Source organism: Nonomuraea endophytica, from assembly GCF_014203235.1.
In the GTDB taxonomy this organism is placed as follows: Bacteria; Actinomycetota; Actinomycetes; order Streptosporangiales; family Streptosporangiaceae; genus Nonomuraea; species Nonomuraea endophytica.
In genome coordinates this window covers 545,509-634,915 of record NZ_JACHIN010000006.1, presented here as the reverse complement: position 1 = coordinate 634,915, position 89,407 = coordinate 545,509, and the positions used below count along the sequence as shown (strand labels likewise).

88 protein-coding genes (1 of these 88 cut by a window edge) are annotated in these 89,407 nt (G+C 70.8%); 42 read left to right on the top strand and 46 right to left on the bottom strand.

All coding sequences use genetic code 11. From position 1 onward, the window contains the following. A partial coding sequence (locus HNR40_RS25100) for an SLC13 family permease (RefSeq protein ID WP_281395467.1) occupies window positions 1-695 on the bottom strand: 695 nt, incomplete at its 3' end. A gap of 165 nt (window positions 696-860) precedes the next feature. Here HNR40_RS25100 and HNR40_RS25095 point away from each other — a divergent pair. The 13 genes from HNR40_RS25095 to HNR40_RS25035 all read left to right on the top strand — a co-directional run bounded on the left by HNR40_RS25095 (window position 861) and on the right by HNR40_RS25035 (window position 17,148). Next, window positions 861-2,015, top strand: coding sequence for a pyridoxal-phosphate-dependent aminotransferase family protein (locus tag HNR40_RS25095; RefSeq protein WP_184965307.1), 1,155 nt, complete (start codon window positions 861-863; stop codon window positions 2,013-2,015). Beyond that, window positions 2,012-4,900, top strand: coding sequence for an FAD-binding and (Fe-S)-binding domain-containing protein (locus HNR40_RS25090; RefSeq protein WP_184965305.1), 2,889 nt, complete (start codon window positions 2,012-2,014; stop codon window positions 4,898-4,900). The genes HNR40_RS25095 and HNR40_RS25090 overlap by 4 nt, the downstream gene beginning before the upstream one ends. Then, the gene (locus HNR40_RS25085) at window positions 4,897-5,607 is read left to right on the top strand and encodes a fumarylacetoacetate hydrolase family protein (RefSeq protein ID WP_184965303.1); all 711 of its coding nucleotides are present in this window, start codon (window positions 4,897-4,899) and stop codon (window positions 5,605-5,607) included. Before HNR40_RS25090 ends, HNR40_RS25085 begins: the two co-directional genes overlap by 4 nt. Window positions 5,608-5,619: 12 nt before the next feature. Continuing rightward, window positions 5,620-6,408 carry a hydroxypyruvate isomerase family protein gene (locus tag HNR40_RS25080; RefSeq protein ID WP_184965301.1) on the top strand — a complete coding sequence of 263 codons (789 nt, stop codon included), beginning with the start codon at window positions 5,620-5,622 and terminating at the stop codon, window positions 6,406-6,408. Further along, on the top strand, window positions 6,405-7,271 hold the full coding sequence (locus tag HNR40_RS25075; RefSeq protein ID WP_184965299.1) for a 2-hydroxy-3-oxopropionate reductase: 867 nt from the start codon (window positions 6,405-6,407) through the stop codon (window positions 7,269-7,271). Before HNR40_RS25080 ends, HNR40_RS25075 begins: the two co-directional genes overlap by 4 nt. Window positions 7,272-7,294: 23 nt before the next feature. Then, entirely contained in the window at window positions 7,295-9,040 is a 1,746-nt protein-coding gene (gene gcl / locus HNR40_RS25070; protein WP_184965297.1) for a glyoxylate carboligase, read from the top strand. Window positions 9,041-9,046: 6 nt separating this feature from the next. Continuing rightward, window positions 9,047-10,150, top strand: a complete 1,104-nt coding sequence (locus HNR40_RS25065) for a glycerate kinase (RefSeq protein WP_184965295.1) — start codon at window positions 9,047-9,049, stop codon at window positions 10,148-10,150. A 215-nt stretch (window positions 10,151-10,365) separates the two neighbouring features. After that, complete coding sequence (locus HNR40_RS25060; protein WP_184965293.1) at window positions 10,366-10,716, top strand: hypothetical protein; 351 nt, start codon at window positions 10,366-10,368, stop codon at window positions 10,714-10,716. Beyond that, window positions 10,713-12,182: a multicopper oxidase family protein gene (locus tag HNR40_RS25055; RefSeq protein WP_184965291.1), complete on the top strand. Its 1,470-nt coding sequence runs from the start codon at window positions 10,713-10,715 to the stop codon at window positions 12,180-12,182. The genes HNR40_RS25060 and HNR40_RS25055 overlap by 4 nt, the downstream gene beginning before the upstream one ends. 79 nt (window positions 12,183-12,261) lie before the next feature. Continuing rightward, window positions 12,262-12,882: a TetR/AcrR family transcriptional regulator gene (locus HNR40_RS25050; RefSeq protein ID WP_184965289.1), complete on the top strand. Its 621-nt coding sequence runs from the start codon at window positions 12,262-12,264 to the stop codon at window positions 12,880-12,882. A 33-nt stretch (window positions 12,883-12,915) separates the two neighbouring features. Then, on the top strand, window positions 12,916-13,662 hold the full coding sequence (locus tag HNR40_RS25045; protein WP_184965286.1) for a VOC family protein: 747 nt from the start codon (window positions 12,916-12,918) through the stop codon (window positions 13,660-13,662). A 400-nt stretch (window positions 13,663-14,062) separates the two neighbouring features. Then, window positions 14,063-16,588, top strand: coding sequence for a chitinase C-terminal domain-containing protein (locus HNR40_RS25040; protein WP_184965284.1), 2,526 nt, complete (start codon window positions 14,063-14,065; stop codon window positions 16,586-16,588). After that, window positions 16,546-17,148, top strand: coding sequence for an MFS transporter (locus HNR40_RS25035; RefSeq protein WP_376773502.1), 603 nt, complete (start codon window positions 16,546-16,548; stop codon window positions 17,146-17,148). Before HNR40_RS25040 ends, HNR40_RS25035 begins: the two co-directional genes overlap by 43 nt. Before the next feature lie 142 nt (window positions 17,149-17,290). Here HNR40_RS25035 and HNR40_RS25030 read toward each other — a convergent pair whose 3' ends face one another. After that, window positions 17,291-17,503 carry a hypothetical protein gene (locus HNR40_RS25030; RefSeq protein WP_184965280.1) on the bottom strand — a complete coding sequence of 71 codons (213 nt, stop codon included), beginning with the start codon at window positions 17,501-17,503 and terminating at the stop codon, window positions 17,291-17,293. 958 nt (window positions 17,504-18,461) lie between these two features. Here HNR40_RS25030 and HNR40_RS25025 point away from each other — a divergent pair. Further along, complete coding sequence (locus tag HNR40_RS25025; protein ID WP_184965278.1) at window positions 18,462-19,493, top strand: medium chain dehydrogenase/reductase family protein; 1,032 nt, start codon at window positions 18,462-18,464, stop codon at window positions 19,491-19,493. 7 nt (window positions 19,494-19,500) lie between these two features. Here HNR40_RS25025 and HNR40_RS25020 read toward each other — a convergent pair whose 3' ends face one another. After that, the gene (locus HNR40_RS25020; RefSeq protein WP_184965276.1) at window positions 19,501-20,523 is read right to left on the bottom strand and encodes a 2-oxoglutarate and iron-dependent oxygenase domain-containing protein; all 1,023 of its coding nucleotides are present in this window, start codon (window positions 20,521-20,523) and stop codon (window positions 19,501-19,503) included. A 226-nt stretch (window positions 20,524-20,749) separates the two neighbouring features. Continuing rightward, window positions 20,750-22,117, bottom strand: coding sequence for an MFS transporter (locus HNR40_RS25015; RefSeq protein ID WP_312896499.1), 1,368 nt, complete (start codon window positions 22,115-22,117; stop codon window positions 20,750-20,752). 84 nt (window positions 22,118-22,201) lie between these two features. Between HNR40_RS25015 and HNR40_RS25010 the strand changes: the two genes are divergently transcribed. Further along, window positions 22,202-22,954, top strand: a complete 753-nt coding sequence (locus HNR40_RS25010) for an AraC family transcriptional regulator (protein WP_184965274.1) — start codon at window positions 22,202-22,204, stop codon at window positions 22,952-22,954. Between the two features lie 4 nt (window positions 22,955-22,958). Here the strand turns inward: HNR40_RS25010 and HNR40_RS25005 are convergent, their stop codons facing one another. Then, window positions 22,959-23,291 carry a hypothetical protein gene (locus HNR40_RS25005; protein ID WP_184965271.1) on the bottom strand — a complete coding sequence of 111 codons (333 nt, stop codon included), beginning with the start codon at window positions 23,289-23,291 and terminating at the stop codon, window positions 22,959-22,961. A gap of 148 nt (window positions 23,292-23,439) precedes the next feature. Between HNR40_RS25005 and HNR40_RS25000 the strand changes: the two genes are divergently transcribed. Both HNR40_RS25000 and HNR40_RS24995 read left to right on the top strand, forming a co-directional pair. Beyond that, on the top strand, window positions 23,440-24,405 hold the full coding sequence (locus HNR40_RS25000) for a GNAT family N-acetyltransferase (RefSeq protein ID WP_184965269.1): 966 nt from the start codon (window positions 23,440-23,442) through the stop codon (window positions 24,403-24,405). Between the two features lie 27 nt (window positions 24,406-24,432). Beyond that, window positions 24,433-25,680, top strand: a complete 1,248-nt coding sequence (locus tag HNR40_RS24995) for an MFS transporter (RefSeq protein ID WP_184965267.1) — start codon at window positions 24,433-24,435, stop codon at window positions 25,678-25,680. Here HNR40_RS24995 and uvrA read toward each other — a convergent pair. The 3 genes from uvrA to HNR40_RS24980 are packed head-to-tail and all read right to left on the bottom strand — an operon-like array spanning window position 25,616 to window position 32,380. After that, window positions 25,616-28,033 (bottom strand): excinuclease ABC subunit UvrA, encoded by a 2,418-nt coding sequence (gene uvrA, locus HNR40_RS24990; protein ID WP_184965265.1) that lies wholly within the window; start codon window positions 28,031-28,033, stop codon window positions 25,616-25,618. The genes HNR40_RS24995 and uvrA overlap by 65 nt on opposite strands. A gap of 9 nt (window positions 28,034-28,042) precedes the next feature. Next, window positions 28,043-29,167, bottom strand: coding sequence for a winged helix DNA-binding domain-containing protein (locus tag HNR40_RS24985; RefSeq protein ID WP_184965263.1), 1,125 nt, complete (start codon window positions 29,165-29,167; stop codon window positions 28,043-28,045). A gap of 18 nt (window positions 29,168-29,185) precedes the next feature. Continuing rightward, a complete protein-coding gene (locus tag HNR40_RS24980; RefSeq protein WP_184965261.1) occupies window positions 29,186-32,380 on the bottom strand; it encodes an AfsR/SARP family transcriptional regulator in 3,195 nt (1,064 codons plus the stop codon). 59 nt (window positions 32,381-32,439) lie between these two features. On the opposite strand from HNR40_RS24980, the gene HNR40_RS24975 reads away from it, so the two are divergent. From HNR40_RS24975 to HNR40_RS24960, 4 genes are all read left to right on the top strand, one after another. After that, entirely contained in the window at window positions 32,440-33,645 is a 1,206-nt protein-coding gene (locus HNR40_RS24975) for an FAD-binding oxidoreductase (protein ID WP_184965259.1), read from the top strand. Then, a complete protein-coding gene (locus tag HNR40_RS24970) occupies window positions 33,642-34,211 on the top strand; it encodes an NADPH-dependent FMN reductase (RefSeq protein ID WP_312896498.1) in 570 nt (189 codons plus the stop codon). Before HNR40_RS24975 ends, HNR40_RS24970 begins: the two co-directional genes overlap by 4 nt. 79 nt (window positions 34,212-34,290) lie before the next feature. Further along, window positions 34,291-34,635, top strand: coding sequence for a YciI family protein (locus HNR40_RS24965; RefSeq protein ID WP_184965257.1), 345 nt, complete (start codon window positions 34,291-34,293; stop codon window positions 34,633-34,635). Further along, window positions 34,636-35,850, top strand: coding sequence for an RNA polymerase sigma factor (locus HNR40_RS24960; RefSeq protein ID WP_184965254.1), 1,215 nt, complete (start codon window positions 34,636-34,638; stop codon window positions 35,848-35,850). On the opposite strand, the gene HNR40_RS24955 is transcribed toward HNR40_RS24960, so the two are convergent. Beyond that, complete coding sequence (locus tag HNR40_RS24955) at window positions 35,813-36,097, bottom strand: hypothetical protein (protein WP_184965252.1); 285 nt, start codon at window positions 36,095-36,097, stop codon at window positions 35,813-35,815. The two genes, HNR40_RS24960 and HNR40_RS24955, sit on opposite strands and share 38 nt — an antisense overlap. 217 nt (window positions 36,098-36,314) lie before the next feature. Between HNR40_RS24955 and HNR40_RS24950 the strand changes: the two genes are divergently transcribed. Both HNR40_RS24950 and HNR40_RS24945 read left to right on the top strand, forming a co-directional pair. Continuing rightward, complete coding sequence (locus HNR40_RS24950; protein WP_184965250.1) at window positions 36,315-37,016, top strand: FadR/GntR family transcriptional regulator; 702 nt, start codon at window positions 36,315-36,317, stop codon at window positions 37,014-37,016. Next, entirely contained in the window at window positions 37,013-37,651 is a 639-nt protein-coding gene (locus HNR40_RS24945) for an alpha-ketoglutarate-dependent dioxygenase AlkB family protein (RefSeq protein ID WP_184965248.1), read from the top strand. Before HNR40_RS24950 ends, HNR40_RS24945 begins: the two co-directional genes overlap by 4 nt. On the opposite strand, the gene HNR40_RS24940 is transcribed toward HNR40_RS24945, so the two are convergent. Next, entirely contained in the window at window positions 37,638-38,411 is a 774-nt protein-coding gene (locus tag HNR40_RS24940) for a TetR/AcrR family transcriptional regulator (RefSeq protein ID WP_184965246.1), read from the bottom strand. The genes HNR40_RS24945 and HNR40_RS24940 overlap by 14 nt on opposite strands. Window positions 38,412-38,594: 183 nt before the next feature. Here HNR40_RS24940 and HNR40_RS24935 point away from each other — a divergent pair, with 183 nt between their 5' ends. Beyond that, window positions 38,595-39,164 carry a hypothetical protein gene (locus tag HNR40_RS24935; protein ID WP_184965244.1) on the top strand — a complete coding sequence of 190 codons (570 nt, stop codon included), beginning with the start codon at window positions 38,595-38,597 and terminating at the stop codon, window positions 39,162-39,164. Between the two features lies 1 nt (window position 39,165). Here the strand turns inward: HNR40_RS24935 and HNR40_RS24930 are convergent, their stop codons facing one another. Genes HNR40_RS24930 through HNR40_RS24920 form a run of 3 tightly spaced genes read right to left on the bottom strand, consistent with a single transcriptional unit; the run spans window position 39,166 to window position 40,655 of the window. Beyond that, window positions 39,166-39,597, bottom strand: a complete 432-nt coding sequence (locus tag HNR40_RS24930) for a hypothetical protein (protein ID WP_184965241.1) — start codon at window positions 39,595-39,597, stop codon at window positions 39,166-39,168. A 60-nt stretch (window positions 39,598-39,657) separates the two neighbouring features. Then, window positions 39,658-40,134 (bottom strand): hypothetical protein, encoded by a 477-nt coding sequence (locus HNR40_RS24925; RefSeq protein WP_184965239.1) that lies wholly within the window; start codon window positions 40,132-40,134, stop codon window positions 39,658-39,660. A gap of 53 nt (window positions 40,135-40,187) precedes the next feature. Continuing rightward, entirely contained in the window at window positions 40,188-40,655 is a 468-nt protein-coding gene (locus HNR40_RS24920; RefSeq protein ID WP_184965237.1) for a hypothetical protein, read from the bottom strand. Window positions 40,656-40,893: 238 nt separating this feature from the next. Here HNR40_RS24920 and HNR40_RS24915 point away from each other — a divergent pair, with 238 nt between their 5' ends. Beyond that, window positions 40,894-42,186 (top strand): MFS transporter, encoded by a 1,293-nt coding sequence (locus HNR40_RS24915; protein ID WP_184965235.1) that lies wholly within the window; start codon window positions 40,894-40,896, stop codon window positions 42,184-42,186. Between the two features lie 30 nt (window positions 42,187-42,216). Here HNR40_RS24915 and HNR40_RS24910 read toward each other — a convergent pair whose 3' ends face one another. The 4 genes from HNR40_RS24910 to HNR40_RS24895 all read right to left on the bottom strand — a co-directional run bounded on the left by HNR40_RS24910 (window position 42,217) and on the right by HNR40_RS24895 (window position 45,227). Continuing rightward, a complete protein-coding gene (locus HNR40_RS24910) occupies window positions 42,217-43,575 on the bottom strand; it encodes an FAD-binding oxidoreductase (protein WP_184965233.1) in 1,359 nt (452 codons plus the stop codon). A gap of 103 nt (window positions 43,576-43,678) precedes the next feature. Beyond that, window positions 43,679-44,458, bottom strand: a complete 780-nt coding sequence (locus tag HNR40_RS24905) for an IclR family transcriptional regulator (RefSeq protein ID WP_184965398.1) — start codon at window positions 44,456-44,458, stop codon at window positions 43,679-43,681. A 35-nt stretch (window positions 44,459-44,493) separates the two neighbouring features. Then, window positions 44,494-44,913, bottom strand: a complete 420-nt coding sequence (locus HNR40_RS24900) for an SRPBCC family protein (RefSeq protein WP_184965232.1) — start codon at window positions 44,911-44,913, stop codon at window positions 44,494-44,496. Beyond that, entirely contained in the window at window positions 44,910-45,227 is a 318-nt protein-coding gene (locus HNR40_RS24895; protein ID WP_184965231.1) for an ArsR/SmtB family transcription factor, read from the bottom strand. The genes HNR40_RS24900 and HNR40_RS24895 overlap by 4 nt, the downstream gene beginning before the upstream one ends. 67 nt (window positions 45,228-45,294) lie before the next feature. Here HNR40_RS24895 and HNR40_RS24890 point away from each other — a divergent pair, with 67 nt between their 5' ends. Beyond that, window positions 45,295-45,714, top strand: coding sequence for a DUF1579 family protein (locus tag HNR40_RS24890; RefSeq protein WP_184965230.1), 420 nt, complete (start codon window positions 45,295-45,297; stop codon window positions 45,712-45,714). A 13-nt stretch (window positions 45,715-45,727) separates the two neighbouring features. Here the strand turns inward: HNR40_RS24890 and HNR40_RS24885 are convergent, their stop codons facing one another. Next, the gene (locus HNR40_RS24885) at window positions 45,728-46,546 is read right to left on the bottom strand and encodes a poly(ethylene terephthalate) hydrolase family protein (protein WP_184965229.1); all 819 of its coding nucleotides are present in this window, start codon (window positions 46,544-46,546) and stop codon (window positions 45,728-45,730) included. Between the two features lie 113 nt (window positions 46,547-46,659). Between HNR40_RS24885 and HNR40_RS24880 the strand changes: the two genes are divergently transcribed. Further along, window positions 46,660-47,769: a PucR family transcriptional regulator gene (locus tag HNR40_RS24880; protein WP_184965228.1), complete on the top strand. Its 1,110-nt coding sequence runs from the start codon at window positions 46,660-46,662 to the stop codon at window positions 47,767-47,769. 4 nt (window positions 47,770-47,773) lie between these two features. Here the strand turns inward: HNR40_RS24880 and HNR40_RS24875 are convergent, their stop codons facing one another. After that, window positions 47,774-48,010: a hypothetical protein gene (locus tag HNR40_RS24875; protein WP_184965227.1), complete on the bottom strand. Its 237-nt coding sequence runs from the start codon at window positions 48,008-48,010 to the stop codon at window positions 47,774-47,776. Window positions 48,011-48,215: 205 nt separating this feature from the next. Here HNR40_RS24875 and HNR40_RS24870 point away from each other — a divergent pair, with 205 nt between their 5' ends. Then, entirely contained in the window at window positions 48,216-48,566 is a 351-nt protein-coding gene (locus tag HNR40_RS24870) for a histone-like nucleoid-structuring protein Lsr2 (protein WP_184965226.1), read from the top strand. Between the two features lie 7 nt (window positions 48,567-48,573). On the opposite strand, the gene HNR40_RS24865 is transcribed toward HNR40_RS24870, so the two are convergent. Then, window positions 48,574-49,425 carry an alpha/beta fold hydrolase gene (locus tag HNR40_RS24865; RefSeq protein WP_184965224.1) on the bottom strand — a complete coding sequence of 284 codons (852 nt, stop codon included), beginning with the start codon at window positions 49,423-49,425 and terminating at the stop codon, window positions 48,574-48,576. A 98-nt stretch (window positions 49,426-49,523) separates the two neighbouring features. On the opposite strand from HNR40_RS24865, the gene HNR40_RS24860 reads away from it, so the two are divergent. The 3 genes from HNR40_RS24860 to HNR40_RS24850 are packed head-to-tail and all read left to right on the top strand — an operon-like array spanning window position 49,524 to window position 52,418. After that, window positions 49,524-50,039, top strand: coding sequence for an ArsR/SmtB family transcription factor (locus HNR40_RS24860; RefSeq protein ID WP_221340763.1), 516 nt, complete (start codon window positions 49,524-49,526; stop codon window positions 50,037-50,039). Further along, on the top strand, window positions 50,036-51,223 hold the full coding sequence (locus HNR40_RS24855; protein WP_184965222.1) for an MFS transporter: 1,188 nt from the start codon (window positions 50,036-50,038) through the stop codon (window positions 51,221-51,223). The genes HNR40_RS24860 and HNR40_RS24855 overlap by 4 nt, the downstream gene beginning before the upstream one ends. Further along, window positions 51,204-52,418, top strand: a complete 1,215-nt coding sequence (locus tag HNR40_RS24850; protein WP_184965220.1) for an aminopeptidase — start codon at window positions 51,204-51,206, stop codon at window positions 52,416-52,418. The genes HNR40_RS24855 and HNR40_RS24850 overlap by 20 nt, the downstream gene beginning before the upstream one ends. A 45-nt stretch (window positions 52,419-52,463) precedes the next feature. Here the strand turns inward: HNR40_RS24850 and HNR40_RS24845 are convergent, their stop codons facing one another. From HNR40_RS24845 to HNR40_RS24835, 3 genes are all read right to left on the bottom strand, one after another. Beyond that, entirely contained in the window at window positions 52,464-57,566 is a 5,103-nt protein-coding gene (locus HNR40_RS24845; protein WP_184965218.1) for a DNRLRE domain-containing protein, read from the bottom strand. A gap of 74 nt (window positions 57,567-57,640) precedes the next feature. After that, window positions 57,641-58,594, bottom strand: a complete 954-nt coding sequence (locus HNR40_RS24840; RefSeq protein WP_184965216.1) for a hypothetical protein — start codon at window positions 58,592-58,594, stop codon at window positions 57,641-57,643. 139 nt (window positions 58,595-58,733) lie between these two features. Further along, window positions 58,734-59,141 carry a DUF1761 domain-containing protein gene (locus tag HNR40_RS24835; RefSeq protein WP_184965214.1) on the bottom strand — a complete coding sequence of 136 codons (408 nt, stop codon included), beginning with the start codon at window positions 59,139-59,141 and terminating at the stop codon, window positions 58,734-58,736. A 60-nt stretch (window positions 59,142-59,201) separates the two neighbouring features. Between HNR40_RS24835 and HNR40_RS24830 the strand changes: the two genes are divergently transcribed. Continuing rightward, window positions 59,202-59,852, top strand: a complete 651-nt coding sequence (locus HNR40_RS24830) for a winged helix-turn-helix transcriptional regulator (RefSeq protein WP_221340762.1) — start codon at window positions 59,202-59,204, stop codon at window positions 59,850-59,852. Between the two features lie 8 nt (window positions 59,853-59,860). Here the strand turns inward: HNR40_RS24830 and HNR40_RS24825 are convergent, their stop codons facing one another. Then, on the bottom strand, window positions 59,861-60,232 hold the full coding sequence (locus HNR40_RS24825) for an FtsX-like permease family protein (protein WP_184965210.1): 372 nt from the start codon (window positions 60,230-60,232) through the stop codon (window positions 59,861-59,863). 251 nt (window positions 60,233-60,483) lie between these two features. After that, window positions 60,484-61,731 (bottom strand): FAD-dependent monooxygenase, encoded by a 1,248-nt coding sequence (locus HNR40_RS24820; protein WP_184965208.1) that lies wholly within the window; start codon window positions 61,729-61,731, stop codon window positions 60,484-60,486. A 72-nt stretch (window positions 61,732-61,803) separates the two neighbouring features. Here HNR40_RS24820 and HNR40_RS24815 point away from each other — a divergent pair, with 72 nt between their 5' ends. Then, entirely contained in the window at window positions 61,804-62,388 is a 585-nt protein-coding gene (locus HNR40_RS24815; protein WP_184965206.1) for a TetR/AcrR family transcriptional regulator C-terminal domain-containing protein, read from the top strand. Window positions 62,389-62,432: 44 nt separating this feature from the next. Here HNR40_RS24815 and HNR40_RS24810 read toward each other — a convergent pair whose 3' ends face one another. The 5 genes from HNR40_RS24810 to HNR40_RS24790 all read right to left on the bottom strand — a co-directional run bounded on the left by HNR40_RS24810 (window position 62,433) and on the right by HNR40_RS24790 (window position 65,521). Then, window positions 62,433-63,173 (bottom strand): hypothetical protein, encoded by a 741-nt coding sequence (locus tag HNR40_RS24810; protein WP_184965204.1) that lies wholly within the window; start codon window positions 63,171-63,173, stop codon window positions 62,433-62,435. Beyond that, complete coding sequence (locus HNR40_RS24805; protein ID WP_184965202.1) at window positions 63,170-64,027, bottom strand: ATP-binding cassette domain-containing protein; 858 nt, start codon at window positions 64,025-64,027, stop codon at window positions 63,170-63,172. The genes HNR40_RS24810 and HNR40_RS24805 overlap by 4 nt, the downstream gene beginning before the upstream one ends. Then, window positions 64,020-64,724 carry a hypothetical protein gene (locus HNR40_RS24800; RefSeq protein WP_184965200.1) on the bottom strand — a complete coding sequence of 235 codons (705 nt, stop codon included), beginning with the start codon at window positions 64,722-64,724 and terminating at the stop codon, window positions 64,020-64,022. Before HNR40_RS24800 ends, HNR40_RS24805 begins: the two co-directional genes overlap by 8 nt. Next, window positions 64,724-65,095, bottom strand: a complete 372-nt coding sequence (locus HNR40_RS24795) for a hypothetical protein (protein WP_184965198.1) — start codon at window positions 65,093-65,095, stop codon at window positions 64,724-64,726. The genes HNR40_RS24800 and HNR40_RS24795 overlap by 1 nt, the downstream gene beginning before the upstream one ends. Before the next feature lie 282 nt (window positions 65,096-65,377). Beyond that, window positions 65,378-65,521, bottom strand: a complete 144-nt coding sequence (locus tag HNR40_RS24790) for a hypothetical protein (protein WP_184965196.1) — start codon at window positions 65,519-65,521, stop codon at window positions 65,378-65,380. A gap of 290 nt (window positions 65,522-65,811) precedes the next feature. Here HNR40_RS24790 and HNR40_RS24785 point away from each other — a divergent pair, with 290 nt between their 5' ends. Then, window positions 65,812-66,177 (top strand): hypothetical protein, encoded by a 366-nt coding sequence (locus HNR40_RS24785; RefSeq protein WP_184965194.1) that lies wholly within the window; start codon window positions 65,812-65,814, stop codon window positions 66,175-66,177. Window positions 66,178-66,316: 139 nt separating this feature from the next. Here the strand turns inward: HNR40_RS24785 and HNR40_RS24780 are convergent, their stop codons facing one another. The 4 genes from HNR40_RS24780 to HNR40_RS24765 form a co-directional block, all read right to left on the bottom strand. Beyond that, window positions 66,317-67,681: a WD40 repeat domain-containing protein gene (locus HNR40_RS24780; RefSeq protein WP_184965193.1), complete on the bottom strand. Its 1,365-nt coding sequence runs from the start codon at window positions 67,679-67,681 to the stop codon at window positions 66,317-66,319. Then, window positions 67,678-69,075, bottom strand: coding sequence for an RNA polymerase sigma factor (locus HNR40_RS24775; RefSeq protein ID WP_184965192.1), 1,398 nt, complete (start codon window positions 69,073-69,075; stop codon window positions 67,678-67,680). Before HNR40_RS24775 ends, HNR40_RS24780 begins: the two co-directional genes overlap by 4 nt. Window positions 69,076-69,848: 773 nt before the next feature. After that, a complete protein-coding gene (locus HNR40_RS24770) occupies window positions 69,849-70,259 on the bottom strand; it encodes a VOC family protein (protein ID WP_184965191.1) in 411 nt (136 codons plus the stop codon). Window positions 70,260-70,430: 171 nt separating this feature from the next. Then, complete coding sequence (locus tag HNR40_RS24765; protein WP_184965190.1) at window positions 70,431-70,892, bottom strand: MerR family transcriptional regulator; 462 nt, start codon at window positions 70,890-70,892, stop codon at window positions 70,431-70,433. A 59-nt stretch (window positions 70,893-70,951) separates the two neighbouring features. Here HNR40_RS24765 and HNR40_RS24760 point away from each other — a divergent pair, with 59 nt between their 5' ends. Together HNR40_RS24760 and HNR40_RS24755 are read left to right on the top strand one after the other, a co-directional pair. After that, a complete protein-coding gene (locus HNR40_RS24760; protein WP_184965189.1) occupies window positions 70,952-71,659 on the top strand; it encodes an SDR family oxidoreductase in 708 nt (235 codons plus the stop codon). A gap of 602 nt (window positions 71,660-72,261) precedes the next feature. Beyond that, window positions 72,262-73,272 (top strand): RNA polymerase subunit sigma-70, encoded by a 1,011-nt coding sequence (locus HNR40_RS24755; protein ID WP_184965188.1) that lies wholly within the window; start codon window positions 72,262-72,264, stop codon window positions 73,270-73,272. Window positions 73,273-73,402: 130 nt separating this feature from the next. On the opposite strand, the gene HNR40_RS24750 is transcribed toward HNR40_RS24755, so the two are convergent. The 4 genes from HNR40_RS24750 to HNR40_RS24735 all read right to left on the bottom strand — a co-directional run bounded on the left by HNR40_RS24750 (window position 73,403) and on the right by HNR40_RS24735 (window position 75,497). After that, the gene (locus HNR40_RS24750) at window positions 73,403-73,969 is read right to left on the bottom strand and encodes a dihydrofolate reductase family protein (RefSeq protein ID WP_184965186.1); all 567 of its coding nucleotides are present in this window, start codon (window positions 73,967-73,969) and stop codon (window positions 73,403-73,405) included. Between the two features lie 160 nt (window positions 73,970-74,129). After that, entirely contained in the window at window positions 74,130-74,831 is a 702-nt protein-coding gene (locus HNR40_RS24745; protein WP_184965184.1) for an alpha/beta hydrolase, read from the bottom strand. Window positions 74,832-74,967: 136 nt separating this feature from the next. After that, on the bottom strand, window positions 74,968-75,162 hold the full coding sequence (locus HNR40_RS24740) for a helix-turn-helix transcriptional regulator (RefSeq protein WP_184965182.1): 195 nt from the start codon (window positions 75,160-75,162) through the stop codon (window positions 74,968-74,970). Continuing rightward, window positions 75,159-75,497 (bottom strand): hypothetical protein, encoded by a 339-nt coding sequence (locus tag HNR40_RS24735; protein ID WP_184965180.1) that lies wholly within the window; start codon window positions 75,495-75,497, stop codon window positions 75,159-75,161. Before HNR40_RS24735 ends, HNR40_RS24740 begins: the two co-directional genes overlap by 4 nt. 663 nt (window positions 75,498-76,160) lie before the next feature. Here HNR40_RS24735 and HNR40_RS24730 point away from each other — a divergent pair. Next, window positions 76,161-76,598 carry a hypothetical protein gene (locus HNR40_RS24730; protein ID WP_184965178.1) on the top strand — a complete coding sequence of 146 codons (438 nt, stop codon included), beginning with the start codon at window positions 76,161-76,163 and terminating at the stop codon, window positions 76,596-76,598. A gap of 162 nt (window positions 76,599-76,760) precedes the next feature. Here HNR40_RS24730 and HNR40_RS24725 read toward each other — a convergent pair whose 3' ends face one another. Then, window positions 76,761-77,114, bottom strand: a complete 354-nt coding sequence (locus HNR40_RS24725; RefSeq protein ID WP_184965176.1) for a DoxX family protein — start codon at window positions 77,112-77,114, stop codon at window positions 76,761-76,763. Window positions 77,115-77,145: 31 nt separating this feature from the next. After that, entirely contained in the window at window positions 77,146-78,342 is a 1,197-nt protein-coding gene (locus HNR40_RS24720) for an oxygenase MpaB family protein (RefSeq protein ID WP_246509391.1), read from the bottom strand. 132 nt (window positions 78,343-78,474) lie between these two features. Between HNR40_RS24720 and HNR40_RS24715 the strand changes: the two genes are divergently transcribed. Continuing rightward, window positions 78,475-79,146 (top strand): TetR/AcrR family transcriptional regulator, encoded by a 672-nt coding sequence (locus HNR40_RS24715; RefSeq protein ID WP_184965174.1) that lies wholly within the window; start codon window positions 78,475-78,477, stop codon window positions 79,144-79,146. Between the two features lie 552 nt (window positions 79,147-79,698). Further along, on the top strand, window positions 79,699-80,001 hold the full coding sequence (locus HNR40_RS24710) for a hypothetical protein (protein WP_184965172.1): 303 nt from the start codon (window positions 79,699-79,701) through the stop codon (window positions 79,999-80,001). Between the two features lie 481 nt (window positions 80,002-80,482). On the opposite strand, the gene aztD is transcribed toward HNR40_RS24710, so the two are convergent. Genes aztD through aztB form a run of 4 tightly spaced genes read right to left on the bottom strand, consistent with a single transcriptional unit; the run spans window position 80,483 to window position 84,430 of the window. Beyond that, on the bottom strand, window positions 80,483-81,610 hold the full coding sequence (gene aztD, locus HNR40_RS24705) for a zinc metallochaperone AztD (RefSeq protein ID WP_184965170.1): 1,128 nt from the start codon (window positions 81,608-81,610) through the stop codon (window positions 80,483-80,485). A 14-nt stretch (window positions 81,611-81,624) separates the two neighbouring features. Beyond that, a complete protein-coding gene (gene aztC / locus HNR40_RS24700; protein ID WP_184965168.1) occupies window positions 81,625-82,500 on the bottom strand; it encodes a zinc ABC transporter substrate-binding protein AztC in 876 nt (291 codons plus the stop codon). Continuing rightward, complete coding sequence (locus HNR40_RS24695; RefSeq protein WP_184965166.1) at window positions 82,497-83,603, bottom strand: hypothetical protein; 1,107 nt, start codon at window positions 83,601-83,603, stop codon at window positions 82,497-82,499. The genes aztC and HNR40_RS24695 overlap by 4 nt, the downstream gene beginning before the upstream one ends. Next, a complete protein-coding gene (gene aztB, locus HNR40_RS24690; RefSeq protein WP_184965164.1) occupies window positions 83,603-84,430 on the bottom strand; it encodes a zinc ABC transporter permease AztB in 828 nt (275 codons plus the stop codon). Before aztB ends, HNR40_RS24695 begins: the two co-directional genes overlap by 1 nt. 16 nt (window positions 84,431-84,446) lie before the next feature. Here aztB and aztA point away from each other — a divergent pair, with 16 nt between their 5' ends. Continuing rightward, window positions 84,447-85,172, top strand: a complete 726-nt coding sequence (gene aztA / locus HNR40_RS24685; protein ID WP_184965162.1) for a zinc ABC transporter ATP-binding protein AztA — start codon at window positions 84,447-84,449, stop codon at window positions 85,170-85,172. A 236-nt stretch (window positions 85,173-85,408) separates the two neighbouring features. Beyond that, the gene (locus HNR40_RS24680) at window positions 85,409-85,750 is read left to right on the top strand and encodes a hypothetical protein (protein ID WP_184965160.1); all 342 of its coding nucleotides are present in this window, start codon (window positions 85,409-85,411) and stop codon (window positions 85,748-85,750) included. 117 nt (window positions 85,751-85,867) lie between these two features. Here the strand turns inward: HNR40_RS24680 and HNR40_RS24675 are convergent, their stop codons facing one another. Both HNR40_RS24675 and HNR40_RS24670 read right to left on the bottom strand, forming a co-directional pair. After that, window positions 85,868-86,683, bottom strand: coding sequence for a helix-turn-helix domain-containing protein (locus HNR40_RS24675; protein WP_184965158.1), 816 nt, complete (start codon window positions 86,681-86,683; stop codon window positions 85,868-85,870). Window positions 86,684-88,041: 1,358 nt separating this feature from the next. Continuing rightward, window positions 88,042-89,232, bottom strand: a complete 1,191-nt coding sequence (locus tag HNR40_RS24670; RefSeq protein WP_184965155.1) for a DUF3500 domain-containing protein — start codon at window positions 89,230-89,232, stop codon at window positions 88,042-88,044. Between the two features lie 141 nt (window positions 89,233-89,373). Between HNR40_RS24670 and HNR40_RS24665 the strand changes: the two genes are divergently transcribed. Further along, on the top strand, window positions 89,374-89,407 hold the 5' portion of the coding sequence (locus HNR40_RS24665; protein WP_184965153.1) for a hypothetical protein. The gene runs 461 nt beyond the window's last position; the window shows 34 of its 495 coding nt (coding positions 1-34); the start codon lies at window positions 89,374-89,376; its stop codon lies off the right edge, out of view.

Sequence of the window (89,407 nt, the reverse complement as noted above, 5' to 3'; positions counted from 1 at the left end):
CCCAAGCTGCCCGTGCTGCCCGTGCTGCCCGTGCTGCCCGTGCTGCCCGTGCCGCCCGTGACGCCGTCATCGGAGTCCTCCCGGCCACGGCGTAGCAGGTCGCGTCCGCCGAACAGGAGGAAGACGACGGCGGACAGGGCGAGGTTGAAGGCGAAGGAGCTGAGGAACAGCATGCCGGGATCGCCCGGCAGGTTGTTGCGGGTGACGACGCCGTTGACGATGCTGCCGAAGATGCTGATGGGTGAGAAGCCGCCGGCGCTGGCGCCGTTGATGACCAGCAGGCCCATGAGCATGGGGTTGATGCGGTAGCGCAGGGCGAAGCCCATGGCGACCGGGGCGATGATGGCGACGGCGGCGGGCACGACCGCCCCCACGGCCGTCAGCAGCGCGGTGACCAGGAACATCATCCAGGGGATGAGCGCGATCTTCCCGCGTACCAGGCGGACGGCGGCCTGCACCAGCCAGTCGACGGTCCCGTTGGCCTTGGCCATCGCGAACAGGTAGGTGACCCCGACCAGGATGACGAACAGGTCGCCGGGGAAGCCCGCGACGATGTCGTCCTTGCCCTCGCCCAGCACGAAGGCCCCGACCATGAACGCGGCGACGAACGCCAGGGCCCCCATGTGAACGGGCAACACGGTGGCGACCAGGAAGACGACGGCCAGGACGATGATCGTGATGATCTGCACCGACATATGGCCTCCAACGGATCTTCCATAATGCGGAAAAGTGTTTCCGCTTAGCGAGAGTATGACCTGGCTCACATTGGGCGTCAAGACTTTTCATCTCCCCCGCGAAGGCATATCTTCCGTATAGCGAGATAACTTTTCCGCATCGTGGATATTTCGAGCGAGGTCCTCATGAGCAGGCACTTCCTGCAGATCCCCGGCCCCACGAACGTGCCCGACAGCGTGCTGCGGGCCATGTCGGCGCCGACCATCGACCACCGGGGTCCCGAGTTCGCCGCACTCGGCCTGGAGGTGCTGCGCGACATCAGGCCGGTCTTCGGCACCGAAGGACCGGTCGTGATCTACCCCGCCTCGGGCACCGGCGCGTGGGAGGCCGCCCTGGTCAACACCTTGAGCCCGGGCGACAAGGTCCTGTGCTTCGAGACCGGCCACTTCGCCACCCTCTGGCAGGAGATGGCCGGCAAGCTCGGGCTGGACGTCGAGTTCGTGCCCGGCGACTGGCGCAGGGGCGCCGACCCCGAGGCGGTCCTACGGCACCTGAGCGCCGACACCGGCCACACCATCAAGGCCGTCTGCGTGGTCCACAACGAGACCTCCACCGGCGTCACCAGCCGCGTGCCCGCCGTGCGCGCCGCCATCGACGCCGCCGGCCACCCCGCGCTGCTGCTGGTCGACACCATCTCCTCGCTCGGCTCGATCGACTACCGCCACGACGAGTGGGGCGTCGACGTCACCGTCGCGGGCTCGCAGAAGGGGCTCATGCTCCCGCCCGGGCTCAGCTTCAACGCCGTCAGCGACAAGGCCCTGCACGCCTCCCGCACGGCCGGGCTGGCCAAGTCGTTCTGGGACTGGGCGCCGATCCTGGCCGCCAACGAGCGCGGCTTCTTCCCCTACACCCCCGCCACCAATCTCCTGTACGGCCTGCGCGAAGCACTCCGCCTGCTCTACGACGAAGGATTGGACGCCGTCTTCGAACGTCACATCCGGCACGCCGAGGCGACTCGCGCCGCCGTACGCGGATGGGGGCTCGAAGTGCTCTGCGCCGACGAACGCGAGCACTCAGCCGCGCTGACCGCGGTGATCGTGCCGGATGGTTACGACGCCGACAAGATCAGAGCGATCATCCTCGACCGCTTCGACATGTCGCTCGGCTCGGGGCTCGGCAGGCTCGCCGGACGCGTGTTCCGCATCGGCCACCTGGGCGACTTCAACGACCTCACCCTCGCCGGCACGCTGGCCGGCGTGCAGATGGGGCTCACCCTCGCGGGCGTGCCCATCGACCCGCGCGGGCTCAACGACGCGCTCGAGCGCCTGCAGACGCCATGACGGCCACCCTTCCGGAGACGAGCGACCTGCGGCGCGCGCTCGGCGCGGCGGTCGAGGGCGAGGTGGCCTTCGACGACTACACGCGCCACCTGTTCTCCCGCGACGCGAGCATGTACTCGATCATGCCGGTCGGCGTGGTCTTCCCCCGGCACGCCGGGGACGTCGCCGAGGCGGTCAGGGCGGCGGGGCTGGCGGGGGTGCCGGTGGTGCCGCGCGGCGCGGGCACCAGCCTGGCCGGGCAGACGGTCGGGCCCGGCCTGGTCCTCGACTTCTCCCGGCACATGAACAAGATCGTCGACCTGGACCCGAAGGCGCGGACCGCGCTGGTCGAGGTGGGTGTGGTGCAGGACCAGCTCAACCAGGCGGCGGCGCCGTACGGGCTGATGTTCGGGCCCGACACCTCCACCAGCAACCGCGCCACCATCGGCGGGATGATCGGCAACAACTCCGCCGGCAGCGGCTCGCTCACGTTCGGGATGACCATCGACCACGTCAGAGCCCTGGACGTGGTGCTGGCCGACGGCTCGACCGCGCGGCTGGAGCCGGTGAGCGAGGAGGAGCGGGCCCGCCGCGCCGCCGAGCCGACCCTGGAGGGCGCGCTCTACCGTGAGCTGCCCGGACTCGTCCGCGACAACGCCGAGGCGATCGCCACCGGCTTCCCGCCGTTCTGGCGGCGGGCCTGCGGGTACCGGCTGGACCGGCTGGCCGGGCCGGGGGAGTTCGACCTGGCGAAGTTCGTGGTCGGGGCCGAGGGCACGCTGGTCGTGGCGACGCACGCGCTGGTCGACCTGGTGCCCAAACCCCGCCACACCGTCTACGCCGTGGGCCACTTCGACAGCACCGCCGCCGCCATCGCCGCCACCGAGGACGCCCTGGCCTGCGAGCCCGCCCAGGTCGAGCTCATGGACAAGACGATCCTGGACCTGTCCCGGCAGAAGATCGAGTACGCCGGCCTCGGCGACATCCTCAAGGGCGACCCGGCGGCGCTGCTGTTCGTCTCCTTCAGCGGCGACGACCGCGATCACCTGACCGGCAAGCTCGACGAGGTCAGCCGGTTGTGGAAGCGCAACGGCCACGGCTACCACACCCTGCTCGCCGTCACCCCCGCCGAGCAGACGGCGCTGCTCAAGGTGCGCAAGTCGAGTCTCGGCCTGCTCATGGCGGCAGGCGAGGGCACCCGCAGGCCGCTGGCCTTCGTCGAGGACACCGCCGTCGACCCCAAGCACCTGGCCGAGTACACCGACCGGTTCCGCGGCGTGCTCGACAGGCACGGCCTGACGGCCGGCTTCTACGGCCACTGCTCGGTCGGCTGCCTGCACATCCGCCCGTTCGTCGACCTGGCCGACCCCGAGCAGGTGACGACCATGCGCGCCGTGGCCGTCGAGATCAAGGACCTGGTCGCCGAGTACGGCGGCGTCAACTCCAGCGAGCACGGCGACGGCCTGGCCCGCAGCGAGTTCAACCGGGAGATCTTCGGCCCCGACCTGTACGAGGCGATGCGCTCGGTCAAGCACCTGTTCGACCCCGAGGGCGTCCTGAACCCCGGCAAGATCGTCGACGCGCCGCCCATGACGGACAACCTGCGCGACGCCGCGCTGCCGCCGGCCGGGCCGATCCGTACCAGGCTGGAGTTCGAGGTGGTTGGTGGCATGCGGGGTGCGGCCGACCGGTGTATGAACATCGGGTTGTGCCGCAAGAGCGGCCCCGGGGTCATGTGCCCGTCCTACGTCGCCACCCGGCAGGAGGAGCACTCCACCCGGGGGCGGGCCAACGCCCTGGTCAAGGCGCTGTCGGAGGCCGATCCCAAGACGGCGCTCGGTGATGAGCGGCTGCACGAGATCCTCGACCTGTGCCTGATGTGCAAGGCCTGCAAGAGCGAGTGCCCGATGAGCGTGGACATGGCCACCCTCAAGGCGGAAACTCTCTCGCACCACCACGATCTGCACGGCGTGCCCCTGCGCTCACGGATCTTCGGCGCCATCCGCTCGCTCAACCGGCTCGGCTCGGCCACCGCGCCGCTGTCGAACCTGCCCACCCGCATCACTCCGGTGCGCAAGGCGCTCGAACGCGTCGTCGGCATCACCGCCAAACGCCCGTTGCCCCGCTTCGAGCGCGGCAACCTCATCAGATGGCACAAAAGGCACAAAAGGCGCAAAGGCCGCGAGACGCTGACGTTCCTGGCCGACTCGTTCACCACCTACACCGAGCCGCACATCGGCAAGGCCGCGATCGAGCTGCTGGAGCGCGCGGGCTGGACGGTCGAGCTGGCCGCCACCGGCTGCTGCGGCCGCTCCAGCCTGTCCAAGGGCCTGCTCGACCAGGCCAAGGCACAGGCCGGCGCGCTGGTCGCCCACCTATCAGACACCGAAGGGCCGATCGTCGGCTGCGAGCCGTCCTGCCTGTTCACCCTGCGCGACGAGCACCGGGCGATGCTGGCCGGCGACGAACGCGTGGACGCGGTCGCCGCCCGGGTCAAGCAGGTGGAGGAGCTGCTCACCGAGGCCGTCAACGCGGGCAAGCTGAAGCTGCGCACCGACTCGTGGCTCGCCGGCAAAAGGGTCGTCTTCCACGGCCACTGCCACCAGAAGGCCGAGGTCGGCACCGCCGCCACCATGGCCATGCTCCGGCTCATCCCCGGCGTGGAGGTCGTGGAGCTCGACACCGGATGCTGCGGCATGGCCGGCTCCTTCGGCTTCGAGGCCGAGCACTACGAGCTGTCCATGACCGTCGGCTCCGACCGGCTCTTCCCCGCGCTGGCCGCGGAACCGGCCGAGACCGTGGTCGCCGCCACCGGCGTCTCCTGCCGCCAGCAGATCTTCCACGGCGCGGCCCGCCAGGCCTGGCACCCGATCGAACTCCTGCGTGAGGCGGTGGTTCCGTCATGAGACTCGTCCGCTACAACCACAAGGACGAGGTACGCACCGGCGTGCTCGTCGGCCACGACATCCACGCCACCCCCGGGCAGGGGCCGGTGGCGGCGCTGGAGGAGGTGACGCTGCTGGCGCCCTGCGATCCACGGGTGATCGTCTGCGCCGGCCGCAACTACGGCGTACCGGGAAAACTCCGCAAACCCCGGCTGTTCCTCAAGGCCGCCAACGCCGTCACCGGCCCCGGCGCCGAGGTACGCCGCCCGCACGGGCTGCGCAGGCTGGAGTACGAGGGCGAGCTGGCCGTGGTCATCGGCCGCACCGCCCGCCAGGTGCCCAAACGCCACTTCCGGGACTACATCCTCGGCTACACCTGCGCCAACGACATCACCGCCGACGACTGGCGCAACGACGGGCAGTGGGTCAGGGCCAAGAGCGCCGACACCTTCTGCCCGCTCGGTCCCTGGATCGAGACCGACATCGACGACCCGGCCAAGCTGCACATCCGCACCCGCGTCAACGGGCTCGTCGTCCAGGACAGCCCGACCGCCGCGATGCTCTTCGGCGTCGACGAACTCCTCGCCTACGTCACCCGCTGGATCACCCTCAACCCCGGAGACGTCCTGCTGACCGGCAGCCCCGACGGCGTCGGCCCGCTGGCCGTCGGCGACGAGGTCGCGGTGGACATCGCCGGCGTCGGCGTCCTCAGCAACACCGTCCGATAGGAGGCAGGCCAGATGCGCTACACCGTCAACTGCTCCATCCTCTTCACCGACCTGCCCGTGCTGGAACGCCCGGAGGCCGCCCGCAAGGCCGGCTTCGAGGCCGTGGAGTTCTGGTGGCCGTTCGAGACCGCCGTGCCCGCCGACGCGGAGGTCGACTCCTTCGTACGCGCCGTCCGCGACGCCGGAGTCGAGCTGACCGGGATCAACTTCGCCGCCGGCGACATGCCCGGAGGCGAACGCGGCCTGCTGTCCCACCCGGACCGCGCCGCCGAGTTCCGCGACAACGTGCCGATCGTGGCCGCGATCGGCCGCACGCTCGGCTGCCGCGCCTTCAACGCCCTGTACGGCAACCGCCTCGACGACGTCCGGGAAGAACTCCAGGACGAAACGGCCCTGGCCAACCTGGCGCTGGCCAATGAGGTCGTGGACGGCGTCGTCCTGATCGAGGCGCTCAGCGGCGCCCCCGCGTACCCGCTCAAGACCGCCGCCGAAGCACTGGCCGTCGTGGCCGCGGTGCCGGGCCTGAAGCTGCTAGCCGACCTCTACCACCTGGCCGTCAACGGCGACGACGTGGACGCCCTGCTGAGGGGCGACAGCGGCGACCCGGGCAGCATCGGCCACGTCCAGATCGCCGACGCGCCGGGCAGAGGCGCGCCCGGCACCGGCGACCTGCCGCTGGCCACCTGGCTGACCGAGCTCGGCCGGACCGGCTACGACGGCTGGATCGGCCTGGAATACAAAGCCACCCCGGGTGAGGACCCCTTCGCCTGGCTCACCTCCGACCCCAAGGAACTGCCGTGAGCAACGTGACTGTCATCGGCCTGGGCATCATGGGCGCCCCGATGGCCGCCAACCTCGTCAAGGCCGGATACACCGTCACCGGCGTGAACAAGGAGCCGGAGAAGGTCGAGCAGCTGATCGAGCTGGGCGGCCACGGCGCGGCCAGTATCGCGGAAGGCGTGCGCGACGCCGACGTCATCGTGACCATGCTGCCCGACACCCCCGACGTCGAACTCGTCGCCGCCGACATCGTGGACCACGCCCGCGAGGGCACGCTGTGGATCGACGCCAGCAGCATCAGGCCGGACGCCGCCGCCCGCATGGCCGCCCAGGCGGCCGAGGCCGGGCTGCGCGCGGTGGACGCGCCCGTCTCCGGCGGCGAGCAGGGCGCGATCGACGCCAGCCTTTCCATCATGGTCGGCGGCGCCCCCGCCGACGTCGAGGCGGCCCGGCCCGTCCTGGAAGCGGTGGGCTCCACCGTCGTGCACGTCGGCCCGGCCGGGTCCGGGCAGACGGTCAAGGCCGCCAACCAGCTCATCGTCGCCGGCACCATCGAACTGGTCGCCGAGGCGATCGTGTTCCTGGAGGCCTACGGCGTCGAGATGGAGGCCGCGATCAAGGTCCTGTCGGCGGGCCTGGCGGGCAACCGCATCCTGGAGCGCAAGGCCGAGGGCATGCTGGGCCGTAGCTTCCAGCCGGGCTTCCGCATCGACCTGCACCACAAGGACCTCGGCATCGTCACCGCGGCCGCCCGGCAGGCGGGCGTGGCCATCCCGGTCGGGGCGGTGCTGGCCCAGCTGATGGGCGCCGCGCGGGCGCAGGGCCACGGGCAGCTCGACCACACCGCCCTGCTGCTGCTCGTCGAGCAGCTCTCGGGCCGCTGACAGAGCGCGAGGAGCGAACCCACATGGCACGCATGCGAGCCGTCGACGCCGCGGTCCTGATCCTGGAGCGTGAGAACGCCACCCAGACCTTCGGGGTGCCCGGCGCGGCCATCAACCCGTTCTACTCCGCGATGCGCGCACACGGCGGCATCAAACACGTCCTGGCCAGGCACGTCGAAGGCGCCGCGCACATGGCCGAGGGCTACACCCGCGCCCGCGCCGGCAACATCGGCGTGTGCGTCGGCACCTCGGGCCCCGCGGGCACCGACATGATCACCGGGCTCTACTCAGCCGCGGCCGACTCCATCCCCATCCTCTGCGTCACCGGCCAGGCGCCGGTCGCCCGCCTGCACAAGGAGGACTTCCAGGCCGTCGACATCGCCGCCATCGCCGCGCCCCTCACCAAGATGGCCTACACCGTCATGGAGGGCGCCCAGGTGCCGGGCGCCTTCCAGCAGGCCTTCCACCTCATGCGTTCGGGACGGCCCGGCCCCGTCCTCATCGACCTGCCGCTCGACGTGCAGCTCACCGAGATCGACTTCGACATCGACACCTACGAGCCGCTGCCCGTCCACCGGCCGGCGGCCACCCGGGCGCAGGCGGAGAAGGTGCTGGCCATGATGGCGGGGGCCGAGCGCCCGGTCATCGTCGCCGGCGGCGGCGTCATCAACGCCGACGCCGGCGACCTGCTGGTCGAGCTGGCGGAACTGCTCGGCGTGCCGGTCATCCCCACGCTCATGGGCTGGGGCGCCATCCCCGACGACCACCCGCTGATGGCCGGCATGGTCGGCCTGCAGACCGCCCACCGCTACGGCAACGCCACCCTGCTGGCCGCCGACTTCGTGCTCGGCATCGGCAACCGGTGGGCCAACCGCCACACCGGCGGGCTGGAGGTCTACCGGCGTGGCCGTACCTTCGTGCACATCGACATCGAGCCGACGCAGATCGGCAGGGTCTTCGCGCCCGACTACGGCGTCGTCTCCGACGCCGGAGCGGCGCTGATCCAGCTCGTCGAGGCGGCCCGCGCCACGCTGCCGCCGGACCGGGGCGTGTGGGCGAAGGAGTGCCAGGAGCGCAAGCGCACCCTGCACCGGCGCACCGACTTCGACAACGTCCCGATCAAGCCGCAGCGCGTCTACCAGGAGATGAACCTCACCTTCGGCAAGGACGTGCGCTACGTCTCCACGATCGGCCTGTCGCAGATCGCCGGCGGGCAGTTCCTGCACGTCTACAAGCCGAGGCACTGGATCAACTGCGGCCAGGCCGGGCCGCTCGGCTGGACGGTGCCCGCCGCGCTGGGCGTGGCCGTGGCCGATCCGGAGGCCACCGTGGTGGCCCTGTCGGGCGACTACGACTTCCAGTTCATGATCGAGGAGCTGGCGGTCGGGGCGCAGTTCAACATCCCCTTCCTCCAGGTGCTGGTCAACAACTCCTACCTGGGGCTGATCCGGCAGGCGCAGCGGGCGTTCGACATGGACTTCCAGGTCAGCCTGGCCTTCGACAACGTCAACGCGCCCGAGCTGGGCGGCTACGGCGTCGACCACGTCAAGGTGGTCGAGGGGCTGGGCTGCAAGGCCATCCGCGTGCACGAGCCAGGCGAACTGGCCGGGGCCTTCGAGGAGGCGCGGAAGATCATGGAGGACCTGCGGGTGCCGGTCGTGGTGGAGGTGATCCTCGAACGCGTCACCAACATCGCGATGGGCGCCGACCTCGACGCCATCACGGAGTTCGAGGAGGTCGCCGACGCCGAGATCCTGTCGCGGGGGTGAGCGGCGATGTCCGTGCTGATCGCGCCCGACAAGTTCAAGGGCTCGCTGACGGCCCGCCAGGTGTGCGAGCACCTGGCGGCCGGCATCATCGGGCGCGCTCCCGGCACGCAGGTCGCCGTGCTGCCGGTGGCCGACGGCGGCGAGGGCACGCTGGATGCCGCGCTGGCCGCCGGGTTCCGCCGGGTCGCCGTCCAGGCCGAGGGGCCTGACGCGCGGCCGGTCGCGACCTCCTACGCCGAGCGCGACGGCGTCGCGGTGATCGAGCTGGCCGACGTGTCCGGGCTGGGCCGGCTGGCCGGCCCGCCCGCTCCCCGGACCGCCACCAGCTACGGCACCGGCCAGGTCATCCGGGCCGCGCTGGACGGCGGCTGCCGCCGGATCGTGCTCGGCCTGGGCGGCAGCGCCTGCACCGACGGCGGCGCCGGCCTGGCCGAAGCACTGGGCGCCAGGCTGGAGGGCGTCACTGGGCGCGGCGGCGCGGCCCTGTCCACCATCGACCGGCTCGACCTGTCGCGGCTGCATCCACGCCTGACCGAGGTGGAGATCGACATCGCCATCGACGTGGACAACCCCCTGCTCGGCCCGTACGGCGCCGCCGCCGTCTACGGTCCGCAGAAGGGCGCCACCCCACGCGACGTGGCCGACCTGGAGGCCGCGCTGGCCCGCTGGTCCCAGGCGGTCGCCGCGGCCACCGGCGTCGAGGCCGCCTGCGTCCCCGGCGCGGGGGCCGCGGGCGGCGTCGGCTACGCGGGCCTGACCATCCTGCGCGGCACGCTCCGCTCCGGCATCGAGCTGGTCCTCGACCTCGTCGGCTTCCCCGCGCACCTGGCGGCGGCCAAGCTCGTCGTCACCGGGGAGGGCTCGCTCGACCACCAGACCGCCCGCGGCAAGGCGCCGGCCGGGGTCGCCGCGATGGCGGTCGCCGCGGGCACGCCGGTCGTCGCCGTGGCCGGGCGCTCGCTGCTGCCGCCCGCGGCGATCGAGCGGCTCGGCCTCGACCGCGTTTACCCCCTCAGTGCCCTCGAACCGGACGGCCGGCGCTCGATGCGGCGCGCCGGCGCGCTCCTGGAGCTGGTCGGCGGCCAGATCGCCGACGACTGGCTCGCCTGAACGCCCGGCCGGGCGAGCTCAGCGCCCGGCTGGGCTCTCGAACGCCCAGCCGGGTCACCCCCACCCGCCCGGCCGGGCCACCCAAGCCCGGCCGGAGGTTCCGGGCGTACCGCTCCGGCTGTAGCGGGCGGGCCGGGAGTCGTACCGGGGGAGTAGGCAGGCCATCACCGCTGGTGGGACGTCCGCGCACCACCGGCTGGACGAAGATTTCCGGCATGAGGTTCCTGCGCATCACACTCACCCTGCAGACCCTGGTCCTGCTGCTCCAGGCGGTCACCGCCGGCATGCTGCTGTCCTCTCCCGGCGGGCGGGCCGCGCACAGCGTCACGGCCATCGCGGTGGCGGTCGTCGTGCTGGTCAACCTGGTCGCCGCCATCGTCGCGCGCCGCCGCGCCGCCATCGGGCCCGCCGTCGGCATGCTGGTGCTGACCCTGGCCCAGATGGCGCTCGGCATGGCCCACATGAAGACGCTGCACGTGCCGATCGGCGTGCTGATGTTCGGCGGCAGCCTGGTGCAGACCGCACAGATCTGGGCCGAGCGCCGCCCCGCCGCGGCGACGGCGTGAACGTCTCGCGCCGGCGGGCGCTGGGTCTGCTCGGTCTGGGAGCGGTCGCGGCGCTGGGCGTCCCGGGCTGCTCGCTGACCGGGCGCACCCCGCTGCCCAAGCTCCTCGCCAGTACGGCGCCGCTGCCCCGGCCGTTCGCCGTGCCGCTGCCGCTGCCACCGGTGGCGAAGCCGTACCGCAGCGACGGCACCACCGACTACTACGAGCTCGTCCAGCGCGCGGCCGAGGCGGACATCCTGCCCGGCCTGCGCACCCCGATCTGGGGCTACGACGGGAAGTTCCCCGGCCCCACCGTCCGGGCGCGCAGCGGCCGGCGGACCGTCGTGCGCGTGCGCAACACGCTGGGCGCGCCGACTGTCACCCACCTGCACGGCGGCCACACCCCGCCGGAGTCCGACGGCTTCCCGACCGACCTGGTGGCGCCGGGCGCCCAGCGCGACTACGTCTTCCCGCTGGAGCAGCGGGCGGCCACGCTCTGGTACCACGACCACCGCATGGACTACACCGGCCCGCAGGTCTGGCGCGGGCTGGCCGGGTTCTTCCTGGTCGGCGACGAGGAGGAAGCGGCGCTGCCGCTGCCCTCCGGCGAGCGGGACGTGCCGCTGATGATCTGCGACCGCGCCTTCCACACCGACGGCACCATGCCCTACCCGGTGCGCGACGACGGGCCCGGCGCCCGCGAGGCGTTCATGGGTGGCCTGCTCGGCGACGTCATCCTGGTCAACGGCGCCCCGTGGCCGGATCTCGCGGTCGACCGGGCCCGCTACCGGCTGCGGCTGCTCAACGGCTCCAACGCCCGCACCTACGAGCTCGCCCTGCCGCCCGGGGGCAAGATGGTGGTGATCGCGAGCGACGGCGGCCTGCTGACCGCCCCCCACCCCGTCGAGCTGGTACGGCTGGCGCCGGGCGAGCGGGCCGACGTGGTGGTGGACTTCGCCGCCTACCGCGTCGGCGAACACGTCGAGCTGCGCAACCTCCTCGGCGAGGAGGGCCCGCAGTCGCGGGTGATGCGGTTCACCGTCGCCCGCGAGGCCCGCGACGACTCCGCGATCCCCCAGACGCTCTCCCGGATCGAGCGCCTCGACCCGGCCACGGCCTCGGTGACCCGCGACTTCTCCTTCACCAGCGGCAGCCTGCACGGCCACACCGGCTGGATGATCAACGACAAGCCCTTCGACGTACGCCGCGTCGATGCCAGGCCCAAGCTCGGCCAGGTCGAGATCTGGCGGCTGACCAGCGACGTCTCCCACCCGGTGCACCTGCACCTGGCGCCCTTCCAGGTGCTGTCGGCCGGCGGCGAGCCGCCCGAGGGCCCGCTCGGCTGGAAGGACACGGTGGAGCTGCGCGAGACGCAGACCGTGGAGATCATCACCCGCTTCACCGGCTACCGGGGCCGGTACGTCATGCACTGCCACAATCTGGAACACGAGGACATGGCGATGATGAGCACCTTCGAGGTGGTCTGAGCGGCCGACTCCGGCAAACCGTACTTCCCTATGATTTCTCGTACTGGAGAGTCGTACCGTACGGAGATACGATTACGGGGTGAGTTCCACATCCGTGCCCTCGCGCCGTCGCCGAGTCGGCGGCGCCCGCAGGGCGGAGGTGCTCGACGTGGTGGTCGACGTCCTGTCCGAGCGCGGCTACGAGCACACGCGGTTCACCGACGTCGCCAAGGTGGCGGGGGTGGCGGTGAGCACGCTGCAGTTCTACTTCGGCTCCCGTGACGACATGCTCGTCGAGGCGCTGCACCACTCCACCGAACGGGAGGTCGCCCGGCTGGAGCAGGCGGGCAACCAGGAGCCCACGCCGTGGCCGCGCCTGGTCGCGCTCGTGGACGGAGGGCTGGCGCCGCTGCCGATCGGCACCTGGCGCATGCTGATGGAGTTCTGGCACGCGGCGGTGCACGATCCCGAGCTGCGCGCGCACAGCGTGAGCCTGCAGGAGCGCTACCGGCGGCCGTTCGCCGAGGCCATCCGCGACGGCGTCGAACAGGGCGAGTTCCACGTGGCCGACGACGTCGAGGACGTGGTGACGGCGCTCGTCGCGCTCCTCGACGGCCTGGTCATCCCGCGGGTGCTCGACCACGAGTACTTCGACGCCGACCGGTTGCGCGTCGTTGTTCTGCGGCAACTCCGCGCGCTTCTCGGAGTCGCCGATCCATGAGTCAGCACGGACAGGAATGAGGAGGGGTTACGCGTGCTTAGTCCGGCTATTTCCGGCGCACCCGCATTGGTGGACATCGCCACCGCGAATCGCGCGGCGACATGCGACTTCTATTCCGGTCTTTTCGGCTGGACCTATTCGTCGGCCGGCGATTACGTCTATGCCGAACTCGACGGCGACGTCGTGGCCGGCGTCCGCAGCGGCGAGCAGGCCGCGTGGACGCTCTACGTGCACGCCGACGCCGTGGAGACGGCGGCCAAGGACATCGAGGAGGCCGGCGGGCAGGTCGTCTTCGGCCCGCATCAGGCCCCCGGGCACGGCGAGGCGCTCGTCGCCGCCGACCCCGCGGGCGCGGTCTTCGGCCTGTGGCGCACCGACGGGCCCGGCGGCTTCGGCGTGGGCAGGCCGGGCACGCTGACCTGGGCGGAGCTGCGCACCATCGACGGCGGGCTCATCGACTCGTTCTACGGCCGGTTGTTCGGCTACGAGCAGCGGCAGATCGGCGACGGGCGGCAGTTCGACTACACGGTCTGGTCGGCGGGCGGGCAGACCCGGCTGGGCCGCCACGCGGACAAGTCCTACGTCCTGCCGTACTGGCTCATGCAGTTCGCGGTCGATCCGGACGTGGGCACGGACGCGACCGTGGTCCGGGTGACCGACCTCGGCGGATCGGTGATCGGCGATCCCGTCAACATTCCCGCGGGGCGCATAGCGCTGGTGGCCGACGTCTCCGGGGCCATCTTCGCGCTGATCGACGACGCGCGCCCACAGGCCTCGTAACCGGCGCCATCGCGTCCGGGCGGGGCGGGCCGGGTGGCTTGTCCGGTGAGACGTCCCCGGGTGGCGACCGCAGCCGCCGCCCGGGGATTCGCGAACTCCCTGCTCAGTCCTGCATGCGCCGGCCGGGCTGGGCAGCGCGCTCTTCCCGCATCTTGATCCGCAGGTGCGGGCGCGGCTGTGGTTCTGGGTGGAACGGCGGGCGGCCGGAGCCGGGTCCCTAGGACGGGTTCGGCACGGGACTGTGCCCGTCCATCGGCCGGCCGACGGGTGGTGGTGGCCCGGGTGCCGCCGACGGCTTAATTATTTGGAAACTTTCCTAAAAGAAAGCGTTGACGCACCTGGTGAGAGCGCCTACCTTCGCGCACAAGAGCGCATTATCACCCCCCTTGGATGGCGAACCATGCGTAAGCGAGCGCGTCTGTCCTTAGCCGCCGTGGCGGCCTCGACGGCCTTGGTCGCGGCGACCTTGGCCGGGTCCGCGGCGGCGGCCGTCGACCACGAGACCTGCCGCCCCGATGGGCTCCACCGAACGTCCGGCGTCAGCGTCCCCTACTGCTCCGCCTACGACGAACAGGGCCGCGAGAACATGGGCGCGGACCACCCGCGCCGCGTCATCGGCTACTTCACCGGCTGGCGGCACGGCGGCAACGGCCAGCCCGCCTACCTGGCCCAGAACATCCCCTGGTCGAAGATCACGCACATCAACTACGCCTTCGCCCACGTGGGCGCGGACAACAAGATCTCGGTGGGCGCCGACTCGGCGACCAACCCGGCCACCGGGCTGGACCTGGCGGGCAACGACCCGGCCCTGCCGTACAAGGGGCACTTCAACGCGCTCACCACGCTCAAGAGGGCCAACCCGCACGTCAAGACGCTGATCAGCGTCGGCGGGTGGGCCGAGACCGGCGGGTACCTCGACGCGAACGGCAACCGGGTGGCCTCCGGCGGCTTCTACACGATGACCGACAGCCAGGCCGCGATCGACACCTTCGCCGACTCCGCCGTCGCCTTCATCAGGAAGTACGGCTTCAACGGCGTCGACATCGACTACGAGTACCCCACCTCGATGAAGGACGCCGGCAACCCGGCCGACTGGCAGATCGCCAACGCCCGGCGCGGCCGGCTCATGCAGGGCTACGCGGCGCTGATGAAGACGCTGCGCGACCGGCTGGACAGGGCCGCCGCGGCCGACGGGAAGTACTACCAGCTCACCGCGGCCGTGCCCGCCTCCGGATACCTGCTGCGCGGCATGGAGACCTTCCAGGTCGCCCAGTACCTGGACTTCCTCAACATCATGTCCTACGACCTGCACGGCGCCTGGAACGAGTTCGTCGGCCCGAACGCCGCCCTCTACGACGACGGCAAGGACGCCGAACTGGCCAAGTGGGGCGTCTACACCACCTCCCAGTACGGCGGCATCGGCTACCTCAACACCGACTGGTCCTACCACTACTACCGAGGCGCCCTGCCGCCCGGCCGGATCAACATCGGTGTGCCGTACTACACCCGCGGCTGGAAGAACGTCACCGGCGGCACCGGCGGCCTGTGGGGCAAGTCGGTCGGCACCACCTGCCCGACCGGGCTGACTACCTGCGGCGACGGCGCCACCGGCATCGACAACCTGTGGCACGACAAGGAGAACGGCCGCGAGGTCGGCGCCGGGTCCAACCCGATGTGGCACGCCAAGAACCTCGAGCGCGGCATCGCCGGCTCCTACCTGGGCGCGTACGGCGTCACCGAGGGCATCACCGGCACCTACACCCGCAACTACGACAGCACGCTCGTCGCCCCGTGGCTCTGGAACAGCGGCAAGAAGGTGTTCCTGTCCACCGAGGACGAGCAGTCGCTCAAGGCCAAGGCCGAGTACGTCAGGGACAAGGGCCTCGGCGGCATCATGATCTGGGAGCTGGCCGGCGACTACAAGTGGACCGGCAGCGAGTATTTCATGGGCGACACGCTGACCACGCTGGTGCACGACACGCTCAAGACGGCGGCGCCGTACACCGCGACCAGGGCGAAGACCGCGCTGCCCGCCGAGAAGATCGACGTGGGCTTCGCCGCCGAGCAGTTCCCCGTCGGTGACAGCAACTACCCGATCAGCCCCAAGCTCAAGATCACCAACCGGTCGGCGTTCACGCTGCCCGGCGGCACCGAGTTCCAGTGGGACTACGCGACCTCCTCGCCGCCGAACGCCAAGGACCAGTCCGGGTTCGGGCTGCGGGTGATCAGCAGCGAGCACACCGGGGCCAACAACATCGGCGGGCTCAAGGGCGACTACCACCGCGTCTCGGTGAAGCTGCCCACCTGGCAGACGCTCGCCCCGGGCGCCTCGGTGACCATGGACTACGTCTACTACCTGCCCGCGCCCGGCCCGAACAACTTCACCGTCACCTTCGGCGGCAAGAGCTACGGCGTGGTCCAGGATTTGGCCCGCGGCGGGGATGTGGTGACCCCGTCGCCGACCCCCACGGTCACGCCGACCGGCGGCACCTGCACCGATCCGGCGTGGGAGGCCGGGAAGGTGTACAACGGCGGCCAGCGTGTGTCCTTCAACGGCCGCACCTATGAGGCCCGCTGGTGGACGCAGGGCAACCAGCCCGGCACCAACGACGTGTGGCGCGACCTCGGCGCCTGCGCCGGCGGCCCCTCCCCGACGGCGACGGCGACCCCGACCCCGACGGCGACCCCGACCCCGACGGTGAACCCGACGCCCACCCCCACGCCGACGCCCACCGTCACCCCGACGGCGACGCCCACGCCGACCGTGACCTACACGGCCGGCCCACGGGAGTGGGCGCCCGGCGTCACCTACCAGACCGGTGCCATGGTGACCTACCAGGGCGGCACCTACCGGTGTAGGCAGGGACACACCTCCCAGGTCGGCTGGGAGCCCACCAACCTCTTCGCCCTCTGGCAGCGCATCTAGTCCCGCGAGGGCCCGGCCCCGGCCGGGCCCTTCCGCACGCCCGGCCCCGGCTGCCGTTCGGCGTCGGCTACTTCCTGGGCAACGTGGCAGGCGGCTTCCTGGGCGACTGGGCCGCCCGCCGCAGCCCCCGCTTCGGCCTGGTCGCGGTGCTGCAAGCCGCCCAGTTCGCCTTCGCCGTCGCGGCCTTCCTCGGCACCCAGATCGCGTTCGCGTCCATCGTGCCGTTCGCGCTGTTCTTCGGCCTGATGGGCGCCGCGCAGGGCGTCAACCCCGGCATCAACCGGCCGATGGTCATGGCGATCACGCCTCCCGAGCTGCGGGGCGCGGCCTTCGCCATCTACATCTCGATCTTCGAGGCGATCGGCTGGGCCGCCTTCAGCCTCGGGGCAGGCTTCCTCGGCGACGTCTTCGGGCTCAAGCAGGTCTTCCTGTGGATCCTGGTCCTGCTGATGCTGGCCAACGGGGCGTACCTCACCCTCCTCTACCGCCCGTACGCCCGCGACGTGGACCGCCTCCAGCACGAACTCGACACCCGCCGCGCCACGGCCCTGAACGACTGACAGGGCTACCCGGCGCCCCGGACGAAGATCAGCAACAGGGCGATCATCCCCAGGCCCCCTCCCAGGATGAACAGCCACTTGGCGAGCTTGTGGATGACCTTCTCTGTCATCCACGTGCGGGACGAGGAGGTTACCGGCCCGCTCAGGGAGCTTCGGGGGGCGTCCCGTCCGGTTCCCGGGCAGGGGCGGTGTCCAGCATCGCGCGGCTCCACCAGACGTCCAGCACGCTGGACAGTTCCGACCCCATCTCGGCGCTGACCAACTCGGCGAAGAACTGGACCCGGCAGGCGCCATGCAGCGCTTCGGCGATGCCACTGATCGTTCGCTTGACTCGCGCCTGTTCCGCGACTGGCACAGCCTTCCTCCCGCCTCGTTGTCCTCGGAAGAGTACGGCCCGCGACGCCACGGCGTCGTGCGCCGGCCACCACCTGGCGTGCCGGGAGCGCGCTGTCCTGCCTCGACGGAGCGTCGCGGCCGCCAGTCCCGGAGGTGGCCCCGGCGCCCGAGGGCGCCGGGGCTCTGTCGCTACTGCCTGCCGCGCCTTCGTCGATGGCGTGGGCGAGTCGGGGGAGGCGTCACCTCCCCCGCGGAATTATCAGTCGCTGCCCGCTTCTGGGGCGGGTCAGCGCCTGGTCCCACGGCCGGCCGTTCAGTGGCACCTGAAGCTTGCCCGGCCGGATCCGTATTTTCCTGAGTGGTGGATTCTCTCCAGCGGATAGACACGATCCCCGCGCGAATCTGCCCGTTACCCACGCCGTGGCGGCAGGCCATCCAGAAAAGGATGATCACTCCCAGGACAACGACCACCGCGGTGAGGAACAACCAGACTCCGCCTGGGCCGACCGCCGAGAGGAGTTTCCCGGCGTCGGCCCACATGGATTACCTAGTCCGCCAACCCACTCGTGAAGTGGAGAACCGCCATGGGTTCCCTCCTTCCTCATAGTCATCAACGTGTAATCCTGTTGATCCGTCCTCGGCAGAGCGCCTGATGGATCGCGCGACGGCCAACCATTACCACCGCACGTTCATTTGTGGCGGCCCCGTCCGCGTCCTGGGGAACGACGACGCCGCCAGCCATCGGACACAGGCTCTCCCGCGTGGTCGTGCGACGAGGTCATCGCCTGTGGCCGACAGAGGGTTGAGTGCGTGGGATGCACCGCCACCTCATGAACCACGATCGGCGAACGTCCTGTTGATCGCAAGCTGTTCATTACGCCGCCCTGCTCAGGGCATGGCCTCCCTTGGTTGACAGGCGCCCTTCCGCGTGTTGTTATAGGCTCTAACAAACAAAAGAGATAGTAACGGAGGTTGCGATGAATACCGGGGAACTCGTCGAGGTGGTCCTGCCGGGCAAGGTCGAGCCGGAGGGGCTGCAGATCCGGCATGGAGAGGTGCCCGTCGCCGGACCTGGTCAGGTTCTGATCCGGATGGAGGCGACCGGCGTCTCCTTCGCCGAGCAGCAGATGCGCCGCGGGCGCTACTACGACCAGCCGGCGTTCCCGTTCGTGCCCGGCTACGACCTGGTCGGCACCGTGGTGGACACCGGTGAGGGCGTGGCGCCCGGTCTGGCCGGCGTCCGGGTCGCCGCGCTGGTCAAGGTCGGCGGCTGGGCCAGTCACGTGCTCGTGGACGCCGCGGACGTGGTTCCGGTGCCCGACGGGATCGGCGCGGCGCAGGCGGAGACCCTCGTCGTCAACGGCATCACCGCCTGGCAGATGCTGCACCGCAAGGCCCGCGTCCGCGCCGGGCAGACCATCCTGGTGCACGGCGCCAACGGCGGCGTCGGCTCGGTGCTCGTCCAGCTCGCCCGCGCCGCCGGCGTCAAGGTCATCGGCACGGCATCCGCCCGCCACCACGACGACCTGCGGGCCCAGGGCGTCGTCCCCGTCGACTACCGCGCCGGTGACGTCGCCGCGCGGGTGCGCGAGCTCGCCCCCGGTGGGGTGGACGCCGTCTTCGACCATGTCGGCGGGCGCGGCATCGTCGACTCCTGGCGGCTGCTCGCCCCCGGCGGCACCCTCGTCTCCTACGGCAGCGCCTCCACCCGCGACGACGAGGGGTCCAAGCAGTGGCCCGTTCTCAAGCTGCTCGGCCGGGTCTGGCTGTGGAACGCCCTGCCCAACGGGCGCCGCGCGTACTTCTACAACGCCTGGGCGGGGCACGCCCTGGCCAAGGACCGGTTCCGGGCGCGGCTGCGCGCCGACCTCACCCAGGTCTTCGCGGCGTTCCAGCGTGGCGACATCACCGCCAGGATCGCCGCCCAGCTGCCCCTCGCCCGCGTCGCCGACGCCCTGCGGCTGGCCGAGTCCGGCACCGTCGCGGGAAAGATCGTGCTGACGCCGTAGCGGGCCTTCATCGGGGGTACGGCTCGCGCAGCGTCGCCAGCCTGCCCTCGTCGTGGATGCGCCGGGTGGCGGCGCGGCCGGGGTAGCAGCGCATGAACATGTTCGTGAAGTGCGTCCCGTAGTGCAGCGGTGGGCCGCCGCACGGGTCCTCAAGGGAGCGGCCGAAGCTCGGCTCGTGGAAGTACGCCATCGCGAACCGCTCACGGTCGGCCAGCGCCACCTTGTGCGGCGTGGACAGCAGATAGCCGCCGGTCAGGAACTGCAGGATGTCGCCAGGAAACACGGTGAACACCCTCGGCACCGGCCGGACGAAGATCCACGGCGGCTCGTTCTCGTACATGCCCGCGGTGCTCTCCGCCTCCAGCCAGTTGCGCGAGCGCTTCTCGCCCTCGACCGGCGGCCGCACGTACAGGCCGCCGACCTCGTCCTGCGCGGCGATCACCAGCAGCCCGTAGTCGGTGTGGGCGCCGATGCCGCGCGCGGTCCGCGCCGAGCTCGGCGGGAACCGCAGCACGCGCATGTGGTGCCAGCCGCCCGCGGTGTGCCCGGTCAGCGTGTCCGGACCGCCCAGCCCCAGACCCAGAGCCGCCAGCCGCAGCAGCCGCTCGCCGATCGAGCCGAGCGCGGCGGTGAACGCCTCCATCCGCCGCTGGTAGTGCGGGCCTGGCCAGGGCACCGGGCCGTGGCAGGGCCAGCGCTCGCGCACCCGCGCGTCGTGCACGGGCACGTCCGGGCAGACGGTGAAGATCTCGGAGTAGTCGGTCTCGCCCGCGGTGACCTCCTCGCCGGAGGCGACGTAGCCGCTGTAGCTCAGGTCGCTGACATAGCTGGATTTTTCCGTTAGCGGCAGCGCGAAGAACTCCCTGCTCGCCTCGAACGCAGCGAGCGCCGTTTCGTGCTGGGCCGTGGTGGCGGCGACCTGGAAGATGCCGTCCCTGCGCCACGCCGCGACCATGGTACGGCCGAGCTCCAGGTCCGCCCGCGTCCCGGTGACGGCCTCCGGCAGGCTGAACGTGGTCAATTCCATCATCTCGTCCCCCTCGCTGGGAGCGGTGTGCGATTCGGCAACCTGTACGCGGACCGGCCCCCGCCCGGCCGTCCCGATCCGGCCGGACGCGCCCAGCGGTCGAACTCACGCGCCCGGTGGCCACCGTGCCACGCCGAACGGCCCCGCACCTGCTCCGGACGGCACCACACCGGCTCCGGACGGCACACACCTGCTCCCAAAGGCACCACACCGCTCCGGCCAAAGTCCGTCAGCGGAGGCCGGGCGTCCCAGAAGTGCGCCCGCCGTACCGGCTGGGGCGCAGGGCGGTGGCGACGAGGACGGCGGCGAGCGCGACCAGGGCGGCACAGATGACCAGCGCGAACGCGTAGCCGCGCTGGGCGGCCAGGGTGACCAGCAGCGCCACGCCCACCGCCCCGCCGACCTGCTGCACCGAGGTGAGGACGGCCGAGCCGACCCCGGCGTCCTCCGACGTGGTGCCGGAGACGGCGGCGGTGGTCAGCGCGGGCAGGCTCAGCCCGCAGCCGAGGCTGGTGACCAGCATCCCCGGCAGGACGCCGCTCACATAGCCGTCGCCGGGCGCCACCCCGGACAGCAACAGCAGCCCTGCGGCGCTGACCGTCAACGCGACCAGCAGCGCGGGCCGCGTCCCGAACCGGGTCACCGCGCGGGACGACAGCCACATCCCGGCCAGGACCCCACCCCCATAGGGCAGGTACGCCACCCCGGCCACCAGCGCGCCGTACCCGAGCCGTGTCTGCAGGTGGATCATCAGCAGGAACGCCATCGCGTAGAAGGCGGCGGAGAACAGCAGGATCGAGAGGTTGGCCACGGCCCGGACACGGACCGCGAGGAACGCGAGGGGCACGAGCGGCTGCGCCGTACGGGACTCGACCACCAGGAACGCCGCCGCCAGCACGGCGGCGAGCAGCAGCGGGAGCAGGACCGCCGCCGAGACCCAGCCCGCGTGCTCGGCCTGGAGCAGCCCGTAGACCAGCGCGAGCACCGCCGCGGTGCCCAGCAGGGCGCCCGGGACGTCCAGGCGGGCTCCGCGCGCGGCCCGGCTCTCGCCGACCAGGCGGGGGACGAGCAGCAGGGCCAGCGCCGCTACGGGCAGGTTGATCAGGAAGATCCAGCGCCACGACGTCAGATCGGTCAGCACCCCCGAGATCACCAGCCCCATCGTGCCGCCCAGGGCCGCGATGGCGCCCCAGACGCCGACCGCCCTGGCGCGTTCGCCCTCGCCGGGGAACATCAGCGTGATCAGCGACAGCGCGGCCGGGCTGGCCAGCGCGGAGCCCATGCCCTGCGCGAACCTGGCCGCCACCAGTTGCCACGGCTCCTGGGCGAGGCCGCAGGCCAGGCTGGCCACGCCGAACGCGGTCACCCCGATGAGGAACGCCCGCCGCCTGCCCAGCAGGTCGGCGGCCCGCCCCGACAGCAGCAGGAAGCCGCCGAAGGCGAGGAAGTAGGCGTTGACCACCCAGGCCAGCCCGGCGGCGGAGAAGCCGAGTTCGCCGCGGATGGCGGGCAGGGCGACGTTCACCACGGTGTCGTCGAGGACAAGCATGAACTGCACGGCGCACAGGACCGCCAGCGCAGGGGTTTTCTTCGTCACCCGACGACGCTAGGCGCGGGCCGCCGATGGCCGCAATCCGCGATGAGGCCAGGTGATATCGCGCTGAGGACATAGGCTGGCCGCATGAAGACCGAGGTGCCGCCCGGCGTCGGCGCGATCGTGGTCGGGCACTTCCCGCTGTCGTCGGGGGAGTGGATCCCGCCGCACACCCACACCCACCACCAGATCGCCTGGACGCGGCGCGGGGTGGTCGGGGTGGCCGTGGGCGACTCCTACTGGGTGCTGCCGCCGACCGTCGCGCTGTGGATACCGGCCGGGGTGGAGCACCGCACCGGGGCGACCCGTGACGCGGTGCTGTGCGGCCTCTACCTGGCGCCGGAGCGCTGCGCGCTGGACTGGCCCGAGCCCACGCCGGTGGGGGTGGACGGGCTGCTGGCCCAGCTGTTCACCTACCTGGGGCGCGACGACCTGGCCGACGGTCCCCGGCTGCGGGCCGAGGCGGTCGTGCTCGACCTGCTGCGCCCGCTGCCCGCCCTGCCCATCGACGTGCCGCGCCCGCGTGAGGAGCGGGTGCGCGCCGTGGCCGACGCGCTGATCGCCGATCCGGCCGACGCGCGCGGGCTGGAGGCCCACGCGCGGGCGGCGGGGGTGAGCCGGCGCACGCTCACGCGGCTGTTCGTCCAGGACACCGGGATGAGCTTCGAGCGCTGGCGGACTCATCTGCGGTTGCGGGCCGCCCTCCCGCTGCTCGCGGAAGGACGGCCCGTCTCCGCGGTGGCGCGGGCGGTGGGGTATGCGACGGCAAGCGCGTTCCTCGCCGCCTTCCGCCGCACCGTGGGGACCTCGCCGGGCCGCTACCTGAACGCGGAGTCGTGAGGCCCTAGACCGAGTACTTGCAGACCAGGGACTGGGCGCCGCCCTGGGCGTAGCCGAGGTAGGTGTAGGTGGGGTTGTAGTACTGGCAGGCGGCCGAGGGGCTGCCGCTGCCGAGGTAGATCAGGTTGGGGGAGGCGTACCGGTAGCAGCCGAGGCTGCCGTTGTAGAAGCCGACGATGGAGCTGGAGTGGACCTTGGCGGCGCAGTATTCGCCGATGGAGAGCGGGCTCATGACGATGTCGATCGGGCCCGCGGCCTGGGCGGGGGCGGTGCTCACGGCGAGGGCGCCGAGACAGGCCAGCGCGGCCGTGGTGAGGGCGAGCGCGCGACGGGGCATACAAACCTCCAGGGGGCTCTGAGCTGCGTTGATCGCAGTATTAATTAGGAAACCTTCCTATGCAATGGGCTCACAGCAGAGCCTTCACGCTGTGTTGGAGGCGGTCAGACATGCACCACCCGGCGGAGGGCCGCCTAGGGTGGTCGCCATGCAGTACAAGATCCAGGGAACACCGTCGGCGGAGGTGTCGGCGGAGCAGGCCGAGACGTGGCACGGGGTGATCGCCGCGTCGCTGGGGCACGATCTTCCAGGTCAGCCGGTGCCCACCCGCGCCCAGTTGACCGTGCCGCCGTTACACAGCCGCCGGTTGGTCTGGATGGCGGCCGAGCCCGGCGGGCCGGTGGCCGGGGTGGCGTCCTTGCGGTTGTTCGACGCGCCGGGCATGGACCATCTGAGCGAGCTCGACCTGCACGTGCGCCCTGAGCTGCGGCGCGGCGGCGCAGGCTCGCTGCTGCTGGCGGCGGCGGTGGCGGCCGCGCGGGCCGAGGGGCGGCGGGCGATGATCACGGCGGTGGCCGCCGGCGGTCCGGGCGACGCCTTCTGCGCGGCCCGCGGCCTGCGGCGCGTGCTGACGCTCCGCCACCTGCTGCTCGACCTGGCCCAGGCCGACTGCCGGGAGGCCGACACCGCACGGCCCGGCTACGACCTGGCGTTCTGGACCGGGACCGTCCCCGACGGACTGGCCGACGCCTTCGCCGAGGCCAAGAACGCCATGAACGACATGCCCACCGGCGAGATGGACTACGGCGCCCGCCGCTGGGACGCCGCCGCCGTCAGGGAGATGGCCAAGGTGCTCGCCGATCGCCGCGACACCCTGCTGACCCTCGCCGCGCTGCACGGCGAGACGATGGCCGGATACACCGAGATCGTGATCAGGTCGGGGGAGCGCCGCCGGGCCGCGCAGTACGACACCGCGGTGGTGCCCGCGCATCGCGGCCACGGCCTGGGGCTCTGGCTCAAGGCCACGATGGTGCGCAGGTTACGCGTCGAGCATCCCGATCTGGCCGAGGTCGAGACCGACACCGCCGAGGACAACGTCCACATGCTGGCGGTCAACGAACGCCTGGGCTACCGGGCCCACCGCAGCACGCACGAGTACCAGTTCGACCTGTAGGAGCTCCATGCACGAGGACACCGGCCGATGACCGCCCAGGCGGACCTGCGGCCCTTATGGCGGCGGCGCGACTTCACGGTCTTCTGGGGCGCCCAGACGCTGTCGGTCGCGGGGGACTCCTTCGCGATCATCGCCGTCCCGCTGCTCATTCTCAACGTCACCGGCTCCGTCGCCCAGATGGGCCTGCTGACCGGCGTCTCCGGCGCCGCCGGCGTCATCGCCGGGATCTTCGCCGGCGTGGCCGTCGACCGCTTCGACCGCCGCAAACTGCTCATCGGCTGCGACGTCGTGCGGTGCGTCCTGTATGCCGCCATCCCGCTGGCCTGGCTGAGCGGCCCCAAGGTCTGGCTCCTGTACGCCGTCCTGCCGCTGGCCGCGGCCGTGGGCATGGTCTTCCAGGTGGCGTACGTCTCCTCCGTGCCCACCCTGGTGGGGGAGGACCGGGTCACCGAGGCCAACGGCAAGCTCTACGCCACGGCCGCCGCCGCCAGCGTGCTCGGCCCGATGCTGGCCGGCGTCGTGGCCGGCTGGCTCGGGCCCACGGCGGCGATCGGCATCAACGCCGTCGGCTTCGCCCTGTCCGCGGTCGGCGTCTACATGGTCAGGCTCGCCCGGCACGAAAGGCCCGCCGTACACGGGGCGCCCTGGCGGGAACTGGTGGCCGGGGCGGTGTTCCTGTGGCGGCAGCCGGTGCTGCGGGCGCTGACCGTGCTGCTGTCGTTCTTCATCTTCCTGACGCTCGGGCTCACCGACATCGTGATCTTCCGGTTGAAGCACGACCTGGGCCAGCCGGACGCCGTCATCGGCGTCGTCCTCGGCATCGGGGCGGTCGGCACGATGATCGGGGCGACGCTGGTGACCCGGCTGCGCGGGCGGCTCGGGTTCGGGCCGACGTGGGTCAGCGCGCTGGCCGCCGCCGGGCTGGCGATCGCCGCCATCGGGTTCATCGGCACCGTGTGGGGCATCGGCGCCGCCATGGGGCTCTACCTGGCCTGCGTGAGCGTGGCCGGGATCTGCAGCCTGTCGCTGCGCCAGCAGGTCACGCCCAGTCACCTGCTCGGCCGGGTCACCTCGGCGTTCTGGACCATCCACTACTCGCTGGGGCCGCTCGGCGCGGCGGCGCTGACCTGGGGCGCGGGCCGGTTCGGCTCGACGCCGGTGTTCGTCTTCGCCGGGATCAGCTGCCTGGCGATCGCCGCCGCGGCGCTGCTCACCCCTGCCCGGCAGCGGCATCCGGAGCGGACCGCAGCCGCGCCGCCAGGAACGGAGCCGTGACACTGGCCTCGGCGCCGGCGACCGAGCGCGGCGGGCCCGCGGCCACCACCCGGCCGCCCGCCGCGCCGCCGCCGGGGCCGAGGTCGACGACCCAGTCGGCGCGGGCTACCACGTCCATGTCGTGCTCCACCAGCACCACCGTGTTGCCCGCCGACACCAGCCCGTCGAGCTGGGCCATCAGCCGGTCCACGTCGGCCGGATGCAGGCCGGAGGTCGGCTCGTCCAGCACGTACAAGGTGTGGTCGCGGCGTACGCGCTGCAACTCGCCCGCCAGCTTCACCCGCTGTGCCTCGCCGCCCGACAGCGTGGTGGCGGGCTGCCCGAGCCGCAGGTAGCCGAGGCCCACCTCGGCCAGCGTGTCCAGGCTGCGGGCGGCGGCGGGCAGACCGGACAGCGCCTCACGGGCCGCGTCCACGGTGAGGTCCAGCACGTCGGCGATGGAGCGGCCGGCGACGCGCACCTCCAGCGTCTCGGCGTTGTAGCGGCGGCCGTGGCAGACCGGGCACGGCGCGCTGGCCCCCGGCAGGAACAGCATCTCGATGGAGATCTCGCCCTCGCCCTGGCAGTTCTCGCAGCGCCCGCCCTGCACGTTGAAGGAGAAGCGCCCGGCGTCGTAGCCGCGCTCGCGCGCCGCCGGGGCCGCGGCGAACATCTTGCGCACCGCGTCGAACAGGCCCGTGTACGTCGCCAGGTTCGAACGCGGCGTGCGGCCGATCGGCTTCTGGTCCACGCGTACCAGGCGGGCCACCTGATCCAGGCCGCTCGCCTTCACCACGGGCTCCTCACCGGCCAGGTACGCCTCCACCGCGGCGGTCAGCACGTGCGTCACCAGGGTCGTCTTGCCCGAGCCCGACACGCCGGTCACCGCGGTGAACGTGCCGAGCGGGAAGCTCGCGTCCACCTCGCGCAGGTTGTGCAGGGTGACGCCGCGCAGCTCCAGCCAGCCCGACGGCACCCGCGGCGTCCTGGAGGCCGGGGGACGGCCGAACAGGTAGCGGCGGGTGACCGACTCCTCCACGCCGGCCAGGCCGGGCACCTCGCCCGAATACAACACCCGGCCGCCGTGCTCGCCTGGGCCCGGGCCGACGTCGACGATCCAGTCGGCCTGCCGTACCACCTCGAGGTCGTGCTCCACCACGAACAGCGAGTTGCCCGCGGCGCGCAGCCGGTGCAGGGCCGCGACCAGCGCGCGGGTGTCGGCCGGGTGCAGGCCGGCGGAGGGCTCGTCGAGCACGTACAGCACACCGAACAGGCCCGAGCGCAGCTGCGTCGCCAGCCGCAGCCGCTGCAGCTCGCCCGCCGACAGCGTGGCGGTCGTGCGGTCGGCGCTGAGGTAGCCGAGGCCCAGCTCGGCCATGGTCTCGATGCGGCCGCGCAGGTTCTCGGCCAGGGCGTGCGCGGCCTCCGCCCGCGCGCCGTCCAGGCCGGGATCGGCGGCGAGTGCCTCGGCGAGGTCGGTGAGCGGCAGCGCGGCCAGCTGCGTGATGTCCCTTCCGCCGAACAGTACGGCCAGCGCCTCCGGCCGCAGGCGCCGCCCCGCGCAGACCGGGCACGGCGAGGAGACCAGGTGCCGCTCCGCCTTGGCGCGCAGCGAGGCGCTCTTGGTCGTGGCGTAGGTGTGCAGCACGTAGCGCTTGGCGCTGGCGAAGGTGCCCTGGTACGGCCGGGTGATGCGGGAGGCCTCGCGGACCGGGTGGATGGTGACGACGGGCTGCTCGTCGGTCATGAGGATCCACTCGCGCTGCTCGGCCGGCAGCTCCCGCCACGGGCGGTCCACGTCGAAGCCCAGCTCGGCGAGGATGTCGCGGTAGTTCTTGCCCTGCCAGGCGCCGGGCCAGGCGGCGATCGCGCCCTCGCGCACGCTCAGCGACGGGTCGGGGACCAGGCTCTCCTCCGTGACCTCCTGCACGGTGCCGAGCCCGTGGCAGTGCGGGCAGGCGCCGGCCGGCGTGTTGGGGGAGAAGAAGTCGGAGTCGAGCGGCGCGGCGCCCGGCGGGTAGTCGCCCGCGCGGGAGAAGAGCATGCGCAGCACGTTCGACAGATGGGTGACGGTGCCGACCGAGGAACGGGTGCTGCCGCCGCCGCGCGCCTGCTGGAGCGCGACCGCGGGCGGCAGGCCGGTGATGTCGCCCACCTTGGGCGCGCCGGCCTGCTCGATGAGGCGGCGCGCGTAGGGGGCGACGGACTCCAGGTAACGGCGCTGGGCCTCGGCGTAGACGGTGCCGAAGGCCAGCGACGACTTGCCCGAGCCGGACACGCCGGTGAACACCACGATCTCGTCGCGGGGGGCGTCGAGGTCGACGTGGCGCAGGTTGTGCTCGCGGGCGTCCCTGACCCGGATCATGGAGTCCATGCGTCCAGGTTATGCTTGCGGACCCACGGTGACCTGGCCGACTGTCAGCGCGGGCGTGCCCTCCATGATCTCGCCGAGGCGGGTGACCTGCTCGTCGAGCTCGTCGCGGTGGGCGGGGGAGAGGGGTTGGAGCGTCTCCACGGTGACCGCGATCTTCTTGCCCGAGCGCTTCTGGTGCCACACCCCGCCGACGACCCCGTCGAGCAGGACCAGCGGGTAGTTGCCCGCCTGCCCCCTGTTCAGCGCCCGCTCGAACGCCCGGCCGGGGAAGAGCAGCTCGCGGGGCTGCCCGGCGATCGTGTACGCGTCGAAGTACGGCAGCAGCCGCACCCCCTGCGCCGGGGCGGCCGGGGCCGAGGTGTCACCGGCCAGCACCCACGCCCGGCCACCCTCGTAGGCCACCTCCTCCAGCTCCAGCTCGCCGAACGCCTGGCTCGCCCAGCCGACCGGCGTGCCCAGCCAGCGGGCGAACTGCTGCGGCGTGGCCGGGCCGTACGCGTGCAGGTACGCCGCCGCCAGCGCTCCGCGACCGGGGGCGGGCTCGAAGGCGGGCGGCGCGGTGAAGGTGACCTTCCTGCCCCGGTTCGGGCCGAAACACAACGCGCCCCGGTGGGCCGCGTGGGCCACCGCCTGCCGCCAGCGCGGCCACATGTCCTGGAAGGCGGGCATGACCTTGTCACCGGCCCACGGGCCGGTCTCCGCCACGACCGCCTCGCTGAGCTCGTCCATCGTCAGCACGGCGCCGGTCAGCACCCGGCGCAGCGCCTCGACGACCTCCTCGGTCTGGCCGGGCGTCAGCCGTACCCCGTCGGGCATGACGTTGTGCGCGGCCGGGATCGTGGACAGCGCGCCCACCCACATGGGCAGGTCGCGGGTGGCCAGCAGGTGCACGGTGCCGCGCGGCCCGTAGGTCTTGACCAGGCCGCCGTCCTGCCACAGGGCCTGCTGCACGTCGGTCCTGGTCGCCCCGTCCAGGCGCAGGGCCAGCGAGTGCTCGCCCGCCGACAGCACCTGGGCGTGGACGCCGGCCATCGCCGAGGCGAGGTCGGCAGGCGATGCGTCCTTGACCGGGTCGGCCAGTCCCTGACGCAACAGCCGCCGCGCACTGACCTCAGGCCACGAAAGTTCCCTCATGAAACCCCACGTTAGAGCTTATTGCGGCATGGTTCGTGCCGCATTGATCAGGTCTTGTCTCGTCTGGCCGGTGGCCTGCGCCGCCTTGTAGCGCTCCTCGCCCAGCTCGGCCAGCAGGCGTTCGGAGAGGCGGTCGTAGTCCCGCTGCTCGGCCGTGCTCACCGGGGTGCCCTCGCGCAGCTCGTCGTGGATCGCCACCAGGCCCGCCGCCTGCTCGGGGCGTCCGTTGGCGGTCAGCGCGGTGGCCAGGGCCAGCTGCCCGAGCGGGAAGCCGAGCTCGTCGCGCAGCGCCTCGGAGGCGTCGAGCGCGGCCAGGCTCAGCCGCAGCGCCCGCCGCGCGTCGCCGCGCCCCTCGGCCACGAACGCCTGCTCCGCCAGCACGAGCGGCAGGTACGGCGGCGGCTCGGCGACCTCGTCGGCGGGAGAGGCCAGCGCCCGGATCTCCCGCAGCAGCGCGTCGGCCCGCTCCAGCTCGCCGCGCTGGCGGGCGGCGAAGGCCAGCGACATGGCGGTCAGCACCTGCGAGGGGTGGTGGCCCTGCAGCTTCGCCAGCTCCAGGCCCCGCTCGCACAGCGTCGCGGCCTCGTCGTGGTCGCCGCGCTGGTAGGCCAGCCAGCCGAGCCAGCCCATCCGCCCGGCGACCTCGACCCACAGCTCCAGCTCCTCGGCCATGCGCAGGGCCTCGCGCTGCAGCCGTTCCGCCTCCCGGGCCTCGCCGCGCAGCTCGACCGCGCCGCCGAGCCAGCCGTTCGCCTCCATCAGCCCCCAGCGGTCACCCAGCCGGGCGAAGGCCGCCCGGCTGGGCTCGGCGTCGCGCTCGATCCCGGCGACGTCGCCGCGCACGTGCGCGAGCTTGGCCCGCAGGGCGCGCACGGCCGCCGCGCCCCACTCGTCGCCGTGGGACTCGAAGACCGGCAGCGCCGCGGCGACCAGCTCTTCGGCCGCGGCCATGTCGCCCAGGTCGACCGAGGTGTAGGCCAGGAACCACTGAGCCCGCGCCTTCTCAGGCCCGTCCGCGTCGAAGGCGTCCAGCGCCGCGGCCCGCAGCGCCGCGCGCCCGGCCGCCTCGCCCGTGGCCTCCGGGTGGCGCAGAAACTCCAGGCCCGTCTTCCAGGCCAGCGCGACGGCTCGCTCCTGAGGCGCGCCGCCGGGCAGGGCCAGCGCCGCCGTCAGCGAGCGCACGCCCTCCGACAGCCGGCCCCGCAGGAACCAGTACCAGCCGAGCGCCCCGGCCAGCGCGAGCGCCTCGCCCGCCGCCCCGTTCCTGACCGCGTGGCCGAGCGCCGCGCGCAGGTTGGCGGCGTCGGCGTCCAGCCGCCGCAGCCACTGCCGCTGCTCGCTCCCACGCAGGTACGGCTCCGCCCGCACCGCCAGCCCGGCGTAGTAGCGGTGATGCCGGGCCTGCAGATCCTCCAGCTCGCCCGCCTCCCGCAGCCGCCCCACGCAGTAGGCGGCCACCGACTCCAGCAGCCGGTAGCGCCCCTCGTTGACGCTCACCAGCGACCGGTCGATGAGCCGGGCCAGCAGGTCGAGCACGTCGAGCCCGCCGTCGCCGCCCACCTCCTCGGCCGCCTCCATCGAACACCCGTCGGCGTGCACGGCCAGCCGCCGCAGCACCGCCCGCTCCTCCTCGCCGAGCAGCTCCCAGCTCCAGTCGATCATCGCCGTGAGCGTCTGCTGGCGCGGCGGCGCGCCCCGGTGCCCGGTGGCCAGCAGCCGGAACCGGTCGTCCAGCCGCTCCACGACCCCGCCCACCCCGAGGGCCCGCACCCGGGTAGCGGCCAGCTCCAGGGCCAGCGGGATCCCGTCGAGCCGCCGGCACAGCACGGCGACCGCCGCGGCGTCCTCGTCGGTGAGGGAGAAGCGCCGGTCGGCGGCGGCGGCCCGCTCCACGAACAACCGGACCGCTGCGGCCTGCCGTACACGCTCGGCCGCCTCGCCGGGGCCCGGCACGCGCAGCGGCGGCACGCTCCACACCAGCTCACCGGCCAGGCCGAGCGGCTCCTGGCTGGTGGCCAGGAGCCGCAGGCCGGGCGCGCCGGACAGCAGCCGCCCGGCCAGCTCGGCGACCGGGTCGATCACGTGCTCGCAGTTGTCCAGCACCAGCACGGCCTGGCGGGAGCGGAGCGTCTCGGCCAGGCGTTCCACCGGGTCGCCCGCTCCCTGCAGGCTCAGCACGACGCCGATCGCCTCGGCCAGCCTGGCGACCGCGTCGGCGTCGCCGGGCCGGTCCACGGCGGCCAGCTCCACCAGCCACACCCCGTCGGGCGCCGACATCCGGCCGGCCACCTCGACGGCCAGCCGCGTCTTGCCGACGCCGCCGGGGCCGGTGAGCGTGACGAGCCGCTCCTCCCCGGCCCTGGCCAGGATCTCTTCGACGGCCTCCTCGCGGCCGATGAGCGCGCCCAGCGGGGCCGGGACGTTGCCCTTCAGCCGGGCGGGGTCCGCCGTCGCGCTCGCCGCCGGGGCGGCCAGCGCGGGATCCTGCACCAGTACGGCCCGCTGGAGCGCGGCCAGGTCCGGGCCGGGGTCCAGGCCCAGTTCCTCGGCCAGCACCTCGCGATGCGTCTCGTAGCTGGCCAGCGCCTCGCTCTGGCGGCCGGAGCGGTAGAGGGCGCGCATGTGGGCCGCGCGCAGCCGTTCGCGCAGCGGGTGCTCGGTCAGCAGGTCGCCCAGTTCGGCGGCGAGCGCCGCGTGCTCACCGAGCGCGAGCCGTACCTCCGCCTGGTCCTCGCGGGCGGTCAGCCGCAGTTCGTGCAGGCGCGCGGCGGCGGCGCGGGTGAAGTCGTGGTCGGCGAAGTCGGCGAAGGCGGGCCCCCGCCACAACGCCAGCGCCTCGGCCAGGTGCTTGGCGCGCGCCTTCGGCTCCTCGGCGGCCGCCGCCTCGGCCAGCAGCGACTCGAAGGCCGCCGCGTCGCTCTCGCCCCTGAGCACGTAGCCGGCGGGGGTGTTGGCGACGAGGTCGCGCCCGCCGGGCTCGGCGTCCTCCAGGATCCTCCGCAACTGGGACACCTTCACCGAGAGCGCGGCCGCCGGGTTGCCGGGCAGTTCGTCGTCGCTCCACAGGTCGTCCACGAGCCGGTCGGCCGGGACCGGCCGACCGGCGTGCACGAGAAGGTCGCTGAGCAGGCCTCTCACCTTGAGCCCCGGCACGCTGACAGGCTCGTCGCCGGAAGTCCATACGGTCAGGGGTCCCAAAATGCCGAAACGCATAAGGGCCACCGTAAGTGGATGAGAAAGATTCCGTAAACGCCGGAGCGCACAGTAAGGCCATGACGCAGCAGACGCTCACCAATGACCTCGGTTTCACCGCCTACCTGCCCGGCCGGAGCGGCTACGACGAGCAGCGCGGCCAGCCGTTCCGGCCGGACATGGACGCCCGCCCCGCCCTCGTGGCCCGCGCCTTCACCGCGCACGACGTCCGCATGGCGGTGCTGGCGGCCGGCGAGCGCGGGCTCCCGCTGGCGGTCCAGGCGACCGGCCACGGCACCCACGTCGCCTCCGACGGCGGACTGCTGCTGAAGACCACCGACATGAACACCGTCACGGTCGACCCGCACCGCCGCACCGCCACGGTCGGCCCCGGCGCCGTCTGGGGCGACGTGCTGGCCGCCGCCGCGCCGTACGGGCTCGCGCCGCTGTCCGGCTCCTCCCCGACGGTCGGCGTCACCGGCTACACGCTGGGCGGCGGCCTCGGCTGGCTGGCCCGCAGGTACGGCTTCGCCGCCGACAGCGTGCTGAGCGCCCAGGTCGTCACCGCCGACGGCCGGATCGTCACCGCCGACGCCGAGCACAACCCCGAGCTGTTCTGGGCCCTGCGCGGCGGCGGCGGCAACTTCGGCGTGGTGACCTCGCTGGAGTTCCGGCTCTACCCGGTCGCCGAGGTCTGGGCCGGCGCGGTCACCTTCGCCGTCACCGACGCCGCCGCCCAGCTGGCCGCCTACCGCGACTGGGCCGCCACCGCGCCGCCTGAGCTGAGCACCGCGGCCGTGCTGACCAGGGAGCGCACCCTCGTGATCAAGGCCGTGGGCCCGGACCGGGCGGCGGTCGAGCCGCTGCTGCGCCGCATGGGCACGGTCATCCAGGACGACCTGCGGCTCATCCCCTTCGCCTCGGCGGCCATGGGCGGCAACCCGGCGGTCACGCTGGAGCTGTACAAGAGCCTGCCGGACGAGGTCCTGGAGTCCGCCGTGGACGTGGACGGCGCCGCCGTGGAGGTGCGCCACTGGGGCGGGGCGATCGCCACCCCGGGTCCCGACGCCGGGCCGGTCAGCCACCGCGACACCGAATTCTCCGTGATCGTCACCAAGCGCGTGGCGCTGCCGTACGTCACCGGAAGGTCCTTCCTCAACTTCTCGAACGACCCGGCGCGCGTCGCGAACGCCTACACCGCGGCGAACCTGGAGCGGCTGCGCGAGGTCAAGCGCGCCTGGGACCCGGGCAACATGTTCCGCCTCAACCTCAACATCCAGCCGTGATCCGGCTCGCCGTCATCGTCGCCAGCACCCGGCACGGCCGCTTCGGCCCGACCGTCGCCGCCTGGCTGACCGCGAAGGCCAGGCGCCGCGCCGACCTGGAGATCGATCTCGTCGACCTGGCCGAGACCCGCCTGCCGCAGGACCTCACCGACCCGGACCAGCCACTGCCACCGCGGGTCGCCGCCCTGGCCCCGCGCCTGGCCGCCGCCGACGCCTTCGCGGTCGTCACCCCCGAGTACAACCGGAGCTTCCCCGCGCCGCTCAAGACCGCCATCGACTGGTACTACGAGGAGTGGCGCGCCAAGCCCGTCGCCTTCGTCGGCTACGGCCGCGAGTCCGGCGGCCACCACGCGATCAGCCAGCTCCGCCAGGTCTTCACCGAACTCGACGCGGTGGGCATCCGCGAGGCGGTCACCCTGCCCTGCTACTGGGAGCTCTTCGCCGCCGACGGCACCTGGCCCAAGGCCACCGCGACCTGCAACGCCGAGCTGAACCACATGCTGGATCGGCTCAGCTGGTGGGCGCACACGCTGCGCGAGGCGCGTCTCGTCACGGCCCACCCATGATCTTTGAGTATTCTCCCAGGTGGATGTAGAGACCTGCGGCTTCGCTCCGACTCAGGGGTGACACGAGAGGAGCACGTGCATGAAATACATGCTGCTGATCTACAACAACGCCGAGTCGCGCAAGGCCATCGAGGCGGACATGGACACCGTCATGGCCAAGGTCGACGAGATCATGAGCGAGCTGCAGGCCTCCGGCGAGTTCGTCGGCGGCATGGCGCTGGCCGAGACCTCACGCACGGTCCAGGTCAGGGACGGGGTGCCCGTCGTCACCGACGGCCCGTTCGTGGAGGCCAAGGAGCTCATGGCCGGCTACATCACCGTCGACGTCGAGAGCTTGGAGCGCGCGACCGAGATCGCCGCTCGCTGGCCGGACGCCGCGCTGTGCGCGATGGAGATCCGCCCGGTCATCGGCGAGGTCGAGTAGGTGAAGGCCGTCGAGGACCTGCTGCGCGAGCTCGCGCCTCAGGTCCTCGGCGTGCTCGTGCGCCGCTACGAGCAGTTCGACGCGTGCGAGGACGCCGTCCAGGAGGCGATGCTGGAGGCCTCGGTCCAGTGGCCCGAGCGCGGCCTGCCCGACAACCCGCGCGCCTGGCTCGTCACCGTCGCCTCGCGCCGCCTCATCGACCAGGTACGCAGCGACGCGTCCCGGCGGCGCAGGGAGGAGACGGTCTCCGCCTGGGCCGACCCCGAGCCGGAGGAACCGGTCCCCGGCCAGGACGACACGCTCACGCTGCTGTTCCTGTGCTGCCATCCGGCGCTGTCGGCTCCCTCGCAGCTCGCGCTCACGCTGCGCGCCGTCGGCGGCCTCACCACCGCCGAGATCGCCCGCGCCTTCCTGGTGCCCGAGGCCACGATGGCCCAGCGCATCAGCCGCGCCAAGCAGAGCATCAAGACGGCCGGCGCGCAGTTCACGCTGCCGCCAGAGGGCGAGCGGGCCGAACGTCTCCGTGTCGTCCTGCACGTCCTCTACCTGATCTTCAACGAGGGCTACACCGCCAGCTCGGGCCCCGACCTGCACCGCACCGACCTGACCGCCGAGGCGATCCGGCTGACCCGCGCGGTGCGCCGGCTGCTGCCCGCCGACGGGGAGGTCGCCGGGCTGCTGGCCCTCATGCTGCTCACCGACGCCAGGCGGCCCGCCCGAGCCGACGCCGACGGCCGCCTGATCCCGCTGGCCGAGCAGGACCGCTCGCTGTGGGACCAGGCGATGATCGCCGAAGGCGTCGAGCTGGTCAGCACCGCGCTGGCCGGGACCGCACTCGGCCCCTATCAGCTGCAGGCCGCGATCGCCGCCGTGCACGACGAGGCGGCCAAGGCCGAGGACACCGACTGGCCGCAGATCCTCGCCCTGTACGAGCTGCTCGCCGGGGTGTCGGACAACCCCGTCGTGCGGCTCAACCACGCGATCGCCGTCGCCATGGTCCACGGGCCGCTGGCCGGCCTGGAGCTCGTGGACGCGCTGGCCAAGCCGCTGGCCGCCAACCACCGGCTGTACGCGGTGCGGGCGCACCTGCTGGAGCTGGCGGGGGAGGTGGCGGCGGCCCACGACGCCTATCGCGAGGCGGCCCGCCGTACCACCAGCCTGCCCGAGCAGCGCTATCTCACGGAGAGAGCGGAACGGACGCGAGGGCCCGGTTGACCGCGGACAGCACGGCCCGCACGGGGGTGTCCCGGCTCGCGCCCCACCAGGTGGCGCCGTTCACCCGGCACTCGGCGTAGGCGGCGTCGTCCTGGGTGGTGAGTTCCAGGATCTCGGCCTTGATCCCGGCCGCCGCCAGCTCGCGGACCAGGGCGTCCACGCTGTCGCCGGGCGAGCCGGTGCGGCCCGGCGTGAGGTAGGTGGCCGTGAACAGCTCCCACAGGTCCTCCGGCGTGGCCTCGCGCACGCTATTTCCGGTACGGCATGCCGCTCGGGCGTTGCGGATTCACAGGGTTTCTTCCTCTGTCGCCGTCCTGCCAGGGAGAGACCGGCAGCACGGCACCCCGCGGCGGGGTGCCGGTCTGGATCAAGCCCCGCCGCGGCAGCCGAGAAGAAGCCCGGTGTACGACATGCCGGATACAGTTACACACAACCAACTCCTCAGACAACCTGAGAGGTGAACGATGCCGCTCGGCGCCCTCCGCCCGAGCCCCCTCGTGGAGCAGGCCGCCCAGGCGCTGCGCGAGGAGATCGCCGCGGGCCGCTGGCCCGTGGGCACCAAGCTCCCGGGCGAGACCACGCTCGCCGCCCAGCTCGGCGTGGGCCGCTCGACCGTGCGCGAAGCCCTCCGCGCCCTGGCCGGAGCCGGGCTGGTGCAACCCCGGCAGGGGTCGGGGGTGTTCGTCATGGCGACGGAAGCACAGGAGGACTGGCCGGCCCGGCTGCGACGGGCGGCCATCGGAGACGTGTACGAGGTGCGCATGCTCGTCGAAGTACAGGCGGCCCGGCTCGCGGCCACCCGCCGCACCGAAGCCGACATCACCGCGCTGAGGGTGGCGCTGGCCACCCGCCGGGAGATCGCCGCCGGGGTTTCGAAGGGGGCGGAGCTCGACGCCCGGTTCGTCGACGCCGACATCGCGCTGCACGCGGCCGTGGTCGCCGCCGCGCACAACCCGGTGCTGACCGACCTGTTCGCCGAGTTCGTCCCCGCGCTGCGCAAGGGCCTCATCGACCTGCTCGGCCTGCTGGACGTGCGCTCCCACGAGCGCGGCCACGGCGACGCGGCCCACGCCGCCCTGGTCGAGGCGGTCGCCGGCGGGGACGCCGGCGCCGCGGGCGACATCCTGGAGCAGGAGCTCCGCGAGACCCTGGCGCACCTGCGATGATGCCGCTCCCGCCGCGCGAGGTGGCCCCCGGCGCCGTGCACGTGCCCGGCTGGCTCGGGCTGGACGAGCAGCGCACGCTGGTGAGCGCCTGCCGCGAGTGGGCGAAGGGCCCGGTCCCGATCCGGCACACGGTGCTGCCCAGGGGCGGCGTCATGTCGGTGCGGACGGTGTGCGTGGGATGGCACTGGCAGCCGTACCGGTACACGCGCACCGCCGACGACGTGAACGGCCTGCGCGTGGCCGAGTTCCCCGGATGGATGGTCGAACTGGGCCGCCGCGCCCTCACCGGCGCCGGCCTGCCGGAGCTCGCCGCCGGCTACACACCCGACACCGCGCTGATCAACTTCTATGACGATCAGGCCCGGATGGGCATGCACCAGGACAAGGACGAACGCTCCGACGCCCCGGTGGTCTCGCTGAGCATCGGCGACGCGTGCCTGTTCCGGTTCGGGAACACCGAGACGCGCGGCCGGCCGTACACGGACGTCAGGCTGGAGTCCGGCGACCTGTTCGTCTTCGGCGGGCCCTCGCGTTTTGCCTACCACGGCGTGCCCAAGGTCTACCCGGGCACCGCCGACCCCGTCGTCGGCCTGCGCGGACGCCTCAACATCACCATGCGCGTCACCGGGCTGTGACGCCGTCCAGCAGCGTGCCCAGGCTGGTGGCGAACGTGCGCCGCGCCACCTGCTCCAGATAGGGCACGTCCGGTTCGAGGGCGGGCCCGGCGTCGCCCCGCTCCAGCCACGACACCGACGGGAACCGTTCGGCGAAGTCCGGCGCGACCTCCAGCAGCAACGCGGAGCGCGCCCGCCACCACTCCTCGTCGGACACCCCCGTGGCCGAAGGCGCCTGCCGGGTCTCGGCGACGGTCCTGGCCGCCCCCCGCACCACGTCCACGAGCGCCGCCACCACCCCCCGCAACCTCTCGGGCTCCAACCCCGTCCCGCGCAGAATCCCGGTCACCGTGTCGATCATCGCGAACTCGTTCGGCCCCAGCACCGGCCGCGCCTGCGACACCTGCAGCACCCAGGGATGCCGGACGAAGAACTCCCGCAGATCATGCGCCCAGGCGACGGCTGCACTCCGCCACCCCTCGTCCAGCGGATACGAGGTGGGCAACTCGCCCATCGCCCGGTCGTACATGAGGTCGACCAGCTCGGTCTTGCTCGGCACATAGGTGTAAAGCGCCATCGCGGTCCGCCCCAGCCGCTCGCCGACCGCCCGCATGGACAGCGCCGCCATGCCCTCGGCGTCCGCGACCTCGATCCCGGCCGCGACGATCACCTCGACGCTCAGCCCCGGCTTGGGCCCCGGCCGCGCCTCCTTGCGCTCCTCAGCCCCCCACAACAACGCCATGGTACGGCGGGCATCGCCCTGACCCGCGTAGACGACCACCCGGACCCCTTACGCCAAGATCTCTTTACACCCTAAGGATAACCACCCTCTGGTCTGGGCGAGCGCGCCCTCCCGGATCCTGATTTGTCGGCTGATGAGAGGTCTCTCATGGGCGTGTCAGCACGGTCTCATCGCTCGCCGGAAAGCTGCTTGACAGCAGACGGAGAGACGAGGAGACCGGACATGGGCAAGATCAAGCTGGTGCTGGCGGGTTCGGCGCTCGGGCTGGGGCTGGGGGCCGGGGCGCTGGCCGTACCCGCGCTGGCGGAGGAGCGGACGTGCCGCGGTTCGATCGGCGCGAGCACGCTCGACAACGTCCGCGTCCCGCAGGGCGCGACGTGCGCGCTCACCGGCACGCGGGTGAAGGGCACCGTCAAGGTGGAGCGGAACGCGGTGCTCGTGGCGCGCGGGGTGCGCGTGATCGGCAACGTCCAGGCGGAGGGCGCGCGGGCGGTCACGATCACGAAGAAGTCCACGGTGGGCGGGAGCGTGCAGGTCAAGCAGGGCGGCGCGGCGAAGGTCAGCTCGTCCCGGGTCACCGGTGACATCCAGTACGACGCCAACCGGGGCGCGCTTCAGGCGGTCGGCAACCGGGTCGGCGGCAGCATCCAGATCGTCGGCAACCGCGGCCGGGCGCTGGTGGAGCGCAACACCGTCAAGGGCAACCTGCAGTGCAAGGAGAACAGCCCGGCCCCGACCGGCGGCGGCAACGTGGTGGGCGGCAACAAGGAGGACCAGTGCGGCCGCCTCTGACCTAGGAGTGCGTCGCGCGGATCTCGGTCACGTGGAAGGCCTCGACGACGTGCCGGTTCTGCAGCAGGAACCCGATCACGGCCGCCACCGCCTGCGCGGCCAGGGCCGCCCTGACCTGCCCGCTCAGGAGGTAGACGAGCGGCGTGGACGGCTGGGTGAGCCCGAAGCCGCGGCCGTGGCGGTGGATGTCCTGCAGGGTCTTGATGGGAATCGGGCGCGCGGTGGTGAACCACGCCGCGACCTCCCACAGGTGCAGGGCCGGATCGTCCTCGGCCGAGTCCTCGTAGCAGGTGACGCAGCCGCGCCCGGCGTGGCGGCCGTGCGGGCAGGTCCACCGGGCGGCCTCGGCCCGGCTCTGCTCGCGCTCGCCCAGAGCCGCCGACTCGACGACGCGCCGGCGCTGCGGGCGCGGGGGCCGGTCCGGCAGGGGCAAGGAGTCGCTGATGGTGATCGAATCCTTCCCGCCTACGTTCCTACAGCCTAACCCGCACGGTCACGGCTGTTCTCCCGCGCAGACGGCGAAGCCGTAGGAGAGGGCGAAAAAGCGCATGGCGGCCTCCTGCGGATCGGGCCGCAACGACGCCTCGACCAGGAGCTGGACCGTTCCCGTGTCCCCGGCGGCCAGCGCCGCGCGCGCCCGCTCGGCGTAGCCGCCGAGCCGCCCGGCCAGCCGCCTGCCCGGCTCGACGAACCGGGCACGCAGCAGCGCGGCGTCCGCCTCCGGCGGCCTGATCGCCGCGATGCGCTCCACCGTGGCCCGCATGACCCGCGCCGCGCGTTCGAGTTCCTCGACGTCCTGTTGCTCGGTGCTCACCGGATACCGCTCCGGGTCGGTCTGCTGCCCGGCCGCCAGGCAGGCGGCCTCGGCCGCGGCGACGTAGCGCCGCTTGGCGGCCAGCGTGTCCTGCGAGGACGGCAGCAGCGCCGCGGCCACGAGGATGACGGTGCCTAGGGCGACACGCGCGTCCATGCGCTCCTCCGAGAGAGTGGTGCCGGGGTGCGGTGCCGCACCCCGGCGGGGGTTCAGCAGGAGATCCGGCGCTGCTCGGTGTAGCCGAACGACCGGGCGCCGCTGCCGCCCTGGGCGATCCAGCCCTTGGTGTGGTTGCGGTAGAGCTGGTTGCCGCCCGAGCATCTCCAGGCCGGCTGCATGGTGAAGGTGACGGCCGCGCGGGTGAAGTGCCGGCGCGTGTACGCCTTGTTCCGCCAGACCCCCAGGCCCCGGTACTGGTCGAGCCGCGCGTCGACGTACCCGCTGCGCCCGATGGGCCCGGTGAAGCGGTCGCAGTGCGCGATCGTGGAGATCTTGATGTACGCCCCGCTCCGCCATGGCGCGGCCATCCGCACGTAACCGCCCCCGCAAGGCAACGGACGGGCGGCCGACTCCACGGCACCCACAGAGGCGGCCGCGCTCGCCTGCCCGGCGGGCAGCGTCACGGCCGCGAGCCCAGCCGTGACGGCCAGTGCTCCGATCACCCTGGTAAGGCTCACCAGTGACTCCTTTCCGAGAGGAACCGGCGCGGCGGGTGGGCCGCGCCCGACATCACGGAAGGCTAGGTTCGTGGCCTTGTCGCGCACATCTACCAGGGGGTTGACCGTGCCCGAAGCTTTCGCGGTACACGCCTGAAACTCTCGCGGTAGCCCTTGACGGTTCACCTGCTGTTCTACGAGCATACCTCTAACACAGAACAGCGTTCGGTAATACCGAACAATTGAGGAAGTGCATCACATGACGACCACCACAGACGTCGCCGCGAGCGCCATGCGCAAAGCGATGTGGCGCCTCGGGCCCTTCCTCGGCCTGCTCTACCTCATCGCCTACATCGACCGGAACAACGCCGGCTTCGCCAAGCTGGAGATGACCACGGCGCTCGGCATCACCGAGTCGGCCTTCGGGCTGGCGGCGGGCATCTTCTTCATCGGCTACCTGCTGTTCGAGGTGCCGAGCAACCTGATGCTGCAGCGCTTCGGCGCCCGCCGGTGGATCGCCCGCATCATGGTGAGCTGGGGGATCGTCGCGGTGGCGACCGCGTTCGTGACCGACGCCACCCAGTTCACCATCGCCCGCTTCGTCCTCGGCGTGGCCGAGGCGGGATTCTTCCCCGGCGTGCTGCTCTACATCACGTTCTGGTTCCCGCAGCACTACCGCACCACGATCCTGGCGATCTTCGCGGTCTCCAACCCGCTGGCCAACGCGATCAGCGCGCCCATCTCCGGCTGGATCATGGACCTGCACGGCCTGTGGGGGCTCGAAGGCTGGCAGCTCGTCTTCGTCCTGGAGGGCATCCCCGCCGTCCTGCTGGCCTTCGTCACCTACAGATGGCTGCCCGACCGGCCGCAGGACGCGCGCTGGCTCGACGACGCCGAGCGCACCTGGATCACCACCACCCTGGCGGAAGAGCGGGCGGCCACCGAGAAACGCCACGGCCGCCTCGGCCTGGGCGCGGTCTTCAGGAACGGCCGGCTGTGGAGCCTGATCTTCCTGTTCTTCGGCGTCGTCTTCGGCGCCTACGGCCTGGGCCTGTGGCTGCCCACGATCGTCAAGGGCATGGGCGGCTACTCCTCGACCGTCACCGGCTGGCTCGTCATGATCCCGAACCTGTTCGCCGCGCTGGTCATGCTGCCCTGGGAACGGTTCGCCAGACGCCGGGGCAACATCCCGCGCCAGGCCGGCATCACGCTGACCGTCACCGCGCTCGCGCTGCTGGCCGCCGTCGCCGCCCGGGACGTGCCCTGGCTGGCGCTGGCCGCGATCAGTGTGGGGCTGGCGGCGCTGTTCTCCACGACGCCGCTGTTCTGGAGCCTGCCGCCCAAGTTCCTCACCGGCACGGCGGCCGCCGCTGGGCTGGCGTTCATCAACTCGGTGGGCAACCTGGCCGGGTTCGCCGGGCCGTACGCCATCGGGTGGATCAGCGAGACCACGGGCACGGCCGTGTGGGGGCTGCTGGTCGTCAGCGCGCTGACGCTGGGCGGCGCGGCGGTGGCGTTCACGCTCTCACGCAAGAAGGAGTGGGCGGACTGACCATGGGGCCGGCGCGCGCCGGCCCCATGGCTACGCGATGGCCTTGCCGGGGTTGAGCAGGTCGTGCGGGTCCAGCGCCGCCTTGATCGCCCGCTGGGTACGGCGGGCCGGCTCACCCAGCTCCCGCTCCAGCCAGGACCGCTTGAGCAGGCCGACCCCGTGCTCACCGGTGACCGTGCCGCCGAGCCGCAGCGCCAGGGCGACGATCTCGTCGAAGACCTGGAAGGCCCGCCGCTCGGCGTCGGCGTCGCCGTGCGGGTAGACGACCGTCGGGTGCATGTTGCCGTCGCCGGCGTGGCCGAACAGGCCCACGGTCATGTCCCGGTCCTTCGCGATGGCCTCGACGCCCTCGATCAGCTCCACCAGCTTCGGCAGCGGCACCGCCACGTCGTCCAGCAGCGTCGCGCCCAGCCGCTCCAGCGCCGGGTAGGCGAGCCTGCGGGCCTGCATGAGCATCTCCGACTCCGCGGCGTCGTCGGCCACGATGACCTCGCTCGCCCCCGCGCACGCGGCCTCGATGAGCCGCAGGTCCTCCTCGTGCGACGAGTCGGACTGGGCGATGACCATCGCCGCGGTGCCGGCCTCGACGCCGAGCGGCTGCCACTCCTCGATGGCGCGCAGCGTCGTGGCGTCGATGATCTCCAGGATCGACGGCTCGGCGCCGGAGGCCAGCACGGCCGTCACCGCCGCCCCGGCCGCCGCGGCCGAACCGAACTGGGCCACGATCGTGCGCGGCGGCGCCGGAGCCGGGCGCAGCGCGAGCGAGAGTTCGGTGATGACGGCCAGCGTGCCCTCGGAGCCCACCAGCAGGCTGGTCAGGTCGTAGCCGGCCACGCCCTTGACCGTGCGCCCGCCGGTGCGCAGCACCGAGCCGTCGGCCAGCACCGCTTCGAGGCCGCGCACGTAGTCGCCGGTCACGCCGTACTTCACGCAGCACATGCCGCCCGCGTTGGTGGCGGCGTTGCCGCCCACGGTGCACATCTCGTAGCTGCCCGGGTCGGGCGGGTAGAAAAGGCCCTTTTCGGCCACGGCCCTGCGCAAATCGGCGTTGATCACGCCGGGCTGCACGGTGGCCAGGCGCTCGGCCGGGTCGACGCTCAGGATGCGGTTCATCCGCTGGGTGGACAGCACCAGGCAGCCGTCGACGGCGTTGGCCGCCCCGGCCAGGCCGCTGCCCGCGCCGCGGACCACGATCGGCGCGCCGTACTCGGCGGCGGTGGCGACGGCGGCGGCCACCTGGGCGGTGTCCTCGGGCATGGCGACGGCGGCCGGCAGCCCGGCGGGCAGGCCGGGCGCCTGGTCACGGCGGTAGGAGTCCATGACGTCGGCGTCGTCCAGCACGGTCAGACCGGGGACGGCCGCACGCAGCGCGGCGGCGAGGTCAGCCATCGCGGCGGCCCGGGAACACGAGCGACGCACGGCGGGCGGGGGCAGGGCGGCGGGTCACAGGCGACTCCGTTCGGTAGCGCAAAACGTAGTTCGCCGGGTAAGCCTAGCGTCCGCTGTAGAGCGCGGTGAGGCGGGCCGCGTGCGCGCGCACGGTGTCACCGATCTGGTGGATGCGCCACACGGGAAGGTCGAGCTTGAGGCCGGTCACGCTGATCGCGCCGGCCACCTCCCCCCGGTGGTCGCGGACGGCCGAGCCGACGCAGAAGACGCCCTCCGCGTCCTCCTCGTCGTCGACGGAGTAGCCGCGCCGGCGGATCTCGGTCAGGTCGGCGACGAGCGCCGCCGGGTCGGTGATGGTGTGGGTGGTGCGGGCGGGCAGGCCGTACTGCTCGATGATGCGCGCGGACTCGGCCTCGGGCAGCTCGGCCAGCAGGGCCTTGCCGAGGCCGGTGCAGTGGGGCGCCTCGCGGTGGCCCATGTGCAGGTCGAAGCGGACCGCGGACGGGGCGTCGACCCGGCCGACGATGACGGCGAAGCCGTTCTCAGGGACCGCGACGCGCGAGGACATCCCGGTCTCGGCGGTCAGGTCGTCCAGGACCGGGCGGGCCAGGTTGCGCAGCGACACCTGGGCCATCGCATTCTCGCCGAGGCGGGCGAGCGCGAGCCCGAGGCGGTAGCGGCGCGAGGCGCCCTCGCCCTGGGAGGCCACGAAGCCGTGCATCTCCAGGGTCTGCAGGGTGGAGAACGTCGCGCTCTTGGAGCCGCCGACCTCGCGGGAGATCTCGGTCACGGTCCGGCCGTCGCGCTGGGCCAGGCACTCCAGGATCTCGACCGCGCGCGAGACGCTGCGGACCTCGTAGCGCTTGTCCAGTTCGTTCGTCATCACCGAACAAGCGTGTCCGAAGCCGGAAAGCATTGTCAACCGAGCTGTTCGGCGCTGCCGAACGCCGTGCTGAGGCGGCGGAGCATGTGATCCCAGCCCGCGCCGGTCTCCTCGCCCAGTACGGCGGGCAGCCCGCTGTGCCGGAGCCTCAGCACGGTGCCGTCACCGTCCTCCTCCAGCGTCACCTCGACCCGCGACGATCCGGGCGGCACGTCGGGCACGCCGGGCGCGGGCTCCCACCCGAAGGTGAAGACGATCCGCTCGCCGGGCACCAGCTCGACGAACTCGCCCACCATCACCGGGCGCGGCCCGCCGTCCATCGCCACCCGGAGCACGCCGCCGGGACGGGCGTCGGCCTCGGCCCGGCCCCACCACCGCGCCAGCCGTTCCGGATCGGTGAAATAGCGGAAGACGGTCTCCCGGCGCGCGGCGATGCGCACGGTCCGCTCGATCATCGTGCCCCCTGTTCGTTTTCCTCCTGCTCGGCGGCCCGCTTGAGCAGGTCGAGCCGGTCGGACCACATGTCCTGGATGAACCCCGCCGCCTCGGCGAGGCCCTCGCGCCGCAGCCGGTACAGGCGGCGGTTGCCGTCGCGGCGCACGCCGAGCAGGCCCGCCGAGGTCAGGACCCGCAGGTGCTGGGAGACCGCCGGGCGGCTGATGCCCGGAAAGTGGCGGGCGAGGTCGCCGGCCGCCACCTCGCCGTCGCGGACCAGCAGGAGGATCGCCCGCCGGGTGGGGTCGGCGACGGCGCGCAACGCCTCGTCCACACCTGCCCCTTTCCCGGCCAGCGTCAGGTATGTAAGTATTTAAGCACTATCTTACATAGGGGAAGCGATGACGAACAAGCAACTGGACGCCCTGGCCGGCCACTGGAACTCGCGCGGCACGACGGTCGGCGACGCCGTGGAGATCAGCGGAACCGACGCCTACGAGTGGCTGGCGGGCGGGCACTTCCTCGTGCACCGGGTGGACGTGCGGATGGGGGAGGAGAAGGTCGAGGCGATCGAGATGATCGGCCCCTACGACCCGGACAGCGACAGCTGGCCGATGCGCGCCTTCGACAGCTCGGGCAACTACGGCACGATGCGCGCCACGGTCGACGACGACGGCGTGTGGACCTTCGCGGGCGAGACGGAACGGGCCACGCTCCGCATCGCCCGCGACGGCGGCGCCATGTCGGCCGTCTGGGAACGCACAGAAGACGGCACGACCTGGTCGCACTGGATGGACATGGCGTTCACGAAGAGCGCGTGACGCCGGGCTCAGCTCACGGGACCCTCGTGTTACGCCGCACGTCCGACCAGGTGCGGCGGTCGGTGCAGATGCCGCAGTCCGGGCCGTAGAAGACCGGACGCGCCTCGGGGTCGTCCATGAGCTGCAGGCGGAACCAGGCCGTGGTCGGCGCGGCGAACGGGCCGGGGTCGCCGGCGACCGTGATGTGGTCGGCGCCGCGCACCTCGCCGTATAGGGCCGGGATGTGGTCGGCGTCGTTGTAGAAGGCCTTGACGAGCGCGGGCCAGACGATGCTGTCGTACTGCCCGGCCATCAGGAAGGCGGGGCCGCGCACGGCGTCGATGTCGGCCAGCGGCCCCGGCTGGATCGGCAGAATCGTGTCCACCCTCGGATCCGCGCCGACCACGATCGCGGCGGCCCCGCCCTGCGAATGGCCGGAGGCGCCGATGCGGTCCAGGGCCACGCGGCCGTGGAAGACGCTGGACGGGTCGGCGTCGCGGGCCGTCAGGCTGTCGATCCCCGCGCGCATCGAGATGCCGAGGTTCGACATCGGCGTGTTGGCGGCCGAGACGATGAAGCCGTGCGAAGCCCAGTGCAGCAGCAGCTCACGGTAGACGAGCGGCACGGCCCCGGTGCCGTTGCCCCAGACGATCACCGGGTGGCGCAGCGGGCTGCGGGCGATGTCGCGCGGGTAGTAGAGCGTGTTGACCGCGCCGATCTCGACGGCGGTCGCGTACGGCCCCGGCGCGCCCCAGTTCCCGCCCACGGAAGGGAAGGCGGCGTCGGCATGGGCGGGGGCGGTGGTGATGGCTGCTGTTAACGCCAGCAAGGCGACGAACAGGCGGCGGAACACGGCGTCCTCCAGGCTGGGGGGTTTGCTCGATCGTGGCCGCGACGGCGCCCGCCGTCAGTCCGCACATGCGGCAATCATTGACGGTGCGGTTTGTGCAATGTGACGATCCGCTGGTGGCAGATCTGCATACCCGCATGGCCCCGCGCGTCCGCGAGCTCACCGGTGAGGTGGTCGCCCGCTGCGCCGCCGAACTCCCCTTCTACCGGGACCTGCCACGCGAGGTGCTGGAAGGCGAGGTCACCCGATCGGTCACGGCGGTGTTCGGCCTGCTCCTGCGCGCGTTACGGCGCCAGGACGCGGTCGGGCCCGGTGACCTGGCCAGGCTCATCGAGTGGTCGGCCCGGCGGGCGGAGCAGAGGGTCCCGCTGGAGGCGGCGCTGGCCGCGTACCTGATCGGCGCCGAGACGTGGTGGCGCGCGATCGGCGCTGCGGCCGAGCCGCACGAACTGGAGGAGGCGGGCGCGGGCCTGCTGGGCTGCCTGCGCACGGCCATGCCCGCCGTCGCCCTGGCCCACCAGCAGGCGCTGGAGGACCTCAGCGGAGAGGACAAAAGGGTACGCCGCGCGCTGCTGGCCGCCCTCCTCGGCGGTCGCCCGCACGAGGCGCTGGCCGACGCGGCGGGCGTCGAGCTTGGGCAGGCGCACGAGGTCGTCAGCTTCGCCTTCGACCAGACGCCGCCCCCGAGACTGGTCCAGTCGGCCCTGGACGCCCACGCCGGCACGCTCGTCCTGGCCGACCACGCCGAAGGCATCGCCCTGCTCCCCTCGGCAGGAGAGGCGCTGTGGCAGACGCTGGCCGCGACCGTGGGCGGCAACCCGCTGCTCAGCGCCGCCCCGGCCACCGACCTGAGCGGTGTTCCCGAGGCGGCCGAGGAGGCCCGCAGGGTCCTGGAACTGGTCCAGCGCCTCGGCCGCCCGCCCGGCCTTTACCGGTTCGACGACGTCCTGGTGGAGTACCAGCTCGCCCGCCCCGGCACTGGCCTGACCCGCCTGGCGGCCAAACTGGACCCGCTGGACGAGCACCCCTACCTGCTGGAGACGTTGCGCGCGTACGTCCGACGAGGCCACAACCGCCGCCAGACCTCCCTGGACCTGCACATCCACCGCAACACCCTCGACTACCGGCTGCACCGGGTGGCCGCGCTGACCGGCCTGGACCTGACCATCCCCGCCGAGGCCCGCCTCCTGGAAGCCGCCCTGACCGCCCGCACCCTCAAACCCTGACCGATCACTCGGAGAAGTGCGGGATCAGCACACCCAGCCGCCAGCCGTACAGGATCAGCAACACCACGAAGAAGACCCTCGCGACCTTCCCGAGCGCGAAGCCGACGGCCGCCCCCAGACCGGCGAGCGCGACCGCGCACGCGGTGGCCATCGTCACGAGCCAGACGAAGTCGGGATCGCTGTATTCCGGCATGTCGGGATCCCACGAGTGCTCTGTCGGCAGCACCAGGCCGAACACCATCGGGGGCATGCTCAGAGCGACCAGAATGGCGCACGCCAGGAGGCGGGTACCGCGATCAGTCCGGTCAGTGGAGCGCACGGGAGGATCGTAATGGGAATGGCGTGGTTTCGCGGCGCGCATGCTTGACCAGCGGTTGGACGGGTCTGCGTCACGGTGAACCGCTAGGGTGGTCCTCGCCGCCGCACGAAAGATACGGAGTTCCCATATGGCCAAGCACATTGTTGAGACGATTACTGACGACATCAATGGTGTCGCTGGCGCGCGGACCTACCGGTTCGGATGGGGAAACGACACGTTTGAGATCGACCTCGCGGATGCGAATTACGCCAAGCTGGAAAAGGCCCTGGCCCCGTTCATCAACGCGGCCCGGCTGGTCAAGGAGCCCGCGGCGGGGCGTGGCCGAGGGGGCCGGCGCGTGGTGCTCGGCGACAGCCGCAAGATGACCCGCGAGCAGTCAGCGGAGATCCGCCAGTGGGCGAAGGAGCAGGGTCTTCCGGTCAGCGAGCGCGGCCGGATCGCTTCCACGGTCATCGAGAGGTACGAGGCCGCGCGGTAACGGGGCATCATCGGTTCTGCCGGGTTCGGAGAAACTCGGCGATGGGCTCGCTCTGACCGAAAATGGCGTGACCGACTCCGGGGAGCAGGGTCACGGTCGCGTGCGGGACGCATTCACGGATGCGCCGTGCGCTCTGGCGGGAGTCGAACATGGCGTCCTGGTCGCCGACGATGACCAGGACGGGCATGGTGAGGCCGCGCAACGCGTCGTCGGGGAAGACCGGGAGTTTCTCCCTGCGGGGATTGAAGTGCGTGAACGTCAGGACGACGGCGTCGAGCGCCTGCCGGTCCTTCACCCCGTCCAGTCCGGCGACGGCCATCGCCGACTCGCGTAGCCCGTCACGTCGGAAGGGGCGGGTCAGCAGGGCCTTGAAGATCCAGCCGACCTTCTGCCGTCCCACCCCGCCGGGGCACATCAGGGCCAGGCGGGTCACCCGTTCCGGACGGCGGATGGCGTAGTCCAGGGCCGTCCAGCCGCCGAGTGACGTGCCGGCGAACGCGGCCTTGGTGACCCGGAGCCCCTCCAGCACGTCGTCCAGCCAGAGGGCCACGGCGTCGGAGCCCAGGGCGGGACGCGAGGGCGCGCTCAGGCCCGGCTCGCCGACGAGGTCGACCGCGTACGTGCGGAAGTGCCGGGACCAGGTGGCGACGTCTCCTCGCCACATCGACGTGTTCGCGCCCGAGCCGTGCAGCAGCACCAGGGGCGGCGCGTCCTGCGGGCCGGAGGCCAGGACGAAGGTCTCGCCCTCGCGGTTCGGCACCCGGATGTGCTCGGCGGGAACCGGCCAGGCGTTCAGTACCTGCCGGTAGTGGTCGAGAAGCTCGAGTCCACCCTCTTGGGACTTGTAGATCATGGTCATCGGAACCACCTCCTTGGCAGCAGTGAAGGGCTTGTCACGGTGTCAAGGTCAAGGCGGCCTGTTTTCCAAAGAGTCGTTGGGTAAGTTACTATCCCAACATGCCTTTGGAAAAGCGGGACGACCTGGTGCCGCTGCGCGCGCTCGCCAACCCGTTGCGTATCCGCATCGTGTCGCTGCTCACCGGCACGTCGATGTCGGCCACCGAGGTCGCCGACGAGCTCGGCATCGCGCACGCCTCGGCCAGCTACCACCTGCGGCAACTGGCCAAGGCGGGCTTCCTGCGGCAGACCGATGAGCGGCCGGCGGCCGGAAGGGGCCGCCCGCAGCGGCGCTACCAGTACGACCTGTCCAGCGGCGACCGCATCGACCGGTCGGAGGGGCGGCAGCTCCTTCACCAGGCGATGAGCGCCGACCTGGGCAGGCGCCTGGCCGAGACCGATCGCCAGCGCGTCTCCACCGATGCCGAGGTGTGGCTGGCCAGGCCCGTCTGGGAGGAGGTCGTCGGACTGATCGGCCAGGCCGTGGCGCTCGTTCACGACAACGCCGGCCCGCCGCGTGACGGTGTCAAGGTCAGCATGACGGCGCTGCTGCTCGAACTCCGTGACGAGCGATGACCGCTCGCCTGCTCGTCAGCACGGGTGGCGCGTTCTTGTCGATCGGGCTGCTCATCCCGGCCGTGCCCCGCTACGTCACCGGCCCTTTGGACGCGCAGACGGGCTGGGTGGGCGTCTCGCTGGCCGTCACCGCGGCGGCCGGGCTGATCGCCCGCCCGCTGGCCGGTCGGGTGGCCGATCGGTCGGGCCGCCGGGCGGCCGTGTTCGCGGGCGCGCTGTTACTGTGCGGGTCGTCGCTGGCCCTGCTCCTGGCCGGGAACCTGTCCCTCTTTCTCCTCCTGCGCGGGGTCGCGGGCGTTGGTGAAGCTCTGGTGTACGTCGGCCTCGCCGCCCTGGCCAGCGACCACCGGCGTCCCGGCGCCGCGATCAACCACTTCTCCGTCGCCGTCAACGCCGGTCTGCTCACCGGACCGGCCCTCGCCGAGACGCTGTACGCCGCCGCCGGGTTCACCGCCGTCTGGATAGCAGCCGCGATCTCGGCCCTGGTGCCGGCCATTCTCGCCGCCGCCCTGCCCAAGACCACCTTGCCCAAGACCACCTTGTCGAAGCCGAACGCGGGCCCCGACCCCAGTCCCCGGCATGTTCCGTCCCGCCGCCCCAGGTCCGCGCTGCGAGCGGGCTTCGGTTACCTGGCCTCCGTCTGGGGCTACACCGTCGTCAGCGCCTTCCTGCCCCTGCATCTGGCCGCGCTCGGGACGGGCTCCGGCGGCGCGCACTTCCTCGTCTACGGGATCGTTCTCCTGGCCGTACGGCTGGCCGGGCAGCGCCTGCTCGCCACGGCCTCCCCGGCCCGCCTGGCCGTCGCCTCCCTCCTGCTGACCGGGGTGGGATCGATCCTGCTCGCCGCCTGGCCCTCGCCCGCCGGAACATGGTGCGCGATCGCGCTGACCGGCGCCGGGCAGGGGCTCGGGCTGCCCGCCTTCCTCAGGATGGCGGTGCACGGCGTGCCGCCCGGCGAGCGCGGATCCGCCGTGGCCACCACGACGGCCTTCTTCGACATCGGGTTCCTCAGCGCCGCCCTGACCCTGGGCGCCCTCGCCGGCCAGTTCGGCCTGGCCGGCGGCTTCGTCCTCGCCGGCGCCGTGTCCGCCGCGGGCGCCCTGCTGTTCCTGCCGCCTCTCTTCCGCCACGACGAACACCGAGACGAGCACCAAGGAGCACCTCGTGACCCTTCCCGCCGCTGACCTGTCCCGCTACGCCGACGTCGTGTTCGACGTGGCCGTGCCCCTGCTGGCCGACGACCGGGTGCTGATCAACGCCGAGATCGAGCACGCCCCGCTCGCCCGCGCGCTGGCCGAGGCCGCCTACGCCAGAGGCGCCCGCTATGCCGACATCTGGTACTTCGACCCGCATGCCAAACGCTCGCGTATCCGGCACGCGGACACCACGACGCTGGCCGAGGTCCCCTCCTGGCTCGACGCCCGCAACGACGACCTCGAACGGCACGGCGGCGTCCTGGTCAACCTCCGCGGCACCGCCGCGCCGGACCTCCTGACCGGGCTCGACCCGGTACGCACCGGCCTGGACCGCATGCCGTCCCTGACCTCCCGCCAGCGGCTCCAGCTCAACAACCTCGTCCGCTGGACGATCATCCCCTGCCCCACCCCCGAGTGGGCCCGCACGGTCTTCGGCGAACCCGACCAGGACCGGCTGTGGCAGCACCTGCGCCGCATCCTCCGCCTCGACGAGCCCGACCCGCGCGAAGCCTGGCAGCAGCGCATCGCCGACCTGCTCGACCGCGCCAGGCGACTCACCGAGATGCGCCTGGACGCCGTGCGCTTCGAGGGCCCCGGCACCGACCTGACCATCGGCCTGCTCCCCGGCGCCCACTGGACCGCCGCCAGTCTCCAGGACGTCGAAGGCCGCCCGTTCCAGGCCAACCTGCCGACCGAGGAGGTGTTCACCACCCCCGACTACCGGCGGGTCGACGGCACCGTCCGCGCCACCCGGCCGCTGTCGCTGGACGGCACCGTCATCCACGACCTGGAGATGACCTTCGCCGGCGGCGTCGTGACCGACGTCCAGGCGAGCACCGGAGCCGACGTCGTCCGCGCCCACCAGGCCACCGACGCGGGTGCGGCCCGCCTGGGCGAACTCGCCCTGGTCGACCGCTCCTCGCGCGTCGGCGAGAGCGGCATCACGTACATGGAGACCCTCCTGGACGAGAACGCCACCTGCCACCTGGCCTGGGGCGCGGGACTGCCTCCCGGCGTACCCGCGGACCTGCGCTCGGACGACCCCGCGCGACTGGACCGGGCCGGGGTGAACACCTCAAGCGTGCACATCGACTTCATGGTCGGCGGCCCGGACGTCACCGTCACCGGCCTGGGGCCCGGCGGGAACGTGGTGCTGCTGCGCGACGACATCTGGCAGTTCTGACCCTCGGCCCGCGCCTCGCCCGGGGCAAGGCGCAGGCCGGTCCGGTCAGTACGGCCGCTGGAGGAACCGGCCGAGCGACGGGTCGTACAGGAGGCCCGACACCAGGACCGTCCCGTCCAGCGTGGTCGGGTGGAACGCGGCGCCCAGCCAGCCGTATCGGCGCGGCTGGGAGGCCGCGCCGAACTCGTCGTACCCGGCCACGGTGGCCAGGCCGGTGCCGAGGTCCAGCTCGGTTCCCACGCTCCCGCCGACGGTGGCCAGCTGGAGGCGCACCGCCCCGGTCGCGCCCGTGAGCGCGGCGAGTTCGCCGCCGACGCCCGCCACCTGACGGACGACGGCGCCGTTCTCAGTGGTCCAGGAGGGCCGCTCGCCGTCGCCGCCGTAGTGCTGAACGGTGACCGCGCCCGCCTCGGTGCTCTCCGTTCTGATCCGGCCGGCCGGGTCGCGGGTCCACGTCAGGCTCCGCCCGCCGGAGGTCTGCCGGGCCGGCAGGCCGTCGGCGAAGTAGCCGATGCTCCGGCCGCCCGGCAGTGACGTGGTACGGCCCGCCGGGTCGTAGCCGTAACCGTCACCGCTCAGCCTGCCGTCGGCGGTGTAGGCATATGTCGTGATATCGGCGGCTGTGTCGTCGGCCGCCGGGCAGTCCTCCTCCGACGCCTGTACGGCCAGCCGTACCCGATGGCCGGAGCCGTCGTAGCCGTAACGGCGCAGCGTGCACAGCGGGAACGCCATCTCCAGCGCCGAGGCGAGCTGACCGGCCTTGTCGTAGCCGAGCTGCCGTTCGGTCATGGCGTCGGTGCGCATGTTGAGCAGTTCCTGCCCGTGGACGTTTCGGCCGACCTGGTCGATCATCACCGGGCCCTCCATGCCGTCCTTGGTGTAGATCCGGGCGAAGTTCTGCCCGCGCTCGTCGTAGGCGGACTGCACGTGCAGCCCGCCGGGCAGGTCGCCCTCGATCTGGCGGCCTTCGGCGTCGTACCGGGCGGTGAAGGTGCCCGCGACCGAGTCGGTGACCGAGGTGGGCAGGCCGCGTGGCTCGGCCGCGTGGTCGTAGGCGTAGACCCTGGTGGACGGGGCCGAGTCCACGACCTTGGCCGGGCGGTCGAGGTCGTCGTACTCGGTGCGGGTCTGGCCGCCGTCGGCGTCGGTGTGGGACAGGACCCGGCCCAGCCGGTCGTAGACCGTCACGATCTTCTCCGCGCCGCGCCACCGCTCGGTGGGCCGGCCGGTGGCCGGGCTGTAGCCGATGCCGATCTCGGTCTCGCCTCCGGCCTGGGTCGCGATGGGGCGGCCCGCCTGGTCGCGCCTGGTCGTGGTGGCCGTGCCTCCCTCGGTCACCGTGTGGGGGAGCCCGGCGGCGGTGTAGGTGAAGGTGCGCCCGCCGTCCTGGCACACCAGGTCCGCCCACTCGGGGCGGCCGCCGCAGGTTCCGCCGCCGGTCGCCGTGTAGAGGACGGGCCGTGCGATGTCGGTGGTGACCGCCCGGCCGCCGGGGTCGCGGACCGTTCTGACCTGGCGTCCGCCGGCCCAGTCGTAGGCGATGGCGGTGGTCCTGACGTCCGCGTCCGGCTTGGACTCGCGCCCGACGATCACGGCGCCGACCTTGACGGTGGTGGGCAGGTCGCGGGCCGTCGCGCTCGCCGGTCGTCCCTCGTCGTAGGTGCTGACGGTGCGGGTCCTGGCGCCGATGGCGTATCCGGCCGGCAGGTCGTCCACGTCGGATTCCAGGTTCACGATGTGGACCGGGCTCAGCTCCTCCGTCTTGCGGCGGCCCGAGGCGTCGTAGACGGAGCGGGTGGACAGCAGCTCCGCGCGCTCCTCCGGGCCGTAGCCGGTGATGGCCAGTTCCACGAGCCGGTAGTCCGTCGTGGGACGCTGTGACAACTCCCTGTTCGCCGCGGTGAGCACCCGCACCGCGTGGCCGAACCGGTCGTAGCCGGTGGCGGACAGGTGCCCGCCCGGGGTCAGCACGTTGACCGCCCGGCCGGACTCGTCCAGGTACGTCACGGTGGGGCGGTTCGTGGAGCCTGGCGGGTGGATCGCCGTGGCCGTCACGGGCGCCGCGGCCTGGCCCCAGGCGGCCACGTGCCCGGCCGACAGGTCAGCCGGGCCGCCGGCCGCCTTGGTGAGCGGCGTGCCGTACACGATGATCGTCTTTGCCTCGCCGGCGATCTGGTCGGCGGTGCCGGGCTTGAGCGTGGCGCGGGCGACGGAGCGCAGCCGGCCGTCGGCCTCGTAGGCGAAGGTCCACGGCAGCTCGCCGGGCGGGGTCAGTGTGGTGACGCGACCTGCGGAGTCGTAGCCGTAGAGGGTTTTCAGCGGCGGGCTGATCCGTGGGTCCCAGGTTTCGGCGAGCCGGCCGGTGCCGTCGTAGGCGTACTGGGCGATCACCGTGCCCTTCAGGGAGACGGTGGTCATGCGTCCGGCGGTGTCGTGGCCGACATCCAGCTTGTGGGTCCGGGTAGCCGGTATGTACACCTCTCCTTGTTTGGTGAAGGTGGTGATCTCGCCGCGGGCGTCGGTGAGCGTGTATGTGCCGGTGAGGGTCAGGTTCTCGGCGCCGGGCTCCGGTTTCCAGCCCGCCGCTGTCTTGGTGAACTGCACCGGTGTGCCGTCGGCCCTGGTCAGCTCGACGGAGGTGGGCGAGGTTTCCTTGAGCACGCTCAGGCCTGGCGACCAGGCGGCGTCGGGGTCGCGGGAGGAGGCCGTGCGGGTGAGCGTCAGGCCGAAGGGGCCGCCGGCCTCGGTCGTGAGGCGGTAGTCGCCGGTGAGCAGGTTCAGCACGCCGGGGCCGACCTCGCTGGTGGCGGCCCCGGTGGCGCGGCGGTCCACGACGACCTCGGCCGGGCGGGACTCCGCCGTGGCCCCGGTCGAGCCGGAGACGAGCGCGCGCACCTGGACCGCGGCGTCGCCGAGCTGCGTCCCGGCGTCCCAGATCAGCCCGGACACCCCGTTGGGGGCCGCCACCGGCCACGCGGTCAGCGGCTTGCCGTCCGCGCCCGTGACGTTCGCCACCGGGAGGTCGGCCCAGGCGTCGATCTCCGAGCGCCGGTACTGGAACCTGGCCTGGGTGAAGCCCGTGCCGGTCACCGCGAGCGGCACCCTGCCCGGGCTGCGCAGGCCGTCCGAGGGAGCGGCGAGCACGGCCACGCCCGCGCCGGACCCCACGTTGAACGTGTACGCGGTGACCGGCGAGGCGTTGCCCGCCTTGTCGATGGTGTGCACGGTGAGCGTGTGCGCGCCGGTCGCGGCGGGCGTCAGCTTGGCGGTGACGGCCGCGCCGGTGGTGAGCACCTTCGTGGTCGCGCCGCCGCCGAGCTTGTAGGCGATCCAGCCGGTGTCGGCGCTGGCCGGGGTGAGGGTGAACGTGCCCGCCTTGCCGGCGTCGCCGTACCAGCCGCCGTCGTCCGGGTAGTCCGGCGAGGCGACCTTGGGCGCGGGCGGCTTGGCGGTGTCGACCGAGAACGTCGCCGACTGGTACGCCTTCGACGTCAGCGAGCCGTCGTTGGCCCACGACCGGATCGTGTACGTCTTGCCACTGGCCAGCTTGCCCGAGGGCACGTTCCCGCCGGAGAAGCCGTTGCTCGGCACGTACCCGCCGTAGAGGTTGTCGATCACCAGTGTCGAGCCCGCGTACACGTCGAACAGCCCGCGCACGTTCCCGCCGTCGGGATCGCGCACATGGTCGCGCAACTGCGGGGTGAGCGTGTTGGTCCAGCGGGCGCCGTTGTAGTCGGTGTACGGCGAGACCCACGTGGACACCGGCGTGCTCGGATAGGAGTTGTACGTCACCGAGATGACCGGCACGTGCGACGAGGCGTTGCCCGAGTTGAACCGCTTCCAGGCGTACTCGTCGGACTCGCTCGCGGCCCGCAGGCCCATGCCGGACTCCTTGTAGCCCTCGTCGGCCCAGTGCTGCACCAGCGAGGTGACGTTGGCGGTGACCCACCCGTCGGCGCAGCCGCTGCCGTGACCCTTGGTCTGGCTGGAGGAGGCGTACTTGGTGACCAGCGCGGGGCCGGGCCAGCGCGAGGCCGTGGTGGCGCGATTGGCCGTCCAGACCTCCCACGAGCGGGCGTCGCACGACCACGAGTGGTAGTTCCAGAGCTTCAGCGTCGCCGAGAGGATCTTCTTGCCCACGGCGCCGGGGGTCTTCCACGTGATGAACGACCGGGCGACCTGGCCGCTGCCGTTATTGCCGATCTTGAGCTCGGTGGCGCCGGACTGGTCGGTGCCGTAGCCCTGCTGCACGAACGTGTCGAAGACCTGGCCCAGGTTGAGCGACGGGTCCACGGTGACCGGATACGTCGTGGCGGGATCGTTCAGGAAGGCGGGGTCGGGCGTGAGGACGAGGTCGCGCCCGGAGACCTTCATGTCCACGGGGGCGCGGCGCAGGTGCTCGCCCGAGATCGGGTGCTTGGTCGCGTCCCACATGACCGGCGCGGGGATGGTGACGGCGATCCTGCCCTTGGCGTCGACCAGCTCCACGCCGCCGCCGGCCGAGCGCCGCGGTTGGAGACCCGCCGCCTTCAGTCTCAGCGTGTACGTCAGGGGAGTGGCCGGCCGGGACTTCAGCAGCAGGAACTGTTCGGCGCCCGTCCTGGTGGCGGTGACGACCAGATCGGCGCCGGGCATGACGTCCGCGTACGTGGCCGTCTCGCCGGACAGCCGGGGCGCGGGCAGCGCGTCCTTCCACTGCATGGTCACCTTGGTGGCGCCCTCGCCGATCGTGATCAGATCCGAAGGCCCTTCCTGCCTGGCCAGGCCGGTACGTCCGCCGCCGAGCCTGAGTGCGCGGCCGTGGCCGCGCGTCACGATCTCGCCCGACGGCGCCTTGGTGAGCGCGATGTCCACCGGCACCCACGCGCCGTCGCGGCGGAACCTGACCGGGCCGGCGAACGAGTCGGCCGTCAGCGTGCCGTCCGGGTTGGCGTAGGTGGTGGTGGTCTCGGTACGGGCGTCCGCGACCTCCACCCGCCGGCCCGTCAGGCGAGCGGACAGCCGGGCGGAGGGCTCATCAGGCGCGACGCCGTCCGCCGGACTTTCGGCGGCGGGTGGTTCGGCGGTGGCGGGTGACGCGGGCGCGGCCAGGGGGACAAGCAGGAGGGCGAGACCGACGGCGAGAGCCCGTGGCGAGATGACAGGCATGGGTGCTCCGGGGGAGGTACGCGAAGGGCGACGCCCCCGCCGGGCGGCGGGGGCGTCGGGTGGTGCGGGTCGGGCTACTTGCTCTGGCAGCTCTTCTTGCGGACCTCGTACCAGACGATGCCCGGAGCCTGGAACCGGACCGCGAAGCACTGCTTCTTGTTGGCCGCCTCCCGGACCTTGTAGATGGCCGACGCGCCGCCGGCCGTGTAAGCGATCTTGCAGATCAGCTTGGCCTTGCCCTTGAGCTTGTCGCAGGCACCCTTCATCGCCTCGATGGCGCCGGCGACCCCGGCGACGAACCAGGCGTTGTAGATCGACTTGGTGAGCTTCTTGGAGAAGATGAGCCGGCACATGGCCTTCCACCACTCGCACTGCAGCTTCAGCGCGGGGTCGGCGACCACGGGGTAGGCGGCGCCCGCGTGGCTGACCGTCTGGATGAGCGTCATGCCCTCCACCCGGTACGAGGTCGGCACCGCGTTGCCGTTGGCGTCCTTGGCCCAGGGCAGGTCGATCTCGGCGAGGTAGAAGTCGTTGTTGTAGATCAGGACGGTGCCGTCGTCCTCCTCGACCTCCAGCATGCTGCCTTCGGGGGCGGAGATCGGGAACCGGTACTCGGTCGGGGCCGTGGCGTCCTTGATGATGGTCAACGCGCGGGCGATCTGGCCGGTGCGCTGGTGGGCGTACGCGACACTGGGCTGCTTGGCGGTGTAGGTGACCAGGCCGGGCAGCGGCTGGTTCCCGTTGCCCGCGGCCTCCGGCATGCCGATGCCGATGTCGGTCTCCGCGACGGTCGCCGTCAGGGTGCGGTCGGGATCCGTCGCGATGGCGAAGGGCCGCTGGACGTCACCGTTGGGGATCTCGGTGGGCGGTGTGGTCCTGGCCTCTTCGACGATCTCGGGGACCACCTGGGTGAGGGCTGCCAGGGCGGGGTCCTGCTGCGCGAAGGCAGGGGTGCCCGCCGCGTTCACGCTGCTGAGTGCCAGAGCTGTCGCCAAAGTGGCGACGAGCGCCCGAGCGGAGATGCGCATGCATGTCCTTCCACGTGCGGTGGTGCATTGCACAAACGCCGCAAACGTAAAGATCACCGGCAACGATTAGGGTGATCTTGGATTGACAGCACGAGAACCTTGGGCGTCTTCATGATCTCTACCGCTGGTCTGGCGGGCGCTATAGCAGCCCGATCACCAGCGTCATGGCGAGAAACAGCACCAGCTGATAGCCGCTGTTGATGAGGGTCAGCTTCGGAGGCTTCAGCTCGAAGGCATTGTGCTGGAGGAGCGTGGTCGCCGAGAACGTCAGCCACGCCACGAGACCGACCAGCAGCGCCAGCCCCACGGAATCGTCACCCGTGGCCGCCGACGCGATCCCGATGCCGGCCGCCAGCCCGAGGGCCGTCACGCCGTTGGCGATGAGGAGCTGGACCATGTTCCTTCCGCTGGCCTTCTTGGACTCTTCGGGCGTTATGCCGGTCAGTTTCCACCAGACGATCCCGAAGCCCTTCTTGCTGTACCACGCGACCGCCACGGCCATCCCGGCGACGACGGCGAGCACGGTGGCAAGCCAGTTGATCTCCATGGTGTAACTCCTTGATCGTCTCTGGCGACGCGCCAACAGTGCTTGATACAATCAACTGTGGTGGAAAATATCAAGCGCTCCTACGGGCAGTTCTGCGGTCTTGCCCGTGCCCTGGACGTCGTGGGCGACCGCTGGAACCTCCTGATCGTGCGCGAACTGCTCCCCGGTCCGCTGCGCTACAACGAACTGAAGACCTCCCTCACGGGGATCGCGACCAACCTCTTGGCGGAGCGACTGCGGAGCCTGGAGGGAAACGGGATCGTCGAGCGGCGGCTTGGAGACGTGGGAGTCCTCTACGCCCTGACGCCGTGGGGTGCGGAACTCCGCGAGCCGATGGAGGCGCTCGGCAGGTGGGGTGCGCCGCTGTTGATGACAGGACGGGGCGACGACGCGTTCCAGCCGCGCTGGCTGGCGCTCGCGCTACCGGCCCTGCTTCGTGACGTGACCGCGGCTCCCGCACTCGAACTCGGCCTCGAGATCGAAGGCCTCCTCATCGTCCTGCGCATCGACGAGAACGGCTCGCGCGCGGTCGTCCAGCCCGGCGACCGGCCGGGCACGATTCTCACGGCCGCGCCGGAGATCGTCGTCGGGCTCGCGGCCGGGGGGCTCACGATCGACCAGGCGGTCTCCGCGGGACGACTCCAGGGTGACGCCGAAGTCCTCCGCCGAGTCTTCCCCGCGGGGGCGGGCCAATCGCCGGCCGAGAGTTGACGGGCCGTTCACGCTGTGTCGGCGCTGAGCACCGGCACCACGGGACGGCGGGCCGCCAGGTGGGCGGGCAGGGCGGTGAGTGCCGCGGTCACCAGGAGGGTTGCGAGCGCGGCGACGAGCATCCAGGGCAACGGCGCCACGACCGCGTTCCCGGGGCTGAGAGCGGAGAACACGCCGATGCCCAGCGGGACGCCGACGGCAGCGCCCGGCAGGCAGGGGAGGAGCTGGGCGATGGACAACCCCGCGGAGACCTGCCCGGGAGTGGCGCCGAGCGTACGCGCGACCGCCAGGCTTGGCCGGGCTTCCATCGCGATGGTCCAGGTGAACGCGACGATGTTCACCACGGCCATCGTGATCAGCAGGGCGGAGACCGCGATCATCAGGTGGCCGGAATTCTCGGCCCGCAGGTTGGGCAGGGCGGTGATAGCGGTTATCCGTGCAAGGTCGTAACGGCGACGACCTCCGTCATGCTCGCCGGGCGAGTTCGTCGAGGTGGCGGGCGATGACGGCGCGCATCACCTCGGGCGTGGTCTCGGCCGCGTGTACGGCCAGGCCGTCCGCCATGGCGTGGAGGAGCTCGACAGGCCTGTTCCCGACAGCGCGCGGGTGCGCCGGCACCTGACGCGGGCGGCTAGGCGGCTTGGAGTTGTGGGTAGTCCGGGAGCCGCCAGTCTCCACCGCGGTCCTCCTTGGAGAAACGTGCCACCAGGTCGGGGATGTGGAGCGCTGTGGCGAGCCCGGTGACGGTGAGGAAGGCGTCGATCGCGCGCTGGGTCATGGGCATGCCCAGCCGGAGGAGGCGCGGGTTGACTTGGCCTTGGATCCCCTCGGCGAAGGGCCGCAACTTGGTGTCATAGTTCGCCAGCGCCGCCGGCAGGTCATCGGGGTGCTGGTTGATCTCTCCGGCCAGGACGTAGGCGCCCACCAGACCGCCGGAGACGCCCATGCCGCTGTAGGGGGAGGCGCAGTGGGCGGCATCGCCGGCCAGGACCACGCGGCCCTTGGACCAGGTGTCGATGCGGACCTGGGCGATCTCCTGGGAGTAGAAGAACGGGCTGGTCTTCATGCCGTCGATGAAGCGCTCGGTCTGCCATCCGGCGCCGGCGAACCTGCCGGCCCAGAACTCCTGCTGGCGTTCGACGGGCTGGCGGTGAATCGCTGAAGCCTCCTCGGAGTCTTCCCTCATCACGAAGTAGACCTGCGTCTCGCTCGGATTGTGGCTGCGGCGCATGATCTGGCGCCCGCCCGGGACCATGTAGGTGTCGCGGATGTCGCCGTCGGAAGCGATGCGCGAGACGAACCAGTACGCCATGTGGATGCCGACCCGCCAATACGGGTCGAATCCCTCGGGGAGGATGGCCCGCCGCAGTCGCGATCCCTGCCCGTCCGCGCCGACCAGGAGATCGAATTCCTCCGATGATCCGTCGGAGAAGTGCGCGACGACCTGGTGTTCGTCCTGGTCGAAGCCGTCCACGCTCTGGCCGAAGACGTACTCCACGTTGTCCTTCGTCGCGTCGTTGAGGATGCGCACCAGGTCACCGCGCATGATCTCGTACTCCGAGGTCAGGCTCTGGCGGCCCCGCCCCGAGGTGTTGGCCATGATCGTCGCCCTGGCTTTGCCGGCGGCGTTCACGAACGCGACGCCCGCCTCGTCCACGAGTTTGTTCCGGACGGCGCCCATGAGTCCCATGCGCTCGATCGCCTCGATGCCCTGGCCGCGCAGGTCGACCTGGGCGCCTGTGGCCCGCAGCGCCGGGAAGCGCTCGACGACCTTGACCCGGTGACCGCCGTGGGCGAGCCAGTAGGCCAGCGCCTGCCCGGCGATCCCGCCGCCGCTGATGAGGATCTTCAAGGAGCGCGTTCCCGATGCGAGAGCCATGTCATCGACGTCCTTATCTATCACTGATAGGTTCATTCACCAGGGAACTCTATCGGTGATAGTTTGTCAAACGTGGTGAAAGTGAATCGCGAGACCGTCATCGCCCAGGCGCTGGACCTCCTCGACGAGGTCGGCCTGGACGCCATCAGCACCAGGCAGCTGGCCAGACGCCTGGGCGTTGAGCAGCCGTCGCTCTACTGGCACTTCCGCAACAAGAAGGAACTCCTCGGCGCCATGGCCGAGGCCGCCATGACGCCGCACGCCACAGCACCGCTACCGGCCCCCGGCCAGGACTGGCGGGAATGGTTCCTGGACAACACCCGCAGCTTCCGCCGCACCCTGCTGATGCGCCGTGACGGCGCGCGCCTGCACTCCGGATCCAGTCCCGGCCCGGCCGACCTCGACCGGATCGCCCACAAGATGGCCTTTCTGGCCGCCTCCGGCCTGCCCGAGAAGGACGCCCAGATGGCCATGCTGGCCGCCAGCCGCTTCACCGTCGGCAGCGTCCTGGAAGAACAAGCCGACGCCGACCCCGGTACGGCCCGCCCGGCCGACGTGCCGACGATCGACCACCAAGCGGCTTTCGAGGACGGACTGGCCCTCATCCTCGACGGCCTGGCCCATCGCGCCGAACACGCTCAGCGACCTGCCGGCTGACCGTCAGGGAACCGCCCGAAACCCCGGGCCTTCCGGCCCGGCGCTCACGCGTCGGACCCGCCTTCTTCGCCGGAACTGGATAGAACGCGGCGGCGGCTGAGCAGTACCAGCGCCGTGCATCCCACGACCGCGACCAGGCGGGCGGCCAGGAACGGCCACGTGGGCAGGGGAAGTTCGGCGAAACCGGGCTCCTCGAACGTGACGGTCCACGACGCGCTCAGCCGTGCGACGTCGCCCGTGCCCGACACCGACAGGACGGCGGGCAGCACGTTGGCCAGGTCCAGGCTGCCCATGACGATGGCGAGCCCGATCGCCGGCGCCGGGCCCCACCGGCTGTTGATCGCGTAACAGCACGCCAGCAGGACGTAGCCGCCCAGGAGCGGGCCCACGGCCGTCACGACGAGCAGCGACGGCAACCAGGCGGCGGCGCCGTACAGTCGTCCGCCGACGAACAACGCGCACACCACGATCCCGGCCGCATAGACGAGGAAGCCGGCCAGAAAGACGCGCAGGCGATCCTTGCTCACCGCGGACGGCGTGGCCGCGGCCAGCCGCCAGCCCGCGCGCAGCCGTTCCTCCTGCCAGAGCGGTCCGAGCAGGGGAACGAGGCCGGCGGCCAGGAGCGCGGTGACGATCGCCCAGTAGCGGGCCAGCCCCCAGGGGCCGAACTCGTCGCCGACCTCGGTGCCGCCCAGCCGGAAGCCGATCCAGGTGAGCCATCCGGCGGGCAGGAGCGCCAGCAGGTACCGGGCGCGCGCGGCCCGGCGCAGGTGATAGCCGATCATCGCGGGCCCTGCGCGCAGAGCGCGAGATAGGCGTCGTCGAGCGTGGGCTCGACCTCGGCGCCGTCGTGCGGTCCCGCCGTCGAGGGAATCCACCGTACGGCGTAGTCGTCCCCGTCGCCGCGCGCCAGGCGGGTCACCAGCCCGTTCGCCCGGATCCGCTCGACGTCCGCGCCGGTCGGGCAGCTCACCTCGAACACCGGTGGCGTGGCGGCGAGAAGCTTGTCCGGCGAGCCGTCATGCACGACCCGTCCCTGGTCGAGCACGACCAGGCGGGGCGCGATCCAGGAGACGTCCGAGATGATGTGGGTGGAGTAGACGACGAGTTTGCTCCGGCCGATCTCGGTGAGGTAGTCGGCCAGCGCGAGCCGTTCCAGGGGATCGAGTCCTTGGGTGGGTTCGTCCAGCAGCAGGATCGGGGTGTCGCAGGCGCACGCGTAGGCCAGCCCGACTCGCCGGCGGGTGCCGCCGCTGAGCTCGCCCAGCGGACGGCGGGCCACGCCGTTCAGCCCGAAACGCTCGAACATCTCCCCGACCAGGCGGTCCGGACGGCCCCGTAACCGCAGCAGATAGCGCACGAACTCCTCGGCGGGCGCGCGCGGGTCGACGACCAGGTCCTGCGGCAGGAGCGTCGTCTCGGCCCGGAGCGCCGCGCGGCGCCGGCCGAGCGGCTGCGCGCGCAGGCTGAACCGCCCCGAGCTCTCGAACATCAGCCCCGCCAGGATCGACAGCAACGTCGACTTGCCCGCCCCGTTGCGGCCGAGCAGCGCGGTCAGCCCGCCGTCCAGTTCCAGGGTGACGTCGTCCAGCGCGGCGAGGCCCGCACGCGTCTTCGTGACGCCGTTCAGCTCAATCATGATCCCGTGCTCCACTCAGCGCGGCCGCGTCCAGGGGAAAGATCCGCCCGGCGGCGACGGCCGCGACCGCCAGGGCGGGCCAGGCGAGCGCGGCCGCCGTGACCGGCGGGCCGAGGCCCGGGTCACCGGACATCCAGCCGTGCAGCGTGGCGTCCACCGCGAAGGGCCGGGCGCCGTAACTCAGACAAGGGCCGACCAGCACCGCGGCGGTGACCGTCGTGGTGATGCCGCAGGCCGTGCCGGGCGCGTGCCCGAACCTGGCCACGACGAGCTGCGCCGTACAGAGCGCCACGACCAGCCCGCTGATCGCCGGTACGGCCAGCCGGGCCACCGACTCACCCGAGGCGGCCGACTGCCCGGCCACGATCGTCCCGGCCACGACCGCCACTGCCGCCAGCACCAGGCCGTGCTCACGCCACCAGCGGGTACGCGGATCGCCAGGGGCCGACAGCACGATCCTGCGGTCGAGGACCCGGCCGGCCGTACCGTAGGCGACGACGGCGCCGGCGTTCAGGGGGATCAGCCACCCGCACACCCAGTGCGCGCCGAGCGCGAGCGTGGACACACCCGGCGGCGGGCTGCCGTAGTAGCCCGACGACCAGGCCACGAACAACGGCAACGCGGCGACCAGGAGTGCCAGGGCACCCGCCGAGAAGGTCCTCGGCGAGTACCCCTGCACCGCGCCGTCACGCTTCATCAGGTGACGCGGCAGACGTTGCTGATCCACGGGCCGTTGCCGACCCAGGCCGACCCCTCGACCTGCCACTTCTTGCCGCCGGTGACCCCGTACCTGCTGTCACGGACCGACATGAGGGTCCAGCCGCCGGTCTTCTTGTTGTAGTCCTTGCGCGCGCCCTCGTGGTACAGGCCGGCCGCGACCGTGTTGCCGACCTTCGCGACGTCGAAGGTGGCGGTCGAGCCCCATTCCAGGTAGCTGGTGCCGATCGGGCGCCAGCAGTCGGCGCTGACCGTCGTGGCCTTGGCCAGCGCGCCCGGCGCGAAGCCCACGACCGCTCCCACGGCGCCGGCGGCCACCAGCATGGCCAGCGCGCGAACTCTCGGAGTCACGGATATCTCCCTGTGTTGTGCTGAAACGGCTCCTCGACTGGAACCGCGGGGAAACGCTAGGGAACAGGGCTTTTGTTTGGTTATTGACGTACGGCCCGCCTCCAGAAGGTGTTGAACGCCACCGGCGGCCGTCGATGCCTCGGGTCACACGAGCGCGGCGGCCAGCAGAAAGATCGCGATTCCGTGTGCGAGGGCGGCACGGAACCCCTCCCGCGGCGCCCAGCCGCCAGAAGCCGAGCGGGGTCATCGCGTCCCAGATCAGAAGGAAGCCGAAGATGAGCGTCACGATGCGCAGGAGCGGGTCGCGTTCGCCACGGGCCAGCCGCCGATCAGCAGCAGTCCGGGCATGACCCGGGCACCCTCCTCGACTCCCCGGACGAGCGTGACGGCACAGATCACCTGCAGGCGGTGATCCACCTCTGGCAAGCCTTCCTTAGCGGATCCGGAGCACACCCTTCGGCTGCTCGAACAGACCCTCGGGTGGACCAAGTCGCGCCCACACGCCGCTCACCGGAGCGCTCTACAACGCTCAGCTCACCACCGCAAAGACACGAAGCCTCGCCGCACAACCTGACCGGCTACAGACAGCAACAGTCCGAATTCGTGCGTACTCTCCCGGTGCGGCCGGGCGAAGCTCAACAAGACCTCAACGAAGGCTCAACGGCAGCGGCCCTACTTTCCTCTCACACCGTTCGGCACAAGAGAGGGGAAGCATCATGAAGGCGATCACGAAGATCGGCACAGTCGTAGCAGCGGGAGCCTTCTCGCTGGCTCTGGCGGGTACGGCGGCACCGGCGGCTTCGGCGACCACAGCGGCTCCGGCATCGATCTCCGCATCGGCCACCACGGCATCGCTCACGTCGCTGACGGCCCGCCCGATGCCCAGCGTCAAGTGGCTGTGCGGCAAGCGCATCATCAAGAAGCTCATCCCGGCCTGCACGAACGGCAAGTGGGAGCTGGTCACCATCAAGAAGATGCGATGCCTGCAGGGCCACGCCCCGTACGTCGGCTGGACCGGCCCCTCCAAGCTCTCCTACTGGGCGATGCGCTGCTTCAAGACCGACGAATGGCAGAAGTGGTAGCAGTTCATCCTCAACCACCGACGGCGAGACATGAAGGCACCTCCTGGTGTTGGTCGGCCTGCTCTACGCCGGCCTCTCCACGGCGATCTGGCTCGCGCTGTCCACGTTCCTTCCTCCCGTCGGTGGAGCAAGTACCGGCTCATCGCAGCTTGCCCAGGATGAGGGAGTAGGGCACGCCGAGGTCCTCTGTGATCAGTGGGCGCGTTGTGCCTGTGGTGATGTCGACGAGGTGATAGCTGGTGACGGGCTCCTGCCCGGCAGCGGAGATCACCAGATGGGTGTCATCGAGCCACGCGTGCAGGAACTCGAGCTGCATCCCCTTGGTGAGCTGCGGCTGGACCTCGCGGACCGTCTTGCCGGTGCGCGAATCGAGCAAGGTGAAGCTCTTGGTCCATTCGTCGGTCAGCCCGTGAGCCACCAGGCGTCCGTCGGGCGAGACGACGTCGTTCTCCTCGCCGATGCCTTGGGCGATCTTGGCGACCACGGTCCGGTCCGGCCGGATGACCCGGCCGGGCCGGTCACCGGTTATCACGACGCCTTCCCTGGCCCATCCGGCCAGTGTCAGGTCCTTGGCGGGCAGGTCCACGATGCGCCCGGTGGTGGTGTCGGTGACGATGACGCCACTGGCCTTGAGGTCCTGCTTGGGGATCGCGTCGAGCTGGAACGCCAGGTGGCGGCCGTCCAGGGAGAAGGCCATGGACGTGTAGGCGTCCATGACGTTCAGGCGACGCTTGGCGAACGTGGCCGAGGCGGGCACGATCTGGCCGTTGGTGACGTCGTGGATGACCATCCGGCCGCGCGACAAGCTGTAGTAGGCGAGCTTGCGACCATCGGGGGTGATGGCCATCAGGCCCTGCTCGCGCAGCGCGTCCTTGAGCCGCCATTTGCGGGTTTCGGTGATGACGTACCACTGGGCGGCGGGCCCGTCGAGGCCGGGTCCGGGGTCTTGGTAGGCGTACTTGACGGGTGCGACGCCACTGCTGGGCATGAACGCGATCTCCTGGAAGCGGTCAGGCAGTGTCCGCTGGTGCGCACGCTCCTGGACGATCAACTGCTCCCTGTCGTGCAGGGCCGCCAGATGACCCCACAGCATCACACCTCCGATCGCCGGCAGCAGCAGAACCGCTGGCGTGATGAGGAGCGCCCGGCGCAGCACACGCCGCCGCCTGATCCGTCGTAGGAGTTCGCCCGGGTCGGGGACGTCGTCGGCAGGAGGTACGGCCGGCGCCGTCCCCGTCATGGTCCGGACCCGCTCGATGCTCCAGCCCAACAGGTCGGCGATCTCGGCCTCGCTGCGCCTGTCGTGGAAGTGCGCCACGTCGAAGGCACGCTGTGCCCGCGAGGCGGCGGGCCAGCGCAGGTAGCGCCGATACAGGGCGATGTGGGCCTGACGGACGTCCTGATGACGGCAGAGCACCGCGGCCAGGATTCGGGTGGCGCGCTTGCCGTACAGCAGAAAGGCGGTGCGAAGCAGTGGCTCGTGCCAGTACTCGTGGACCGTCACTTGAGCACCGCCGCGCCCAGGACGATGTCGTTGTTGGACGGAATGCCCGCCATCCGGACGAGCCGGCCGGTCTTCGCATCGACCCGGAACCAGCCGAGGAAGTCGGTTCCGGCCGTCATCAAGATGGCGACCTCGTCGTCGTTCACCCAGCCCAGCGCCTCCGATTCGGTGGCACCGCCGAGGCTCGGCAGCGGGTGGCGGTTGAGCAGCTTGCCGGTCCTGGAGTCGAGGATGTCCAGGGTGCCGCTCTTGCTGTGCTCGCTGTCGATTCCGGCCGAACGCTTTCCGTCGGGGGAGTCGGCCCAGGTGTAGTAGTCCGTTTCGAGTTTGTCGGACACCTTCTCGGGGAGGCGGTCGGTGGCGGGAACCGGGCTGGTGATGCCGCTGTCGAAGTCGGTCCGCAGGCTCTTGCCGTTCCCCTCGACGGTGAACAGGCCTCCTTCGGGCGAAATGCGGACGCGCAGATACTCCCTCATCTGGGCGGGCGTCAGCTCGGGGGTGAGGTAGACCTTTTTCTTGGTACGCAGGTCAGCCGCGATGTATCTGCGCTCGGCAGAGCTGAGGTAGGCGACCCGGTGGCCATCTCGGCTGATCGCGATGTCGAGCACGAAGGAGCTGGATCCCTCGTCGGTGACCAAGCGGGCGGCGTCGGGAATGACGGCGCTCTGTTCGCAGTAGTCTCCCGAGCAGCTTGTGGTGAGCTCGCCCTTGCCCGTGCTCTCGCCGCCCACCAGGGTCAGGGTCCAGCCCTGGCAGTTGACGGTTCCCGGTGTGGGTGGGGGAGGCGGCTTGTCCATGTCAACGGGCGAAAAGTCAGACATACAGGAGTTCGGTACGGCGTAGCGGACGCCGTAACCGGTGCGCGGAACCTTCCAGGCCTGAGGCGTGGGGGGTTTGTCCGGGGTGAAGGTGACCGTGATCTCCCCGTTGGGCTTGGTCTCATGCTTGAAGCTGCCCTCGCCCATCGCGCTGGTCCACACCTTGCCCTTCTTGTCCAAGCGGACGATCGCTGTCAGATCGCCTTCCTTGTAGCCTGGAACAGCCGGGTCGCGCAGATAGGCCCAAAGAGGGCGCACCTGTAAGAAGGCCAGGACCAACGCCATGGCCAGGAAGATCGCCGTGGGGAGGACAGCACCGCGCAGGCGGCGCCGCCGTACCGACCGCAGAGCGTGGTCGGCCAGGTCAGGGGCGGGGATCTCGTCGTCTGGCACGGCCAGCTCGACGTCACCGAGCTGGGCCGCGGCGAGCTGGGCTTCGACCTCTTCCACCGGCAGGTCCAGCAGGGCGGCCACCTCGGCGTGCGGGCGCCCGTCGCGCAGGCAGGCCACGACGATGAGCCGCTGGACCTTGGGCAGCCCAAGCAGCCCATGCTCCCCCTCCGGAACCTTCTTCATACTGATGAAGGCCTGGTAGAGCGCAATGCGGGCATGCTGTGCCGGGTCAGCCCAGGCAGACGGCGGCCAGGACAGGCCGACAGAGCGGAACGCCTGAGTGGTCAGGCGGGCGGCCAACGTGTGGTCCCCGGTGAGGAGAAAGGCCGCCGCGATGAGGCCGCGCTCGTGTTCTTGAACGAACGCGCGAAACCCGACATATCTATGCACGAGGGGTAAAGATAGCGACTACTGCCACGCGGCGTGTAGAGGAGTCTGGATATCTGCTCGATTGTGGATATCGACAACCAGAGCGTCGAGTGAGCGGGCCAATCGCCTCCGTGGATTACTGAGGATTACTGACAATATCCGCTGAGAACCAGCGCCATCTCTGCGGATATCGGTGCTTGAAGGCCCGCCGGCGCACCTCCCGCCGTACCGATACCGGCGCTGGCGGTGCCGATATCCGGTGCGGGCTCGCCTGCGGTCGGGTCGATGTCGGGTGGCACATTGGTCGGCCAGGTGGAGGGCCGGGCACAGGTGAGCGGGCCCGGCAGCGTGCACAGCGAAGGCGTCGGATCAGTGGTCGTGGAGCGGGCACAACTATGGCACGGTCGTCACCGGCGGCCAGCGCCCACCTCCGCCGCCGTTGGCCCTGGCGGCGCCGCCGGACTTCACCGGCCGAGGCGAGATCGCAACACGGCCCCACAGCGCTGTCAATTCTGACCGACGTCCTCAGGCGCACATCTTCCAAAGCGCAGTTCGAACGCTCATCGCCAACCGCGTCGAGTCAGGTTCTAGTCATGCTTGGGCCAGGTCGGGCCCTGGTCGGTCCAGATGACACCCTTGTTGCGGCACAGGCAGAAGGGGTGGCCGATCGGGTCGGTATAGATCCGCCAGCCGTAGCCTTCGGGGCCGATGAAGTTCTGCTGCAGCGTCGCGCCGAGTCCGAGGACGCGAAGCTGCTCGGACTCGATGTCGTCGACTTCGAAATCGAGGTGGAACTGCTTGGGGTGTTCGCTGTCGGGCCACTGCGGAGCGCGGTAATCGTCCACCCGGATGAACGCCAGCTCGATCTCACCGAATTGGATACCGGCCCAGTTCTCGTGGCTGCCTTCCTTGATCCGGCGGCCTGTCACCTCGGAGTAGAAAGCCGCCAGCGCCATGGTGTCCGGGCAGTCGATAATGAAATCGGTGAGTTTGAGCATCCCTCGAGCTTGCCAGAAGATCACGGGAGCCTGAGTTGCCTGAACACGAAGCCAGGCTAGGTGGTCCACGATTTTGGCAAACGTGTCAGTACTCAGCAACGGTCGCTGACCGCCAGAAAGAACGACAAGGCGTGCACCCTGGGTTCCGGGATGGTGGCGGAGTCCTGCTCCTCAGTTGGTGCTCCCCTGATAGTGCGCGGACGTTTTCGGCGTAACGGATCGCGTTCTTGATGTCGAGCCCGAACCGGGCCGCGCAGCGACATCGTGGTCCGCGATCACCGCGCAGCCGCTGGCCGGGCTTCCGGTGGAGGCGATGACCGCGTCCAAGTTGTCACGGGTACGGGCCAGCGCCGCGATCTGCGCGTTGATGCGATCACGTTCGGCGGCCAGCCGGGCACGCGACTCGGGCGTGCTGACCTTGGCATCGACGCAGGGCAGCAGTTCGGCGACGGTCCGGCTGGACAGGCCGGCGGAGTAGAGCGTCTGGATCAGCTCAACGCGGTCGGCCGCGGACGCGGGATAGTGACGCTGCCCGGACTCGCTCCGGTCCGCCTTCAGCAGTCCCTGCTCCTCGTAGTAACGCAGGGCACGCACGCTGACGCCCGATCGCGCCGCCAACTCGCCGATACGCACCGTGACCTCCATCACAACACTTGCCTCTGACGTCAACGTCAGGTTTTAGCCTATCCGGCATGCAGATCAACGGAGCACACGTGCTGGTCACCGGCGCAAACCGGGGCCTGGGCCGGCAATTCATCCTTTCCCTCCTCGACCGCGGCGCCGGCAAGGTGTACGCCACCGCCCGCCGTCTGGACCTCATCGACGTTCCGGGAGTCATCCCGCTGCGCCTGGACATCACGGACCCGGCGTCGGTCGCCGCCGCGGCCGCCGCGGCGCCCGACGTCAAGATCGTGATCAACAACGCGGGCATCTCCACCGGCGCGAACCTCATCACCGGCGACCTGGACACGATCCGCCGCGAGATGGACACCCACTTCTACGGCACCCTCAACGTGATCCGCGCCTTCGCACCCCAACTGGCCGACGGTGCGATCCTCAACGTCCTGTCCGCGATCTCCTGGCTAGCCTTCGACGGCGCGGGCGCCTACCACGCGGCCAAGGCCGCCGAATGGGCGCTCACCAACAGCGTCCGCCTGGAACTGGCCGGCCGGCGCACCCTGGTGACCGGCCTGCACCTGGGCGCCGCGGACACCGACATGATGGCCTGGTACGACGGCGACAAGACCGCCCCCGAGGCAATTGTCGCGGCCGCCCTCGACGGCATCGAGGCGCACCGGCCGGAGGTGCTCGCCGACTCCTGGAGCCGCCAGGTGAAGGCCTGGCTGTCCGAGGACCCGAGCGTCATCTACCGGGAAGCAGAGGCCGCCCTCACCGCCTGACCTCAGACCCTCCTCTACGTGGAACCACACTCGGCATTCCTGGACCGGACCTGATCGAGGCCGCCCGCGCGTCCGGCGTCACCTGGCAGCAGTTCGCGCCGATGCTGCGGGTCAGCGATCGGCCCAGCGCCGCTACCGACTGATCACTTGGACCCGCAGGAAGGCGTAGACGTCCCCTCGGAGGGCCCCACCACTCCCTGCCGCCGGGCCCGCAGGCCGGGAGTGAGAGGACAGCGCGCTTGGTGTAGCGCTCGCAGGCCTGAGCGGTGACGTTACTAGGCCGTGCACGGGGACCAGGACGACGTGCCATGGATGGAGCGGCCGGATTCGGCCCTGGTCCCACCGTCCGACGCGGGGCGGTCCACGGTCCTCGCCGATCCGGCCCGCGACTGTTTCGGCCCCGCCGCCTTCCCGCTCGCGTTCGTCTGCGGCCGAGGTGGAAGAAGCCGCCGTACAACGTGCTGGAAGACCGCATAGGGGAGTACGTCCCCCGGATCGCCCCGACGCGGCCGGCCTGGTGCTAGTGGCTCCACCGATCAGAAATCCTCCGCCACGTCGTCAGTTCTGGTAGCCCCTCGCACCCGGTGGAAGGATGGATGACCATGACCGACGCCAGAGGGCTGGGCGCTGAGGAGGCCACGTTCATCGCCGCGGTCCGCTCGGACGACCCGGCGAGGTTCGCACTCCTGACGGAGCGCCACCGCCGTGAGCTGCAGGTGCACTGCTACCGGATGCTCGCGAACTACGAGGACGCCCAGGACATGACGCAGGAGACGTTCCTGCGGGCGTGGAACAAGCGGGAGTCGTTCAAGGGCCGTGCCGCGCTGCGAACCTGGCTGTACCGGATCGCGACGAACGCCTGCCTCGACTTCCTGGACAAGCGCAACGACCGCACGCACGTGCCGTCCGAGCTGCCGGAGCCCGGCTCCGAGATGCTGTACCTGCAGCCGTACCCCGATCAGATGCTCCCCGAGGACCCGCAGGAATCGGTGGTGGCGCGGGAGACGATCGAGCTGGCGTTCATCGTCGCGGTCCAGTACCTGCCGCCGCGGCAGCGGGCGGTGCTCATTCTGCGCGACGTCCTGGGCTGGCCGGCGTCGAAGGCCGCCGACGCGCTCGAGCTGACCGTCGCATCGGTGACCAGCGCACTGCAGCGGGCCCGCGTGACGATGCGCGAGCAGCTACCCGACCGCCGCCTCGACTGGCGGAGACCCGCCACCCACGAGCTGTCGGATGACGAGCGCGGCGTGGTGAAGTCGTACATCGACGCCCATGAGCGCAACGACCTCGACGGGCTGACGTCCCTGTTGCGCGACGACCTGCGCTTCGCGATGCTGCCCGAGGCGGGCACCGTGAGCATGACGGCCAAGGACGCGGTGGACGGCTGGGTCTCCGGCGGGCTCTTCCAGCCCGGCTACGACGACTGGCGCTGCATCACCACGACGGTCAACCTCATGCCGGCCGCCGCACTGTACATCCGCACCCCCGGCGACCCGGAGTACCGGCTGTTCAACATCGCGGTCCTGCACATCGTCGACGGGAAGATCGCCGAGCTCACCGGATTCGACGCCACCGACAAACCATGGCTGGGCCTGCCCCCGACGCTGCGATGAGACAAATCTCCGCACGCCCCGCCGGCGTTGCCGACGGGGCACCCGAAGAACATCGTCATGATTTACGACGCCGTCGTCCCCATCCCCAGCGAGCCGGTCAACAGCTCACTCGGAACGCAACGAAGGGTGCTCATCGCCTCGTCTCGTATCGAGTCAGCACCACGCCGCCGGGAAACGTCCGCGTCTCCACCAGGGTCAGGTTCATCCAGCTGTCCAGCGCCGTGAAGAACGGCGTGCCCCGGCCCACCAGGACCGGATAGGTGGCCAGGGCGTACTCGTCGATCAGCCCGGCCCGCATGGCCGCCCCGGCGAGCGTTGCGCCGCCGATGGTCATCGGGGCGCCGTCCTCGGCCTTGAGCCGGGTGATCTCGGCGACCGCGTCGCCGGTGACCAGGCGGGTGTTCCAGTCGACCTTGTCGACCGTCGAGGAGAACACCACCTTCGGCGTGTCCCGCCAGTTCCGCGCGAACTCGATCCGCGCCGGGGTTACGTCGGGCTGCTGGTCGCCGGTCGGCCAGTGGGAGCTCATCGTCTCCCACAACTTGCGCCCGTACAGCGTCAGGCCGCTCGCCCGCTCCCTGTCGAGCCACCACTGGAACAGCTCGTCGCTCGGCGGCCCGCTCCAGTCGATGTCGTCGCCTGGCGCGGCGATGTAGCCGTCCAGGCTCAGGTTCATGGCGAAGATCAGTTTCCGCATCGTGTCAACCTCCCGTGAGTCGATCTCACACATACAGACGGACGCGGCGCCGAATCCTAATCGGTGCGGCAGACAATCCCCTCGGGTCCCAGACTCAACACGGCGTACCCGGAGGGTTCGAGCACCACCCACCAGCCGCCGTTGTCCCAGCCGGGCTCGACTACAGCGGCCACCCTGGAGGTACGTACGGAACGGCCGCGGAGCGCACGGTGTCGCCGACCGGTGACGGAGCCGGGCAGAAGCGGTCCCGAGCCGGCAGTTTCCCGGTGGCCAGGAAGGTGTTCGTCGCCTCGTCGGCGCAGCTGCCCAATCCGAACACGCCGTGGCCACCCTGGTCGACGGTGATCATGGCGGCCCGGCGGCCGAGCGTGGCGCGCAGGCCGCGGGCGCTTCGCAGGGACGTGGACGGATCGCGGGTGTTCTGCAGAATCAGCACATTGCGCGCCCCGTTGCCGGTGACCGTCACCGGCGGCTCGGCCGGACGGGTCGGCCACGCCGCGCACGGCCAGATCAAGAACCTCCTGGGCAGTACGGTCCCCAGCGCGCTGGCCAGGTCGAGGCCTTGATCGCCGGGACCGCCGGGGTTGGACAGCAGGATCCCGCGGCGCGTCCCGGGTCGCGCCGTCGCGATGCGGGAGATCGTGATCTCGATGGTCCGCCCGCGTGGGGCACGGTAGTCCAGCGGCACCTTCAAGATCGCGCACTGCTGGCGTGGGTCGCGCTCGATGCCACGTTGCGGCGCCATCGTGCAATCACCCCAGACGGGCGCCGCCGCCGTCCCCGCTTCGGCGACCGCAGTCTCGGGCGGGACGGCCGTCACCGGTGCGCCCGTCGCCACGATGGCGGCACCGATGATGAGCACTGTCAGACCTAATCGCATGGATACCTCTACCTCGCGCAGGGAAATGAGGTCCTCGCCCCCGACCGGTGATGCCCTGTCGCCGGCCGTGGTGGTGTCTCCATCGGCAGGTACGCACGTGGGTCCGGCAGGTGGCGCTTCATTGATCGTCGAGAAAGAGCTCTTCGATCTTCAGGTTGAACAGCTTGGCGAGACGGAAGGCGAAGGGAAGGCTCGGGTCGAACTTTCCTGTTTCGATCGCGTTGATCGTCTGCCTAGAAACGCCGACACGCTGAGCCAGGTCAGCCTGCGTCCAGGCGCGTTCGGTCCGAAGGTCCTTGAGGCGGTTCTTCATCGGTATCTGATCTTGCCGACGACGAAGGCGATCGAGTAGACGACGCCCAGGAGCACGGGGAAGAGCGCGATGTTGACGTCGTAGGGGACGAGGCCGGCGGCGTCCGCGACGACGTAGGCGAATCCGCCGACCACCCCCACTCCGAGGGTGATCTCCAGCGCATCCTGCAGGAACTTCCTTTGCAACTCATCGAGTGCCCGGAGAAAGCGTGCGAAGGCCACGATCCATCCGATGCCGACGACAAGATTGGCGGCGACTGCGGCCCAGCTCGCCACCGCTTGCTGAGAATCCCACAGGAGCCCGGGACCGAACCTGGCCAAGGCAAGGGTCGCCACCCAGGCGAGTGTCCAGAGGACTAGTCGAACGGTTGTCTTGACCGAGTCCCGATAGGCCCCGGTCTCGTTGTGTGCTTGCACGGGTTGCCCTTCCTGTGGCGGAAGTCAAGTACGCTTGACACGGTAGGAGGCGCCCGCGCCGATGTCAAGCACACTTGACATCGGCCGAGCCGACGCCGATGGAAAGGTCGACCCCGGCGGCGATGGCGCGGATGGATTCTCCGCGTGATCCTGAGCGGGTCGGCCACCGCGTCCATGGTCAAGTCGTCAGGCGGAGTGTTCCGCGTAGGTTCCAGCCGGGCACGCAACGCCTGGAAGCGGGTGTTTCGCGGGCATCACCGAACAGGCCGGATAGCAAGCTTCACATCGGCGATTGGCTGTGTGGCAGGTGAAAGCAGCACACCCATAGCCCCGTCCGAAGTCGGCAACGACCACAACCCCGAGGACCGAGAGGAGTCAGTGTCCAACGCAGCCACCGCGGGTGCCGTGGTGGCGCTGCGGTCAGCGTCCCCGCCTCCTTGGTGGCCGCTCCGCTGCCGTCTTCGGGGAGTACTTTCGCCTGTAAGGCCTGTCGGCTCTCCCGTAAGTCCCACCGACGTCAACCAAGGCGGCAATATCGTCGTCTCCAGGGTCGAAATAATCTTACTGGCCACAGTAGGAGTGATGGTGTGGGATCTCACCCCGTCCTCCTCCGGCCACGTCGTCCCGATCGGCGGCTTCGCCTCGGTGGCCGGCCTGGCCTTCACCGTCATGGTCTTCTCGGCCCGGAACGTGATCCACTACCGGCGGCACCGCGACGAACAGTTCCAACTGCACCAGGGTGGCTTCGTCCACGTCGACGCCCGCGGCACCCGCTCGATCCCCTGGGACGACATAGACGCCGTCAACGACAACTTCAGCGAGGGCGAGTGGGGTCCGATCGCCAAGGTGCGAGTCCGTGACGGATCCCGAATCGGCATCCCCCGCACGATCCCGCACACGAGAAACCTCGTGGACCTGATCAGCGAAGCCGTCCACCGCGGACATTGCCCAGGCCAAGCCACGACTTCCGGCCGCGGCGAGCGCACTCGAGGTCAAGCGCGCGACGAACCGCCGCCTTAGGCTGATGGACCTGGGCCCGCGGCCCGCCAACCACCAAAGGGAGACGAAGCCGCGCCCCTCCAGCGCCGGCTTCAGGGACAAGCGGCCGGGAATCCGGCCGGCTCAGCCCACCCGCCGGAGCTGAGCCAGGGGAGTGCCCCACCGCGACAGCTCGCCACCCGATCACGCACTGATCAAGCGCGTGACCGTATAGGCAGCCGTCAGGAGTGCGACGATTGCGGGAATGGCGATCGCCTTGCGGTCGTCGCCGGCGCGTACGTGCGTGGCGATGGCGCCGATCATCAACGCGGCCAGGCCGGCCCCCGCCAAAGCCCCGAGCCAGGCCAGCCACAGGCCGATCAGCAGCCCGAGCACTCCGCAGATTTCCAGGATGCCGATGAGGCGGTTCAGGCGGGGGCCGACCCCGATGTGGTGGGCGCGCCGCAGGCTGGTCTCCATGCCGGCCACCTTGGGTATTCCGGTGCCGGAGAAGAGCAGCGCGAGCAGGATCGTCAGGACGACGGTGACGACAAACAACTGTGACTCCTATGCGCCAGGTCCGCTGGTGTCAGTGCCGGAAGGTCGCCTGATCGAGGTTTTGGCTGGTCAGCGCGCGAGCGGCGGCGATGTTCGTTTCCTGGCGACGGCGCCAGGCGGCCGGATCGCGGCGCCGGCGGGCGCGGGTGAGCCGGTTGGCCAGGATGAGCGGGGTCAGGACGGCGTCGAGGACCGGCGCGGCGGGCAGGTCCAACTCGTCGGCGCGGCCGTTGCCATGAAATTGGCGGGTCAGGGCGAACAGGGCGGGCAACCCGGCACTGGGCGGAATGCGCGCCAACTGGTGCAACTCACCGGCGATGGTGCGCAAGGTCGCCATGGCGAGCTGGCCGGATTCGGGGATCGGCGGACCGGTGACCGCCTGCAGCAGGTCGTCGACCCGCTGGGCCGCGGAATGGTCGCGGATACCTTCGACCAGGCGGGCGTCGATGCCGAGCAGGTGGGCGACATACCACCAATAGCGGTACAGGGAGGCGGCTTCGGCGGCGCTGAGCGCCCAGCCCATCCGCTCTTCGGCGCGATAGGGGGTGAGCGTGAAGTCCATCCAGGTCCGGGCGAGATCAACCTGATTGATGGGTACGCCCAGGGCGGCCTCGTCATAGCCGCGGGTCCGAGCCAGGCGGCGCATGTGCGCGTGCAACATCCGCACCTGCAGGGTGGCCACGTAACCCGGCCGGCCCCGGCGCAGTGAACCGGGCAGCATCACGGTGTTGACCCACAGGCCGGTCTCCTGCAGGCGGCGCGGCGCCCCCTCCAGCAGCCGTCCGGTCATGGCCAGCACCTGCGCGATCGAGGGGGACTCATAGGTACGCACCAGTGCCCCGGCGCTCAGGGAGATCGCGTGCGCGGGCGCCGGCGCGGCGAAGTAGGGGAGCGACCCGCGATCGAGCAGCTCGTCATCGACGTAGTCCGGCACGCTCTCGGACTGCGCCAGCAACGCGGCCACCGCGAGCGGCGGATCGGTCAACGCGCCCAGTCCCTCGGCGATGCCGCGCTGCAACACCTCGCGAACGGACCGGCCGTGCGCGTGGATCTCCTCGACCACCGCGTCGGCCAGCGGGTCACCGGTGGTCAGTGCCCAGCCCATCAGGTCGGCGCGCGTACGCCCGAACTGGGCCAGGACCGCAGCCCGGGTGGATCGGTCGGTTGGCCACCGTGGCACGTTCACCAGGGAGCCGGTCTGATCTTCGACGGGAAGGGCGCCCATCATCTATCCTCCTAGATATTCTGACGACTGTCAGAATATGCTTAATCTGACAGTCGTCAAGTTTTGCTGCGGTGACCACGAAGCAGTGGATCTAGACTCGAACACGCTGGTGGCCCGAACCGGAGGAGAACTGGCATGACGGAGCGGCACACACGCCGCGGGCCCGGACGCCCGTCCGCCAAGGGACCCACCCCGCCCACGGACGAAGAAATCCTGACCCACGGCCTGGCGGCGTTCGTGGAGCTCGGCTACGACGGGGCCTCGATGCGCGAGCTGGCCCGGAGACTGGGCGTCAGCCACAACTTCATCAACGACCGATACGGCTCCAAGCTGGCCTTCTGGCAGGCGGTCGTCGATCACGCGCTGGAGGACGTGACACGCAACCTGGCACCCGTCCTGCACCCCGAGACCCCCGCCGTGGACGACGCGGCCAGGCTGACCGCCGTGGTCCGGCGCTTCTATGAGATCTCCGCGCGCACGCCACTGCTGAACCAGCTCATGATGGAAGAGTCACACCGGGCGAGCGAGCGCCTGGACTACCTCGTCGAGCGCTACATCGGCCCGACGCTCGCGGCCGTGCAACCTAGCGTGCAGCGCCTGGTCGACTCGGGCCGCATGCCACCCACACCCATCTACATGCTGTACGCGGCGGTGATCGGGCCGGTGATCGCGATGACCGGCAATCCGATGATGGCCAAGCTCGGCCAGCCCGCCGACCGGCAGGAGCCCGAGATGGTGGCACGAGCGAGCGAGTTGGCGCGTGTCATCCTGGACGGCATGCTCGGCCCCCGCCCCCCAGCGCCGTGAGCCGGCGCGCAGCCGTACCAGGTGCTGGTCGAGGTGGAGCAGTAGCAGGCCGGCGAAGGCTCCGGGACGGGCCTGGGCTCGCGGATGCCCGACAACACCGCCGCTGACCTGGACGCCTGGGCGCTCGCTCACGCGGACGGCCGCGGGCAACGGGGTGACAGGCATTGGCGGGTTTCCTGGGCGGTTGTGCCACAGAACGTTCCGGAGTCGCACCCCCGGCCGGAGAGCTGGCGCCGTAGGCCGCGGTGATCACCAGGAAGCTGCGGCACAGAACAGCGATTTCTGTGTCGCCGCAGCCCCTTGCTGTCACCGGCCATCGAGATTGATGGCCTCATCGTCCTCACCTGGCGCTTGAAGCAGACGGAGCAGTTCAGCTCGCTGCTGGCGGTATTGATCGGGAAACCGCCGACGTAGGACCTTCAAGCACGCGTGAAAGTCGTGGAGCGGGCGAAGTGACGTTCCCTAGCGTGAAACGTGCACGCTGAACCGATCAGCGTTTGATCGATCGGCTCCACAGCACCGAGCGCAGGTCACTACTCAACGGGGAGCATCATGCGTTTAGCCACACTCATCGCCGGCAGTGCACTGGCAGCCTCCACCCTGCTGGCGTCGGCGGCCATGCCGGCCCTGGCCACCACCGCGACATCAACCTCAACGACGTCCGTCACGGACCCAGGCCCCGCTCCGCAGATCGACGCCGACGGCTATTGGGAGTTCGTTGGCTACTTCAACGCCGGTGATGTCTGCAGGTGGGTCAAGAACGAGCTGGAGGAGGACGGCGTCCGGGTCTGGCCGCCGGGCTCCTGTCACTACACCGGGCCCCACGGTTACTGGTTCGAGCAATGGGTCTGGTGAGACCCCCAGGCAGCAATGAGATCGCCCAACACGACAGGAGTGATCATGCGCATGCCTAAGGTCATCGTGGCCGCCGCCTTGGCGGCCGGCACTCTGCTGGCAGTGGCTCCCGCTCCCGCATCGGCTGCCACTACAGCATCGTCCACGGCCGAGGCGGGGTGGAGCGGGCCCTACGACAACCTTGATTCGTGCAACCGCGGCAGAGACCGGCTGGCGAAGCTGGGCCACATCACACCTTCGACTGCGAATGGGACAGCGACTGGTGGTTCTTCTACCTCTAGCCCGGGCGTAGCCGTACAACGCGAAGAAGCCCCGCACCCGAAGGTGCGGGGTGTTGTACGCCCATACGGCCCGAAAGTCGGGCCTGCGGGTGCTCGGCCGACTGCGGGATCTTGAGGTGTTCGTCGGGGTGACAACCGAGCCACGGCATCGTGAAGTATGTGTTCAGCTGCTCGGGAACGATCGCAGACGCTCCAACTGTTCAGTGGGTGATGCCGCTGAGTTCGTTGGGGGTGTCCGGGAGGGACGCGGTCTTGAGGATCTTGCCTGAGGCGAGGTCGATCGCGTGGAGCTGCTTCTTCGCCGGGTCGCTGACGTACGCGGTCCGGTCGCGGACGAAGATGTTCGGGCGGGGCTGCTGCCAGTCCAGGGGCTCGGTCCAGGTGCCGAGGACCGGGATGGTCCTGACGACCTTGGCCGCCGCCGGGTCGATGACGTGGATCTTGCCGTCGGTGCCGAGGACGAGGGCTTCGCCCTGGGGACCGCGGGCCAGGGAGCGGAAGGTGTAGCTGGCGCCGAGCTCCACGAGCCGCAGCTTGCCGGTGCCGGTGTCGATGAGGGAGATGCGGGTGGGACGTTCCAGTTCGGCGTCGGGGTCGGTTTTGTAGTCGCCGAGGACGACGGGCGACGTGTCGGTGCCTGACTGGTTGCCGATTCTGCCGTAGGTGTCAGGGCTCGCGATCTTGGTGATCTTGCCGTTCTTGTAGAGGAGGACGCCGTTCTCGCAGCCGATGACGACGGCTTCGCCCCTGGCGGTGGCCTCGCCGTGCACGCCGGGGCACTGCTCGCTGCGGGCGAGTTCCTTTCTGTCCTTGTCCAGGACGACGATGCCGCGGCGTTCCTCCTCCGTGCCGAGCGTGACGACGAGTTCTCCGTTCTCGAGCTCGATGGCCACGCCGTGGTGCGGGGCGGCGGCGGTGTAGACCTCGCCCTTGGGCAGGCCCTCGCCGAGTTGCGCGGGGTCGAAGAGGGTGACCTCGCCGCTGCCGTCGGCGAACAGGACGGTGGTGCCGCCGTGCCTGACCACGTGGCCCGGCTTGGCGGCCTTGAACTCGTCGTTCTTGAGCGCGGGGGTGACGGCGTCGAGCACGCGGAAGCCGGTGGAGGTCGAGACGAGCATGTGGCGGTCGTCTCCGGCGGGGTTGACCCGGTTGTATCCGGTCAGCGGGATGTCCTTGGCCAGGCGGAGGGTCTTGCCGTCGAGGACGTACAGGCCGCCGGAGTAGGTGGCGACGAGCGGGTCGGCGACCGGCTGCGGGGCGGCCGCCTCCGAGGTCGTCCCGCAGGCGGTCAGGAGGAGGCCGGCGGCGACGAGTGCCGGGAAACGCATGGTGAATACACCTTTCATTGGAGGGATGTGACGATGGCTGTGGTGTTGGTGCGCATCATGTCCAGGTAGGTCGCGGCGCCCGGTTCGCGCTGGCTGAGCGACTCGGAGAACAAGGTGACGACCCGTACGTCCAGGCGGGTTTCCGAGGCCAGGACCTGGGCCAGGCGGTCGGGATGGGAGGAGTCGGCGAAGATCGCCTTGACCTTGGTGCGTCTGATGGCGTCCGCGAGCGACTTCAGGTCGGACGCGCTGGGGGAGGCGAGCGTGGTCCCGCTGGGGATCACCGCCCCGACCACGGCGAAGCCATACCTTTTGGCGAAATATCCGAAGACGTGGTGATTTGTCACTAGCTTTCGGTTGCTGGTGGGGATGGTGGCGATCTGGGTGGCTATCCAGGTGTCCAGTTCGGAGATGCGGCTCCGGTAGGCGGCCGCGTTCGCGCGTACCCGGGCGGCGTCGATGCCGTCGACCTCCGCGACGACGCGCTCGGCGATCAGGTCGACGGCCTTGGCGACCTGTCGCGGATCGGTCCAGAAGTGCGGGTCGGCGTCCGCGTCGCCGATCACGCCGTCCCCGACCGCGAGGGTGGGGACGGCGGCTTCGCGTGCGGCCCGGACGTTGCGCAGCACGCCTTCCTCCAGCCCGAGGCCGTTGTAGACGACGAGGTCGGCGTGTTCCAACTGGGCGGCCTGCTGGGCGGAGACGCCGAAGGAGTGCGGGTCGGAGTCCGGCTTCATCAGCACGGTCACCTCGGCCTCGTCGCCGACGATGTTGCGGGTGATGTCGCCGAGGATGTTCGTGGTGACGACGATGCCGGTGCCGTTCCCGATCCCCGTGGTGCACCCCGCGAGCAGGACGATCGCCAGGAGGGCGACGGCGGCGCGGCTCATCGGCCGATCTCCGTCATGTGCCGCGGCGCGAAGCCGAGCTCGAACGTCCGCGCCCGTCTGAGCCGGTCGTTGTAGTCGATCTCGTGGACGGCCCCGCGCTCGGGATCGTTGACGTAGGCGCGGGCCGTGTCCACCTGAATGTCAGGATTCTTCGGTACGGCAAGCAGCTTCGTGCGCGCAGTCCGCCTCCCCGAGACGGGATCGTGGGAATGGAGCGTTCCGTCCCCGGTCAGCGACAGGACGGGCAGGCCGTCTCCGGCCGCGTTCACCGCGAGCACGCCCTTGCTCCTGATCAGTTTCCAGGTTGAGCGGGTCACGTCGAGCACCCAGATGCCCTGGTCACCGGCCTTGGCGGCGAGTGTCGTGCTGCCCGGCCGGTGATGGAACTCCCTCGCCCGCATCCCCTCTTCCGGATAGCGGATCTTCTTCCCCGCGAGGTTCCCGTCGACGACCAGCGCGCCGTCGGCGCAGCCGACGACGACGCCGCGGCGGGTCACGGCGGCGCCTTCCGGCTCGCGGCATCCTTCGGCGATCGTGCGGGCCTGCGCCCCGGTCCTGGTCTTCACCTGTACGGCGCCGCCATCGGCCACGAGCAGGTGCCCCGCGTAGGGCACGACGGGACCATCGGCCGAGAGCGTGCCGATCTCGGAGATGTCCCCCTTGTCCAGGCGGCCCCGGTCGAACAGCTTGACCGTGCCGTCCCCGAACCGCACGGCCGTGACGGCCGCGTCGCTGAACGCCTCGTGCGGCCCCCGCCCGGCGACCTCGCCGAGGTCGCGAACGGCTGACCTGTAGTAGTGAACGTGGTCGCCGTGATCGACCATCCACGCGCCGCCGTCGACGATCCGCAGCGCGCCGCCGGACAGGAAGGCGTGCCGTCCGTCGCCGGTGACCGCCGTGACATTCCCGGCCGCGCCCGCGACGGACACCTTTCCGCTGACCAGGTCAAGGACGTACGCCTTCGCGCCGTCGGCCAGGACAAGCCGGTACTGCGGCTCGGCCGTCTCCTCCGCCCCCGCCACGTAACCGTGGGGAGCGGCGTTCTCGGTGGGCCCGGCGGCGCATCCGGCCAGTGCCAGCAGGCCCGCGAGGGCGGTCCTCATCACTGCGTTCGATTCCTTCCGGCAACTCCGCGACCGAGGGCGGAGACGAAGAACAGGGCAACGGCGACGGCCGCGATCGTGGCGCCCGCGGCCGTACCGGCGTGCCACGACACCACCAGCCCCGCCGCGGTCGAGACGACACCCAGCACCGCGGCGCCGAGCATGATCATCGCGATGCGGTTCGCCCACAGCGCCGCCGCAGCGGGCGGCGCGACCAGCAGACCGAAGACCAGCAAGGTGCCGACGATGTGGAAGGACGCGACGATCGCCACCGTGACCAGGGCGAGGAGCAGCACGTGAGCCAGTCGCGGCCGCATGCCCAGCGTGTGCGCCTTACGCGCGTCGAAGGCCAGGGCGACGAAGAGCCGATGACCCGGCAGCGCGACCACCGCGCAGACGCCGAGCGCGACGCCCAGATGAACGAGATCCCGCGGCCGCACGCCGAGGACGTCGCCGAAGAGGAACGCGGTCAGATCCACCGCGAACGACTCCGAATGCGACACCACGATCACGCCGAGCGCCAGCATCCCGGCGAACAGCAGGCCGATGCCCGTGTCCTGCGACAACTTCGGCGACCTGCTGATCGCGCTCACGCCAAGCGCCATCCCGCCCGCGCTCACCAAGGCGCCGACCAGGAGATTGACCCCGATCAACGAGGCGACGGCGACCCCGAGCAGCATCCCGTGCGACATCGCGTCGCCCAGGAAGGCCATGCCGCGCAGCACCACCCACGTCCCCGCCAGGGCGCAGATGAGCGAAACGAGGATCCCGCCCACCAGGGCATGCCGCACGAACGACACCTGAAACGGATCTAGCAACCAATCCATGGCAAAGCACTCTACAATGAAAACCATTATCAATTTCAAGTCGGAGGTGCCCGTGGCCGTCGTGATCAGAAATCTCAGCGCGGGGTACGGCAGGCGGACGGTCCTGCACGGCCTCGATGCCCACTTGCCGGGGCCGGGCGTCACCGCCGTCGTGGGGCCGAACGGTTCCGGCAAGTCGACGCTGCTGGCCGTACTGGCTGGAGTCGTCAAGCCACTGTCGGGAGCGGTGTCCCGGGACGGCGGCAGCCGTACCGGCTATGTGGTCCAGCGCAGCGAGGCGCCCGACACGCTGCCGATCACGGTCAGGCAGACGGTGGCGATGGGCCGCTGGGCGCGTCGCGGTGCGTGGCGGCCGCTGTCACGGCTGGACTGGGCGGTGGTCGACGCGTGCATGGTCCGGCTGGGAATCCAGGAACTGGCGGGCCGCCAACTGGGCGCACTGTCGGGCGGCCAGCGGCAGCGCACGCTCCTTGCCCAGGGCCTGGCACAGGAGCCTGACCTCTTGCTGCTCGACGAGCCCGCGACAGGGCTGGACGTGGAGGCTCAGCAGCACATCTCCGACGTTCTCGACGAGATGCGTGCCAACGGGACCACCGTGATCCACGCCACCCACGACCTGCGCATGGCGGAGCGCGCCGACCACTGCCTCCTGCTCGACCAGGGACGGCTCGCCGCAGAGGGAACACCGAGCGAAGTCCTGTCCGCACAGCGCGTCCCACCACCGACGTGCGGGAGAGCGTGAGCATCCACCGGCCCCGCTCACCCTTCCCCCGTGTTGGCGCCATCCACCGACATCCGAACGGTGATTGGCGGCAACTCGAGGCGATCCGGTTCGCCAACGCGACTGACGATTCCGTTGTCGATCAAGCCCCGTGACCCGGCTGGTCTGATACGAACTCCATCGCTATAGGAGGGTTTGACCAGCTCCGGCGGAGCCTATCCTCTACGCGGACACCCTTCTCCCGTAGAAAGCTCGTGATGATCGCGACCTCCATGTCCGTCGCCGGCCTGGCGGTCCGCCTGATCCTGGTCGTGACCCTGTTGTGGGGTGGACTTCTCTCCGCGATGTCCGCCTTCCCCGGTTCCGCCCCGCTCTCGGACTTCCATCGCGATCTGCGCTCTGGACAGGTTGACGTCATCGTCGCCGACGTGTCGCGGGTCAAGAACCCCGCGTCGGGAAAGATCGCCGCGCTCAGGTCGATGGCCACCAGCCTGCGCAGCCCGTTCATCCCGCGCAGGTGCCGGCTCCCACCCCAACCGGCCAGGAACTGGGTCAGTCAGCCAGGAGCGTCGGGCGTGCCCGGTGCGGCCCAGCCATGATCGCAGCGCGTGAGAACCCGGCCGGGAGTTCGGTGGGCGTCACGTCATGCCGGGACCAGCGTCTGACGACGTCCGTAGGTCTGCGGAGGCCACTGGTGCCACTCCCAGGAGGGACCGTCACGTGTGCTGAGGGGGGACGGCGAACTTGCGGGAGATGGACCAGAGTTGTTCGAAGTGGCCGACCGAACAGCGGACGAACTCGGGTTCATCGATTCGGAACCCGTCCAGTTGTTGTGCCGCTCCGGACGTGAAGGCGAGCAAAACCACCGAGTCGTCGAAGATGGCCATGTTGACGGCATCTATTCCAAGGGGCCAATCCACGACGCGGATCTCGTGACGCGGATAGGTCGCCGTCTCCTGTGCGAACCGTTGGGCCCATTCCTGCATCTCCGTGTTCGGAGTGCAGATGATCCGACGTACCGAGCGAGGTCCGGGCAGCGCCGACCATCGGAGGACGTTTTCGAAGTATGCGGAGGCGACTTGCGCGGTTTCCCCGTCGGTGAATCCAAGGAAATACTCTGGCGGCCGATGCCGGATGAAGGTCGTCATGATCCGAAACCGGGCACGGTTCACTTCGGCGAGCATCACCCGATAGAACTCCCGGCCGGACAGGTGCCGGGGCGGCCCCGGCATGCCAGCACTGACCGGGTGCTCAATGGCTGGTTCCGCGCCGAGCGCCCGGTCGGTCGCGGCCCAGCGATGCTTCCACGTCCGAATGTCGCCCCCGCAGGTGAGTACGAGCGCCTCCGTCTGCTCCCACGAGGGAAAACGATGACCGTTGAGGATTGCCGACACAGTCGCGTGACTGCAGTGCATGGCGTTGGCGAGCTGCCGCTGCTTCGGCCGTCCCGCTTGCCGGTGAAGATCTCTTAGCTCCAGGGCGAAGCGTTCCAGCGGCAGGTCAGGATTGAGGCTGCGCGAGCGCGAGGGCATGTCAGCCATTGTCCGTCGATGTCCGCGGGATCAGCCATCGTTCACTCACGATCGACGTCATCCTGTCGCATGTCCTCCTTTTCAAGAACGCACGAACCAGCGAGTGCGGCGGCTACACCTGGATTCACGGAGGTAGAGCGCGACGGAGGGAGACCGGCATGAGCGGCATTCGAGACGAGCCTGTCCCAGGGGCGAATCGACGTGCAGCCCGAGCGTGGGGTGTGCGGACCGACCTGGAGATCGCGGCCATCGCCCTTGCCATCGCCGGCTCGACCCTCACAGCCTGCGTAATCGCTGTAGCCACCTTGCTGGTGTCCTATGCCTTCAGAACTCTAGGTGCAGACCGGTTGCACAGACGCCGCGCTCATTCCAGCCGGCGGAGAGTTTTCCGGGACAGCCCGCAAGGCACTGACCGCAGCGGCTGATACTCGCCTTCTGGTGACCTGCTCGTCCAAGCGACGGTCGGGAGCCACATGACCCCAGCCGTATAGCAACCGTCCCGATGACGGTCTTTTGCGGCGGCTCTACGGCTCCCGCTCCCGGTGACCATCCCGAGACCAGCGGCCTATCAGGCCGGCGGTCCGCCCACTGGGCATGGGTACGGGATTCAGGGACGGAACGGGTCGGTACCGCCGGCCGGTAGAGGGTTGGCCGCACGCCGATCAGCAGCAGGAAGCATCGTTGGCGGACGCGGGAGTGGCGAGGGCAGCAGGGACGCCCACGACGGTCACTCACAGCAGAAGAGCGGTCAGCAGTTTGATGGCGATGCGCTTCATCGAGGAACTCCTTCGTATAGATCGCCGGCGCGCCCCGTGACGTTGGGGATCATGTCCATGTACGCCGTGACCGGCTGATCGGGTAGGGCGACCACTGGCCTGGATGCCAGGTTCGGGCGGCGGCTGCGAGCTTTTTGCGTGTCGCCAAAAGGGTTGACGGCTCATTGTCGTGCCTGGTCAGTCCACTGGGGCGCAACATCATGCCCCGCCCAGCCAGATCGACCTCCGCCTGGCAGCACCCGGCCCGCCGTTCCAGGTACGGGCTGGCCCAGTGCAAGGCTGGATGCAGCGTGCCCAGCGTGATGCCGATGCCCTGACCGGATCACACATCCCCGCACAAACCATCACAGACCTTGCCCCCTTTTCTCAGGACGCCACAGCTTGCGCGGGGAGGCAATCAGGGGGCCGGTATGGAGACGTTGGCGGTGCTTCGTCGTTACTTTCGTGAGCCGCTCGCGCGGGCGGCGCCGTACCTCAGCAATACCTCTTGGTGACACCGGGAGGCGTGCACCCAGGCGACGGTTTCCCCGCGATACAGGTTGTTCACGCAGGAGGCGAGCACGTCGGTGCGGAGTTTGTGCGTCAGGTCTTGGCAGTTGTGCTCGGAGGTGGTTCAGGATGCTCACGTCGGAGGTTGGCCAGTTGGTTCAACCCGAAGTCCGCGCGCAGGTCACGCCAGACCGAGTGGGTGTGGTTGCCGTTCCGCTGGGAGTGGTTGTATTCGAGGAGAATGTCGAGACCCTGAGCCCGATAGTAGTGCGGTTTTCCCTCCTCGATGCTTCCCGCCCAGGCGAAATGGACCTCGTCAAGCACGGAATCGACGGCGTAGTGGGCGTCGTGTGCCTCGGCGAGAGCCTCGGGGGCGCGTCCGGTGTAGCGGCTGAGAAGTCGACGCAGCAGGCGGCGTTGTTCTTCGTTCAAGTCCCGGGCGCTGATGCCGTTCGGGGGAATGGTGATCGCCACGCGCGCATGGTCGGCTTCGGTGTATCCGCTGCTCGCTTCCGCTTGGCGGTCGATGTCGTTGACGAATTCGTCCATTGCGGGGTCGGGGAACGGCCTTCTCCAGAGGTTCTGCATGTGAATCATCGTGTCGCCATGACAGACCTGCGGCCGGTTGCCGGAGACGATGTCCGACACTGCTGTGGTATGGAGAAGGGCCTGTCGAAATTGGTCGGGACTTAATGTGCGCACCAAGTCATGCGCCGCGTCCTCCACTCCCTCGAGGGGCCGCAGAGAGCCGCCCAGCAATTCGGTCCTGGCAGGGTCGGCGCCGATGAAGCAGGGGGTCGTCGCGATCACCTGGCCCGCGATGATCACATTGTTCAGGGAAATGTGGTGGCCTCCGAACCGCCACGCCCAGACGTGGTCCCCAGGACTGCCGAAGATTCGGAGCCAGTACAGGCCAGGATCCCGGCCGCGCTGGCGGCCCAGAGTGGAGCCCCATCCCTCGAGCTGGTCCAGGATGTTCTCCAGACCCATCACCATGGCGACGGTGGCGAAGCCTTCGATCGACAGCCCGCTGGCCACTAACCGCATGGCCAGACTTTGCTGATGGGCGCTTTGGTCACGGATGGCGAGTCCGCCATGATCCGTCGGGGTGTAGAACCAGCACAGCCGCTCCTTTTCCGCTGCCGGGTTCAGCGGGGAAGCCCATGCGGCAAGCCCCGACTGGTCGTTGTCCAGGGAGTTGAGCCAGGTGGTGGCGGCACTGGTCATGGCGGCCGCCGCCTTCTCACGTGCGTAAGTCGCTGAGTGGCTGTCGTCGCTCACCATGCGGGCTCCCTCGCTCGCGGAAATCCAGCGGCGCCTTGAGCGATGACGCGGCGAAGGCCGACTTTGCTCAGGGACCCTGGAACCTGGGTCTCGCTGGTTCCGTTCTACTGCTAAACGAGTTGGCGGGCTGGGGGATTGACCATGATTCTCAATGCTGTGGCGATCGGCTTATCCG

Coding starts and splice junctions, on each gene's coding strand:
- HNR40_RS24740 (WP_184965182.1), bottom strand. CDS start 75,162: ATGAAGAACCGCCTCAAGGACCTTCGGACCGAACGCGCCTGGACGCAG.
- HNR40_RS24730 (WP_184965178.1), top strand. CDS start 76,161: ATGGTGTGGGATCTCACCCCGTCCTCCTCCGGCCACGTCGTCCCGATC.
- HNR40_RS24910 (WP_184965233.1), bottom strand. CDS start 43,575: ATGGCTGACCTCGCCGCCGCGCTGCGTGCGGCCGTCCCCGGTCTGACC.
- HNR40_RS24720 (WP_246509391.1), bottom strand. CDS start 78,342: ATGATGGGCGCCCTTCCCGTCGAAGATCAGACCGGCTCCCTGGTGAAC.
- aztC (WP_184965168.1), bottom strand. CDS start 82,500: ATGAGCCGCGCCGCCGTCGCCCTCCTGGCGATCGTCCTGCTCGCGGGG.
- HNR40_RS24915 (WP_184965235.1), top strand. CDS start 40,894: ATGACGACCACCACAGACGTCGCCGCGAGCGCCATGCGCAAAGCGATG.
- HNR40_RS24965 (WP_184965257.1), top strand. CDS start 34,291: ATGAAATACATGCTGCTGATCTACAACAACGCCGAGTCGCGCAAGGCC.
- gcl (WP_184965297.1), top strand. CDS start 7,295: ATGGCACGCATGCGAGCCGTCGACGCCGCGGTCCTGATCCTGGAGCGT.
- HNR40_RS24695 (WP_184965166.1), bottom strand. CDS start 83,603: ATGAGGACCGCCCTCGCGGGCCTGCTGGCACTGGCCGGATGCGCCGCC.
- HNR40_RS24900 (WP_184965232.1), bottom strand. CDS start 44,913: ATGATCGAGCGGACCGTGCGCATCGCCGCGCGCCGGGAGACCGTCTTC.
- HNR40_RS24870 (WP_184965226.1), top strand. CDS start 48,216: ATGGCCAAGCACATTGTTGAGACGATTACTGACGACATCAATGGTGTC.
- HNR40_RS24845 (WP_184965218.1), bottom strand. CDS start 57,566: ATGCCTGTCATCTCGCCACGGGCTCTCGCCGTCGGTCTCGCCCTCCTG.
- HNR40_RS25065 (WP_184965295.1), top strand. CDS start 9,047: ATGTCCGTGCTGATCGCGCCCGACAAGTTCAAGGGCTCGCTGACGGCC.
- HNR40_RS24755 (WP_184965188.1), top strand. CDS start 72,262: ATGACCGACGCCAGAGGGCTGGGCGCTGAGGAGGCCACGTTCATCGCC.
- aztB (WP_184965164.1), bottom strand. CDS start 84,430: ATGGATTGGTTGCTAGATCCGTTTCAGGTGTCGTTCGTGCGGCATGCC.
- HNR40_RS25005 (WP_184965271.1), bottom strand. CDS start 23,291: ATGCCCCGTCGCGCGCTCGCCCTCACCACGGCCGCGCTGGCCTGTCTC.
- HNR40_RS24820 (WP_184965208.1), bottom strand. CDS start 61,731: ATGGCTCTCGCATCGGGAACGCGCTCCTTGAAGATCCTCATCAGCGGC.
- HNR40_RS24875 (WP_184965227.1), bottom strand. CDS start 48,010: ATGGTGTTCGGCCTGGTGCTGCCGACAGAGCACTCGTGGGATCCCGAC.
- HNR40_RS25085 (WP_184965303.1), top strand. CDS start 4,897: ATGAGACTCGTCCGCTACAACCACAAGGACGAGGTACGCACCGGCGTG.
- HNR40_RS24890 (WP_184965230.1), top strand. CDS start 45,295: ATGACGAACAAGCAACTGGACGCCCTGGCCGGCCACTGGAACTCGCGC.
- HNR40_RS24950 (WP_184965250.1), top strand. CDS start 36,315: ATGCCGCTCGGCGCCCTCCGCCCGAGCCCCCTCGTGGAGCAGGCCGCC.
- HNR40_RS24825 (WP_184965210.1), bottom strand. CDS start 60,232: ATGATCGCGGTCTCCGCCCTGCTGATCACGATGGCCGTGGTGAACATC.
- HNR40_RS24865 (WP_184965224.1), bottom strand. CDS start 49,425: ATGACCATGATCTACAAGTCCCAAGAGGGTGGACTCGAGCTTCTCGAC.
- HNR40_RS24760 (WP_184965189.1), top strand. CDS start 70,952: ATGCAGATCAACGGAGCACACGTGCTGGTCACCGGCGCAAACCGGGGC.
- aztD (WP_184965170.1), bottom strand. CDS start 81,610: ATGCGTTTCCCGGCACTCGTCGCCGCCGGCCTCCTCCTGACCGCCTGC.
- HNR40_RS25040 (WP_184965284.1), top strand. CDS start 14,063: ATGCGTAAGCGAGCGCGTCTGTCCTTAGCCGCCGTGGCGGCCTCGACG.
- uvrA (WP_184965265.1), bottom strand. CDS start 28,033: ATGGACTCCATGATCCGGGTCAGGGACGCCCGCGAGCACAACCTGCGC.
- HNR40_RS24680 (WP_184965160.1), top strand. CDS start 85,409: ATGATCGCGACCTCCATGTCCGTCGCCGGCCTGGCGGTCCGCCTGATC.
- HNR40_RS24840 (WP_184965216.1), bottom strand. CDS start 58,594: ATGCGCATCTCCGCTCGGGCGCTCGTCGCCACTTTGGCGACAGCTCTG.
- HNR40_RS24800 (WP_184965200.1), bottom strand. CDS start 64,724: ATGAAGCGTGACGGCGCGGTGCAGGGGTACTCGCCGAGGACCTTCTCG.
- HNR40_RS25080 (WP_184965301.1), top strand. CDS start 5,620: ATGCGCTACACCGTCAACTGCTCCATCCTCTTCACCGACCTGCCCGTG.
- HNR40_RS25020 (WP_184965276.1), bottom strand. CDS start 20,523: ATGATGGAATTGACCACGTTCAGCCTGCCGGAGGCCGTCACCGGGACG.
- HNR40_RS25010 (WP_184965274.1), top strand. CDS start 22,202: ATGAAGACCGAGGTGCCGCCCGGCGTCGGCGCGATCGTGGTCGGGCAC.
- HNR40_RS24670 (WP_184965155.1), bottom strand. CDS start 89,232: ATGGTGAGCGACGACAGCCACTCAGCGACTTACGCACGTGAGAAGGCG.
- HNR40_RS24805 (WP_184965202.1), bottom strand. CDS start 64,027: ATGATTGAGCTGAACGGCGTCACGAAGACGCGTGCGGGCCTCGCCGCG.
- HNR40_RS24675 (WP_184965158.1), bottom strand. CDS start 86,683: ATGCCCTCGCGCTCGCGCAGCCTCAATCCTGACCTGCCGCTGGAACGC.
- HNR40_RS24935 (WP_184965244.1), top strand. CDS start 38,595: ATGGGCAAGATCAAGCTGGTGCTGGCGGGTTCGGCGCTCGGGCTGGGG.
- HNR40_RS24750 (WP_184965186.1), bottom strand. CDS start 73,969: ATGCGGAAACTGATCTTCGCCATGAACCTGAGCCTGGACGGCTACATC.
- HNR40_RS24855 (WP_184965222.1), top strand. CDS start 50,036: ATGACCGCTCGCCTGCTCGTCAGCACGGGTGGCGCGTTCTTGTCGATC.
- HNR40_RS24905 (WP_184965398.1), bottom strand. CDS start 44,458: ATGACGAACGAACTGGACAAGCGCTACGAGGTCCGCAGCGTCTCGCGC.
- HNR40_RS24995 (WP_184965267.1), top strand. CDS start 24,433: ATGACCGCCCAGGCGGACCTGCGGCCCTTATGGCGGCGGCGCGACTTC.
- HNR40_RS24810 (WP_184965204.1), bottom strand. CDS start 63,173: ATGATCGGCTATCACCTGCGCCGGGCCGCGCGCGCCCGGTACCTGCTG.
- HNR40_RS24945 (WP_184965248.1), top strand. CDS start 37,013: ATGATGCCGCTCCCGCCGCGCGAGGTGGCCCCCGGCGCCGTGCACGTG.
- HNR40_RS24770 (WP_184965191.1), bottom strand. CDS start 70,259: ATGCTCAAACTCACCGATTTCATTATCGACTGCCCGGACACCATGGCG.
- HNR40_RS24715 (WP_184965174.1), top strand. CDS start 78,475: ATGACGGAGCGGCACACACGCCGCGGGCCCGGACGCCCGTCCGCCAAG.
- HNR40_RS24785 (WP_184965194.1), top strand. CDS start 65,812: ATGAAGGCGATCACGAAGATCGGCACAGTCGTAGCAGCGGGAGCCTTC.
- HNR40_RS24860 (WP_221340763.1), top strand. CDS start 49,524: ATGCCTTTGGAAAAGCGGGACGACCTGGTGCCGCTGCGCGCGCTCGCC.
- HNR40_RS24925 (WP_184965239.1), bottom strand. CDS start 40,134: ATGGACGCGCGTGTCGCCCTAGGCACCGTCATCCTCGTGGCCGCGGCG.
- HNR40_RS25000 (WP_184965269.1), top strand. CDS start 23,440: ATGCAGTACAAGATCCAGGGAACACCGTCGGCGGAGGTGTCGGCGGAG.
- HNR40_RS24710 (WP_184965172.1), top strand. CDS start 79,699: ATGCGTTTAGCCACACTCATCGCCGGCAGTGCACTGGCAGCCTCCACC.
- HNR40_RS25025 (WP_184965278.1), top strand. CDS start 18,462: ATGAATACCGGGGAACTCGTCGAGGTGGTCCTGCCGGGCAAGGTCGAG.
- HNR40_RS24775 (WP_184965192.1), bottom strand. CDS start 69,075: ATGAAGAAGGTTCCGGAGGGGGAGCATGGGCTGCTTGGGCTGCCCAAG.
- HNR40_RS24985 (WP_184965263.1), bottom strand. CDS start 29,167: ATGAGGGAACTTTCGTGGCCTGAGGTCAGTGCGCGGCGGCTGTTGCGT.
- HNR40_RS24975 (WP_184965259.1), top strand. CDS start 32,440: ATGACGCAGCAGACGCTCACCAATGACCTCGGTTTCACCGCCTACCTG.
- HNR40_RS25095 (WP_184965307.1), top strand. CDS start 861: ATGAGCAGGCACTTCCTGCAGATCCCCGGCCCCACGAACGTGCCCGAC.
- HNR40_RS24980 (WP_184965261.1), bottom strand. CDS start 32,380: ATGCGTTTCGGCATTTTGGGACCCCTGACCGTATGGACTTCCGGCGAC.
- HNR40_RS24835 (WP_184965214.1), bottom strand. CDS start 59,141: ATGGAGATCAACTGGCTTGCCACCGTGCTCGCCGTCGTCGCCGGGATG.
- aztA (WP_184965162.1), top strand. CDS start 84,447: ATGAAAACCATTATCAATTTCAAGTCGGAGGTGCCCGTGGCCGTCGTG.
- HNR40_RS25060 (WP_184965293.1), top strand. CDS start 10,366: ATGAGGTTCCTGCGCATCACACTCACCCTGCAGACCCTGGTCCTGCTG.
- HNR40_RS25090 (WP_184965305.1), top strand. CDS start 2,012: ATGACGGCCACCCTTCCGGAGACGAGCGACCTGCGGCGCGCGCTCGGC.